The sequence below is a fragment of the Acidobacteriota bacterium genome (assembly GCA_035471785.1).
In the GTDB taxonomy this organism is placed as follows: domain Bacteria; phylum Acidobacteriota; class UBA6911; order RPQK01; family DATIPO01; genus JANQFM01.
Window position 1 is genome coordinate 1 of the sequence record DATIPQ010000038.1, and the last position, 115343, is coordinate 115343.

General features: G+C 62.3%; 96 protein-coding genes, 1 tRNA gene and 1 pseudogene (1 of these 98 running past the window's edge). 46 read left to right on the forward strand and 52 right to left on the reverse strand.

What is annotated here, in order from left to right; translation table 11 throughout:
• Together VLU25_05755 and VLU25_05760 are read left to right on the forward strand one after the other, a co-directional pair.
• Positions 1–317, forward strand: a 317-nt coding sequence (locus tag VLU25_05755) for a hypothetical protein (protein ID HSR67428.1), incomplete at its 5' end; no start/stop codon positions are given.
• A 183-nt stretch (positions 318–500) separates the two neighbouring features.
• Entirely contained in the window at positions 501–1457 is a 957-nt protein-coding gene (locus tag VLU25_05760) for an IS1 family transposase (protein ID HSR67429.1), read from the forward strand.
• On the opposite strand, the gene VLU25_05765 is transcribed toward VLU25_05760, so the two are convergent.
• The 8 genes from VLU25_05765 to trxA all read right to left on the reverse strand — a co-directional run bounded on the left by VLU25_05765 (position 1454) and on the right by trxA (position 9964).
• Complete coding sequence (locus tag VLU25_05765) at positions 1454–2104, reverse strand: hypothetical protein (GenBank protein HSR67430.1); 651 nt, start codon at positions 2102–2104, stop codon at positions 1454–1456. The genes VLU25_05760 and VLU25_05765 overlap by 4 nt on opposite strands.
• A 635-nt stretch (positions 2105–2739) precedes the next feature.
• Positions 2740–3561, reverse strand: a complete 822-nt coding sequence (locus tag VLU25_05770) for a nucleotidyl transferase AbiEii/AbiGii toxin family protein (protein HSR67431.1) — start codon at positions 3559–3561, stop codon at positions 2740–2742.
• A gap of 667 nt (positions 3562–4228) precedes the next feature.
• Positions 4229–4681 (reverse strand): TA system VapC family ribonuclease toxin, encoded by a 453-nt coding sequence (locus VLU25_05775; protein ID HSR67432.1) that lies wholly within the window; start codon positions 4679–4681, stop codon positions 4229–4231.
• Complete coding sequence (locus VLU25_05780) at positions 4678–4908, reverse strand: antitoxin (GenBank protein ID HSR67433.1); 231 nt, start codon at positions 4906–4908, stop codon at positions 4678–4680. The genes VLU25_05775 and VLU25_05780 overlap by 4 nt, the downstream gene beginning before the upstream one ends.
• Before the next feature lie 59 nt (positions 4909–4967).
• On the reverse strand, positions 4968–7622 hold the full coding sequence (locus VLU25_05785) for an ABC transporter permease (protein HSR67434.1): 2655 nt from the start codon (positions 7620–7622) through the stop codon (positions 4968–4970).
• 1 nt (position 7623) lies between these two features.
• Positions 7624–7959 (reverse strand): PadR family transcriptional regulator, encoded by a 336-nt coding sequence (locus VLU25_05790; GenBank protein HSR67435.1) that lies wholly within the window; start codon positions 7957–7959, stop codon positions 7624–7626.
• A gap of 236 nt (positions 7960–8195) precedes the next feature.
• Positions 8196–9494 (reverse strand): adenylosuccinate synthase, encoded by a 1299-nt coding sequence (locus tag VLU25_05795; protein HSR67436.1) that lies wholly within the window; start codon positions 9492–9494, stop codon positions 8196–8198.
• A gap of 125 nt (positions 9495–9619) precedes the next feature.
• Positions 9620–9964 (reverse strand): thioredoxin, encoded by a 345-nt coding sequence (gene trxA / locus VLU25_05800; GenBank protein ID HSR67437.1) that lies wholly within the window; start codon positions 9962–9964, stop codon positions 9620–9622.
• Positions 9965–9995: 31 nt separating this feature from the next.
• Here trxA and rsmA point away from each other — a divergent pair.
• The 12 genes and pseudogenes from rsmA to VLU25_05860 all read left to right on the forward strand — a co-directional run bounded on the left by rsmA (position 9996) and on the right by VLU25_05860 (position 26177).
• Positions 9996–10865 (forward strand): annotated as a pseudogene (gene rsmA, locus VLU25_05805) (16S rRNA (adenine(1518)-N(6)/adenine(1519)-N(6))-dimethyltransferase RsmA).
• Between the two features lie 14 nt (positions 10866–10879).
• Entirely contained in the window at positions 10880–12547 is a 1668-nt protein-coding gene (locus tag VLU25_05810) for a ribonuclease J (GenBank protein ID HSR67438.1), read from the forward strand.
• A gap of 46 nt (positions 12548–12593) precedes the next feature.
• Positions 12594–14849: a DNA translocase FtsK gene (locus tag VLU25_05815; protein ID HSR67439.1), complete on the forward strand. Its 2256-nt coding sequence runs from the start codon at positions 12594–12596 to the stop codon at positions 14847–14849.
• 32 nt (positions 14850–14881) lie between these two features.
• Positions 14882–15853 carry a VWA domain-containing protein gene (locus VLU25_05820; GenBank protein ID HSR67440.1) on the forward strand — a complete coding sequence of 324 codons (972 nt, stop codon included), beginning with the start codon at positions 14882–14884 and terminating at the stop codon, positions 15851–15853.
• 134 nt (positions 15854–15987) lie between these two features.
• Positions 15988–16935, forward strand: coding sequence for a VWA domain-containing protein (locus tag VLU25_05825; GenBank protein ID HSR67441.1), 948 nt, complete (start codon positions 15988–15990; stop codon positions 16933–16935).
• Positions 16936–17004: 69 nt separating this feature from the next.
• Positions 17005–17928 (forward strand): branched-chain amino acid transaminase, encoded by a 924-nt coding sequence (locus VLU25_05830; protein HSR67442.1) that lies wholly within the window; start codon positions 17005–17007, stop codon positions 17926–17928.
• A gap of 121 nt (positions 17929–18049) precedes the next feature.
• Positions 18050–19141 carry a PilT/PilU family type 4a pilus ATPase gene (locus VLU25_05835; protein ID HSR67443.1) on the forward strand — a complete coding sequence of 364 codons (1092 nt, stop codon included), beginning with the start codon at positions 18050–18052 and terminating at the stop codon, positions 19139–19141.
• Positions 19138–19620: a RecX family transcriptional regulator gene (locus tag VLU25_05840; GenBank protein ID HSR67444.1), complete on the forward strand. Its 483-nt coding sequence runs from the start codon at positions 19138–19140 to the stop codon at positions 19618–19620. Before VLU25_05835 ends, VLU25_05840 begins: the two co-directional genes overlap by 4 nt.
• Before the next feature lie 48 nt (positions 19621–19668).
• A complete protein-coding gene (gene alaS, locus VLU25_05845) occupies positions 19669–22299 on the forward strand; it encodes an alanine--tRNA ligase (GenBank protein ID HSR67445.1) in 2631 nt (876 codons plus the stop codon).
• A gap of 105 nt (positions 22300–22404) precedes the next feature.
• A complete protein-coding gene (locus VLU25_05850) occupies positions 22405–23172 on the forward strand; it encodes a lytic transglycosylase domain-containing protein (protein HSR67446.1) in 768 nt (255 codons plus the stop codon).
• A 144-nt stretch (positions 23173–23316) separates the two neighbouring features.
• Positions 23317–25023 (forward strand): N-acetylmuramoyl-L-alanine amidase, encoded by a 1707-nt coding sequence (locus VLU25_05855; GenBank protein HSR67447.1) that lies wholly within the window; start codon positions 23317–23319, stop codon positions 25021–25023.
• A gap of 44 nt (positions 25024–25067) precedes the next feature.
• Positions 25068–26177, forward strand: a complete 1110-nt coding sequence (locus VLU25_05860) for a DUF6599 family protein (protein HSR67448.1) — start codon at positions 25068–25070, stop codon at positions 26175–26177.
• 216 nt (positions 26178–26393) lie between these two features.
• Here the strand turns inward: VLU25_05860 and VLU25_05865 are convergent, their stop codons facing one another.
• The 3 genes from VLU25_05865 to larE form a co-directional block, all read right to left on the reverse strand.
• Positions 26394–27707: a DUF4147 domain-containing protein gene (locus VLU25_05865; GenBank protein HSR67449.1), complete on the reverse strand. Its 1314-nt coding sequence runs from the start codon at positions 27705–27707 to the stop codon at positions 26394–26396.
• A 3-nt stretch (positions 27708–27710) separates the two neighbouring features.
• Positions 27711–29312: a gamma-glutamyltransferase gene (gene ggt / locus VLU25_05870; GenBank protein HSR67450.1), complete on the reverse strand. Its 1602-nt coding sequence runs from the start codon at positions 29310–29312 to the stop codon at positions 27711–27713.
• A 142-nt stretch (positions 29313–29454) separates the two neighbouring features.
• Positions 29455–30273, reverse strand: a complete 819-nt coding sequence (larE, locus tag VLU25_05875) for an ATP-dependent sacrificial sulfur transferase LarE (GenBank protein ID HSR67451.1) — start codon at positions 30271–30273, stop codon at positions 29455–29457.
• A 121-nt stretch (positions 30274–30394) separates the two neighbouring features.
• On the opposite strand from larE, the gene VLU25_05880 reads away from it, so the two are divergent.
• Positions 30395–31405: a VWA domain-containing protein gene (locus VLU25_05880; GenBank protein HSR67452.1), complete on the forward strand. Its 1011-nt coding sequence runs from the start codon at positions 30395–30397 to the stop codon at positions 31403–31405.
• Here VLU25_05880 and ribB read toward each other — a convergent pair.
• From ribB to VLU25_05900, 4 genes are read right to left on the reverse strand one after another with little or no spacing between them, the layout of a single operon-like run.
• Positions 31368–32498 (reverse strand): 3,4-dihydroxy-2-butanone-4-phosphate synthase, encoded by a 1131-nt coding sequence (ribB, locus tag VLU25_05885; protein HSR67453.1) that lies wholly within the window; start codon positions 32496–32498, stop codon positions 31368–31370. The two genes, VLU25_05880 and ribB, sit on opposite strands and share 38 nt — an antisense overlap.
• Positions 32499–32507: 9 nt before the next feature.
• Positions 32508–33125: a hypothetical protein gene (locus tag VLU25_05890; GenBank protein ID HSR67454.1), complete on the reverse strand. Its 618-nt coding sequence runs from the start codon at positions 33123–33125 to the stop codon at positions 32508–32510.
• On the reverse strand, positions 33064–33699 hold the full coding sequence (locus VLU25_05895; GenBank protein ID HSR67455.1) for a riboflavin synthase: 636 nt from the start codon (positions 33697–33699) through the stop codon (positions 33064–33066). The genes VLU25_05890 and VLU25_05895 overlap by 62 nt, the downstream gene beginning before the upstream one ends.
• 2 nt (positions 33700–33701) lie before the next feature.
• The gene (locus VLU25_05900) at positions 33702–34406 is read right to left on the reverse strand and encodes a pseudouridine synthase (protein HSR67456.1); all 705 of its coding nucleotides are present in this window, start codon (positions 34404–34406) and stop codon (positions 33702–33704) included.
• Between the two features lie 125 nt (positions 34407–34531).
• Here VLU25_05900 and VLU25_05905 point away from each other — a divergent pair, with 125 nt between their 5' ends.
• The 4 genes from VLU25_05905 (at position 34532) to VLU25_05920 (ending at position 40093) form a co-directional block, all read left to right on the forward strand.
• The gene (locus tag VLU25_05905) at positions 34532–35365 is read left to right on the forward strand and encodes a thioredoxin family protein (protein HSR67457.1); all 834 of its coding nucleotides are present in this window, start codon (positions 34532–34534) and stop codon (positions 35363–35365) included.
• A 63-nt stretch (positions 35366–35428) separates the two neighbouring features.
• Positions 35429–36775, forward strand: a complete 1347-nt coding sequence (locus VLU25_05910; GenBank protein ID HSR67458.1) for a PQQ-binding-like beta-propeller repeat protein — start codon at positions 35429–35431, stop codon at positions 36773–36775.
• Positions 36776–37078: 303 nt separating this feature from the next.
• Positions 37079–39166 (forward strand): S9 family peptidase, encoded by a 2088-nt coding sequence (locus VLU25_05915; GenBank protein ID HSR67459.1) that lies wholly within the window; start codon positions 37079–37081, stop codon positions 39164–39166.
• A 90-nt stretch (positions 39167–39256) separates the two neighbouring features.
• A complete protein-coding gene (locus tag VLU25_05920; GenBank protein ID HSR67460.1) occupies positions 39257–40093 on the forward strand; it encodes an acetyl-CoA carboxylase carboxyltransferase subunit alpha in 837 nt (278 codons plus the stop codon).
• Between the two features lie 119 nt (positions 40094–40212).
• On the opposite strand, the gene VLU25_05925 is transcribed toward VLU25_05920, so the two are convergent.
• Entirely contained in the window at positions 40213–41718 is a 1506-nt protein-coding gene (locus tag VLU25_05925; protein HSR67461.1) for a phosphomannomutase/phosphoglucomutase, read from the reverse strand.
• Between the two features lie 401 nt (positions 41719–42119).
• Between VLU25_05925 and VLU25_05930 the strand changes: the two genes are divergently transcribed.
• Positions 42120–42902: a VOC family protein gene (locus tag VLU25_05930; protein HSR67462.1), complete on the forward strand. Its 783-nt coding sequence runs from the start codon at positions 42120–42122 to the stop codon at positions 42900–42902.
• A gap of 157 nt (positions 42903–43059) precedes the next feature.
• On the opposite strand, the gene VLU25_05935 is transcribed toward VLU25_05930, so the two are convergent.
• The 3 genes from VLU25_05935 to VLU25_05945 form a co-directional block, all read right to left on the reverse strand.
• Entirely contained in the window at positions 43060–45816 is a 2757-nt protein-coding gene (locus VLU25_05935; protein ID HSR67463.1) for an ADOP family duplicated permease, read from the reverse strand.
• 195 nt (positions 45817–46011) lie between these two features.
• Positions 46012–46740, reverse strand: a complete 729-nt coding sequence (locus VLU25_05940) for a methyltransferase (GenBank protein HSR67464.1) — start codon at positions 46738–46740, stop codon at positions 46012–46014.
• Positions 46737–47336 carry a hypothetical protein gene (locus VLU25_05945; protein ID HSR67465.1) on the reverse strand — a complete coding sequence of 200 codons (600 nt, stop codon included), beginning with the start codon at positions 47334–47336 and terminating at the stop codon, positions 46737–46739. Before VLU25_05945 ends, VLU25_05940 begins: the two co-directional genes overlap by 4 nt.
• Before the next feature lie 91 nt (positions 47337–47427).
• Here VLU25_05945 and VLU25_05950 point away from each other — a divergent pair, with 91 nt between their 5' ends.
• Positions 47428–48384: a hypothetical protein gene (locus VLU25_05950; GenBank protein HSR67466.1), complete on the forward strand. Its 957-nt coding sequence runs from the start codon at positions 47428–47430 to the stop codon at positions 48382–48384.
• Here VLU25_05950 and VLU25_05955 read toward each other — a convergent pair.
• Entirely contained in the window at positions 48374–49183 is an 810-nt protein-coding gene (locus VLU25_05955; protein ID HSR67467.1) for a hypothetical protein, read from the reverse strand. The two genes, VLU25_05950 and VLU25_05955, sit on opposite strands and share 11 nt — an antisense overlap.
• A 153-nt stretch (positions 49184–49336) precedes the next feature.
• Between VLU25_05955 and VLU25_05960 the strand changes: the two genes are divergently transcribed.
• Positions 49337–50614, forward strand: coding sequence for an acetamidase/formamidase family protein (locus VLU25_05960; protein HSR67468.1), 1278 nt, complete (start codon positions 49337–49339; stop codon positions 50612–50614).
• A 26-nt stretch (positions 50615–50640) separates the two neighbouring features.
• Here VLU25_05960 and VLU25_05965 read toward each other — a convergent pair whose 3' ends face one another.
• Complete coding sequence (locus tag VLU25_05965) at positions 50641–53472, reverse strand: hypothetical protein (GenBank protein ID HSR67469.1); 2832 nt, start codon at positions 53470–53472, stop codon at positions 50641–50643.
• Positions 53473–54027: 555 nt separating this feature from the next.
• Between VLU25_05965 and VLU25_05970 the strand changes: the two genes are divergently transcribed.
• Complete coding sequence (locus tag VLU25_05970) at positions 54028–54765, forward strand: sigma 54-interacting transcriptional regulator (GenBank protein HSR67470.1); 738 nt, start codon at positions 54028–54030, stop codon at positions 54763–54765.
• On the opposite strand, the gene VLU25_05975 is transcribed toward VLU25_05970, so the two are convergent.
• The 3 genes from VLU25_05975 to VLU25_05985 form a co-directional block, all read right to left on the reverse strand.
• Positions 54716–55564, reverse strand: a complete 849-nt coding sequence (locus VLU25_05975) for a class I SAM-dependent methyltransferase (protein ID HSR67471.1) — start codon at positions 55562–55564, stop codon at positions 54716–54718. The two genes, VLU25_05970 and VLU25_05975, sit on opposite strands and share 50 nt — an antisense overlap.
• Before the next feature lie 69 nt (positions 55565–55633).
• Positions 55634–56794 carry an aromatic ring-hydroxylating dioxygenase subunit alpha gene (locus VLU25_05980; protein HSR67472.1) on the reverse strand — a complete coding sequence of 387 codons (1161 nt, stop codon included), beginning with the start codon at positions 56792–56794 and terminating at the stop codon, positions 55634–55636.
• Between the two features lie 63 nt (positions 56795–56857).
• Positions 56858–60232, reverse strand: a complete 3375-nt coding sequence (locus tag VLU25_05985; GenBank protein ID HSR67473.1) for a hypothetical protein — start codon at positions 60230–60232, stop codon at positions 56858–56860.
• A 634-nt stretch (positions 60233–60866) separates the two neighbouring features.
• On the opposite strand from VLU25_05985, the gene VLU25_05990 reads away from it, so the two are divergent.
• The 3 genes from VLU25_05990 to VLU25_06000 all read left to right on the forward strand — a co-directional run bounded on the left by VLU25_05990 (position 60867) and on the right by VLU25_06000 (position 63557).
• The gene (locus VLU25_05990; GenBank protein HSR67474.1) at positions 60867–61148 is read left to right on the forward strand and encodes a hypothetical protein; all 282 of its coding nucleotides are present in this window, start codon (positions 60867–60869) and stop codon (positions 61146–61148) included.
• A gap of 143 nt (positions 61149–61291) precedes the next feature.
• A complete protein-coding gene (locus VLU25_05995) occupies positions 61292–63196 on the forward strand; it encodes a RiPP maturation radical SAM C-methyltransferase (protein ID HSR67475.1) in 1905 nt (634 codons plus the stop codon).
• A 100-nt stretch (positions 63197–63296) separates the two neighbouring features.
• Positions 63297–63557, forward strand: a complete 261-nt coding sequence (locus tag VLU25_06000) for a DUF1572 family protein (GenBank protein ID HSR67476.1) — start codon at positions 63297–63299, stop codon at positions 63555–63557.
• On the opposite strand, the gene VLU25_06005 is transcribed toward VLU25_06000, so the two are convergent.
• On the reverse strand, positions 63463–63780 hold the full coding sequence (locus VLU25_06005) for an RNA-binding protein (GenBank protein HSR67477.1): 318 nt from the start codon (positions 63778–63780) through the stop codon (positions 63463–63465). The genes VLU25_06000 and VLU25_06005 overlap by 95 nt on opposite strands.
• A 466-nt stretch (positions 63781–64246) precedes the next feature.
• Positions 64247–64334 (reverse strand) — tRNA-Leu (locus VLU25_06010).
• A 366-nt stretch (positions 64335–64700) separates the two neighbouring features.
• Here VLU25_06010 and VLU25_06015 point away from each other — a divergent pair.
• Together VLU25_06015 and VLU25_06020 are read left to right on the forward strand one after the other, a co-directional pair.
• The gene (locus tag VLU25_06015) at positions 64701–65549 is read left to right on the forward strand and encodes a metal-dependent hydrolase (GenBank protein ID HSR67478.1); all 849 of its coding nucleotides are present in this window, start codon (positions 64701–64703) and stop codon (positions 65547–65549) included.
• A 90-nt stretch (positions 65550–65639) separates the two neighbouring features.
• Positions 65640–66725, forward strand: coding sequence for a homoserine O-acetyltransferase (locus tag VLU25_06020; protein ID HSR67479.1), 1086 nt, complete (start codon positions 65640–65642; stop codon positions 66723–66725).
• Between the two features lie 16 nt (positions 66726–66741).
• Here VLU25_06020 and VLU25_06025 read toward each other — a convergent pair whose 3' ends face one another.
• Positions 66742–67764 carry a hypothetical protein gene (locus tag VLU25_06025; protein HSR67480.1) on the reverse strand — a complete coding sequence of 341 codons (1023 nt, stop codon included), beginning with the start codon at positions 67762–67764 and terminating at the stop codon, positions 66742–66744.
• 319 nt (positions 67765–68083) lie between these two features.
• On the opposite strand from VLU25_06025, the gene VLU25_06030 reads away from it, so the two are divergent.
• From VLU25_06030 to VLU25_06040, 3 genes are read left to right on the forward strand one after another with little or no spacing between them, the layout of a single operon-like run.
• Positions 68084–70501, forward strand: a complete 2418-nt coding sequence (locus tag VLU25_06030) for an efflux RND transporter periplasmic adaptor subunit (protein HSR67481.1) — start codon at positions 68084–68086, stop codon at positions 70499–70501.
• Positions 70502–70520: 19 nt separating this feature from the next.
• Complete coding sequence (locus VLU25_06035; GenBank protein ID HSR67482.1) at positions 70521–71831, forward strand: efflux RND transporter periplasmic adaptor subunit; 1311 nt, start codon at positions 70521–70523, stop codon at positions 71829–71831.
• 18 nt (positions 71832–71849) lie between these two features.
• Positions 71850–73085: an ABC transporter permease gene (locus VLU25_06040; protein ID HSR67483.1), complete on the forward strand. Its 1236-nt coding sequence runs from the start codon at positions 71850–71852 to the stop codon at positions 73083–73085.
• Between the two features lie 63 nt (positions 73086–73148).
• On the opposite strand, the gene VLU25_06045 is transcribed toward VLU25_06040, so the two are convergent.
• Positions 73149–73742: a response regulator gene (locus VLU25_06045; protein ID HSR67484.1), complete on the reverse strand. Its 594-nt coding sequence runs from the start codon at positions 73740–73742 to the stop codon at positions 73149–73151.
• A gap of 21 nt (positions 73743–73763) precedes the next feature.
• On the reverse strand, positions 73764–74855 hold the full coding sequence (locus VLU25_06050) for a HAMP domain-containing sensor histidine kinase (protein HSR67485.1): 1092 nt from the start codon (positions 74853–74855) through the stop codon (positions 73764–73766).
• Positions 74856–75042: 187 nt separating this feature from the next.
• Between VLU25_06050 and VLU25_06055 the strand changes: the two genes are divergently transcribed.
• The 9 genes from VLU25_06055 (at position 75043) to pseB (ending at position 83415) form a co-directional block, all read left to right on the forward strand.
• Positions 75043–75834, forward strand: coding sequence for a MotA/TolQ/ExbB proton channel family protein (locus VLU25_06055; protein ID HSR67486.1), 792 nt, complete (start codon positions 75043–75045; stop codon positions 75832–75834).
• On the forward strand, positions 75834–76604 hold the full coding sequence (locus VLU25_06060) for a flagellar motor protein MotB (protein HSR67487.1): 771 nt from the start codon (positions 75834–75836) through the stop codon (positions 76602–76604). The genes VLU25_06055 and VLU25_06060 overlap by 1 nt, the downstream gene beginning before the upstream one ends.
• Before the next feature lie 72 nt (positions 76605–76676).
• Entirely contained in the window at positions 76677–77774 is a 1098-nt protein-coding gene (locus VLU25_06065; protein ID HSR67488.1) for an HD domain-containing phosphohydrolase, read from the forward strand.
• 113 nt (positions 77775–77887) lie between these two features.
• On the forward strand, positions 77888–78754 hold the full coding sequence (locus tag VLU25_06070; protein ID HSR67489.1) for a flagellin: 867 nt from the start codon (positions 77888–77890) through the stop codon (positions 78752–78754).
• 148 nt (positions 78755–78902) lie between these two features.
• Positions 78903–79301: a flagellar protein FlaG gene (locus VLU25_06075; GenBank protein HSR67490.1), complete on the forward strand. Its 399-nt coding sequence runs from the start codon at positions 78903–78905 to the stop codon at positions 79299–79301.
• Between the two features lie 9 nt (positions 79302–79310).
• Positions 79311–81200 (forward strand): flagellar filament capping protein FliD, encoded by a 1890-nt coding sequence (fliD, locus tag VLU25_06080; protein HSR67491.1) that lies wholly within the window; start codon positions 79311–79313, stop codon positions 81198–81200.
• A 94-nt stretch (positions 81201–81294) separates the two neighbouring features.
• Positions 81295–81819, forward strand: coding sequence for a flagellar export chaperone FliS (gene fliS, locus VLU25_06085; protein ID HSR67492.1), 525 nt, complete (start codon positions 81295–81297; stop codon positions 81817–81819).
• A gap of 59 nt (positions 81820–81878) precedes the next feature.
• Positions 81879–82259, forward strand: coding sequence for a hypothetical protein (locus VLU25_06090; GenBank protein HSR67493.1), 381 nt, complete (start codon positions 81879–81881; stop codon positions 82257–82259).
• Between the two features lie 67 nt (positions 82260–82326).
• Positions 82327–83415: a UDP-N-acetylglucosamine 4,6-dehydratase (inverting) gene (pseB, locus tag VLU25_06095; protein ID HSR67494.1), complete on the forward strand. Its 1089-nt coding sequence runs from the start codon at positions 82327–82329 to the stop codon at positions 83413–83415.
• A gap of 40 nt (positions 83416–83455) precedes the next feature.
• Here the strand turns inward: pseB and VLU25_06100 are convergent, their stop codons facing one another.
• Genes VLU25_06100 through VLU25_06125 form a run of 6 tightly spaced genes read right to left on the reverse strand, consistent with a single transcriptional unit; the run spans position 83456 to position 88879 of the window.
• Positions 83456–84169 carry an RraA family protein gene (locus VLU25_06100; protein ID HSR67495.1) on the reverse strand — a complete coding sequence of 238 codons (714 nt, stop codon included), beginning with the start codon at positions 84167–84169 and terminating at the stop codon, positions 83456–83458.
• A 14-nt stretch (positions 84170–84183) separates the two neighbouring features.
• A complete protein-coding gene (locus tag VLU25_06105) occupies positions 84184–84855 on the reverse strand; it encodes a class I SAM-dependent methyltransferase (GenBank protein ID HSR67496.1) in 672 nt (223 codons plus the stop codon).
• Positions 84848–85636: an amidohydrolase family protein gene (locus VLU25_06110; GenBank protein ID HSR67497.1), complete on the reverse strand. Its 789-nt coding sequence runs from the start codon at positions 85634–85636 to the stop codon at positions 84848–84850. The genes VLU25_06105 and VLU25_06110 overlap by 8 nt, the downstream gene beginning before the upstream one ends.
• A complete protein-coding gene (locus tag VLU25_06115; protein ID HSR67498.1) occupies positions 85633–86877 on the reverse strand; it encodes an ATP-grasp domain-containing protein in 1245 nt (414 codons plus the stop codon). The genes VLU25_06110 and VLU25_06115 overlap by 4 nt, the downstream gene beginning before the upstream one ends.
• On the reverse strand, positions 86874–87833 hold the full coding sequence (locus VLU25_06120; GenBank protein ID HSR67499.1) for a hypothetical protein: 960 nt from the start codon (positions 87831–87833) through the stop codon (positions 86874–86876). The genes VLU25_06115 and VLU25_06120 overlap by 4 nt, the downstream gene beginning before the upstream one ends.
• On the reverse strand, positions 87830–88879 hold the full coding sequence (locus VLU25_06125) for an N-acetylneuraminate synthase family protein (GenBank protein HSR67500.1): 1050 nt from the start codon (positions 88877–88879) through the stop codon (positions 87830–87832). The genes VLU25_06120 and VLU25_06125 overlap by 4 nt, the downstream gene beginning before the upstream one ends.
• A gap of 76 nt (positions 88880–88955) precedes the next feature.
• Here VLU25_06125 and VLU25_06130 point away from each other — a divergent pair, with 76 nt between their 5' ends.
• Entirely contained in the window at positions 88956–89636 is a 681-nt protein-coding gene (locus VLU25_06130; GenBank protein ID HSR67501.1) for an acylneuraminate cytidylyltransferase family protein, read from the forward strand.
• Here the strand turns inward: VLU25_06130 and VLU25_06135 are convergent.
• The 3 genes from VLU25_06135 to VLU25_06145 all read right to left on the reverse strand — a co-directional run bounded on the left by VLU25_06135 (position 89633) and on the right by VLU25_06145 (position 92390).
• Complete coding sequence (locus VLU25_06135; GenBank protein ID HSR67502.1) at positions 89633–91591, reverse strand: 6-hydroxymethylpterin diphosphokinase MptE-like protein; 1959 nt, start codon at positions 91589–91591, stop codon at positions 89633–89635. The two genes, VLU25_06130 and VLU25_06135, sit on opposite strands and share 4 nt — an antisense overlap.
• Positions 91592–91823: 232 nt before the next feature.
• Positions 91824–92102: a hypothetical protein gene (locus VLU25_06140; GenBank protein HSR67503.1), complete on the reverse strand. Its 279-nt coding sequence runs from the start codon at positions 92100–92102 to the stop codon at positions 91824–91826.
• A 60-nt stretch (positions 92103–92162) separates the two neighbouring features.
• A complete protein-coding gene (locus tag VLU25_06145; protein ID HSR67504.1) occupies positions 92163–92390 on the reverse strand; it encodes a DUF1427 family protein in 228 nt (75 codons plus the stop codon).
• A gap of 49 nt (positions 92391–92439) precedes the next feature.
• Here VLU25_06145 and VLU25_06150 point away from each other — a divergent pair, with 49 nt between their 5' ends.
• The 5 genes from VLU25_06150 to VLU25_06170 all read left to right on the forward strand — a co-directional run bounded on the left by VLU25_06150 (position 92440) and on the right by VLU25_06170 (position 98015).
• Positions 92440–93126, forward strand: coding sequence for an SUMF1/EgtB/PvdO family nonheme iron enzyme (locus tag VLU25_06150; GenBank protein ID HSR67505.1), 687 nt, complete (start codon positions 92440–92442; stop codon positions 93124–93126).
• An 18-nt stretch (positions 93127–93144) separates the two neighbouring features.
• Positions 93145–93564, forward strand: coding sequence for an NFACT RNA binding domain-containing protein (locus tag VLU25_06155; protein HSR67506.1), 420 nt, complete (start codon positions 93145–93147; stop codon positions 93562–93564).
• A 467-nt stretch (positions 93565–94031) separates the two neighbouring features.
• Positions 94032–95132 (forward strand): hypothetical protein, encoded by a 1101-nt coding sequence (locus VLU25_06160; protein ID HSR67507.1) that lies wholly within the window; start codon positions 94032–94034, stop codon positions 95130–95132.
• Positions 95133–95261: 129 nt separating this feature from the next.
• Positions 95262–97031, forward strand: a complete 1770-nt coding sequence (locus tag VLU25_06165) for a M1 family metallopeptidase (protein ID HSR67508.1) — start codon at positions 95262–95264, stop codon at positions 97029–97031.
• 291 nt (positions 97032–97322) lie between these two features.
• Positions 97323–98015 (forward strand): lytic transglycosylase domain-containing protein, encoded by a 693-nt coding sequence (locus tag VLU25_06170; GenBank protein ID HSR67509.1) that lies wholly within the window; start codon positions 97323–97325, stop codon positions 98013–98015.
• 103 nt (positions 98016–98118) lie between these two features.
• Here VLU25_06170 and VLU25_06175 read toward each other — a convergent pair whose 3' ends face one another.
• The 14 genes from VLU25_06175 to VLU25_06240 form a co-directional block, all read right to left on the reverse strand.
• The gene (locus tag VLU25_06175) at positions 98119–99633 is read right to left on the reverse strand and encodes a Na+/H+ antiporter NhaC family protein (GenBank protein HSR67510.1); all 1515 of its coding nucleotides are present in this window, start codon (positions 99631–99633) and stop codon (positions 98119–98121) included.
• 74 nt (positions 99634–99707) lie between these two features.
• Positions 99708–100661: a hypothetical protein gene (locus tag VLU25_06180; GenBank protein ID HSR67511.1), complete on the reverse strand. Its 954-nt coding sequence runs from the start codon at positions 100659–100661 to the stop codon at positions 99708–99710.
• Positions 100662–101052: 391 nt separating this feature from the next.
• On the reverse strand, positions 101053–101400 hold the full coding sequence (locus tag VLU25_06185; protein HSR67512.1) for a type II toxin-antitoxin system PemK/MazF family toxin: 348 nt from the start codon (positions 101398–101400) through the stop codon (positions 101053–101055).
• Positions 101401–101883: 483 nt separating this feature from the next.
• The gene (locus VLU25_06190; protein ID HSR67513.1) at positions 101884–102303 is read right to left on the reverse strand and encodes a PIN domain-containing protein; all 420 of its coding nucleotides are present in this window, start codon (positions 102301–102303) and stop codon (positions 101884–101886) included.
• Complete coding sequence (locus tag VLU25_06195; GenBank protein ID HSR67514.1) at positions 102303–102527, reverse strand: hypothetical protein; 225 nt, start codon at positions 102525–102527, stop codon at positions 102303–102305. Before VLU25_06195 ends, VLU25_06190 begins: the two co-directional genes overlap by 1 nt.
• 51 nt (positions 102528–102578) lie before the next feature.
• Positions 102579–105368, reverse strand: a complete 2790-nt coding sequence (locus tag VLU25_06200; protein ID HSR67515.1) for an ABC transporter permease — start codon at positions 105366–105368, stop codon at positions 102579–102581.
• Between the two features lie 108 nt (positions 105369–105476).
• On the reverse strand, positions 105477–106955 hold the full coding sequence (locus VLU25_06205; protein HSR67516.1) for a TRAFs-binding domain-containing protein: 1479 nt from the start codon (positions 106953–106955) through the stop codon (positions 105477–105479).
• Between the two features lie 103 nt (positions 106956–107058).
• Entirely contained in the window at positions 107059–108330 is a 1272-nt protein-coding gene (locus VLU25_06210) for an ABC transporter permease (protein HSR67517.1), read from the reverse strand.
• 12 nt (positions 108331–108342) lie between these two features.
• Positions 108343–109203 carry an ABC transporter ATP-binding protein gene (locus VLU25_06215; GenBank protein ID HSR67518.1) on the reverse strand — a complete coding sequence of 287 codons (861 nt, stop codon included), beginning with the start codon at positions 109201–109203 and terminating at the stop codon, positions 108343–108345.
• A 373-nt stretch (positions 109204–109576) separates the two neighbouring features.
• On the reverse strand, positions 109577–110431 hold the full coding sequence (locus VLU25_06220) for a hypothetical protein (GenBank protein HSR67519.1): 855 nt from the start codon (positions 110429–110431) through the stop codon (positions 109577–109579).
• On the reverse strand, positions 110428–111378 hold the full coding sequence (locus tag VLU25_06225) for an ABC transporter ATP-binding protein (protein ID HSR67520.1): 951 nt from the start codon (positions 111376–111378) through the stop codon (positions 110428–110430). The genes VLU25_06220 and VLU25_06225 overlap by 4 nt, the downstream gene beginning before the upstream one ends.
• A complete protein-coding gene (locus VLU25_06230; protein ID HSR67521.1) occupies positions 111375–112232 on the reverse strand; it encodes a hypothetical protein in 858 nt (285 codons plus the stop codon). Before VLU25_06230 ends, VLU25_06225 begins: the two co-directional genes overlap by 4 nt.
• Positions 112219–113196 carry an ABC transporter ATP-binding protein gene (locus tag VLU25_06235; protein ID HSR67522.1) on the reverse strand — a complete coding sequence of 326 codons (978 nt, stop codon included), beginning with the start codon at positions 113194–113196 and terminating at the stop codon, positions 112219–112221. The genes VLU25_06230 and VLU25_06235 overlap by 14 nt, the downstream gene beginning before the upstream one ends.
• Positions 113196–115343: the 3' portion of a FecR domain-containing protein gene (locus tag VLU25_06240; protein HSR67523.1), read on the reverse strand. 480 nt of this gene lie beyond the right edge of the window; only the last 2148 of its 2628 coding nucleotides appear in the window; the start codon falls outside the window, past its right edge — the gene reads right to left on this strand; it ends in the stop codon at positions 113196–113198. Before VLU25_06240 ends, VLU25_06235 begins: the two co-directional genes overlap by 1 nt.

Below are 115343 nucleotides of genomic sequence, written 5' to 3' on the forward strand. Positions count from 1 at the left end.
GTGTTATGCCTGAACGTCTACAGCACCGCCCAGCAGCGAACGAGGCGGCCAAGTTGGTCAACCGCGTCTGCCAGGACTTGGACCTGACGCGCGGCGAACTGGCCGAGCTGATGGGACTGAGCGGCGAGCGGACCATCTTCATGTGGATCGAGGGCAGGAACGCCTTGAAAGGCGCGAACCTCAAGCGGCTTCAGAACGCCGCCAAGTCCATCGATGAGGGCTTTCCGGCCGATGCCGTCAAGCGCTTCTGTCTCGCTGACGACGGGAGTTTGGGCGAGATACGGACCTACCTCAATAGACTCCAGAAAAAGAGCTAGAAAACACCCCGAACCCTTGACGTACTGAATCGGATACAGTACAATTGGGGTATGGTTGTTTGAAGCAAGAAAAAGCATGGCCCGCCGGGTGTTGGCGCACCGCAGCGGGCCGGAATCAGCGCGATTGCTCACGCCGACATTGCACCCTTCATTGTGGGTCATCGCGCTCTTGGAGGTCAAGCGATGACTCCCCCATGCCGCTACTGCGAATCGGATGAAACCCGAAAGTTCGGGAAGCGCTACGACGGTGGCCAGCGCTTCCAATGCAAGACGTGCAAACGCACCTGGAGCGAGCGTAAGTTCGACCACCCGGTCATTGGGCGGATCGACAAGGCCAAGGCCCTGCTCGCCGTCAACTGCCTGCTGGAGGGCTGCTCGGTGCGCTCCACGGCCCGTCTTACCGGCGTCTCGAAGAAAAGCATTCTGCGGCTGCTCAACCGCGTCGCCGTCCGCTGCCGCGAAGTGATGGCCGAGAAGATGCGAAACCTGGACCTGGCTCAGATCCAGGTCGATGAGCTTTGGAGCTTTATCCAAAAAAAGCAGAAGCGGCTTCGCCCCGGCGATCCCTTCGAGTACGGCGACTGCTACACGTTCGTCGCCATCGATCCAGAGTCCAAAGTCATTCCCTGCTTTGCACTGGGCAAGCGGGATGAGCGCACCACGTTCCGCTTCATCGGCAAGCTGGCCGACACGCTGGGCCGGAAGACGCGGCCCCAGCTTTCCTCTGACGGCTTCGAGCCCTACATCAGGACCGTGGCCGATGTGTTCGGGAACGGAATCGACTATGCGCAACTGATGAAGATGTACCATGGCAAGACGGATGAGGGCCGGGAGCATTACTCCCCCAGCGGGCTTATAGCCAGCCTCAAGCGCGTGATCTTCGGGAATCCCGACCGGGGAATGATCTGCACTTCGCATGTGGAACGGTCGAATCTGACTTTCAGGATGTCGATGCGGCGGTTTACGCGGTTGACTAATGGCTTCTCGAAGAAGTTCTCGAATCTGCGGGACGCGGTGAGCCTCCACGTCGCCGCCTACAACTTCACCCGCGTTCATCAGACTCTTGGCGTGACTCAGGCGATGGAAGCAGGGATCGTAGACTCGCTGTGGGGTGTCGAGGACTTGCTGGGATTAGGTTAAGCGTTTGGTTGTTGTGCGCTCACGCGGTCAATGAATTCCTTGATGTTGTCTAGCCTCTCGGCAATGAAGCTTCGCCACTTGCCGTGGCGCCTGTCGATGCCGGGCAACCGCTTGTCGTCAAAGTCGCCTACGATCTCGAAACGCCTTGCTGCCACGCGGTTCAAGGCCAGCATGCGGGGAAACACTTCCTGCCACCACCATTCATTGAGATCATCGTAGTACTGCTGCACCCATTGCTTCAGAGCCTCTGGATCATCGGAAGCAACGTCGCAGGGCCTGTTTTGAATATCGACGCCGACTTTAACGAGGTCGAACAACTCTTCAATCGTGTCCTGCCGCTTCTGCTCAAAGGCTGCCAGTTTTGACTGCTGCTCGCCGTACAGCTTCCCCGGCACGAAGAACAAACAAACGAGCGCAATCACTATCGTTGGTAGGAGCGTGCCGATGACCACAATCTGCACGAACCTCAGCCAGTCGAACTCGCCACCTTCCGCATAGGCTGCTGCTCCAACTGCACCGCCCGCAGCAGTCGCGACCGCGATGATCTTCAACAGCCACTTCTCACCCATCATGAATCTCCAAGACTCTCGCCACGCCTGTCTGACCACGAGGAGATAGAATGCTGCCGCTTGCCGGAAGTCCGCCATTTGGGAGATTCTAGGCTGAGCGGCCAGCAGCCGCAATATCCCTTGCCGTATAATCGAACCATGAGCATCAAATCTCTCCAAGGCAAAGTCGTCGGCTCGGCATTCGAAGCCTTCCAGGGTAAGAATCTTTGCTTCGAACTGGGGTTTCGATACCCAGTTGTTTGACGACTCCGTCAAACTCAGGTTTCTGTACGACGGGGCTGGATGCGCCCACTTGGATTTCGCGCTAGACGACTTCACGAATACCAGGGGCGATCTTTACCCCACCGTGAGCCATCACATCATCCGACTGATCGAAGAGAGACTAAGGCACGTCAAGGCTCGCGTGGCCCAACTTCGCTGAACCGTCCGACCCCCCATCAACACAAAGTCCACCACTACCGACCTAGGATGGTGCACGTTTCCAACGGCTTGCTGCCTCGTAGCGTTGAGGGGATCGCCGCAAGGATGCGCCTCCCACCATTCCGGGAGCGCTTCCGGCTAGTTCTTCGCGTATAAAGTCTGGGCCATGCTGCATCCTAACTGAATTCAGATTGGCCTCGGGGTTGCTACCTGCCTGCCCTCCGAAGCCTCGGCGAAGGAGGGGGCTGACAGATTGCACCCCTTCGGGGTTCTTTCGACTTTGAGGCGCTGCACTAGTTGGGGGCGGCGGGGCGGACGGTGGGCATGGCGCCGCGGATGCTGCCAGTGCGGAAGCGGAGTTCTTGGCGCTGCAAGGCCCTCGGAATCTCCTCGGGCGTTAGGCGGCACAGGTCTTGGCCGAGGAGGACGCAGGTTCCGACCTCGTCGCTGGGGAGGGCTTCGATGATTCTGCGGGCCGCGTCCATCGCCAAGCGCCAGTTTCTTGCCAGCTCCGCGGCATCCGGAGGAGGGCCGGCGAAGGCCAACTCCGCCAGTTCCTCGGGAGCGAACCGGGACATTCTTTGGGCGTGTTCCAGAATGGACGAGGGGCAGAAGCCTGGGTCTTTGCCGCAGGCGGCCCAGGCCAGGTATCCCAAGGGCTGCAGAGCGCGGTCGCATTGGAGGACATCGACCCAGTCGCGCACCTCGCGGCGGCCGACCAAGGCCAACAGCTTGTTGGTGGCGAGGTCGAATGGATGGAGGGCAAGCCCAAGCAGGGGATGCTCAACCAGGGGGAAAAAGCGGTAAGCGCTGTCCCGCGCCCACTCCACGCGCACGCTCTCATCGCCTTTCTTGACTTCGGCTTCAACCAATCCGGGCCGATGGCGCAAGGCGCGAACTGCATAGTCCGACTTTTCAAGACGGGTCTTGTCGGCTTCCCAGGAAGCATCGACCGCTTCCTCGGTGTCGTGAAAGAGGTCGATATCCTGGGAAAGACGAGAGCTTCCCAACAACTCGCTTAGCGCAACGCCGCCCGTCACGTAGCTCTCTCCGGAGCTGATGCGATGCTGGGCTAAGAGCTGGCAGACGGCTCGCTGGATTTGGCTGAGAGCCATTGTCGAATCCTTCCCGCACGCACAAACGCCTCCCGGTCTCCATGCTTTTCGATGTAGCGCAGAGTCCGCAGCGCCGATTCGCGGGTCTCCGGGTAAAAGTCAGGCCGCAAGAACCATAGGCAGCGCGTCCTGTATTCGTCCACGAGAGCGCGCAGTTCGTCATCCATAGCCATCAGAGTATAACGGCCCCGCAGATGAGACGGAGAGAATACTAGTGCTGCCGGTCATAAATTCTGAGCCAGGGCCCCTCCGCTTCTTGTCCCTTGAAAGGGACAGATTCGCCAGCCCAGCGACTGTGTTAGAAGTCAAGTCCGGGCCCGCTGAAGGCGAGCGATTCGCCAGCCCAGCGACTGTGCTAAAAGTCAAGTCCGGGCCCGCTGAAGGCGAGCGATTCGCCAGCTCAGCGACTGTGTTAGAAGTCAAGTCCGGGCTCGCTGAAGGCGAGCGATTCGCCAGCCCAGGGTCAGCCCCGGCGAGCGCAAGCGAGACGGCGGCGCCACCCTGGGTTTAGGACAGCCAAGGGACGAACGCTGAAAGCGTGGAATAACGCAACAGGGTGGCTCGCTCTGACGCACTGCACTAGGGATCAGTGAGCCGATTAGTTGGACTCATCGGCTCAGAATTTGGGCGTATGTAAGGCGATTATCGCTTGTAGCGCACAATTTCGTTAGGACTTGGCTGCTGCTATGACGAAGAGGGCGTTGTCGGTCTCCGTGTCCCTCGGCACGAGGGTGCGCAGGCCGCTGTCCAGGGTCACAAGCCGGCCCTTGTTGCGAAGGGCGAGTGCTAGAAGGTGTGCATCGGTGACCTGCCGGTAGCCCTGTATCCGGCTGGTATCGAAGTCAGGGGAATCCTCCGTCAGGTTGATGTCATCTGTCCAAAAACGGTGTCCCGGAAGCCTGGCCATCTGGCGCAAAAGAGCGATCGCCTCGCGCGGCGTCTTGGCCTCACCGAGGACTCGCCGGTTAGACGATACCCGAACGAAACCGCTTTGAGTTACAGGACAAGTGGCCCAACCGCTCGAATGGTGGCGGCGAAACCAGTCCAGGGCCAGAGCGTGATGAATGTGGTTGGGCCAAGCCAGCGCGATCAGCAAGTTCACATCCAAGAGTGATATCAACTGTCCGGCTCCTCGGCCTTTCGAACCATCTCGGGAGTTATGGGAGAGGCGCCTGAGGACACAGAGAACACGGGAAAGCCCTCCTCATGGTCCATGGCGGAAGAGGATGGCGCTAAGCCACGCCGCGCCAACTCGCTGATGACTTCCCCAAGGGAGCGTTCTTCCGACTTGGCCAAGCTGCGGGCCGCCTCCAATATGTCGTCGTCAATCCGCAAGGTTGTTCTCATCGCCGGCATTATCGCATCACAGCATCACGATGTCAACGCCGCCGCGCTCGTTCGCCGGGTCACTCCGAGCGGAGGGCTTGGGTGGGATTGATTCTTGTGGCCCGCAGGGCGGGGAGGGTCATGGCCAGGAGGGCGGTGAGGGTCAGCAGGGCGAAAGAGGCGGCGAGGACGCGCCAGTCCCAGGGGTCGAGTTCGAAGAGGAAGCGGGAGATGCCTTGGGAAAGGTAGAGCGAAGTGGCCACACCCAGCAGGAGGCCGCACACCACCGGGATGATTCCCTGCCCTACGATCAGGCGCAGGACGTCGGGGCGCTTGGCGCCTAAGGCCATGCGGATGCCGATTTCGGCCGTGCGGGTACGCGTCATGTAGGAGATGACGGCGTAGAGTCCCACCACCGCCACCAGCAGGGCGGCCAGGCCGAAGGCCACGAACTGAGGAGCGGTGCGGCGGTAGACGGTGGTGCGTCCGTAGATGAGGCGCTGCATGCTCATGGTCTCGTGAAGGGCCAGGTTGGGGTCCATGTCGAAGAGCAGGTCGCGCAGGGGTTCGATGTAGTCGTCGGGCCGCCCCGAGACGCGCAGGGCCACGCTCATCGAGGACGGGTCGTGCTGGGCCAGGGGGATGTACATTCCCTGCGGAAAGGCGTTGACGTCGGTGTCCATCCACATGTGCGGGGCCACGCCGATGACCGTCATCCAGGGAGCCTCGGAATCGGGGCCTCCCAGCCGGATGCGGCGTCCCAGCACGGGTCCCTCGGCAAAGTACCGGCGCACGAAGTCTTCGTTGACGATGACGACCGGTTCCGAATCGGCATTGTCGGCCGGGCTGAAGCCGCGTCCCCGCAGCAGGCTCTTTTCGAAGGCGGCGAAGAACTCGGGAGTCACGATGTCGCGATAGCCGAGAGGATAGCGGTCGGACGGGTAGCTCTCTCCCTCGATGGCAAAGCGCGTCCCTCCTCCCCGCCTGATCATGGGCAATTGGGTGGCCAGCGCCGCTTCGCGTACGCCGGGGAGAGTCCTGGCGCGGCGCTGCAGTGCGTCCCAGAAGCGCAAGCGGTCCTCCCTCTCGGGATAGCTGTTTCGGTCCAGCGAAACCCGGGCCGTGAAGACGTCGTCGATGGCGAATCCGTAGTCGACGGTGTAGAGGTTGAGGGCGCTCTGCACCATCAGTGCGGCGATAAAGAGCAAGGCTCCTCCCAGGCCGATCTGCAGGGCCAGGAATCCGCTGCCCAGGCGGCTGAAGCGGCCTCCCGTGTGGCCGCGTGATCGTTGGCGCAGCAGCTTCTCCAGATTCATGCGCCGAAGCTGCAGGACGGGGAAGGCTCCGGCCAGCCCGCAGGCAGCGAGAACCGAAGCCAGCACCACCACCCAGGCCAAGCGGTCCATCTTGAAGATCCACCAGATGTAGCCATCGGGCCACTGGGCCTGGTACCAGCCCAATCCCCACCAGGCCAAGACAGCGCCCAGAGCGCCTCCCAACACCGCCAGCACGGCGCTTTCGGCCAGAAACTGACGGAGGATGCGTCCGCGTCCCGCTCCCAGAGCCCGGCGCAGGCCCAGCTCGCGCAGCCGCGAGTAGCCCCGCAGCAGCAGCAGGTTGGAGACATTGGCCAAAGCCACCAGCAGAATCAGTCCTCCCGCCCAGGTGGTGAGGCGCATCTGGGTGATCATGGTGGCCGAACGGTAGGCGTGGGCAAAGGGGCGGACGCGCAGTTCGTATCCCTGGTGGCTCTCGGGACGGGCATTTCGCAGACTCTCAGCCAGCGCGTCCAGTTGGGCTTGGACCGCCGACAAGCCGGCCCCTTCCGAAAGGCGGCCCAGCCCGTCTACGCCCATGCCGGCTGAGGGGGAGGAGTGGTCCGCGAGGGGCAGGGGCAGCCAGAGTTGCATCCCGATCCAGGGGAAGCTGAAGTGGCGGGGCATGACCCCCACGATCTCCACCGGGGCGCCGTCGACGGTGACCGTCTCGCCCACGATGTCCCGCCGCGATTGGAAGCGGCTGCTCCAAAGCCCGTATCCCAGCACCGCCACCGAGGGCGCCGAGGCCTGGTGGTCGTGCTCCAGCAAAGCCCGCCCCAACATCGGGGACGCCTCCAGCAGGGGGAAGAGCGAGGCGGTGGCGTAGAGCGCCTCCACCTGCTGAGGCGGACGTCCGGGGCTGGCCAGGTTGACTTGGTCGCTGCAGTAAGCGGCCAGGTCCTCGAGGGTGGACGCGGCGCGGCGGATTTCCCAGAAGTCGGCCAGGCCCAGGTCCATATGAGGACGTCCCTGAGAAGGAAGGGCGGCCGAGACGTGAACGGCGCGCTGGGGCTCAGAGACAGGGAGTCCCCGGCCGAACGACCCGTAGTAAACGCCGAAGGCATAAGTGGCCACACCCACCCCTGCTCCCAGGGCCAACACCGCCACCAGCGAATGGCGCCAATGGCGCAGGGCCAGCCGCACTCCCAGGCGCAGGTCCGAGGTCAGATCGCGCAGGTAGATCGCGGGGCGGCCCTTGAGTGGCGCGCCGGGGGGCCGCCGGCCCGTCCGCAGGTGGTGGATCCAGGTCTTGAAGAGGTCCTTGGCCAGCGTCCCCCAGACCCTGTGCCTTTTTCGGCCCAGGCGCTCCTTGAAAAGCTCGGTCATGGGGTCGCCGTAGGACTCCCGCAAGGCGGAAGGATAGAGCCGAAGCAGAACGCGGAAGAGCTTTTCCGACAGCGGACGCCGGTCTTTCATATCAGGACGACTCCCCCGCTGCCTTCTTGGCCCGGGCTTCGGCCAAAATGCGCGATTGCAGGCTCACCTCGGCTTGCAGAGCCGCCCGTCCCGCCGCGCTGAGCTGGTAATAACGCCGCCGGGGATCGGCGCCCCCGCAGCCCCCGGCCTCGGCTTCCTCGATCAGCCCTTCCTCGGCCAGGCGCTTGATGGAGCCGTAAAGAAGTCCGGGCCCCAGCACGATCTCACCGTCCGTGAAACGCTCGACCTCGGCCGCTATCCCCAATCCATGACGTCCGCGGTCGGACAAAGCCAGCAGGATGTAGTAGTTCGTCCTGGTCAGGTTGTGAGTGGCCATACAAGCATTCCCTTTACTATCAAAATCTGATATATCGAAACCTGATAATAGCAGCTTGGCCCTGTCTCGACAAGAACTTTTTCTTAGCCTGGTGGAGAATACCCTTGAGGAGAAGAAGAGCTCCCAGGCGCTCGGCTAGGGCCACTAGGTGGCCAACAAGTTCACACACGGGTCAAGTTTCAGCGACCGCGGTGAAGGCTCAATTGCCCTCGGCGGTATGAGGTCGCTCGCTACAGCTAGAGCAACGCTTTCAGGCGGGGGTTTTCTTCCAGGATGATGGTTTCGTCGCGGTCGGGGCCCAGCGAGATGATGGAGATGTCGGTCTTGATCAGATCGGAGAGGCGGTTGAGGTAGTCGCGGGCCTGGCGGGGGAGGTCGTCGTAGTTCTGGATGCGGGTGGTGTCGGTCTTCCATCCGGGGTGGGACTCGTAGACGGGCTCGATGTCGTCGAGGACCTCCATGTCGACGGGGAAGAAGCGCAGCGTCTCGCCGCGGTAGCGGTAGCCGGTGCAGATCTTGATCTCGTCCAGCTCGTCGAGGACGTCCAGCTTGGTGATGACCAGGGTGGAGAGGTCGTTGATGAGTGCGGCGTAGCGCACCACCACGGCGTCGAACCATCCGCAGCGGCGGGGACGTCCGGTGGAGGCCCCGAACTCGGCTCCCACCTTGCCGATGTGCTCGCCCACCTCGTCGGTCAGTTCGGTGGGAAAGGGGCCGCTGCCCACCCGGGTGGTGTAGGCCTTGGCGATGCCGATGACGCCGTCGATGCGGCTGGGGCCGATTCCGGTGCCGACGCAGGCGCCGCCGGCGGTGGCGTTGGATGAGGTCACGAAGGGATAGGTTCCGTGGTCGACGTCGAGCTGGGTTCCTTGAGCCCCCTCGAAGAGGACGCTCTTGCCCTGGGCGATGGCGCCGTTGAGATACTCGGCGGTATCGGTGACAAAGGGCAGGATCTGGGGCGCCAGCTCCATGTAGTCGCGGTAGATGCTCTCGCTGTCCAGAGGCTGGACGCCGTAAACGTGCTTGAGCACCTCGTTCTTGAGGCGGACGCGTTCTTCGAGGCGCTTGCGGAAGGCCTCCGGACGCTCAAGGTCGCCCAGGCGCAGGCCGCGGCGTCCCATCTTGTCTTCGTAGCAGGGCCCGATGCCGCGCGAGGTGGTTCCGATGGCGTCGGGTCCCAGGCGGCGTTCCTCGCCGCCTTCAACGGCGGGATGGTAGGGCATGATGAGGTGGGCGCGGTTGCTGACGAAGAGCCGTCCCTGGAAATCGATCTCGGGCAGCATCTCGATCTCTTCCTGCAGCGCGAAGGGATTGACGACCACTCCGTTGCCGATCACGCAGGCTTTGTCGGGATGAAGGATGCCCGAGGGAATCAGGTGCAGGACGTACTTCTTGCCGGAGATGATGACGGTATGTCCGGCGTTGTGTCCGCCCTGGTAGCGGGCCACCACGTCGAAGCGTTCGGTGATCAGGTCGACGATTTTGCCTTTGCCTTCGTCGCCCCACTGGGTCCCCACAATGATTACGTTGGCCATTCCCCTGTCCGTCCGCCCCAACACACAGCCGGGCCATCGAGTCCGGCGGACGCCGGTCAAGCGGCTGCCCGACGGCCTCGATGGCCCGGCTGAATCAAAATCACAAGCGCCTGCTCAGCCCCATGTCAGGCGGACTGGCGAGCCTGCAGTTGGTTGTCGATCATGCGGGAGATGTTCTCGCCCGAGGTGTTTCCAACGATCTGGTCCTTGATGACGCCGTCTTTGAAAAGCAACAGCGTGGGAATCCCCTTGATGTTGTACTTGGCCGAGGTCTCCTGGTTGTTGTCGACGTTGAGCTTGACGAACTTGGCACGGTCGCCGTACTGGCCGGCCACCTTGTCGACGGTGGGGGCCAACTGGCGGCAGGGACCGCACCAGGGAGCCCAGAAATCGACCAACACAGGCACATCGGCCTCGAGGACTTCTGTCTTGAAATTGGAATCGTTGACTTCGTGAACGTTGCTGCTCATTTATCTGCCTCCAAACTGAGTTCCGCGCAGGCCCTTCACAGGCGAGCCCATGCTACCATATCGGACGTTACGCATGAGCGTCCGTCCTAATAAATCCCTCGGCCAGCACTTCCTGACCGACGAGAACATTTGTCATAAAATCGTCCGCTTCGCCCGCATCCGTCCCCGCCAGCGGGTCCTTGAAATCGGACCGGGTACGGGACAGTTGACTCGGGCCCTGCTGCAAGCCGGAGCCCGGGTGCGCGCCGTCGAGGTCGACCCTCAACTGGCTGAACGCCTGCGCCGGGGCCAAGGCATCGCGCAAGAGATGCAGGAACGGCTGGAAGTGGTCGAGGGCGACGTTCTCTCTCTCGATTGGCAAGAACTTGCCCCGCTCAGCCTCGCTTCCAACCATGGGGACAGTGTAGAGGAGGCGCCTGTCAAAATCGTCGGCAACCTGCCTTACAACATCGCGTCCCGCATACTCTTGAAGATGATCACGGGCCTGGACAGGTTTCAGCGCGCCGTCTTCATGATCCAGAAGGAAGTGGCCCGGAGGGTGGCCGCCGGGCCGGGCGGGAAGGACTATGGCTCGCTGACTCTTTCGCTGCAGTATCACTTCGCGGTAGAGACGGGATTCGACGTGCGTCCGGGATCGTTTCGTCCGCCGCCCAAAGTCATGTCAAGCGTGCTGGCGCTGACTCCGCTCGATCGCCGTCCCGACACGCCGGAGGCCAAGGCTTTTCACCGCCTGGTGCGCATCGCCTTCCGCCACCGGCGCAAGACGCTCTACAACAACCTCAAGGGAGCCTTCGACGACGAGAGCATCCGGCAGGCCTTGGGGTCCTGCGCCATCGAAGCCCGCCTGCGCCCCGAACAACTCGATTTGCAGGCCTTTCTGTGTCTGTGCCGGGTGTTATAATTCGCCCCTAAGCGATGAACAAATCAATAGAAGTCATACCTTTGGGGGGCGTGGGCGAGTTCGGCATGAACTGCTCGGTCCTCCGCAGCAAAGATACGGCCATTCTGGTGGACGCCGGAATGACCTTCCCCCGCAGCGACAAAGGAAGCGAGCTGGGCGTCAACGTGGTGGTCCCCGAAATCGATTACCTGCTCAAGCACCGCGATGAAGTGAAGGCCATCTTCCTCACCCACGGACATGAGGACCACATCGGCGCCGTTTCCTACATCGTGGACGAGATCAACGTGCCCGTCTACGGAAGTCCTCTGACGCTGGGGCTGGTGGAAAACCGTCTCAAGGAACGCGGACTCGACTCCAAGGTCGAACTGCGCACGCTGGAGGCCCGCAAGCCGGTCAAGGCAGGCGATTTCACGGTAGAGCCGATCCGGGTCACCCACTCCTTTCCCGAGTCCTTCGCCTTCGCCATCCAGTGCGCGGCCGGACGGCTGCTGTGGACGGGCGACTTCAAGTTCGACCAGACTCCCATCGACGGCATCACCAGCGACCTTCACCGCCTGGCGGCCCATGGCGAAGAGGGCGTCCTGGCCCTTTTCTCGGACAGCACCAACTCTCACGCTCCGGGACTGTGCCCTTCCGAGCACTCGGTGTGGGAGCCTTTCCGGGGCCTTTTCCGCAAAGCCGAAGGCAAGGTGGTCATTTCCTGCTTCTCCAGCAGCATCCACCGCATGCAGATCGTCCTCGACCTGGCCCGCGAGTTCGGCCGCCAGGTGGCCCTGGCGGGACGCAGCCTCAATCAGAACCTGCACATCGCTTCCGATCTGGGCTATCTCAAGGTGCCCACCGACATCTTGATCAACACCAACCAGATCAGCGACCTCGATCCCGACCGGGTCATCATCCTTGCGGCGGGAAGCCAGGGCGAGCCCATGTCGGCCATGAGCCGGCTGGCCCTGGACGAATTCCGGGGAGCCGGCATCAGCGAGGGCGACCTGGTGATCCTCTCCACCCGCGTCATCCCTGGCAACGAGATGCGCATCGGCGCCATGGTCGACCATTTCTACCGGCGCGGAGCCCGCGTGGTCATGTCCTCGGACGCAAAGGTGCACGCCTCGGGGCACGGCTTCCGCGAAGACCTCAAGCTGATGATCAGCCTCATCCGCCCCCGCTACTTCATCCCCATCCACGGCGACTACCGCCAGTTGAAGGAACACACGGTGGTGGCGCGCGAGCAAGGCATCCCGCAAGAGAACATCCACCTGATCGAAAACGGGGACGTCCTCAGCATCAGCCAGGAGAAAGCCGAGGTGGTCGACCACGTCCACGCCGGACGCCGCTTCATCGACGAGGGCTACACCGGAGAAGTCCACGAACTGGTACTGCGCGACCGCCGCTTTCTCTCCGAGGACGGCTTCCTGGTGGTGCTCATGCGCATGGACCGCTTCGCAGGCGAACTGATCGGCGATCCCGAGATCATCTCCCGCGGCTTTGTCCTCATGGAGGACGCCGAAGACCTGCTGGAAGCGGCTAAGCAAATCGTCATCGACGCCATCGAGGAGACCGACGCCGAGAAACTGCGCGACGAAGACCTCTTCAAGGAAGAAGTGCGCAAACGCCTCAAGCGCTTCTTGCGCAAGAAGACCGGCAAGCGTCCCATGATCCTGCCGGTGACTCTGGAAATATAGCAACTCGGGGCCCGCGAACAGGCTACAATGACGGCCAGGTGGTGAAATGATGGAGCAAGTCAAGAAGCTCAACGAACTCTACGGCCTCTCGCTGATGGCGGTAGCGGGCTTGCTGGTGCTGGCCCTGTTCAGCTACAGCTCGCAGGACCCCTCCTGGAACGTCTCCTCGCCGGCCGGCGACATCGCCAACTACGCGGGACGCTTCGGCGCCTGGCTGGCCGACAGCCTCTATCAAGTACTGGGCTTCCCTGCGCTGCTGCTGCCGCTGGTCTTCTTCATGCTGGGCTATCGGCGCTTGCGCGGCCGCGCTCCGCTCAGCGGACTCAAGCTCAAGGCGGTGGCCCTGGCCGTGCTGCTGGCGGCCCTGGCTACCGGACTCAGCCTGCTGCAATCGATAACACCCCAGCCTGCCGGATTCTCTCCCGGAGGGGTCGTGGGCTCGGTGCTGGCTCAAAAGATGCTGGTTTACTTCAACCGGCCCGGTTCGCTCCTCATCGTACTGGCTGCCGTCCTGGTCACCCTGGTGGCCACCACCCGCCTTTCGGTGGATGCCTGGCTGGAGTGGTTGGGCGCCCGCCGCTGGCGTCTGCCCTCCTGGGTCAGCCACTCACTGCTGAAACGGGACGCAGCCGGCCAGACCCGGGGCCGGAGCGAGGGCAATGCAGCGGCTCCCGAGCCCATACCCATCGAAGAAGAAGCCCCCTGGGAAGGCCCGTCCGATCAAGAGGCGCTGGGCGGCTCGCTAGAGCAGCCCAAGGTCAAGCTGGAAGAGGAGTACGCCGCCCGCCTCTCAGGCAAGAAGGGCAAGAACGAGTATCCGCTCTTTCCCGAGTTGAGCGAGGGACGCGAGGTCAAACTGCCTTCCCTCGATTTCCTGCGCGAAGCCGACGAAAAGGCTCACATCAACAAGGCCGCCCTGCTCACGCGGGCCCAGCAGCTCAAGAACAAGTACGCCGAGTTCGACGTCCACGGCAACGTGCTGCAGATTCATCCCGGACCCGTCGTCACCACCTTCGAGTACAAGCCCGACGCCGGAGTCAAGTACTCCAAGGTCACCAGCCTGGAGCAGGACCTGTGCCTGGGACTGAAAGCCGAGTCGGTGCGCATCGACCGCATTCCCGGCAAGAACACGGTGGGAGTGGAAGTCCCCAACGACAACCGCCAGACCATTTTCCTGCGCGAAATCCTGGCTTCGGGAGCCTTTCACCAAGCCCAGTCACCCATCACCCTGGCGCTGGGAAAGACCATCAACGGCACCACCTACCTCGCCGACCTGGCCCGCATGCCTCACCTGCTCATCGCCGGCGCCACCGGATCGGGCAAGAGCGTGGGCCTGAACTGCATGGTCTGTTCGATTCTCTACAAGGCCCAGCCTTCCCAGGTGCGATTCATCATGGTCGATCCCAAGCGCCTGGAGCTGGGGCTCTATGCCGACATCCCCCACCTGCTGACCCCCATCGTCACCGATCCCAAGAAGGCTTCCAACGCGCTGGCCTGGGCGGTCAACGAGATGGAGCAGCGCTACAAGCTGCTGGCCCGTCACGGCGTCCGCAACATCGCCCAGTTCAACGCCCTGATGCGGGAGAAAGGGGACGAGCTGGAGGCCCAGGGGGCCGAGGAATGCACTCCCCTGCCCTATATCGTCATCGTGGTCGACGAACTGGCCGACCTGATGATGACCGCCGGCAAAGAGGTGGAAGCCTCGCTGACGCGCCTGGCTCAGATGGCCCGGGCCATCGGCATCCACCTCATCCTGGCCACCCAGCGGCCCTCGGTGGACGTCATCACCGGACTCATCAAGGCCAATTTCCCCTGCCGCATGTCTTTCCGCGTCTCCTCGCGCATCGACTCGCGCACCATCATCGACGGCAACGGGGCCGAGAGCCTTTTGGGAATGGGCGACATGCTCTTTTTGCCTCCCTCCACCTCGCGCCTGGTGCGGTTGCACGGTCCATACGTGAGCGAAAAAGAAATCGCTAAAATCACCGCCTTCCTGCGCGAGCAAGCCCAGCCTCAGTATCAGGAGGAAATCCTGGACAGCCAGGAAGAAGACGAGAGCGGACTGGTCGACATCGGCGATATGGAAGACGATCTCTTCGACGAGGCAGCCCGCTTCGTGGTGGAAACCCGCAAGGCCTCCACTTCATTGCTGCAACGGCGCTTCCGCATCGGCTACGGACGCGCCGCCCGTCTGCTCGACATGATGGAGCACGAAGGGCTGGTGTCGCCCCCCGACGGAACCAAGCCCCGCGACGTGCTGGTCGAGGCCAACTATTTCAAGGAAGTCGATCAACGCGACTGACATTGATACTTTTGTGGCAGGATTGAATCCAAATGACCGTGATGTCCCTGAGCCGATCCCTGCGACAAATTGTCTGCAAGTGTTTTGCGGCCGGCCTGCCGGCCTGCCTTGCGCTGCTTTCCTTCGCCTACCCCCTGACCGCCCAGGACCGCGTGGTCGAGTCCAAGAAGGACGGCACCCAGCAAATACCGCGCATCCGCGTGAGCCAGGACCTGGTATTGGTGCGCACCACCGTCACCGATCCGCTCAACCGCTTCATCACGGGACTGCAAAAAGAGGACTTCCGGGTCTTCGAAGACAAAGTGGAACAGGAGATCGTCTACTTCGGCACTTCCAACAGTCCTGTCAGCGTGGGGCTGATCCTGGACACCAGCGGCTCCATGAAGGACAACATCGCCACGGCCCGGTCTTCCTTGCAGCGTTTCATGGACCAGGGCGACAGCCGTGACGAGTACTTCCTCATCACCTTCAACCAGCGTTCCGCACTGGTGCAGGACTTCACCAGCAGCCGACAGGAGATCGTCAACAAGATCGCCTGGACCAAGCCCACCGGCCAAACCGCCCTCTACGACGCCATCTACCTGGGCCTGGAGAAAATCGAAGAGGGACAATTCGATAAAAAGGCGCTGATCGTGGTTTCAGACGGCGAGACCAATTCAGATCGCTACACCTTCGAAGACATCGCTGAAGTGGCCGCCGAGGCCCAGGCCCAAATCTACGCCCTGGCCGAGCGGGGAGAAGCGGGCTACGGGGTCAGCGTGCTCAAGAGGCTGACCGATATCAGCGGCGGACGCATCTTCTATCCGGGCAGTTTTCAGCAGTTGAGCTACTACGTCGACTACATCCATTCGGAACTGCGTCATCAGTACGTGCTGGGCTTCAACTCCAACGCCGGTCCCAGCGACGATGAGTACCGCGACCTGGAGGTGCGCGTCGATCCTCCCGAGGGACTGCCGCGCCTGAGCATCCGCCACAGGACCAGCTACTACGCTCCCAGGCGCTAGCGCGCAGGTTCCAAGTTCCCTTCGTTTGCGAGTTGGAAACCGGGTCTTGGGAATTGGCGAAGCGCGTGGCGCGAAGCCTGAAACATCGCCTGCAGGTTTGCATCTCAGAACAACGCATGTATAAAGTACTCTCCGTGTTTGGCAGGACACTTATTTTGGCTTCGGCGGCGGCCCTGATCGGGGTGCCGGCCCTGGGTCAAGACACTTCCGGTTCCGATCAGACACCTCGCTTCAAGGCGTCGGTGGAGCAGGTGGTGCTCTACGTTTCGGTCTACGATCAGGAAGGCCACCTGGTGGCCGGTTTGGGCCGGGACCGTTTCCGCGTCTTCGAAGACAAGGTCGAGCAGGAGATCACCTACTTCGGCCTTGACGACGTCCCCTCCACCATCGGCATCGTGATGGACTCGAGCGGATCGATGCGAGGGCGCTTCGATTGGGTCAACCAGGCCACCTCGAAGTTCCTCGACGCCAACCATCCCGAGAACGAACTCTTCCTCATCGAGTTCAAGAACGAGGTTTCGCTGGAGGAGACCTTCACCCGCGACCCGGCCGACATCCGCGACGCCCTCGACAACATCATCATCTCAGGCGGAACCGCTCTTTACGACGCCATTTATCTGGCCGTCGACCAGGCCCGGGAGGGCAGCGAGCAGAAGAAGGCTCTGCTGGTTTTCACGGACGGAGAGGACAAAGACAGCTATTACCAGCAGCCCGAGTTGCTGGAGAAAGTCCGCGAAGCCGACACCCAGATCTATGTCGTGGCCTTTCTGGCCGACGACTTGAGCGACGACAAGGGGTTGTTCGGGGTCTTCAAGGGGGCCAGCGAGCGCGAAAAAGTGCAAAGGGACATCACCCAAATCGCCGAGTACACGGGCGGACAGGCCTTTTTCCCCGAGGACATCCGAGAATTGGACGAGATCTTTCCTCAAATCGCCAGCGACCTGCGCAACCAATACCGCATCGCCTACGCGCCCTCGCGGCCTCTAGGCGACGGAGAGTGGCGCGATGTGGACGTGGTGCTGGAAAGAGCCCGCGAAGACGGACTCAAGGTGCGCGTCCGCAAGGGATACTACGCCAAGTAGAGCCGCACCTCCGGGCGGGCCCGCTCTTTCGGCTTGACTCTGCCTTCACCCCTCCCTATCCTTTGCGCAATGAGTGAAATCCGAGCCGACAAGGTGTGGCACAACGGGGAGCTGATCGACTGGGACGACGCCCGCATCCACGTTGTATCCCACTCGGTACACTACGGCACCGCCTGGTTCGAGGGCATCCGTTGCTACCGCACCTCGCGGGGCTCCGAGGTCTTTCGGCTGCCTGAACACGTGCGCCGCCTTTACGATTCCTGCAGCATCTACCGCACCCGGATTCCCTTCACTCCCGAGGAGTTCCAGGCGGCCATTTTGGAGACCATCAAGGCCAACCGGCTCGAGGCCTGCTACATCCGTCCCATCATTTTGCGCGGTCAGGGGGCCATCGGAGTCAATCCTAAGCTGGCCGAGATCCAGTCCTTCATCATGGTGTGGGAATGGGGCAAGTACCTGGGCGAGGAGTCGCAGGAGAAGGGCGTCAAGGTCTGCACCAGTTCCTGGAACCGGGCCGCTCCCAACACCTTTCCCACCATCGCCAAGGCGGCCGGCAACTATCTCAACAGCGTCCTGGTCAAGATGGAGGCGGAGGCGCGGGGCTACCAAGAAGGCATCGCCCTGGACACTCAGGGCCTGATCAGCGAGGGCAGCGGCGAGAACCTCTTCCTGGTGCGCGACGACGTCATCTACACCTCCGAGCTGGTCCACGCCATTCTGCCCGGCATTACCCGCGATTGCGTCCTCACCTTGGCGCGCGAGCTGGGCTTCACCGTCAAAGAGCAGGCCTTGCCGCGCGAGATGCTCTATCTGTGCGACGAGGTTTTCTTTACCGGGACCGCCTGCGAGATCACCCCGATCAGCTCTATCGACGACCGTCCCGTAGGCGAGGGCCGCAGGGGACCCGTGACCGAGGCTTTGCAAAAGGCCTTCTTCGAGATCGTCGAAGGCAAGGTGGCCGACCGTCACCGATGGCTCACCCCGGTAGGCTGACCAGGTCCGACATTCGACTTGCGAACGTCGAACTTCCAAATGTCTCCCGACCGTACTAATTGCGAACACAGATCTGTCCGATAGGTAGTAAGATCGGGGAGGAGCGGCCGGGAACGACGACATGATCGATTTACGACGCCTGCTCAAGGCGGCCATCGAGAACGAGGCTTCAGACATCCACATCAAGGCGGAGTCGGTTCCCCAGATGCGGATTCTGGGAGAGTTGCGCGCGGCTGAGCAGTTTCCCACCGTCACCAAGGAAGACACCCTGGACCTGGCTCAGCATCTGCTCAACGCCCGCCAGCGCGAGGCCCTCACTCAGCGGGCCGAAATCGACCTTTCTTTCTCCATCGGGGGGGTCGGACGCTTCCGCCTGGCGGTCTTCCATCAGCGCGGCTCCATCTCGATGGTGATGCGGGTCATCTCAGACAGCGTGCCCGGAATGGAGGAGCTCAACCTTCCCCCGGTGCTGGCCGACATCGCCCTGGAGCGGCGCGGTATGGTGCTGGTGACGGGGACCACGGGAAGCGGAAAGTCCACCACCCTGGCCTCCATGATCCAGCACGTCAACAGGAACCGCTCCGCCCACATCATCACTATCGAAGACCCCATCGAATATTACTTCCGCGATCAGGAGGCGTTCATCTCCCAGCGCGAGGTCAAGCTGGATACCGAGAACTTCGGCGCCGCCCTGCGCGGTGCGCTGCGCCAGGACCCCGACATCATCATGGTCGGTGAGATGCGCGACTACGAAACCGTCCAGACGGCCCTGCAGGCGGCCGAAACGGGCCACCTGGTGCTGAGCACCCTGCACACCACCGACACCATCGAAACCATCAACCGCATCATCGCCATCTTCCCCGCCCATCAGCAGCAGGACATCCGTTTTCGAATGGCCTCCAGCCTGCGCGCCATCATTTCCATGCGCCTGATCCGCTCCTCCATCTTCGACGGACGCGTCCCGGCAGTGGAGATTCTGCGCAATACCGAGTACGTGCGCAGCCTCATCGAAGATCCGCACAAGACCAAAGAGATCAAGCAGGCGCTGGAGACGGGCTATACCCAGTACGGAATGCAGTCCTTCGACCGCTCCATTTTCGATCACTACACGGAAGGACGCATCAGCAAAGATGATGCCTTGGCCAACGCCTCCTCGCGCGAAGATCTGCAGTTGCGCATCCGCGGCATCGTCAGTTCTACTGAAGACCTGTGAGCGAGTCCAAATCCGCCTACCTTCGAGCCGTGGCCATGCTGGCCAAGCGCGCTCACAGCAGCTTCGAGTTGCGGCGCAAGTTGAAGAGCCGCCATTCCCCGGATGAGATCGAGGAGGCCCTGAGCAAGCTGGTCCGCCAGGGATTCCTCGACGACGCCCAGTTCGCCCTTCAGCGGGCCCGCCTGTGCCGCCTCGACAAGGCCTGGGGCGACCGGCGCATCAAGCTCGATCTGCAAAGCCACAAGATCGGCGGTGCCGCTATCGCCAAGGCCCTGGCGGCGGCTGAGTCCGAGCAGGGCGAGAGCCAGGCCTTGCAGCGCATCGTCGACAACTGGTTGCGCCTGCGGGGCCGGCCTGAAACCGCCCGCGAGTTGAAGAAGCTCTACGACCGCTGCCTGCGCATGGGCCACCGTCCGGCCCGGATACGGGCCTGCCTGGACCCCTATTTCAGCCGCCTGGAGTGGGATCCCGAGGCCTGAGGCCCTCCACGCCGAATCCATCTTGCCTGTATTATGATGAGCGACGCCATGAAGACAGCATCCGAGATTCGCGAAACGTTCCTCAGCTATTTCGAAGAACGGGGCCACAAGCGCGTGCGGTCCAGTTCCCTGGTTCCCCGCAACGACCCCACCTTGCTGTTTACCAACGCCGGAATGAACCAGTTCAAGGACGTTTTCCTGGGACTGGAGAAGCGGGAGTACAATCGCGCTGCCACCAGCCAGAAGTGCATGCGGGTGAGCGGCAAGCACAACGACCTGGAAAACGTGGGACGCACCGCCCGCCACCACACCTTCTTCGAGATGCTGGGCAATTTTTCCTTCGGCGACTACTTCAAGAAGGGCGCCATCGAATATGGATGGGAACTGTGTACCGAGGTCTACGGGCTGAACAAGGACCAGTTAGTGGCCACCGTCTACCGCGAGGACGACGAGGCTTACGATCTGTGGCGCAAGCACATCGGACTGCCCCAGGAGAGGGTCTTCCGGTTGGGTGAAGCCGATAACTTCTGGGCCATGGGCGACACCGGACCTTGCGGTCCCTGCTCGGAGATCCACTTCGACCTCACCGGCCACGGGGGTGGCAACCCTGAGACCAATCCGGAACGCTATTTCGAGGTCTGGAACCTGGTCTTCATGCAATACGACCGCGACGGTTCGGGAGCGATGACTCCCCTGCCCTCGCCTTCCATCGATACCGGAATGGGGCTGGAGCGCCTGGCCAGCCTGCTGCAGGGCGTCGACAGCAACTGGGAAACCGATCTCTTCAAGCCGCTGATCGATGAAGCCTGCCGCATCATCGGAGTCCGCTACGGCGAGGACCAAGACACCGACGTCAGCCTGCGGATCCTGGCCGACCACTCCCGCGCCTGCGCTTTCCTCATCAGCGACGGCGTGATCCCGGGCAACGAGGGGCGCGGCTACGTCATGCGCAAGATCGTGCGGCGCGCCATCCGCCACGCCAAAATGCTGGGGCGCACCGAGCCGATTCTCTACACCCTCACGGCCCTGGTGGCCAAGATCATGCAGGACGCCTATCCCGAACTGCAGCAAGGACGCGACTACGCCGCCAAGATCGTGCGCAACGAAGAGGAAAAGTTCTCGGCCACCCTCGATCACGGCTTGACCCGGCTCGACGAGATCATCGATTCGGTGGAAAAGAGGAAGAGCGACACCATCCCCGGCGATGAACTCTTCCGTCTCTACGACACCTACGGCTTCCCTCTCGACCTGGCCCGCGAAGTCGCTCAGGACAGGGATCTGAAGATCGATGAGCAGGGATTCGATTCCTGTATGGAGGAGCAACGCCGGCGGGCCCGCGCCAGTTGGAAGGGGGGAGAAGGCAAGAAGGCCGCCCCCAAGTATCAGGAAATGGCCGAGCGGGGCTTGCCCACCGAATTCACCGGCTACACCGACACCGAGGACGTCGAGGGGACGATCCTCTCTCTCCTCAGAGGAGACGAGGAAGTCGAAGTCCTGAAAGAAGGAGACGAGGGCCATGTGGTGCTGGACCGGAGCCCCTTCTACGCCGAGGCCGGCGGACAGGTGGGAGACAAGGGACGCATCGCCACCGACGGCGCCCAGGCTTCCGTCCTGGACGTGCAAAGTCCCGTGACCGGCCTGCGTCTGCACCGCGTCCAGGTTCAGCACGGCAAGCTCAGCAAAGGTGAGACGGTGCGTTCTTACGTGAGCCGCGAGCTGCGCTGGGACACGCAGCGAAATCACACCGCCACCCATCTGCTTCACGCCGCCCTGCGCGAAGTCCTGGGACCCCACGTCAAGCAATCCGGCTCGCTGGTGGCTCCGCAACGCCTGCGCTTCGACTTCTCCCACTACAAGGCGGTGACGGCTCTGGAACTGCGCGAGATCGAAGAAATGGTCAACCGCAAGATCCGCGAAAACATCGCGGTGGAGACCGAACTGCTCGGCCTCGACGAGGCCCTTAAGAAGGGCGCCATGGCCCTTTTCGGCGAAAAGTACGGCGAGCAGGTCAGGGTGGTCGATATTGCCGATTTTTCGCTGGAACTGTGCGGCGGGACCCATGTCCAGCGCACCGGCGATATCGGGCTCTTTCACATCGTCAGCGAGTCCTCCATTTCGGCCGGGACGCGCCGGGTTGAAGCGCTGACGGGGGAGGCGGCCCTGAACCGCGTCCTCGACAGCGAGAGCCTTCTGGAGGAGGTTTCGGGAGACCTGCATGTCCGCCGCGATGAGGTGACCGAGGCCGTTGAGCGCCTCTCCCGCGAACTCAAGGAGGCTCAGAAAAAGGTTGAGGAGCTGCAGCTTAAAGTAGCGCAGACACAGAGCGGAGACGCTTTGCGGGAAGCCCGTGAAATCAAAGGCATCAAGGTCTTGGCCCGCCAGGTCGAGCAACTCGACCGCAATGCCCTGCGCCAGTTGGCCGACCGTCTGCGCAACCAGCTCAAGAGCGGAGTGGTGTTGCTGGGCACGTCGGAAAACGGCAAAGCGGCGCTGGTGGCCATGGTCAGCGACGACCTCACCGACCGCATCCGCGCCGGCGACCTCATCCGCGAGGTAGCGCCGCTGGTAGGCGGCGGCGGCGGCGGACGTCCCCAGATGGCCGAAGCCGGCGGCAAAGACCCTTCCGGCCTCCCCAAAGCCCTGCAGCGAGCCTACGACTTCGTCTCTGAAAAGGCCTGAGTGAGCGAATTGAGGCTCCGATGGCGGAGAAATTCTGCCATACTTGGCGATGTGTGCGGAAGATCACTCGTCTTTCTGCGCGCTTGGGACATCTTGAAAGGACGTATGGCTAGGCTTGCGCTGTTTTTATGTCTGGCGGGACTGATGGGGGGAGACTTGTGGGCCCAGCAGGTCTATACCTATACCCGCCAGGACGGCACGCGCGTCTACAGCAATCTGGGCGGCGAACGTCATAAGGGCGCCGTCCCCTACCGCGGCCATGTCGGCGCCACGCGGCGCGGCAGCCAGACGGCGGCGGCTCCGGTTTCACCCCGCCTGGAGCGCCTGCCCGGTTCCGACGCCTACGACGACCTGATCGGCGAGATCTCCGGTCGCTATGGCGAAGACGAGAACCTGGTCAAGGCTATCATCGCCGTCGAAAGCGCCTTTCAACCCGACGTCATCTCCAACAAGAACTGCCGCGGACTGATGCAGTTGCATCCCGACACGGCGCGCCAGATGGGTGTGCGCGACGTCTTCGATCCAGCCCAGAACATCGAGGGCGGCGTCAAGTACCTGCGATACCTGCGCAAGAACTTCGATGACCTCGACCTGATTCTGGCCGCCTACAACGCGGGCGACGGCGCGGTTCGCAAGTATGGAGGCATTCCGCCCTACAAAGAAACCGAACGCTACATCGAGAAGGTCATGGCCCTCTACCAGCCGGCTCTTGAAGATCACCGCTCGGTGCGCCGCAACACCATCTACCGCGTCGTCATGCCCGACGGCAGCATCCTCCTCACCAACACCCCCAGCCAGGAAGTCTCCCGCCAAGCCGCCACCCGCCCCCGCTCCCGCGTAGTCGACGTCGACCTCACCGGAGGCACCCGGTAGCGACCTCCGGTCGAAGCCCCAAGATCCAATCCCCCACTCACAAGGCCAAGAGACCCATTCCCATTGAGAGCTGGCCACCTGGAAATTGGAAATCCGAGCCCCGGCGGGCTCGTTTCAGGGGTCGGAGTTAGAATGATGAGTGTCGTGAACGGGAGGATTGTGCGTTATAAGAAGCTAATAGCCCTGCTTCTCCTGGCGGGTTCGGTGCCGCTGGGCTTGGCTGCCTGGGGACACGACCGGGAGGGGGCGCGGAAGGCGTTTGGGAAGGCCAACCAATACCTGCGGACGCTGTATGCGCGGGACTTGCACCAGCGGGAAGAGGCGCAGTACGTCAGGGCTATCGAACTCTTTTATAGGGTGATCGACCTTGACCCCACTTACGGGGCCAGTGACGACGCCGTTCATCACATCGCCCGGCTTTACGACGAGAAGGCCCAGCGTTTCGGCGCCCTGGGGGACGTTGACAAGGCCATACACTACTATGAGTTCCTGGCCAGCGAGTATCCGCTGACGCAGCACAAGGAAGGCGCCTTGAAACGCGCCGCCTTTCTGAAATCAGAGCGGGAGGCCTTTGGCGGCCAGCCGGCCAGGAGCGCCGAAAGGGCGGCAAGCGCGGCACCGCGGGCTTCACCGAGCCCCCAGGCGGAAGAATCCGTCACCTTGAAGAGAATCCGCTACTGGTCAGGCCCGGAGTACACCCGCGTGGTGTTCGATCTCGACGGCGAAGCCGACTTTGAACAGCAGGTGCTGCAGAACCCATACCGCGTTTACTTCGATCTGCAAAACGCCCGCATGCGCAGCGGACTACCCGACTCATACGACGTCAGCGACGTCTTCATCGAGAGCGTGCGGGTGGGCCAGAACCGTCCCGGCGTGGTACGGGTGGTGCTGGACTTCGATCAGCCGGGCGAAACCTCGGTCTTCCGGCTGCATGACCCCTTCCGCATCGTGGTCGATACCAAGGCCAGCGACGGCGAGGAAAAAGGCGCCGATTCGGCCCAGGGCAAGTCGGTCAAGACGGCTTCGGCCGAGATCGCCCTGGACGAAGGAACGGCCACTACGCGCAGCACCCGCGAGGTGACGGCCGCTGCCAAGCCCAACATGCACGGAGACTACACGCTGACCCGCACGCTGGGTCTCAAGGTGGGGCGCATCGTCCTCGACCCCGGCCATGGCGGCCACGACACGGGCGCCATCGGGCCCGGCGGACTGGAAGAAAAAGAAGTGGTATTGGACGTGGCCAAGCGCCTCGACGAGATGCTGCGCGAACGGCTGGGCACCGAGGTCATCCTGACACGTAAAGAGGACGTCTTCATCCCCCTGGAAGAGCGAACGGCCATCGCCAACCAGAAGGGGGCCGACCTTTTCATCTCCATCCACGCCAATTCCAGTCCCAACCGCAAGGCCCTGGGGCTGGAGACCTTCTACCTGAGCCTGGCCACCACGGCTGACGAGAGGGCAGTAGCCAGCCGGGAAAACGCAGGCTCGCAGCGCACCATCCGCGAACTGGAGGGCCTGCTGCGCCAGATCACCAAGGGCGACTATAATGAGGAGTCGCGCGATCTGGCCCACGTGGTTCAGTCGCACCTGTTCGAGCACTTGCAGGAGCACGACACCAAGTCCCCCAACCGGGGCGTCAAGCGGGCGCCGTTCATCGTACTTGTGGGCTCCAATATGCCGGCCATCCTTACGGAGATCGGCTTCGTGAGCAACCCGGCGGAAGAAAAGCGGTTGAACCGCTCCGAGGACCGTCAGCGGATCGCCGAGGGGCTCTACAAGGGCATCGAGCAGTACTTCGTTTCGCTGGGAGCCGCGGCGGCACCCGCCACCTCGGCGGAAAGCCGCCAGTAGGCAGGAAAGGTCAGGGCACATCCGCTGCAGGACGAATTCAGGGTATGAAACTTTTCCCTCTTGGCGGGATCAAACCTCTCATCAGGATGACCTACGATTGGAAGCACCTCCCGGGCGCCGCCGCATTGCTTGTGCTGGTCGGCGCCCTTCCCTCGGCTCTTGCTTTCCCACAGGATGCCCTACTGGAAGGTCTTGATGGCTACCGGGTTGAGAGGCTGACGTCCGCAGCCGTGCTGGAGGGGGTTCCCCAGACGGTGCTGGACGAATATACCGTGCGCGATTCTTCGGATTGGCTGCTCAATCCCTCCGACGGGGGCGCCGAGATTGAAGTCAAGCTCTTTCGAATGCTGGATGCGCCCGGAGCTTTCGGGCTTCTCAGCTACTATCAGAAGGTCAGCGGCGGTCCTCAAGACAGGCTTCCCGATCTCTCCGTGCGCCACGCCTTCGGCGGACGTTCGCTGGCCCTCGCCATGGGGAGCGTCTTCGCCCTCCTGCGCGTCCCCGCCGACGAACTCTCTCCCCGCGAGCAGTTGGCGCCCGCGGCCCGCGCACTGTCGCAAGCCCTGAAAGAGAAATCGGTCGATCCGGTGACCGTCATCAACCTGCCCCGTCAAGACCTGATCGCCGGCTCGGTCAGCTTCTACCTGGGAGCAGCCGGATTGGACTCCGACCCCTTCTTCCCGGACCCCCTGATTCCAGTTCTGGGACTGCAGGAGGGGGTGGAGGTGACGACCGCCCGCTATAAAGACGGCGGCCTCGTACTGGTCGGGTATCCCACTCCCAGCCTGGCCAGAGCGGCCGAGTCGCGTTTGCTGGACTCGGCTCTGACGGCAGGCTTGAGCCTGAAGCGCTCGGGCATTCTGGTGGGACTGGCTTCGGGATCTAATGCCGAAGGCATTCTCGATCAGGTCAGCTACGATCCGCTGGTGCGCTGGGTGGAAGAGAAGGAACCCGCTCCGCCCATTACCTTCGAAAGCGAGATGAAGCTGGTGACGGGCATTTTCGCCAACTGGGTGCTCTTCACCATAGTCTTCATCCTGGTTGCCTCAGCCCTGGGAGGAGTGATCGGCGCCTCGAGGTACTTCTACAACCGCGCTCATCCCGAGAGGTTCGAAAAGGGCGGAATGATCCGCCTCGACCTGATCGAGCGCTGAACCGGACCTCCACACTGGAGAGAATCGCCGCAAGGATGCGCCTCCCACCTTCCCGGGGCCAGCCAGCTCCAAAGGTAGGTGGGAGGAGTCTGGGGAGGGCTTCCCAAGTCCAGAGAGCAACCCGCCTCTAAGGAGCGACGGGAGACATGCCTGGTGGGAGGCGCATCCTTGCGGCGATCCTGACGATGGACCAGGACGCCGCCATGCCCGATCCGGCTAGCCGCTGGGAATAAGAACAGCCCGCACATCCATGACGTTGGTATGTGTCGGGCCGGTTTTGAGGAGCTGTCCCAGAGGCTCGAAGAAGTGGTAGGAATCGTTGCGGCGCAAGAAGTCCCGGCATTCCAGTCCCAGGCCGGCGGCCCGCTGGCAGGTGGACGGCAGACTCCAGGCTCCGGCCGCGTCGGTAGGACCGTCTCCGCCGTCCGTCCCCAGCGAGACGAAGAGCACCTCGCGTTCGAATTGGCGGCTGTAGCGGGCGCACCACAAGGCGAATTCCTGGTTGCGTCCCCCTTTGCCCTCGCCGCTGACTCGTACCGTGGTCTCTCCTCCGCTGAGCAGGCAGCAAGGAGCCGGAAGGGGCAGTCCGGCCTGCAAGACCTCGCGGGCCATGGAGGCGTGAAAGCGGGCTGCCTCGGCGGTGTCGCCTTCCAGGGTGGAGGAAAGCACCAGAGGACGGAAGCCCTGAGCCCGGGCCACGTCGGCCGCAGCCAGCAGCGCCCTGCGGTTGTCGGCGATGATCCGGGTGCGGACGCGCTTGAAGCGGGGATCTCCAGGCTTGGGCGTCTCGCCACGCCCGCCCTGGGCCCCGGCCTTCAGCACCTCCATCACCGAAGCGGGCATGCGCGCTTCAACCTCATGCTCCTCCAGGATGCGCAGACAGTCCTGGAAGCTGGTCGGATCGGCCGCCGCAGGCCCCGAGGCGATGGAAGAGGGATCGTCTCCCACCACGTCGGAAACCAGCAGGGCCAGGACCCGGCATCCTGCGCAGTGATCGAGCAGCCGTCCGCCCTTGAGGCGGCTCAGGTGCTTGCGCAAGGCGTTGAGCTCGTGAATGTCGGCGCCCTGCGCCATCAGCAAGTCGATGGCCCTGGCCTTGTCTTGCAGCGAAACGCCTTCCACGGGCGCCGGAAGCAAAGCCGATCCGCCGCCCGACAACAGCAGAAGCAAGAGATCCTGGGGACCGAGGTGGTCACCCAGGAAGGCGATGACTTGCTCAGAGGCTTCCAGCCCGGCTTGATCGGGCTGGGGATGGCCGGCTTCCATCAGGCGGACCCGCTCGAGTCCGGGCAGTCCGTGGCCGTGCTTGGTGACAGCCAGTCCCGCCTCAAGCCTGTCTCCCAGATAGCCTTCGGCGGCCAGAGACATGGCCGCGGCGGCTTTCCCCACGGCCAGCAGGTAGACGCTTCCCTTGGTGCTCTCCAGGACATCGGACTCGCCTTGCAGTCCGCGCCCTACGGCATCTCCCGAATCGACGGCCTTAAGAGCCGCCTCCTGCATGGGACGCCAGATGTTCAGCAGTTCCGACAAGTGCTAGTACCCGGAAGCCTTTGCGTCGCCCCGGCGCGGATCGGGAGCACCGTAGCGCACTCCGTCTTCAGGATCGATGAGGACGCTGTGGGCGTCGCCGATGGACCCCACGTAAGAAATGCGATGGCCCCGGTTCTGCAGGGCGTGAACCACGTCCATTACCAGCGCGTCCCGCTCGGCGCGGATCTGGTCGGGGAGCCATTGGTGGTGAATGCGCGGCGCGTCCACCGCCTCCTGGATGTCCATGCCGTGGTCGACGACGTTCATGATGATCTGGAAGACAGTATTGATGATGGTGGGGCCGCCCGGACTTCCCAGCACCATGTAGAGCTTGCCGTCCTTCTTGACCAGCGTCGGCGTCATGGCGCTGAGGGGGCGCTTGCCGGCTCCCACCGCGTTGGCTTCGCCTTGAATCAACCCGTAAAGGTTGGGATGTCCCGGCTTGGATGAGAAATCGTCCATCTCGTTATTGAGCAGAAATCCGGCCCCTTTGACCGTCACGCCCGAACCGTAGCCCGCATTGATCGTTGTGGTTACGGCCACCCCGCTGCCCTCCGCGTCGACCACCGAGTAATGGGTGGTCTCTTCCGATTCGTAGCCGTAGGCGTCGGCGTGGGAGACGTACGAACTGGGAGAGGCCCATTGAGGATCGATGGAGGGTTTCCACTGCTCGGCGTAGCCCTTGGAGACCAGCGCATCGGTGGGAAGGTCGGTGAAGTCGGGATCGCCCAGAAACTCGGCGCGGTCGGCAAAGGCCCGGCGCATCGACTCCGCTTTCAGGTGGACGCTGCGCGAAGAGCCGTATCCCAGGTGCTCTATGGGATAAGGTTCGATCAGGTTAAGCATCTCCACCAGAATCACCCCGCCTGAACTGGGAGGCCCCATGGAGACGATTTCATAGCCCCGATAGGTCCCCGTGACCGGATCCCGCATCTGGGGTTGATAGTTGATCAGGTCTTCCTCGGTGATGTTGCCGCCGTTGGCCCGCATGTCCTGGACGATGAGGCGGGCGGTTTCTCCCCGGTAGAATCCGTCCGGACCCTGCTCGGCGATGCGCTGCAGAGTGTCGGCCAGCTCCGGTTGCCGGAAGGTCTCGCCCTCTTCCCAGAACTCGCCGTTCTTGAGGAAGATGCGCTTGCTTTCGGGAAAGCGTTCCAGAAGAGGGGCCGCGTTCTTGAGCGAGCGGGCGAAGACGTCGGAGACCTCGAACCCCTCCCGGGCCAGATGCACGGAGGGTTCCACGAGATCTTTCCAGGGCAGCCTGCCGAAGCGCTTCCAGGCCATGTGCAGTCCAGCCACCGCTCCGGGGACGCCGGACGCCAGATATCCCACCGTGGAGCGCTCGGGAATCACATCGCCTTCCTCGTCCAGATACATGTCGCGGTGAGCGCCGGCGGGCGCCATCTCGCGGTAATCGATGGTGTAGTCGCGGCCTTCCGCGGCGTCGTGGATGACCATGAAACCGCCGCCGCCGATGTTTCCGGCGGCCGGATGGACCACGGCCAAAGCGAAGCCGACGGCCACCGCGGCGTCGACGGCGTTGCCGCCTTCGCGCAGGATGTCGCGGCCGACATCGCTTGCGTAGTGGCTGGTGCTGACTACCATCCCCTTGTTTGCCTTTACGGGCGCACGGCTGGCCCCTTCAAGCCGGAGGGGCGCGGGAGAGGCGGCAAGCAGCGACAAAAGGAGCGAGGCGAAGAGCAGGCGCTTTCTCATGCGGATATTATGGAGTCCGCCCGCCGGACGATCAACTCTTCAGTGCCTCATTGAGAGAACCGGAGCGGAATCCCTTCATGTCGAGGGTCACATAAAGGTAGCCCAGTTGGCGCAAATGCCGATGCACCCGCTGCATGACCCCGGCATCAAGCAACAGCGGCAGCTCGCGGCGGTCCACCTCGAGGCGGGCCAGCTCCTCGTGATGGCGGACGCGGAAGTTGCTCAACCCCATCCCGCGCAGGAAGGCCTCGGCCTGCTCCACCTGGGCCAGCTTCGCCTCGGTGATGGATACGCCGTAGGGGAAGCGGGAAGACAGGCAAGGCATGGCCGGCTTGTCCCAGCTCTTGAGGCCCCACTTGCGGGAAAGGCTGCGGATCTCGTCCTTGCTGATCGAGCATTCCAGCAGCGGACTGCTGACTTTCTTTTCGCGGGCCGCCTGCCGTCCCGGACGGTAGTCGCTGGCATCGTCCAGGTTGGCTCCGTCGAGGACGGCTTCAACGCCCCACTCCAGGCGAAGCCTCTCCAGACGTCCGTAGAGCTCGGTCTTGCAGAAATAGCATCGGTTGGCGGGATTGGAGGTGTAGCCCTCGAGATCCATCTCGGCGGTGTCGATAAAGCGGTGGCGCAATCCGTGGCGCCGCGCGAATTCCTGGGCCATTTCCCGTTGCATCTGCGACACGGCGGGAGAGAGTGCGGTCACGGCCCGGGCCTTGCGGCCCAAGGCGCGGTGGGCCATGAAGGCCAGGTAGGAGCTGTCCACCCCTCCGCTGAAGGCCACGATGACGCTGGAATAGCCCTTCAGCAGCTCGACCAGACGCTCTTCCTTGGCCTCTGTTCGAATATCGACCATGCGCGAATGTTATCACGCGCGGGAAGCGCCGGGTCCGCCCGCCCGCGGGGCCCTGTGCTAGACTTGAAGGGCTCTGGGCCATGGCGAACCTTTGAAATCGAACCTGCATCTGGTAAAGATTATGAGACGTCCAATCACGCGCTTGTTGATGACCGCTTTATTGTTGGCTGCCGCCCTCGTCGGCGGCATCCTGATGGGGCAGGACCGCAAACAGATCGAGGAAGAAAAAGACAAGCCCAAGGGACAGGCCGCCCTGGCGGTCAAGGTGGAGCAGGTGCGCGTGGACGTCAGCGTCCGCGACAAGAAGGACAACCTGATCACCGGTCTCCAGGCCCAGCATTTCGAGGTCTACGAAGACAAGGTCAAGCAGGAGATCACCAACTTCCAGGACATCGACGCCCCCATGACGGCCGTGCTGCTCATCGAATACAGCAAGGTGCTGGCGTGGGAGATGCTCTACGAGGCCTGGCTGGGCTCCCATCGCTTCGTTCAGCAGATGCGTCCCGGCGACTGGGTGGCGGTGATGGCCTATGACCTCCGCCCCGAGATCCTGGTCGACTTCACCCAGGACAAGGCCGAGGTTTGGAACGCCCTGCGCCGCCTCAACTACCCGGCCTTCCGCGAGAGCAACCTCTACGACGCCCTTTTCGACGTGCTCGACCGAACCCAAGAAGTAGAGGGAAAGGTTGTCGTCGTGCTGGTTTCCAGCGGACTCGACACCTTCAGCAAGAAGAATCTGGGAGAAACGCTCAAGCGGGTCAAACGCGCCAACGCCACCATCTATACGGTGGGGCTGGGCGGCAACCTGCGGGCCCGCGCCGATCACCGCATGAGCAGCAGCACCCGGATGGATTTCCTGCAAGCCGACGCGGCCCTCAAGAACTTCGCCAAAGAGACGGGCGGCGAGTCCTTCTTCCCCCGCTTCACCTCGGCCTTTCCCGCCATATTCGAGACCATCTCACTGCTGGCGCGCAACCAGTATTCGATCGGCTACATCAGCAGCAACGCCGGTTCGGGCAAAGATGATTTTCACAAGATCGAGGTCAAAGTCAAGGCCGACGTGGACGGCGACGGCAAGCCCGACAAGTTCAAGGTCAATCATCGTCAAGGCTGGCTTGAACAGGACTCTTGATGGGGATCTGCTCGGTGATCTCCAGGTTGAATCCCTGCAGCGCCACGATCTTCTTGGGGTGGTTGGTGAGCAGACGGACTTTGCGCAGCCCCAGGTCGCCTAGAATCTGAGCCCCCACTCCGTACTCGCGGAAGGTTCCCCGGGGATGGCTGCGTCCCGCCGGACGCGAGTCCTGATCGAACTCCTGGGCCAGGGCTTCTTCACGGTCGTGGGGACGCAGGTAAACAAGGACTCCGCAACCCTCTTCCTCGATCTGCCTCATGGCTCCCCGCAGTTCCCGTCCGGCCTGGGAATGAAAGCTCAGGAAGACGTCGGCCAGCACCGATTCGGTGTGGACGCGCACCAGGGTCGGTTGCTCGGCCCGGATTTCGCCCTTGACGAAGGCCAGGTGGCGCCGATGGTCGAGCCGATTCTCGTAGAGATGCACCTGAAAAGAGCCCATTTCGCCTTGAAAAGGCATCGACGCAGTGCGTTCCACGAAACGCTCGGTGGCCAGCCGAAAGGTGATCAGGTCTGAGATGGAAAGGGTCTTGAGCCCTTCCTTCTCGGCGAACTCGCTCATCTCCTCCAAACCCGCCATGGTGCCGTCACTGTTGAGCATCTGGCAGATGACGGCCGCCGGTTGACAACCGGCGATGCGGGCCAGGTCAACAGCCGCCTCGGTCTTTCCGGCCCGCGCCAGCACTCCGCCGGGCCGTGCCCGCTGGGGAAAGATGTGCCCGGGCATGACGATGTCCTCGGCCTCAGACTTGGGGTCGATGGCGGTCAGGATGGTGGTGGCCCGGTCGGCCGCCGAGATCCCCGTTGTCACGTCGCGGCGGGCCTCGATGCTGACGCAAAAGGCGGTGGCGTGAGGGGCGCGGTTCTTGGGCGCCATCAGCGGAATGCGCAGATGATCGAGCTGCTTGGCCGTCATGGGCAGGCAAACCAGTCCGCGGGCCTGGGCGGCCATGTAATTGACGGCCTGCGGAGTGACTTTTTCGGCGGCCATCATCAAGGCCCCCTCATGACGGCCCGAAGCTTCGTCGATCAAGACCACCAAACGGCCTTCGGCCACTTCCTGGGCCGCTTGTTCCACTCGGTTGAGGCTCATAACTGCTTGCTACTTGATGGGCGGCGGTTTCTTGATCCACCTGAGAGGACGCTGGTCCTCGGTATTGATGATTTCCAGCCGCTGGCTGAAATAGGGGGTCCGGTAGCTCAAGATGAGCGGATTGGAGGGGTCGTCCAATACCGTCCATTCCCCGCCCCGGCTGTCCCTGACCTTCCAGGCCGGCAGTTCGACTTCCTCGCCGTTGAGCCTGAGGGCGACGCTGGTCCGGCCCCTGCGCTCGATCTTGTAAGGAAGATTGGAGCGCTTGATCTTGACCGAGCCCCTGTCGACCATCATGTTAAAGGCCTCTTCGGCCATCCACAGGGTCATGACGTCTTCGGAACGCATCTCCACGCCGACTTCGAAAAGTCCGCTGAAAGTGAGCTGCTCGCCCTGGGAAACGGCCTTGCGGTAGAGGTGAACCGTCCCCTGATCGTTGAGATTCTCCCACTCCAACACGATGTCGGGCTTGAAGCGCGCCAGGCGCACCACGAAGCGGCTGGTTTCGTCGCGCACTTCGTTCTGGTAGACCAGCACGCTCCTGGCGCCCAGTTCCAGCCGCCCGTCAGGAGGAAGAGCGAGGCTGATCGTCAGGGTCGCCAGCGCGACCCAAAATCCGTTCCACATGCGATTGCACATACTTGCTGATGACATCCGTTTCTAGGTTGACGTGATCTCCCTGCCGGAGGTTCGAAAAGGTCGTCGCCTGATAGGTATGAGGAATGATGGTCACCTCCAGCCAATCCGGCCCCAAGGCGGAGATGGTGAGACTGACGCCTTCGAGGGTGATGCTTCCTTTGAAGACGCAAAAATCGAGGATTTCGCGTCCGGCCTGAAAGCGGAAGATCCAGGAATTACCTTCTTCTCGGATCGAGGCCACCTGGGCGCGCCCGTCGACGTGGCCCTGTACCAGGTGCCCGCCCAGGAAGTCGGCGCCGCGCAAAGCCGGCTCCAGGTTGACCTGATCGCCCTCTTTGAGACTGCCCAGGGTGCTGCGGCGCAAAGTCTCCGGCGTCGCCGTCACTTCAAAGCCGCCGGAAGAGAGGGATTCGACCGTCAGGCAAACGCCGCTCACCGATACGCTGTCGCCGACCTTGAGGTCGTCCAGCACCTGGCTGCAGCTCAGGCTGAGGGTAGAGCCCGCCAGGCTGTTCTCCACCGCCGCCACCTCTCCTTTTTCGCGCACGATTCCGGTAAACATCTCTATGCCGCTTTCAGTTTCTTCACTTCGCTGTCCAAGAGCTTGCGAGCATGGCCGGGGCGGAGGCCGCCCAGGCGCACCGGTCCCACCGCGATACGCTTGAGGCGCAGCACATGGTGGTTGATGGCTTCGAACATTTTTCGGATCTGGCGGTTCTTCCCCTGACGCAGCCTGATTTCGAACCAGATGTTGTTTTCGGTCTTCTTGAGAAACTTGATTTTGCAGGGGGCGTACTGGACTCGTCCGCTGCGCAGGCCTTTGCGCAGAAGGTCGAGTTTATCGCGGGCCGGATGACCCTGAATCTTGACGCGGTAGACCTTTTCCAAGGTTCCGGCCTGCATGATCTTCCTGGCCAATTCGCCGTCGTTGGTGAGAATCATCAGTCCTTCGCTGTTGAAGTCCAGACGTCCGGCGGGATAAATGCGCCGGGTGCTGGGAACCAGCTTGCGGACCACCGGGCGGTTGCGGTCGTCTCGAACGGCGCTCAACATGCCCACCGGCTTGTGGACGGCCCAATATTCGAGCGACTCAGGCCGGATCAGCTTGCCGTTGACCTTGATATGGTCGCGCTCGGGATCGGCTTGGCTGCCCAGCTTGCGCACGACTTTCCCGTTGACCGTCACCTGGCCTTGCTCGATGAGGCGTTCGGCCTGCCTGCGCGAGGCGATGCCGGCGTGGGCGATGATTTTCTGCAGCCGTTCCCCCATGCCGCACAGTCTACCGGAAAGAGGCGGCGGACGCGATTGTCGGGCCTCCCGCAACTTCAACCCGAGGGGAGGATCTATGGCTATAATAGGGCCCGAATGAAGGAAAGCATCCTTGGGAGCCGCTCATGAAAATGCCTGATTGCAAACGCCTCGATTTCTTCGTCGTTCTCCTGCTGCTTCTCTTGTCGAATCTTCAGTGGCTGCCGGCTCAGGACGACCACTCCAACGCCCGTCTCTCGCAATTCGTCCGCATTGGCACCATCGACATTTCCATCGACGGTTCCGTCGACCGCAAGGCTCAGGTTTACCAGTCCAGCCAGCCCAGGGCTTTTTTGATCCGCTCGCCTCAGCTCGATGAGGTGATCGTTCTGCAATTGCAGGGCAATTCGGTGTCCTCGATCGCTTCCCAGCACCTGACGGTGGGAACCGATCAAGCTCAACTGGCCTCCGACTACACTCTCAAAGACGAGGGGCAATTCGAGGTCAGCCGGACCGCCGTCGGCTTCACTTTCGATGGCCACGACTTGAAGATGCAGGCCAAGCAGGACTTGCTGGGCTTCATCTCCAGTCAAGACATACGGGACTTCGACGTTCTCTGGGGTGAGCGGCAGGCTGAGTATGAAGCCGAGACGGAGGCCCTGCAGCGGGTCCGCAGCTACTCGCGGGGCAAAGGGGTCGAGGTCGTGACGTATTTCGGATCCTGGTGCCCTCATTGCCAGAAAAAGGTTCCCGAGATGATGAAGATCGAGGAAGTGCTCTCCGACTCGGATATCGCTTTTCGATACTACGGCATCCCCCGTCCCCCGGCCTTCGGGCAAGACCCGGAAGCCATCGAGAAGAAGCTGGAAAGCGTCCCCACTACTGTGGTCTTGCAGGACGGCGAGGAAGTCGGCCGCCTGACCCGAGACGATTGGAATGAACCCGAAGAAAGCCTGGCCAAGCTGCTGGCCGGTCTTTAAAGCCCCTCTCATCCGGCCTGACCGGCCCAACCTGACAGAGACACCTTCGTGAAAGGGAGGACCATGAGAACCCGTTCGCCTTACTTGCCGCTCGCCGTTATTCTCTTTTTGACCTTGGCCGCGCTGGCCGCTTCTCTCTCATTGGCCGCCGCAGAGAGTTCCGACCAGAACTGGCCTCGCTGGAGAGGCCCCGAGGCGACTGGAGTGGCTCCCCAGTCCGACCCGCCGCTGAAATGGAGCGAGCGGGAAAACCTGCGCTGGAAGTTCGATATTCCGGGACGCGGCAGTTCCACTCCGGTCATTTGGGAAGACCTGGTCTTTCTCACCACTGCCGTTGTGGTCGGCGAATCCGATGAGGAAAGCGAACCGCAGGAGGGGAGAAGGCGCCGCCGCGGCCCCAGTCCGGCGCTCACCCAGTTCATCCTGCTGGCCGTCAACCGGGACGACGGATCGCTGGCCTGGCAAAAAGTCGCCCGCGAGGCCGTTCCTCACGAAGGAACCCATCCCGACGGAACCTGGGCTTCAGGATCGGCCGTGACCGACGGCGAGGTGGTCATCGCCCACTTCGGCTCCCAAGGAATCTATGCCTACGCCCTGGACGGGAGTCCGCTGTGGAACAAGGACCTGGGCGACATGCGCACCCGCCTGGGCTTCGGCGAAGGCGCCTCTCCCGCCTTGCACGGCAAGTACCTGGTGGTCAATTGGGACCATGAAGGCGATTCCTTCATCGTGGCCCTCGACAAGTCCAGCGGCGAGGAGATTTGGAGAGCGGCGCGCGACGAACCGACCTCCTGGGCCACTCCGGTGGTGGCCAACGTCAACGGTCGCGACCAAGTCATCGTCAACGCCACCAACCGCGTCCGCAGCTATGACCTGGAAACGGGCACCCTGGTGTGGGAGAGCAGCGGCATGACGGTCAACACCATTCCCTCCCCCGTGCACGGGGACGGCATCGTCTATGTCACCAGCGGATTCCGCGGCAATGCCCTGCAGGCCATCGACCTTTCAAAGGCCAAGGGAAACGTTCAGGAAAGCGGGGCCGTGATCTGGTCTTATGACCGCGATACGCCCTATGTTCCCTCGCCTCTGCTCTACGGCGATGGGCTCTACATCCTCAAGAGCAATAACGGAATCCTGACCCGCTTCGATGCCAAGACGGGAGCTACCGACTTCGGTCCTGTCCGCCTGGACGGTATTCAGGGCGTGTACGCGTCGCCGGTGGGCGCCGCGGGACGCGTCTACATCACGGGACGCAACGGCGTGACCTTGGTCATCGAGCACGGCGAGGAACTCAAGGTGCTGGCCAGCAACCCCCTGGACGACCGTATCGACGCCTCGCCGGCCATCGTCGGCAACCAGATCTTCCTGAGAGGCTTCGAACACCTCTACTGCATCGAAGCCTCCGAGTAGTCGACCGGCAGGCGGCCTCACAGCATGCAAGCAGGATGCAACCACTCCGGGTGGGAGGCGCATTTTGGCGGCGATCCCCACCATCGGTCAGGAGACCAGTCATGAGCCAGTAGCAAACAGCTTGCCCCCAAGTCCGCCTCTTCATCTACCGGATCTTCGCCGACCAAGCCCGGCCCCCTCTCCTCTGGAGATATGCGAACGTTTCAATCTGTCTCCAGCCATTTAGTCCGCGGGGACGGAACGGCGCTTTGAGTTGCCAAGGGGCCGAGGAGGGGGCAGAATCAGGGGCAGGAGGAGATTCCAATGAGAGTTGCCAAAGGACTGATTGTTGCCGCCATCCTGGTGTTGAGCGCGGCCTCGCTGGCGGCCGCCCAAGGGCTGACTGCTACCGACGTTTTTGAACTGGAATACGTTTCAGACCCGCAGATCTCGCCCGACGGGCAGCAGATCGTTTATGTGCGTCGCTGGGCTGACATCGAGAAGGACCGCACCTATTCCAACCTGTGGATCGTCAACTTCGACGGAAGCAGGCACCGTCCGCTGACCAGCGGACGCTACAGCGACGGAAGCCCCCGCTGGTCGCCCGACGGAACGCGGCTGGCCTTCGTCTCAGACCGCAGCGGCTCGCCCCAGATTCACTTGCGCTACATGGACAGCGGTCTGGAGAGCGTCCTCACCCATTTGCAGACGCCGCCCCGGGCGCCGGCCTTTTCCCCCGACGGATCGCAAATCGCCTTCATCGCCCTGGTGCCTTCCAAGGGTCCACAAATCGCCGAGATGCCTTCACCGCCAGCCGGCGCCGAGTGGGCCGAGCCGGCCATGGTGGTGGACAGCTTGATTTACCGCTTCGACGGCAGAGGCTACCTGCCTCACGGGTACGCCCACATCCACGTGGTGCCGGCGGAAGGCGGGACGGCCCGCCAACTGACCAGCGGCGACTACCACCACGGCGGAGCCGGCTTCCTTGCAGCCGACGTCGTATGGACCCCGGACGGCAAGCACCTCCTCTTTGCGGCCAACCGCCGCGACGACTGGGAATACGAGTTGCTGGATTCGGAGATCTGGGAGGTGGCGCTGGCCGACGGCAGCATGCGCGCGCTCACCAACCGCGAGGGACCCGACCAGAATCCGGCCATCTCGCCCGACGGAGAGAGAATCGCCTACCTGGGCTTCGACGACCGTTCCCAGGGATACCAGTTGACCCAGCTTTACGTCATGAACCGGGACGGCAGCCAACCCACCCTGGTGTCCTCGGCGCTGGACCAGGACGTCAGCAATCCGGCCTGGGCGCCGGACGGTCAAGGCATTTTCTTCACCTACACCGAACACGGGGTCGACAAGCTGGCCCTGTTGCCCCTGCGAGGCTGGCAGCCGGGTGAGATCAAGACGCTCTTCTCCGACCTGGGGACGGGGCGCTCAGCCTACGCCGGCGGCGCGGGCTTCAGCCTGGCGTCCGGCGGACACATGGCATTCTCCCAGACTTTCCCCGACCGTCCGGGTGACGTGGCGGCGGCCTCGGCGGACAGCGAAGCCCGTCTCGTCACCGGCGTCAACGACGACCTGATGGCGCAACGCGACCTGGGCCAGGTAGAAGAGATCTGGTGGGAGTCCTCACACGATCAGCGCAAGATCCAGGGCTGGATCATCAAGCCTCCCGACTTCGACCCCTCCAACAAGTACCCCATGGTGCTGGAGATCCACGGCGGACCCTTCGCCGCCTACGGCCCCCGTTTCGACCTTGAAAAGCAGGTGCTGGCGGGCAAGGGCTACGTGGTGCTCTACGCCAATCCCCGCGGCAGCACCAGCTACGGAGAAGAGTTCGGCAACCTGATACACCACGCCTACCCGGGCGACGACTTCTACGACCTCGATTCGGGAGTGGACGCCGTGATCGAACAAGGCTACGTCGATCCTTCCAAGGTCTTCGTGGGGGGCGGCAGCGGGGGCGGCGTGCTGACCTGCTGGATGATCGGGCGCTCGCAGCGCTTTCGGGCCGCCGTCTCTTACTATCCGGTGATCAACTGGTATAGCTGGGTGCTGAGCGCCGACATCGCCTCTTTCGGCGTCAAGTACTGGTTCCCGGGTATGCCCTGGGATCATCCCGAGCACTACGAGAGCCGCTCCCTGCTCTCGGTGGTCAAGAACGTCACCACGCCCACCATGGTCATCACCGGCGAGGAGGACTGGCGCACCCCCATGTCGGAGTCGGAGCAATACTACACGGCCCTCAAGCTGCTCAAGGTGGAGGCGGTGCTGGTGCGCGTCCCCGGCGAATCGCATGGCATCGCTGGTCGGCCCAGCCATCACCTTTCCAAGATGCTGCACATCTCGGGGTGGTTCGACCGCTACCTGGAGGAAGAAGGAACGATGGAGGAGACCTCGGGGCGTTAGAGCGGATTCGCCGCTTGCGAGTCGGGAATTGGGAGTTGGGAGTTGCGCAGCTATGCTATGGTTGGCATCTTTAACCGAAGGAGGCAGGCCTTGGGCAAGCATGCAGGCGTGACGGCATGGGACCGGGTGTTGCTGGCGCGCAACGAATCGCGTCCCTATACGCTCGACTACATCCGCCGGATCTTTTCCTCCTTCCGGGAGGTTCACGGCGACCGCAAGTACGCCGACGACCCCGCCATCGTAGCGGGAATGGCTTATCTCGAGGACGAGCCGGTAATGGTCATCGGACAGCAGAAGGGCCGCGACATGCGCAGCCGTCTGCACCGCAACTACGGCATGCCGCGTCCTGAAGGCTACCGCAAGGCCATCCGCCTCATGCAGATGGCCGAGAAATTCAACCGTCCGGTCCTGACCCTTATCGACACTCCCGGCGCCTATCCCGGAGTGGGCGCGGAGGAGCGGGGACAGGCCGAGGCCATCGCCTACAACCTGCGGACCATGGCCGGACTCGAGGTTCCCATCATCGCCTCGGTCATCGGCGAAGGCGGGTCGGGCGGAGCCCTGGCCATAGGCGTAGCCGACCGCGTCCTCATGCTTGAGAACTCGATCTACTCCGTCATTTCGCCCGAGAGTTGCTCGGCCATCCTCTGGAAAGATCAGGACCACGCCAAGGAGGCGGCCGAAAACCTGCGCCTGACCGCCGACCACCTGAAACGCTTCGGCATCATCGACGAGGTGGTGCCGGAACCGTCCGGGGGAGCCCATGAAGATTGGGACGAGGCGGCGGAGCTGCTTTCAAAGGCGCTGGTCAAGAACCTGCAAGCTTTGCAGGAAATGACGGTGGAAGAGCGGCTGGAGGAGCGCTACCAGAAGTTCCGCAAGATGGGGGCTTTTGTTGAGGAAGTCGCCTCCAGTTCGGAACCCTAGGGCGGAACTTGAAGCGCTGTGGGATCGCGAAGCCCTCCATAGCTTTAGCCAAGGAGGGCCGCTGGGATGCGCCTCCCACGGGACTTGGCCTGTGTTGCGTTTTAATGAACTGCCGGCGGTTACTTGGGCTGGGGCATCTCTTGGTCGTAGTCGCCGATTCGGCCGCCTTTTTCCAGGCGCTGTTGAATATGCTCCATGATCTGGTAGAGCTGTTCCTGGGAGGTGACCGACTCGGCCACCAGCACCAGCGAGGGCTTGTTGGATGAGGCCCGCACCAGTCCCCAGCTATCGTCCTCCAGAACGAAACGCACGCCGTTGACCGTGATCAGTTCCTTGATCTTCCGGCCCCCGATAACGGTGCCCTTCTCCATGTCCTGGCGGTATTGCTCGGTGACGTGCTCGACCACCTCGTACTTCTCGTCGTCGGGACAGTAGGCTCCGATGGTGGGGCTGTTGTAGGACTTGGGAAGGTCGGCCAGCATCTGGGAGAGGGGCTTGCCCGATTCGTCCAGCATGCGCAGCAGAAGCGCCGCCGAGCGGGCGGCATCGTCGTAGCCGCGGCCCAGCGGCTCGCTCAAGAACCAGTGTCCCGACTTCTCGAACCCGGCGATGGCACCGGTCTCCCGCACCTTGGCCTTGATGTAGGAATGCCCCGTCTTCCACAACACCGACTGGTAGCCGTTGGAGTTGAGGACGGGATCGTTGCTGAAGAGTCCGGTGCTCTTGACGTCGGTGACCACGATGCGGTTGGGGTACTTTTCCGACATCCAGCGGGCCAGCAGCAGCCCCAGCTTGTCGGAGTAGATCTCCTCGCCCTTTTCGTCCACCACGCCGATCCGGTCGCCGTCTCCGTCGATGCCGATGCCGATATCGGCTTTTTCCTGCATGGTGACGCGGCTGATCTCGTGCAGGAACTTGACGTCCTCAGGATTGGGATTGAAGCGGGGAAAAGTCCAGTCGGCCTCACAGTCCAGACGTACCACATGGCAGCCCAGGGCCTCGATGATTTCGGGGACGAAGCGGCCCGGCGTCCCGTTGCCGCAGGCCACCACCACCTTGGGGGGATGATCCAGCTTCTTGCCTCCCACGATGTCGCTGAGGTAGGCCTGGTCCAGATTGTCGAAGTTCTGGTAGCTTCCGCTGCCGTTGACGAAATCGCCGCTGTGTACGATTTGCTTGAGGCGTTTGATGCCGTCCGGCCCCAGCGTGGAGGATAGCCCGTCGGCCAGCTTGAGTCCGCACCAGCCGTTCTCATTGTGGCTGGCCGTCACCTGTGCTCCGCCGGGGGCGTTGAAATGATGCTGGGCGTAATAGACCATGGGAGTCAGGGCCAGGCCCACGTCGATGACTTCCGCGCCCGAAACCATCATTCCCAGAGTGAAACTGCGCGCCAACTCCTGACTGTAAGAGCGAAAGTCGTGTCCCACGATGGCCTTGTTGGAGCCCACGTCCTTCTGCAGCAGCGTGGCGTAGGCGCGTCCCATGACGAAAAAGCCGTTGGGGTTGATCTCCTTGCCCACGATCCAGCGCACGTCGTACTCGCGGAAGCCGTTGTCGGTGATCAGGGTCTGCTGGAAGTAATCGTAGGAGTTTTCAGCCACGTCGTCACAGATGTCCCACCTCATAAGCCGGTCCTCGCTCTCTATCATTAAAAACCGTTTTAGCCGTCCGCTCCCACCGTCTCAAAGTGCCATTCCCGGAGTCAGGGTCACGCTTTGGAAACAGGTGCAAGCCGCGAAAGGCCCGCCACGAAACCAGACGCGCCCGCATGACCCTTTGCCGGGCTTCCTGGCCGGCACCATGTCCTCAAAACACGGGTCAAGTGTAATGGGGCGGCCTTCTCGGTTCAAGGTAGCCCAGAGGACAATTTCATTGATAAACCGCCGTCTTGAAGCGGGGTCCTGAGAATGCAAGTTAGAAAAACTTCTCTGCTATCATGTGAGCAAATGGGACGACAAAGACCCAGGTTTCTGCACAACCGGGATTTTTGTTAGATTGAAAACTGGAGGTCCGAGTAAGGAGAAACATGAGTCAAGCGACAACGGCGAGCGGGCGTTTTGTCTGGTATGACCTGATGACGACCGATCTTGAAAAGAGCATCCATTTCTACAGCCGCCTCTTTGGCTGGAAGGTCAAAAAGGTCGATATGGGACCGGAGATCGGCATTTACCACATGATCGAATCGGACGGGCAGGATATCGGAGGAATGGTGGGAATGGATGAGGAAGGCGTTCCCAGCCATTGGATCGGCTATCTCAGCGTGGACGACGTCGATCAGGCGGCCGACTCGATCGTCAGAGAAGCCGGTTCCCTTCCCCGGCCGCCCATGGACATTCCCAACGTGGGGCGCTTCTGCGTAGCCGGCGATCCGGGCGGAGCCTACTTTGCTCCCTTCAGCTTTCCTCAGGGCCAGGAACCTTCTCAGCCTCCACGGAGCGCACCCGGGCACTTCTGCTGGAACGAGGTCCATGTCCCCAAGTCCTCGCAGGCCAAGTGCAAGGAGTTCTATCAGAAAATCATCGGCTGGCAAACCAAGGATACCGACATGGGTCCGATGGGCGTCTACACCCTTTTCCGCCGCCCCGACGGTCAGGACGCCGCCGGTATGATGGCCCTGCCTGAAGACTCTGATCAGGCCGGCTACTGGCTGACCTACATCCAGGTGGGCAGCGTGGACGCCTCGGTCGAGCAGGCCGAGGAGCTGGAGGCCGAGACCCTCAAAGAGGCCAGCGATATCCCCAATATGGGGCGCTTTGCGGTGCTCAGGGATCCGACCGGAGCCGGGTTTGCGCTCTGGAAGCCGGCCTAGGGCCGCCAGGTGGCCAACGAGTTCGCACCCGCGACAAGTTTCAGTGACCGCGGTGAAGGCCCAATGCTGTCGGCGGCATGAGGGCGTTCGCTACTTACGCAGCCCTTGAAATACGGCCTCCTTGGCCATGGCTATGGAGGGCGGCCTCGCCCTGCTGCTATTCGTAGCGCAGGGCTACGGCCGGATCCACACGGCTGGCGCGGCGGGCTGGAAGATAACTGGCCAATCCCGCCGCCGTGCCCAGCACCAGCAGGCACACCAGCAGCGTCAGCGGGTCATGGCCGCTGACCTGGTAGAGCAGCCGCGACAGGAACGGCTCCCGCTCCATCATGGTCCCCAACAGGAGAGCGAAGGCGGCTCCGATCAGCCCACCGGCCGCTACCGGCAACAGGCTCTGACGCACCACCAGCCGGCGCACTTCGGAGCTGTCGGCGCCCAGGGCGATGCGCACGCCGATCTCTTGAGTCCTGCGGCTGACGGCATAGGAGACCACACCGTAAATCCCGACGGCGGCCAGGATCAGCGCCATCACGCCGAAAAGCAGCAGCAGGTAGGTGGCCAGACGCTCGGTGGCGGTGTTGTTGGCAAAACTCTCCTCCACGGTCTGAATGGCATAAACGGGCTGATCGGGGTCCATCTGGCGCAGTTCGCTGCGGATGCCTGGCAGCAGGCCGGACGGGTTGTCGGCCGTCCGCAGCACCAGGAAATGCTGGTTCCATTCGGGGACCCGGGCCAGAGGAGCGAAGATTTCAGGCTCGGGCGAGTTCTGCAGCCCCGTATTGCGGGTTGACCCGACAATGCCGATGACCTCCCAGAAGGGCCCTTCGCTATCGGCGGCGCCTATTTTAAAACGCTTGCCCAAGGCGTCCTGGTTGGGGAAATAGCGCTCGGCGGCGGCCTGATTGATGACGGCGACCGGGGGACCGTCGCGCAGGTCGAAAGGATTGAAATCGCGTCCCTGCACCCTTGAAATACCCATGGTTTCGAAGTACTCGGGAGAGACCAGGGTCAGGTAAGGGGTGGGCAGGCCTCCCTCGGAGGAGGGCTCGGTTCCCTCGATCCAAATCGTGCGCCTGAAGAAGACGTTGGGCGGGAACTGGGAGACGGCAGCTCCCCTTTCCACTCCGGGCAATGAATTGAGGCGGTCGACCAGGCGCTGAAAGAACTCGGGCACCTGTTCCCCCTGGTACCTCGTGCGGGGCAGGGTCAGGCGCATGGTGAGCAGGTTTGAGGTCTCAAATCCGGGATCCACCCGCTGCAACCTCAGGAAGCTGTTCATCAGCAGTCCGGCGCCCACCAGCAGTACCAGGGCCAAGGCCACTTCGACAGCCACCAGGGAAGAGTGCAGACGGCGCACGGCCTGATTCTGCGAGGCGCGGGAGGTGGCCGCGTTGAGGGTGCTTTGGGTGCCTCCGGAAGCCGACTGCAAGGCGGGGACGATACCGAAAAAAACCGCCGCCAGCAAGGTGACCACCAGGCTGAAGAGGAGAATGCGTCCGTTGACCGCCACGTCGGCCCCCGGCGGAACGATGTTGGCGGGCAAGGAATGAGCCAGCAAGCGCAGTCCCGCCACCGCGCACACAATGCCCACGACGCCTCCCACCACCGCCAGCACCAGACTCTCGGTCATCAACTGCCTGATCAGGTGTCCTTTGCCCGCTCCCAGGGCGGCCCGGACGGCCAGTTCCCGCTTGCGGGCCGCCGAGCGCACCAGTTGAAGGTTGGCGACGTTGGAGCACACCAGCAGCAACACGAAACCCACAGCGCCCAACAGCAGATAGGCGGCTGGACGGGTGGAACCCAGCAAAACGTCGCCCCAGGGACGCGCTTGCAGCGACCAGCCTTCGTACTCGTTGAAGGCCGATCCGTATTCGGCCTCGATGCCGCGGGCCAAGTTTTCAAGAGCGGCATTGGTTTGGCTGAGCGTGGCGTCGGGCTTGAGGCGGGCCACGATCTCGAACTGACGCCGGTTGCGGGGCAAAACCTGGGGATCGGCCCACATGGGCAGCCACAAGTCGGTACCCAGAAAGAGCAGGCGTGGAGGCATCACGCCCACCACGGTGTAAGGTTCGCCGTCCACCAGGATGGTGTCGCCCAGCAGTTCCTCCCGCCCCCCGAACTGATTCTGCCAAACCCGGTAGCTGATGACGGCCACCGGCTCGCGGGACTGCACCTCCTGAGGCAGGAATCCGCGGCCCTGAGCCGGGAGCATGGCGAAGGTCTGGAAGGGATCCCCCCACCAGAAAGCCGTAAAGAGCCTCTCCGACGCGCCGGCGCCGGGACGGCTGATGTGCCGATGACCCAGGTCGAGTGCGCTGACGTGCTCCAGGGTGGAGATATTGTCGCGCACGTCGGCATATTCGGGAGCCGAGAGAATCTCGATGAAGCTCATCTCCTGATTGGTCTTGGGAAAGGCGGTGCCGATGCCCACCAGGCGGTCAGGCTCAGGATAGACGAAGGGATTCAGAACCAGTGTGTCGACCAGGCTGTAGATGAGCGTATTGGCGCCGATGCCGATGGCCAGCGCCAGCACGGCCAGCAGCGTGAAGGTCGGATGTTTGGACAAAACGCGAAGGGCGTGGCGGAGGTCTTGACGGAATCTCTGCATGACGGTGTCTCCTTCCCAGGGAGGACGGCGCGGCTGGTCCTTGACTTCGCCGGGGAACTCGAAAGGATGCAGGCGGTGATCCGGTACGGCCTCTTTCGGCTCGTCGGGCAATTCCACCTCGAAGAGATCGTCGAACTCCAGCTCGAAGATCTCCAGCATCCGCTCCCGCACGTCGGCGCTGGGATTGTCGCGGCGTCCGTTGACGAGCATCGACAGGTAGGCGCGGCTAACCCCCAGGCGGCGCGCCCAGGCGTTTTGCGAGAGGCGGCTGCGGGCCATCTCTTCGGCTAGCCGGGTTCGTTTCAACCGTACCTTCAATGCTCTCCTCGAAAGTTTGACGCGCCGGTTCCGCTCTTGTCAGCAGGACCCGTCAGATTCCGTTTACCCAATTTTACCCTCTGTAACCCGGTTTTGTTCACTTCATTGCCCGGCTCCTTCGAATCCCAAGCTGTCGAAGTGGGCTTTGACGCTCTAAACGGGAAGGGGAGACGGCAGCTCAACTTACGGCTGTTCACCGGGGAGTTGTAAACGGAAAATCGTCATGATCTCGCTGCCCAGGTGGCGGCGGGCGGCGGGGCGGGCCTGAAAGCCGGCTTGCAGCAGCGGATCGATCCAGGCCCTCTGATCGCCGTCTGTGGAAAGCAGCAGCAGGATGCATCCGCCGGGCTCGAGGTGGCGGGCCGCCTGGCGGGCGAAACGGTCAGGCAGATCGGGCGGAGACCGCCAGGCCAAGTCGAATCCGGCGTCACGGGGGGTCCCCTGAAAGAAGGGCGGGTTGAAGAGGATCAGGTCGAAGCGCCTGCCCTTGACCGCATCGAAGAGATCGCCTTCAAGCACCTCGATGCGATCTTCCATCTCATTGACCAGGACATTGATGCGGGCGCACCGCACGGCCTCGGGATTCAAGTCCAGCGCCGTTACCTGAAAGCCGCGGGCGGCGGCGAATACGGCACCCACTCCGCTGCCCGTGCCCAGGTCGAGCGCCTGGCCTGATCCCTCCTCCAGGGGCATCGCCTCTAAGCTCTCCGCCAAAAAGCGTCCGCCCCGGAAGATGACGGGATTGAGCACCGAAGGCAGCACCAGAAAAGGCCTGCCTGAAACCTTCTCCAACACGATTTCACGAGCCCGCCGCGTCAGGAAGGGCTTCTTCAAATTGAGCCAGACGAGGCTCAACCAGCGCACCAGCGGGTGGACGCGGGGCAAGAGAGGCTGTCCCTCCTCGGCCCTCACGACTCGCCTCCCGGGTCGCCGGAGCGGCTCCCAGCCGAGCTGATCGCAGGCAGCCCCCGAGGCTGGAGATTCCCTTCCCCAGGCGCGATCTGCTTGGCCTCAAAGCCGCGCCTCCCGGAGCGGCGCACCCACATGGGATGGCCCCGCAAAGCCCCGTACTCGATCTCGAAAGCGTGAGGACCCAGGACGGCCTTCTGGCGGCGCCGCCAATAGTCGAACTTGACCTGGGCGATGGGTCCCCGGGTGACGCCGTAGCGGGCCAACTCGGCGGCCTCACAGCGCTCGGTCCAGCCGATGCGCTCCTGGGAGGCGATGATCTCCTCCAGAGGACGCCGCATCCACACCACCGCCGTGCGCCCGCTTCCCATGCGGTGACAGAAGCGGCTCCAGCCCGGACACTGCACCACCGTCGCCTGCTCCGCTTGCAGCAAATGGGCCAGACACTGATGCGGATCGCCCCTGACGTCCTGCTCGTCGACGTAGCGCCTGGCCAATTCGGCGGCCAGCACGTTGGCCGCGAAAGTCGTCCCCGACCGTTGAGGACCCGTCACCAATATCACGTGATAAGGCCGCAGGGAGGCCAGGGCGGTTTCCATGACAACGAGAGTACCACTGCTGGTCGAGGCCGAAAACAGCCCTGAGGAAACGGCGTTGCGGAGATGTTCCGGCTATGTTAGCTTCCGGCTCATGGCAAGGCTCGTCTTGGCCAGTCCCCACCGCTATCCCGACCTGGCCCTGCTTTGGCATCTGGCGGTGCGCAAGAGCTTGTTGCCGGCTCTGAGCAAGGCCGGATTCGCGGTCGAGGTGGTCATCTTCTGCGACCATCATTTCGACGACTTCAGGTCGAGCGGATTTCCCGGCGTGATCCTGTTGGCGCCAGGGCCGGGCAGACGGGACTTCATCGAGTTTTACGAAGACGTGCTGGCGCGGCCGGGCGAGTTCCTGTTCCTGCTCGATGCCGACGTCTTCATGCTGGACGGACCCTGGGCCGCCGCTTTCCTGTCCGCCTTCCAAGACCCCAAGGTGGCAGCCGTCTCCTTTCTGCGCCGCACTCCCAATCCGGGCGTGTATGCCCTCCTCTGCCGGACCCAAAGCTACCGGCAACTGGACCCGCCGGTATTCGCGGCCAGCTACGAGGGGCTCGAGGAATGGCCTGACGCCGTCAACCACCAGCCGGGAGATGTGGCGGCCAGCCGTCTCAGGGCCCTGGGACAGGCGATCGTGGACGTCGATCCGGCTGAGGCCGCACACCGCACAGCCGACTTTCACGGCACCACCGTGATCCGCGCCTCCAGATCGCTTTTCGGCCACCGCATCGGCGACGAGAAGTTCCGCCGTCTCATCTCCAACAAGCCCTACTTCGCCATCGGCGCCTACGACAACCTTCTCTTGGGATCGCTTTACCACAACCTGACCGGGCGGCCCTTCGCCAGCCGCAATGGCCGGCCTTTTCAGGCTTCAGTGCCGGCGGATATGCTGCGGGAAGCTCTGCTCCAGGTCGAGGACGAATCCGTCAAACGCTACCTGCTCGAGTACTTCCAGCGCTCCGACGACGCTTTCCTTCGCTTGGCCGATTTTTTCCAGGTCGAGGCGGAGACTCCCGCCGTGATTCCTGGGGCCTGGCGATCTCTGTCTAACGCTTGAGCTCTTCGCGCAGATGCTCGGACATGCGCTTGGCGCGCTGAAGGTAGGTGAGGATGCTTTCGTTGTTGGCCAAATCGGTCACTTCGACGACGTGGGTGGGTTCGACCAGCAGGTCATGGATGCGTTTGCATCCGGCAGTCAGGTTGGCCTCGATGACCTGAATCTGCTCGGCGTAGCCCCGATCGAGATCTTGGCGGCCGGTTTCGGGATCGAAATCGATTCCGCCGTCGAGAGGCAGGAAAACCATGGCCAGGCGATCATGCAGGTCGTCGCTGCGGCCGGCCAAGGTGTCGAAGGCCTCGCGCCAGGGCTTTCGCACTTCCCTCAGCCTGGCAGGATTGTCACGCACCGTGCGGGAATAGTCGGTGGCGGCCTGGAGAGCGGCTTTGGCCTCGTCCATCTTCTTGATCAGGTCTTCAACGTAATGGTCGATTCGCCGGTCGATGAAGCGATCGACGAAGGCATCGGGACGCATGCGGGACGGGCGACGGGGATGGCGTTTGTCATAGAGAATCTGGCGGAGCTCAATACGGGAAACATCATAGTACTGAGCCAGGAAGAACTCCCTCAAGTCCGTGATCTCCCGGGCTGCCAAGTACTTGGTCTGCTCTACGTCCTGGCCGCTGTCGGGTTCCTCGGCTGAGGCCGGGGCTGCACAGGAGGCGGGAGTCAGGGGAGGCTGCTGCCGGCCCCACAAGGGTTGAGCCGACAAAAGCAACAGTGCCAGGGCCCAACGGCCGCAGCGCAATCCGCTGGCCTTGAGAGGTGTTAGTCGCCTGCTGGTGAGTTGGCTCTTCAAAGCTGTTCTCTTCCCTGGTTGAGTCGGTGCATCCTCTCTTTCGACGGCGCCTGCCGCTCAAAGGCTCATTTTATCATCTCGGCTGTCGACAACCCGCGCGGCCGCCGCCTGCGGCGTTGCAAGATTTCCCTCCAAGTCATAGAGTCGGGTGCCATGAGAGTGAGTTCACAGGTCATCAAGAACCATCTGAGCGGCCTCTTTTCGGCAACGCTCATGCTTCTCCTTATTTTCTCGTCCGGGTCCCGGCTCTGCGGGCAGGAGGATGAGGCCGTCTGGCTGGGCGGCGAGGGGAGAACCTGCAATGAGGACCCCCACTGCATCAACCGGCTCCATCCCGACATCCCCATGGCGGCAAGGGTCTCGCCGGGGCAGATGGTCGTCCTCAAGACCCGCAACGCCAGCGACTTCGACCTCGATCCGGCCAGTACTTATGACGACCCCCGCCGCCAGGGACCGCCGGGCAGCACCGTTCATCCGTTGACGGGTCCTGTGCACATCGAAGGAGCCAAGGCGGGAAACGTGCTGGCCGTGACTCTGCTCGATATCGCACCGGGTCCCTACGGCTATACCGTGCTCCACTCTATCGGATTCGTAGCCGACCGCTTCCCGACCGGCTACCGCGTTCTCTGGGAGCTCAACCGCAAGGAGGCGCGCTCCGAGGACTTGCCGGGAGTGCGCATTCCCAACGGCAGCTTTCCGGGTGTCGTCACCACCCTGCCCGGCCCTGCCCAGCTCAAGGAAATGTTGGCGCGCGAGCAGACTCTGGCCGACGCCCACGGGGTCGTTTCCCTCCCCCAGCCCGTTAATGCCACGCCGGCGGAGGTCTGCGGACCGCAGGGATCGGCGCCTCGTGAATGCCTGCGCACCATTCCTCCCCGCGAACACGGGGGAAACGTCGACATCCGCTACCTGCGGCCGGGAGTTACCGTCTACCTTCCCTGCTACATCGACGGCTGCGGACTGGCCGTGGGCGATCTGCACTTCGCCCAGGGCGACGGAGAAGTATCGGGAACGGCCATCGAAATGGACGCTGCCGTCACCCTCACCACCGAGATCGTGCGCGATGGTCCCAACCTGGAGCGAGGAATCCACTTCGAAGGACCGGCTACCGCCCTGCACATCCCCTCCCGCCGCTTCTACGCCACCACCGGCTTCCCCCTCAAGGAAAAGGGACAGGTGCCTCCCGACATGCAGTATCTGCAATCCGGCAAAGTGGCGGGGCTGGAGAACCTTTCCAAGGACATCTCGCTGGCCGCCCGCAACGCGCTGCTGGCGATGATCGAGCACATTTCAACTACCTACGACCTGACCCCCGAGCAAGCCTACCTGGTGTGCTCGGTGGCCGTCGACCTGCGCATCGCCCAGCTCGTCGACTCGCCCAATGTCGGCGTCACCGCCCTGTTGCCCGTCGACATCTTCACCGGGCGCTGACCGGGACGCCGGCTGGCGCGCATTTATTATTTTTCGTAGGTGAAATAGGCCTTGCTTTTGGATCCGGCAAAATCGTCGGCGTTTGAAACCCTTTGTCCTTTGAGGATGATGCTGGTCAGCAGACGCACGGGCACCCTGCTGCCCTTTTCGCCTCCGGGAACCTTCACCCACATGACTTTGGCGCTGTGGCCCGCTTGGATTGCCGCCTCCTTGTCCCCGAAGAACGCTTGAGTCACGTTGCCGAAGTGGTCACCGCCCAAATTGACTAGATCGTCCTTTGACCCCTTGCCGGGGGTGATGGCCGTTATGGTGGGCGGATGAGGGATGGCGATGGTCCGGTAAGCCTTGAATCCCGGCGTTGCCTGATGGCTTAAGGAAACGTCAACCGCGTCGGCCGCCAACGTTGAAAAACTGAGGCGAAGCTGCGTGTCTGACAAGACAGCGTGGCACTTAAGTTTTCCATCTGTGACCTGAACATCCATCTTGCTGGCGAAGTTCTCGCCTTCCAGCCGGACCTCCAACATGCGGGTGCCTTCATCCCACGCCAGAATCTCGTATCCGCTGATGACCGGCAGCGACAGGTTTGGCAGGTCTTTCTCGACCACCTCCTGGTTTTGCCCGTTGCGCTGCTCGAGCCTCACTTGGAAAGAACCGGCCGATGCGGAGACCCCTTGTTGCAAGTCCAACTCTAGCCGGTGGGTGTTCTGATCAGAGACCTTGGCCTCTATGCCGTCAATGTAGACCGCAGTTTTCTGTCCGAAGCCACTGCCGAAGATAGCCGCCTTCGTCAAGCTCTCGAAAGAGAGTCGGCTGAGGTCCAAGTCGGGCAGGAACATGGGCTCCTTGACACTCACTTCTCTGAGAGTTGTGCGGCCGTGCTGATTGATCAGGATGTTGAACCAGTTGATCGTCCAAGATTTCTGAGGTGTAACGAAGGCGATGATGGGAGTCCCCGCATAATCGGCCCCCATTTGGAATTGAGCCACCAAGGTTTCGGAATTCACCAATTCGAACTCGCCCATTTGACCTCTGTCCGAAGAAGAAGAGTTGGAGCCGACTCTGGGCACGAGCCGCTTGTCAGCGATGGAAACCGCCTTTCGCAGCGGAACGCCGTTGACGAGAATGCCCAGTTGAGGAGAAAAATTGGTTCCCTTGAACACCACAGTGACCCGCTCTCCGGCCCTCACCGGATTGTAGTAGGCCCTCTGCAGGTAGAAGCTGTTGGATTGGATTTGTGCAGGGACGGGGATCTGAAAGTACTCGCGATGGCACTTGTCTCCCGACTCGGCCAAAAACGGGTCGTTGGGCATGCGATCGCGCTTGAAGAAGCACGCTTCGGCCGCAAGATAAAGAGCTACCGAGTCCTTCGGCACCACCCCCACAGCGTAGGTCGTGCGCGCCCCCGGACTGATAATCCTCTGGCCCGGGACCGGGCCAAAGGTCCATCCGAAGATGCTTCGGCCTTTGCCGAAGCCGGTCGCGAAAGAACGCTGATGGACGAATTGCTCATAAAGTTGGCGATCACGCTGGTAGTTGGGGACCAAGCCGAAGCCGAAAATGGCCAGGAACTTCCCGCTCAGGCCGAAGCCTCTCTGGCGATTGTAGGCCTGAGTTACGTTAAGGGCCGAGGTACGGGGAATGATGTCCACGGTGCGGAAGACCTCCCTGCGGAAGGCGCCTTCGGGCCCGGTCCTAAAGTCTTCTTCCTCAAGAACAGCTCTTAATGCCTGTTCGTACTCTATCGACCGAGATTTCTTCTGCTCCACTGCCTCGGCCAGCGCCTCGTTCCTCTTGTAGAGAGTCTTCTCGACATTTTCAAGATACAGATCCTTGCTGGCCTTCTGTGAGTCCGCGCTCACTTCATTTAACTCGATTTCCTCTCGCAATCCTTGTCGCTCTTTCTGAAGCTGCTCCCAACTCTTCGCTTCCAGGCAATCGGCCAAGATCTGTTGTTGCGCGACCGGCTCACGCTCCATAACATGGCCGGGAATGGCATTCAAGAGTTCCCTGTCCGCAGCACAAACATCGTAGACCGTCCAGGACACCCGAATGAGCCTGTTCTTGGCTCGTTTGGGTTGGGTGTGGAATGAGACCGGGAGTTCCAGGAAAACCAATTGTTCATCGGGGCCTACCTCGTCTCTGAGCAGAGTCAATTGCTTGGCGATGACCTCGTATTGCATCTGGATGTGGTTGTCGAGCTGGGTCGAGGCATGGAGGCTCGACTCGACGGCACCGAATCCTGTTCCTTCAAGGACATCCTTCAAAGTTCCAGGACCGGTGAAGTCCGGCATGGTTGAAGCCTGACCCATGTCGATCTCTTCGAAGGCAGGCGCCGCAAAGGCTTGCTTCAACTCCTCCTCGACGCTGGTCAACTCTGCGTCGACACCGGCTTGGCGGGCCTTGAGATCCTTGAGTTCGCTAGGTTCTTCGTCGTCGGGCCCAAGGTCAGCCTCAGCACGACTGATTTTCTCAGCCAAATCGGCGGACTCTGCCCGAAGATCATCCAAATCGCCCCTCAACCGTTCGCGCCGGTTCACCAAGCTTCGCAATTCGGTTGCTGCCGCTTGATTCTGAACGGCCGCAATCTGGTCGAAACCGGCTCCCAGGGTGAAAATGTTCCGCAGGATGTCAATCCTGGTGCCGTTGATGGCGTTCGGATCAAGCGGGCTGGGGGACTGCGACTGAAGGTCGAGATTCTCGGCGTGCATACGGGAAAGCAAATAGTGCGCCTGTTCCAACGACCAGATGTTGGGCCGACCGAGTTCGACCCGGATCGGGCCATTGAATCCCGATCCCTTTCCGGAATGCAGAAACATGATGCAGGCGACAACGGCTAACTGAGAAATCCTCTTTAACATAACATCCTCTCTTTCGCCGGCTTTGAACAAAGCGGCCCTCACCTGGTGCTGGTCTTCACTCGCCGCCGACTTGGTCGTGTTTCCCTTTTGGACGGACAGGCGGGAGAATTTCGGCTGGATGCTGCCGACAAGCAATCTTTTGAGGGCACCACTATGCCGGGCGCTGAGCGAAGGCCTCTCTTCTCCATCCAGAGGAAAATCAGCCTTTCAGGTGTTGGGCGGCGGTGCGTTTGGCGCTCTCGAGGTCGACCTTGCCGGTGCCCAGGAGGGGGATCTCCTCGACCTTGAGGAAGAATTCGGGGGCGGGGGATGAAAAGGTTGGGGAGGCCGAGCTTCTTGAGTTCGTCCAGCAGAGCCGGAATCTCGGAGGCATAGCAGGTGTGCAGGACGGCCAGGGATTCTCCCTTATGGACGATGCGCACCGCCACACCTGGAATGGGACGTCCCACGAAACAGTGCCGGCTGCCCGCCTGGAAGTATCCATGCCCACGGTATCCGCGCACGCTGACCGCTGCAACGGGCGAGCACTCGGTACAGCCATAGCCTTCCAGGGGAGTGATTCCGAAGCGCTCCCGGAAGGCCCGGGGTTGCGTCTTTCTGGACGAAATCGGCGATCTGGAGGCGGCCATTCAGGTCAAGTTGCTGAGGGTGATCGAGAGCCGCACCTTTCAGCCTGTGGGCGAAACCCGCAGCCGACAGTTCAAGGGCAAGCTTTTGGCTGCCACCAATCGCCACCTGCCGGCGGCCATCGAGAAGGGCGATTTTCGGGAGGACCTCTACTTTCGCCTCTGCTCCGACCAGATTCCAATGCCTTCGCTGGCCGATCAGTTGCGCGAAGAGCCGGAGCTTCTGGACGAGCTGGCGGCCTACGTGGCCCGCAGGGTAGCCGGCCAGGCCTCCTCTTCGCTGACCCGCCGAGCCGCGGCCTGGATTCGCAGCGAACTGGGAGAAGACTATCCCTGGCAGGGCAACTTCCGCGAGTTGGGACAATGCGTGCGCAACATCCTCATCCGGGGACGCTACACCCCGCTGCAGAAGGCTCGTTTATCGCCGCGCAACGCTTCGAGCAGTGCCAACTCAGCGCCGACGAACTCCTGCGCTACTACTGCACGCTGGCCTACCGTCACACTGGAAGTTATCTGCAAGCCGGCCGCCGGCTCGATCTCGACCGCCGCACCGTCAAAGCCAAGGTGGACTTGGACCTGCTCAGCGAAATGGACGGCTGAGCTGGCGCCGGATGCCTTCAGCGGCGGGCCGAAACCATCAGATATCGAAAGTATCCGCTGCGGATGAAGGCCGCCAGGGCGCCGGGAGGAAGACGCAGGCCCAGCGCGTCGAGGAAAGCGCTTTGGCTGGGGTCGGTGCCAGGAGAGCAAATCGTGACATAGGGCAGCAGGACGTATTCCGTGATGTCTTCGATGCGGATCTCCTGGAAACCGGCTTGGCTCAGGTGACGCTGGTAGGCTTCCAGACCGACGGCGTTGACCGGGGGGATGTGCCAGTGCCGTTCCTGCAGGCGTCCGAAGATTTGGTGCCGGAGGCCTTTGAAACCGCCCACCCGCAGATCGCCCCGCACGATGTCGGTCAGAACCAGCCGTCCGCCGGGAGCCAGCAAGCGTCTGGCCTCCGTCAGGAAGGCGCGCCGCGTTCGAAAGTGAAAGGCGCATTCCAGGGCCAACAGCTTGTCGAAGCGGCCGCTACCCAAGGGAGGACGGACGGCATCGGCGATGACGTGGCGGATGTGCGAAAATCCCGCCTTCAGGCTGCGCCGTCTTGCCTCCCGGGCCTGCGGGAAAGAGACATTGAGACCGAGGACATGCTCGACTCCGAACTCCCGGGTCCATAGCAGGTCCTGTTCGCCCAGCCCGAAACCCACGTCCAGCACGCGGTCCCGGGGCGAGAGGCGGGCCTCTTGTCCCACGCGCCGCACCAGTTCCTGGCAGGCCTCCTCGAGTGAGAGGCAGCCCTCCTCCCACCATCCGAAGTTGAGAAAGCCGCGGCCGGACGGCATCCCGGACTTGGAATACAACTCACTTACCGAGGAGGGGCGCAAGAGGAGCTTGAGGAGGCGGAATAATGCAGCTAGAGTCATGGCTTTCAGCCAGCGGGACTATAGCAACCGAGAGATCTCCTGGCAACACTGCCGGCAAGGGCCCGGCGGTTAGTCCTCGTCGGGGTGGGGATGCCCGAGTGCGCGCAGCACCTCTCGGTCGAGAGCGTAGCAGATGTCCTCCTGGGGCGAGTATCGCCCGCGCTCAAAGCGCCGCGAACGCAGTCCCTGCTGCATCTGTTGGCAAACCTCCCAGTCCTGGCGGTTGGTCTGGTCCCAGAATTCGATGGCAGAGCGGAAACGCTGCATGCGTCCGCTGTCGGCGATGGACCCGGGTTCGAGCAGGAAGAAGCAGTCCACCAGCGTACGGTTGAAGTCGAGGGGACGCAGCCGGTGACAGAGCACGAAATCGGGATGAGGCGAAAGCAGAAAGTTGGGAAAGACGGAGTAGTAGTAGACCCTTCCCAGATCATCTCCCGAAACCTCGGCCAGGGGCGGCCCCGCGGCCTCGCCGTCCATGGTCAGGCTGCCTCTCTCCCGCGACAGTTCCATGTAGCCTCCCACCACCGGGCCTTGCATGCAGTCGTGGACGGCGCTGCGGAAGGGGGTGAGGCCGGCCAGCCTGGGATGCACGCCGGGACAGTGGTAGCACTCCTGGTAGTTCTGGAGGATTAGCTTCCAGTTGCACTCGAGATCATAGGCGATCTTGTGGGCGATTCTGAGGCGGGGAAGATTCCAGGACTGAAAGCGACCGCAGAGGGCGCTCATTTCTTCATCGAAAGGCCGTGGTTCATCGCTCAGATTGAGAAAAACGAATCCGCCCCACAAGGCCAAGCTGGCGGAAAAAAGTCCGTAGTCCTCTTTGCGGAAGCCGACCGCATCCTTCATGAGGGGAGCGGCCTTGAGGCGTCCGCTCAGGCCGTACTTCCAGGCGTGGTAGGGGCACTCGATCCGCCCCTTGGCGAAATGTCCCCGTTCTTGCCCGCAGAGGCGGGTGCCGCGGTGGCGGCAGACGTTGAAGTGAGCCCTCAGCCGGCCCTCCTCATCGCGCACCAGCAGGATGCTCTCCTCGGCCGCCTCCAGGGTCAGGAAGTCTCCGGGATCGGGGATTTCTTCGTCGCGGCAAGCCAGGATCCAGCGCCGCCGGAAGATGCGTTCCATCTCCTGCTGGAAAACGGAAGGAGACTGGAAGTAGCGGCGGGGAAGCGTCGCCATCTGGTCGGGCACCCGATAGTCGACGCCTCGCCGCTTGAAGCCGCTTTGCTTACCCATTCCTCCATTTTGTCGCCGCGCCCGCAGGCGGTCAACCGGCTCGGTTCACTCGAACCTCTGGCCTTAGGGGTCGTTGGGCGAACATCCCGGCGGACGTCCCACCTCGGCGCAACCATCGTCGATCAGCACCACGATCGCCACCAGCGCCGAATCGATGACCGTGCCCTCCTGCACCGTGTACTCGAACTGGTCGTTGCCCGAGAAATTGAGTTCGGGAGTGTAGAGCAGGGTCGTGACGGTGTTGAAGGTATCGCCCACCTGAACCGCCTGGCCGGTGGCCGGGTCGGTCAAGGTTCCTCGGGTGGGCAGCGACGTGATGGTGTAGATCAGGCCCAGTTCCCCGGCGTCAGGCGTCACCACTTGCAGTTGGGGCTCCTTGCCCTGGGCGAGGTTGCCGCTGGCCGAGGAATGAATCTGCAGGCCTCTGGCGGGACCGCCGCCGGCCAGGCTCTCGTTGACGCGTCCTTGCACCGAGAAGAAATCCAGGCCGGCTGCCACCGCCCCCTGCAGGGAGGCCGTCACGTCGAAGGCAAAAGTGCCTTCCTGTCCCGCGGGAATGCCGGCGGGAACCGGCATGACCACGCCTGAAAGGGGATTCGCGGGAGCTTCGAAGTCGGAGACCCGAAGCAGGCCGTCCTGCTCAGCCGTGCCCACGAAGAAGAAGGTGTCGAGGGAATCGACGGTTCCTTTCTCGGTGGTCAGAATCACCGTGGCCGACTCGATTTCGAGGGGCACGTTGGCGATGTCCCACTCCATTTGGATGCGGGCGATTCCGGCCACGTTGGTGGCCCGTCCCACCGTCAAGTCGTCGATCAGCCAGGCCCGAGGGCCGCCTCCTCCGTCGGTGCCGAAGAAATCGATCTGGTCGATCACCTTGGACGAGTCGGAGAAGCCGAAATAGATGGGAGTAAAGGCCGGCTGTCCGCCCAGGTCAACGTCGATGACCTGGGTCGTCCCGTCCGCGAAATGGACGGTCACTCTGATCACTTCGCCTACCGTGAGGTCGAGGCCGAAGAAACCGAAAGCGCTGGGCTGCTGCTCCAGGCCCGTGAAAGTCAGCGTCGCCTGAGAAAAGGTCCCCGATTGCCCCGTCATCGCCTGAGTGCCGGATGGCAGCGTACCGGAAAAGTTGGCAGTCTGGGCATCGAAATCGATGCCGTCGAAGAGCCCAATGAGGTTACCCGCGGAGGGGAAGCCCGAGGAGGTCTCGAAGTCGTAAGTGGTTGCCGAGGCCAGGGCGCCCAGCAAGGAGGCCTCGTCGCTGAAGGTCGCGGAGGAGAAGTTGCGGTCGACCGCGGCGGAGATCAGCACGGGCGCCGAACCGGGCAGATTGTCGCGTCCGTCGCCGAATCCGTCTCCGTCGGCATCGCCCACGTTGCCGGCCACGTCAGCTCCGGTCTGGGTAGTGGCCTTGAGGCGAATGCCGCGGCGCAGCCTGAGGCTGCCCGACTGGCTGCCTTCTCCCACGCCCCCGGGGTTGCCCCTCAAGGTCACTTCCACGGACTGATTGAGAGGTGTGGTGAGTTCTTGGTCTTCAGCCAATTGCAAGGGCGGAGATACGGCAATGCTGACCGTGCCCTGAGAACACTGCTCGACGCTCTCAACCGTTCCGCAAACCTCGAACATGAAGCCGTCGGTACCGGTGAATCCGCCGGCGGGAGTGTAGCCCACCAGCGAGTCGGGAAGCGCGTAAGGCACGCTCTCGATCGACATTCCCAGCGAATCGGCAAGAGCGCCGTCCATGGGCAGGGAGATGACGCTGAAGCTGAGAGCCACGCCTTCGGGGGCGTCGGCGGTCAGTTCGATGGTGAGGCCGCTGCCGGCCACGGTTTCCACCGAGACGTCGACCGCAATGACCTGGTCCACAGGCGCCGGGGGCTCTCCGGGATCTTCGAAGGGATTAATGGTCACCACCGCCGTTCCAGAGGCGCCTTCAGGGTCGGTGACCTCGAAGACGAAGCTGTCCTCGACATCATCCCCGGTATTGGGCGTGTAAACCACCGTGGCGCTGGTCGTCGGAGGCTGGATGAAATCGCCGGTGGGCATTCCCGTCTCGGGATCGATTTCAGGGATGGGGTCGGGCACGATGGGCATGATGGTTCCCAGCATGCCCTCCATGGGAGGTGTCTCGATGGAGAACGTGAGGCTGGCGCCTTCGGGATCGGATCCCTCCAGCAATATCGTGATGGGCGCGGCTCCCGCCGTGGTGACCGTGGTGGGAAAGGCGACCGGCGGCTTGTTGGCGAAAAAGCTGTCCAACATCACCGTGGTATTCGTGTCCACTCGAACGTCGCGGCCCAGGAATGCGCCGGTCCATTGAGAATCCTTGTCCATCAGTACGGTGCCGTCAGGGGCGTAGAAGTTGGCTTCCACCGAACTGCCTTTGCCCGCCGTAGCCGCCGCGGGCAAGTCGTCGGGCCCGCCTGTTCCTCCGTTGGAACCTCCCACATAAAAGATGATGTTGCGGGCGCTGATGCCGGAACCCGCTGCTGGGCCGACCCGAGCATTCAGGCCCACATCGAAGCGCTCAAGTAGGCGCACGTCGACCGGCGCCTCGGCCTCGATGCTGCGGCAGGGAAACGGACATTGGCCGCCGCCCGCCGTGCCTGGAGCAATGGAGCGGATATTGTAATTGCCTCCCGACAAGACCAGTACGCCGTCGATGGTGACATCGCCATATTCCCCGGCGGCCAAGGTGAGAGTTTGCCCTTCTGCCACAAAGACGTCAGGCGCATCGACCCGCACTTGAGCCGCGAAGAAATCGGGAAGCGGATCGAAGACCGGCAAAGCCAGCGGCGTGGACTGTCCTCCCAAGGAGGCATCGTTGGGATCCAGTTCGTTGTAGAAGACGGTTCCCGTTACGGTGGAATTGCGCTCGGTTTCGACAGAGTCGCCGCTCAAGTCGCCGTCGATGGTGGCGGAGCGGCCCAAAGACGCTTCCCAAGTGTCCTCAAGCGTGGGTCCGGGCGAGGCTTCATTGGCCACCACGCTCCCCGTCACGCTGGCATCTCTCCCGATGGCCACGCTGTTGGTGCCCAGGATCGCGACATCTGAGAAGCCCTCGGGCAAGACCTGAGCCCGGACGGGCCACACAAAGACCTCGTCGTTGCGCGCACCCTCGCCCAGGGGCAGGGAGGTTTTCATGAAAAGTCGCAGTTCCCTCAACCCTGGAATCCGCGAGCGCCGCCCGGTCAAGATGAGCAGCGATTGGAGTTCCTGCTCGCTGGGCAGGCGCCAGTCGCTGTAACCGAGATTGGCCACGCGTCCCGAATTGAGTGCGGCCACGAAACGCAAGGCTTCACTTCGGTTCATCACCGGCGAGGCGCTGAGTCCGCTGGAAACCGCATGAAGTCCGTCTCCGAACCAAACCAAGTCGGATTGGTCGTCTACCAGAAGCGCCGAATCGCCGGCGCAAAGCCAGCAGCCGGCTAATGCCATTACTACTATCGCGAAGAATGCTGGGGTACGTCCCCGGAGGTGCAACATCGCCCTTCTCCTTCCCTGAAGATGGAATGTCAGTGCAAAAAACTATCGGGCTAGGATAAAGCAGCGGCGCTTAGATTGCAAGCGTTTTCCTAGTGAACAATTTCTCTGTGCGCTTTGTAGCGAAGGGGTGCCGACTCGACTCGTGCTGGGCGAGTCGACGACGCGGAGAGGGGAGACGGCAGAAACAGCGCCCTACAGTTACAACTTTAATTGCCTTCCCTCGCGAGTTGACAAATGAGAACCGCGGCAGCGGCAGCATCCATCCTTGAGTCAATTCCGCTGGTCCCCACCAAGAATCAAAGACAAATTGTCTCCATAGAAACTCAGCTTCTTTCATATTTTAGAATATGTATTTAGCTAAACATATTCCCAATACTTTATTTATCCTGGGGTTAAGCTTGGGATCTTTTGTCGGGTTTCCGACAGACTTTAGCACTGTTTCACTTTATAGTCCGCCTTAAGCTAGAGGACAGATTTCCCATAGACCTGTTGATTTCCTGGTCCTTAGTCATCGTGCCAGGCCTATGCAATCGCCCTCTCCATACGTACATCAGGCCCTCATGGCCGTCCATCAAGGAGGTTTCACATGGCTATCCACTCTCAGCAGACTCCCGCAGTGCCCGCAGCAGCTATGCCGGTGAATCTGCAAGCGCTTCAAGATCGGCTTTACGAAGACGAAGCTCTGCGCGAATCTTTCCGAAAGGATCCGGTCAAAGTGCTGCGCGACTCGGGCATGCAACTGACTGAGGAGATGGAGGAGAACTTGCGCCACTTCGTTCAGAAGGCCCAAGCTCCGGCTAAGTTCGAGATGCAGGACGAATTTAGCGAGGACATCGCCATCGTGATTTCCATCTCCATTCCCTTCTGATCGCTTTCAGCGGCCGATTCTGACGGTCAAGGAATAAAAGGACACTTCCCGGGCGATGATCCGGGAGGTCCGCCTTGCCCGTCCGGTTTCAGGCGTTTTTTGAACGCTTATTGCTTCGTCTCCGCCACAGGAGGACAGACTCGATGCCGAAATATGACTTTAAGGACATCTTGCAGCCCAATGACGCCTTGATCATCGTGCCGCCTTTTGCGGGCCTTGACCGCCCTTCGCTGGGATCTCACGTCTTGCAGGCTTGCGCCAAGGAGGCGGGCTTCCGGGTGAGCGTTCTCTACGCCAACCTGCTCCTGGCCGAGCACATCGGCGACCTTCTCTATTCCGCCATCTGCTACGCTCCCATGGCGGGCTTTCTGGGAGAACGCTTCTGGGCCCGCAGCGCTTACGGCGTCCCGCCTCTGGGGCGAAAGATGGACTTCGACTGGGACGTCTACTGGCAGGACAGCGTTCAGCATCCGGACTTGAAATTCACCTTGGACAAATACAAGGAACTGGAGTCGAAAGCGGAACCCTGGGCCGAGGCGATAGCCGATGCAGTGGCCGAGATCGGGTTCAAGTTCGTGGGGGCCACCACCACTTTCGAGCAGACCGCGGCCAGCGTTGCGCTGCTCAACCGAATCAAGGAGCGCTCGCCGGAAACCGTCACCTTGCTGGGCGGGGCCAACTGCGAGGGCGAAATGGGCCACGGCATCCTCAGCCTGAAGGCCAGCATCGACTACATCTTCTCGGGGGAAAGCGAAGTGACGTTCCCCGAGTTTCTGCAGGCTGCATCGGAGGAGCGTTTGCCTGAGGAGCCCATCATTCAGGGCAAGCCCTGCATGGATTTGGACAGCGTCCCCATTACCGACTTCTCCGAGTTCTATTCCCAGTACGAATCCTTTCTCTCCAACGAGTCGGTGGTCAAAAAAGACAGGAAGAACAACGTCTGGCTTCCTTACGAGGCCAGCCGCGGGTGCTGGTGGGGAGCTAAGCACCATTGCACCTTTTGCGGCATCAACGGGGGCACCCTGACCTTCCGCGAGAAATCGCCGGACGTGGTCATCAGCCAGTTGAATCAGCTCTTGGAAAAGCATCCCACCAACCGGGTCTGCATGGTCGACAACATCATGCCCTACACTTTCTTCAAGTCGCTGATTCCGCGCATGCCCGAGGAAGTCTCCGACGTGCACATGTTCTACGAGCAGAAGGCCAATCTCTCCCTCGACCAGGTCAGGTCGCTCAAGGAGGCCGGCGTTGCCGTCATTCAGCCGGGGATCGAGGCGCTCTCAAGTTCGCTTCTGCGCCGCATGGACAAGGGAGTCAAGGCCAAACAGAACATCGCCTTGCTCCGCTACGCCCGCTCGGTGCGCCTGGGCGTCAACTGGAACCTGCTTTTCGGATTCCCGGGCGACAAGAAGAGCGACTACCTGGAGACGATGGCGCTGTTTCCCTTCCTCAGCCACTTGCAGCCTCCCAACGGCTTCTACCGGCTCAGTCTCGACCGCTTCAGTCCCTACCACAGCAATTCCGAAAAATACGGAATCACGCGCAAATACCCCTGGCCGGGATTGGAAGAGTTCCTGCCGGAGGGGGCCGACGCCATGAAGATCTCCTACCATTTCTTCGGCGACTACCAGAGCGATGCCATGAGCAACAGGGACCTGATGGTCGAGATCCGCAACGAGATCAGGAAATGGCAGGAGAAATGGAACCAGCCCGAGCAACCGCGTCCGCTGCTGGAGGTCACTCCCCTGTCGCGCGAGTACTACATGCTCATGGACACTCGTCCTCTGGAAGACCAGCGGCAAGTCCAGTTCTTCAACTGGGAGCAGACCATCGACCTCTTGACCGAGCATCCTCTGTCCCGCAAGGACGAACTGCAGTGGATGCTCGACTCCAATCTGGCCGTCATCGTGGACGAGCGCATCGTGCCGCTGGCCACGGCCTCGGCCAGCCTGATCGAGGCGGCCGAACAAATGGCGCGCAGGAGACAACGCTCCCTGGACGTCGTCCTTCCCATCATTCAAAGCGAGCGATCCGAGTATGTCGCCTGAAGGCGGCCGCTTGAGTCGATAGCCAGCTCCAGGCCCCGGTCAATCGCTTTTGGACCGGGGCTTTCCTTTTCGCCCTCACTTCTTCCGCAAATCGCGGAACTTGACACGACGAGACGAAATCTCGGTCATGCAGGCCCGAAATCGCCAACTGGCCCACTACGCTTCTCACGCAGGCCAGATCCTTCTTCATGGCCAAGCGGCTGCGCGGGGCCGGGAGACTTACACGATATCGCGTTCCCGGCCCCGATGCGCCGTCAGGACGCTGGCTACCAACGACCGCCGCGACGGCCTCCGCGGCCTCCTCCGCCTCCACCGCGGCCGCCCCCTCCGCCGCGGTCGCTGCGGGGACGGGCTTCATTGACCGTCAGAGCGCGTCCGCCGTGATCTTGGCCATTGAGTTCCTCGATGGCCGCATCAGCATCTTCCTCGCTCATTTCGACGAAGGCGAAGCCGCGAGGTCGACCCGTAGCGCGGTCGGTAGGCATGTGAACGGAGTTGACTTCTCCGTAGGCCTCGAAAAGATCCCTGACTTCGTCTTCATCAGAGCTGAAGGGCAGGTTTCCAACGTAGATTCTCTTTGTCATTCCTGTTTCTCTCGCGCTCAAGCATGAGCGCTCTTTCGGTGGCTCTCGATCAGAGGACCCTGACTCTACTACCTCCTCGATATCCAGACACCGGCAAATCGGTTTCGTGAAGCACTAATGTGTAGTGAATTGGTCTCGGTGGGAAAACTGCGGAAGTCCGCGGCGCCTCATCCTCCATCAGGTCAGCAAAGCGCTACACTCCTTAAAACAGCCTGGAGAATAGCACAATCAGCCGCCGTCAGCCAAGAAAATGAACTCGCGGCCCCCAAAAAAGAAGGCCTGGCGGCGAGCGCGAGACCTCTTGTCGCCGGCAGCGCGGCGATTGCAGCGGGTGGGGGAGGTCTGCCGGGCTGGCAGGTAGCGGGCCAAGGCGGCCGAATGCGCACCTTACCAGGCGCAAGCGCGAAGTCCGACATGCGATGTGCGAATTCAGCTTTGGCGAGGGACGGCAGGGGGAGATTGGGGATGGTGCCGGAGGGGAGATTCGAACTCCCACGAGGGTAAACCTCACTGCGCCCTGAACGCAGCGCGTCTGCCAGTTCCGCCACTCCGGCACGTGACTGGCGAAGCCGCGGCAGAATCCGCGGCCCCAAGGCAAAGGAGAAGTGTACAGGAATCCGATGCACTTGTTAAGTGGCTGACTGGAAAAAACGCCGATTGACGACCGTGGGGCGGAGAAGGCACATTAGGCCGCATGGACCCGGTGACGCACACTTTTGTGGGGGCGGCGATGGGGGAGACGGGGTTGAGGGGGACGACCGCCTTTTCCCGCGCCACCCTGATTGTGGCCGCCAACCTGCCCGACGTGGACGGGATCTGCTACTTCATCGGTCAAGACCTCTCGCTCTACGTGCGCCGGGGCTGGACGCACGGGGTGCTGGCCATGCTGGTGATGCCCCTGCTGCTGGCGGGTCATCGGCTTGGCCCGCCTGCTGGGACATCAAGCGCGGCTCGACCGGCGCTGGGTTGTGGGCCTCAGCTACCTGGGATTCCTCAGCCATCCCGCGCTGGACTGGCTCAACAACTACGGAGTGCGCCTGCTCATGCCTTTCGACGGCACCTGGTACTACGGCGATACCCTCTTTATCGTCGACGTCTGGATTTGGGCGATCCTGGGGGGATTCCTCTTTCTGCGGCGTTCGCGCAGCAGCCGATGGCCCGCCCTGCTGTGGACGCTCCTGGCGATCTTGGCCACGGCCGCCGTAGTTCTGGGACCGGAACGCGGGCAGCTTCCCTTTCAGCTTCTTTGGCTGGCGGCCATGGCGGCCCTGGTGGTGCTGGACTGGCTGCGTCCCCAGGCCCTCGCGCGTCCTCGGGCGGCAGCAGCGGCCCTGGCGCTGGCGCTCGTCTACATCTTCTTAAACCGGGGGGTGACCGCCTGGGCCGAATCGACGGCCCTCAGCCAGATGGCAGCAGGCGGTCAAGAGGTGGAGAAACTGATGGCCTCGCCCGTCCCCCTGAATTTCCTGCTGCGCGACGTAGTGGTGCAGACCCCGGTCGGCTACCGTTTCGGCACCTTCTATCCACTGGCCGAACCGCGCCTGCGAATGGCTTCCCGGCTGATTCCCAAGCCGCCTCGGACTCCGAGCGTGAGCCGCGCCTTCCAGCAGCCCCAGGTGTGCGGGCTGGTCAACTGGGCCCGCTTTCCCTGGGTGGTTGTGGAACACGCTTCCCGCACCGACCGGGTCTACATCATGGACGCCCGCTACAGGCGGACGCCGGGCACCGGTTTCGGCGGCGCCGTGGTGGAACTGGAGGCGCCCCGCTGAAACCGGCTCCTCCCGCCCTGCGTCCCACACTGAGTTCCCAATTGGTAGACTGAGCGTTCCGAGGCTCAAAGGCAAAAACGACGGCCCTCCATGAACAAACTACCGGCAGCGCGGATCTGGAAGGATGAAAGGCCGCTTGAACTGCAGTACGGCTCGCGCCTGCAGCCCATTGAAGTCGCCTACGAAACCTGGGGACGCCTCAATGGCGAGCGCGACAATGCCGTCCTCATCCTGCCCGCCTTCTCGGCCCACTCTCACGCCCGCTCCAGCGCCGCCGACCCCAAGCCGGGATGGTGGGAGGCCATGATCGGTCCGGGACTGGCTTTCGACACCGATCGCTGGTACGTCGTCTGCGCCTCGCTGCTGGGAGGATGCTACGGAACCACCGGACCGCCCTCCCTCAACCCCTCCACGGGACGCTCCTACGCCGCCGACTTTCCCATCATCTCGGTGCGCGACATCGTCAACGTGCAGGCCCGTCTGCTCGACCACCTGGGCATCGACCGGGTGCAGGCTGCCGCCGGCGGATCCCTGGGAGGCATGGAAGCCCTGGAACTGGCCGTGCACCATCCCTCCCGCGCCGCCAAGATCATCGCACTGGCCGCCACCGAGCGGACGCGTCCCTACACCGCCACCATCCGCCGCATCGGCCGCCTGGCCATCATGTCCGATCCCAAATTCAAGGACGGATACTACGACGAGCAGCCCGCCAGCGGACTCAAGCTGGCTCGGGAGCTGGGCACCATCTACTACCGTTCGCGCAGCGAATTCAACCAGCGCTTTTCCTGCCGCCCGCTGGACGAAGACAACATCTCAATCGGAGGCATCAACTTCGACTTCGAGTCTTATCTCAATCACCAGGGCGGCAAGGCCCCCAAGCTCTTCGATGCCAACACCTACCTGCGGCTGTCGCTGGCCATGGACCTGCACGACGTCACCCGCGGCTACGGAAGCGTGACGGCGGCCTTTTCGCGGGTGCAGGCCGAGTCCTACATCGTCGGCACCCAGCAAGACCTGCTCATTCCCATCGACGAGCAGGAAGGCATCTACAAGGCTCTGCGCTCGGTGGGCAAGAAAGCCCACTACGACGAGATGTCGAGCCTCTACGGCCACGATGCCTTCCTCAAGGAATTCGACTGGATGACGCCCCGCATCCAGGAATTCCTGGCCTCCTAGCATAGCAAGCTGCCGCTCAGAAGATCTGGGAAGCCACTTCGACTTCGGACTCCTCGCCGCGCCGATGGAAGATCTTGATCCGGATTCCTCCCGGGTCGCCGGCGGGAAAGGGGACGCTCACCTCCACCGTGTCGCCCAACTCCAATCGAGCCGCCTGATCCAAGTCGCGTGAGGTGGTCTCGACGGCCGTATCGCCCTCCATGCGGGCGATTTCAATGCGGTAGCGGCTGGTGGGCCAGACCTGAAGCGGGTGCCCCACCTTGGCGTTGGTGATACGCAGCGTCGAGCCTTCCAGCACCATCACCAGGGCTTCCTGGAGCATGTCGTAACGCTCGCCCGAAAAGGTATGTTCGCCCACCTGCCGCTCCGGCAGATGCTTGAAGGAGGCGAACTGCACGAGGCGCTCCTGGCGGGCCGGCATGTGGCACGATCCGCAGTCGCTCTTGCCGAAGGCGAACTGAAAAGCGCGGGCATTGGCGTGATGGAACTCGGGATCAGGCGAACCGCCGGGCCGATAGTCCTCGGCCGCGCGGCCGTGGCAGGCCGAGCACAAGCGGAAGCTGCGGAAATCCGCGACCTCGATTCCGCTATGGGCCGCATCGGTGTGAAAGGGCCCCAGGAAGTCGTTGCCGTGTCCGCTGGGACGGAGCACTTCGATGAAGTGACAGGAGGCGCAGGAAACGCCGTCCTCCAGATCGCTTTCGCGTCCCGGGGCGCGCGTGGCCAGTAGAGCCTGGAAGGGAGGAGGCTCCTCGCCCTTGTCGGGAATCAAATCGGCCTGCTTCCAGACCGTTTCAGGAGCGTGGCAGGAGGAGCAGAACCGGGCGTTTCCAAAACGTTCCAGTTGAGCTTGAAAATTCTCGCCGGACCAAGCCTTGGAATGGGCTGAACGGGTCCATTCGCGATGAGTCTTGCGATGGCAGACTCCGCAGTCCTGGGCCCGTTGCGCATAGGCGGCGCCCAGGAACCCCATCAGAACCATTCCGTACAGAATCCAGCGCAGGTGTTTCTTGAAATCGATGTATGCAGTGGCGGACATGGGATTCCTCCTCTCCGTTGAAGAGCATGACGCTCACTCCACTTTTGAGTGCATGGCTCATGCCATCCATGTCATCCCGAAAGTCGCCTTTCGACAACCGTTTGCAGGCCTGTGCCCGGGGCGGGCGAGTCATTTCACCCTGTGGCGGTCAAATCACTCATTCCCGAGGAAACGCTCCAGACTTGGGGCAGGACGGCGGACAGCCTCCCAGCGGGCCAGATTTTTTGGTCCATTGCGCCCGCTTCTGCGTCTAAAGGACGAATTCCCGCAACGCTGCTGATGGCTATGACAGTGATCGGCTACAGTCTTGGATGATAAGATGACATTACGAAGGGTGGTCATGCTTATGCGCCTACAATCTCTGAAGCGATTGACCCTCCTGCTCTTTCTCTCCACAGCCGGGATGGCCGCCGGGATGGCGGCCTCCTTTGCGGGCTCGGCCTCGGACGACCAGAGAAGTGTAGGCGAGCCGCTCGAAGTCGAGAAGAGGGCCTGGACCTCGTACAAGACCTTCAGCGGGGATCTGAAGGCCTTTAACTCGTCCGTCGTCACGGCTCCCAGCGTTTCCCGCATCTGGAACTTCACCATCACCTACCTGATTCCCGAGGGCACTCAGGTAGCACCAGGCGAGGTGCTGGTGCGTTTCGACGCCAGCGACCTGGAATTGGAGCGCCTGGAGAAAGAAAAAGAGAAAGAAGAGGCCCGTCTTAAGGTCGACCAGAAGGAAGCCGAGATCGAAACCCGTCGTCAGGACCTCCTGCTGGAGGTGGCTCAAGCTGAGAAAAATCTCAAAGTGGCTCGGTTGGACGCCGATATCCAGCCCGGACTCATCGCCCGCAGCGAGCTGGAAGAGAGGCGCTTCGAGCTGGAGCGGGCCGGGGTGGCCCTGGAAAAAGCGCGCGAGCGCCTCCACAACCTGGAAGAGAGCGCCCAAGCGGAAATGGCTGTGGCCCGCCTCGACTACGAGAAGGCCGACCTGGAATTGCGGCGCATCGTCACCGACCTGAAGCAGATGGAGGTGCGGGCTCCGGCCCCGGGCATCGTGCTCTACGCCGACGACTGGCGCACCGGACGCAAGATCCAGTCGGGCGACCAGGTGCAGAAGGGCTTCAGGCTGATTCACCTGCCCAACCTTGAGCAAATGGTCGTGGAAGCCCGCGTTCACCATCCCGATGTACGCGGATTGGAACTGAACACCCCGGTGGAAGTCGTTCTCGATGCCTATCCGGGAAACGTCTTCAAGGGCTATCTTCACACCCTCCCCGAGGCCGCCAAGTCGCGCAGCTTCAATTCCAGCTTCAAGTACTTCATCATGAAGATCATGTTGGAGGAAGTCGACTACGACCTCATGAAACCGGGCATGACGGCCCGCGTACGCATGCCCTTCGAGCGTCCCGAGTCGCTGCTCATCCCACGCCCGGCCCTGATCCTTCAGCCTGACGGTAAAACCACCGTCCGCCTGGCCTCCGACGGCAGCTTGGTCGAGGTCGAGGTGCTGGAGGCCGGGGAGGACATGCTGGCGGTGGAAGGCGATCTCTCGCCGGGAGACGTTCTCAGTCCCCCCCGAGGGGGCGTGCAGTCCGATCGCCACCAGGAGATCGAGTGGATCACCGTCCAGCGCGATGATCTGGACTTCAACATCAGCGGCAGCGGGCAGTTACGGGCCCAAAAGTCGGTCTTCATCCGTCCCCCGGCCCTGCCTCATTCCTGGAACTACAAGATCGCCCGCCTGGCTCCCGAGGGTATCACCGTCGAGGAGGGCGACTTCGTGGTGCAGTTCGATCCCACCGACTTCCTCAAGCGCCTGCGTCAGGAACAGGGCGACCTTTCCCGGGTCCAGAAAGAGATCGAACGTCACAGCAACAATTCCCAACTGCAGATCAAGGATCTGGAACTGCAGTTGGAGCAAGCCAAGGTCGAGAAGGAGAAAGCCGAAACCAAACTGGTCACGGCACGCCAGTTCGAGTCCAACCGCGAGGTGGTCAAGGCCCGCCACGAGGCCGAGTTCGCCGATTTCAAGGTGGAGGCCCTGGCAAAGAAACTGGCTTCTCTCAAGTCCTCCACCCAGCTTCAGCTCAAGACGCTGGAAGACAAGGCCCGCTTCTACGAGGCCCGGGTCCAGGCCTCTCAAAAGGCTGTCCAGAGCCTGACCGTCACCGCTCCCATTTCGGGGGTTCTGGTCTATCGTCCCAATTGGAACAACGAAAAGAAGCAGGTAGGCGACCAGGTTTCCATCTACGACACCTTCCTGGGCATCCCCGACATGGATACCCTGCGGGTGGAAGGCCAGGTGGCCGAGGTGGACGCCGGAAAGCTGCGCCTGGGCCAGTTCGTGGAAGTGACCCTTGACGCCTTGCAGGAACGCAGCTTCAGCGGACGCGTGGTGGAAATCGGCACCATCTTCAACCAGGTTTCGCCGACCCAGACCGCCAAGGTCCTGCCCATCATCGTGGAGTTGGACAAGGTCGACACCGAGCGGATGCGTCCCGGAATGGCCGCCCGCCTCGAGGTGGCCATAGAGCGCTTCGAGGACGTCATCGCCGTTCCTCTGGCCGTCATTCAGACCGACGAAGAAGGCGGCTCTTACGTGTGGGTGCGAGGCGACGGCAGCAGAGCCGTCAAACGCAGCGTCAAGGTAGGCAAAGACAACGGAATCGTGGCCATTATCGAAGAGGGCCTGCAGGAGGGCGACCAGGTCGCCGAACGTCCTCTGCAAGCCGCCGCAACGGCCCCTTGAAGGAGGAAGGCAACCCGACATGAGATCTGCCCTCGTCGCCCTTATCGTGCTGCTCGCCCTGGGCTCGGCCGGATATTTCTGGCAGGACGAAGCGGAAGCCTGGGTAACTTCCTACCTGGATCCCTCCCAGGAGGAACCGGTGCCGACCCTGCGTCTGGAAACGCGGCCCTATGAGGTGCGGGTTCCGGCCCACGGAGAATTAACCGGCCTGGAGACGACCCCCATGCTGGCTCCCCGCATCCGCGGCAGCTCGCTCAAGCTGGCCTGGATTGTCGAAGAGGGATCGATTGTCGACGAAGGCGACCTGCTGGTGCGCTTCGACAACACCGACGCCCAAATCGCTCTGGAGCAGAACCGAAATACGGTTTCATCTTTCAGCCGGCAGATCGAGCAGTCCGACAGCGATGCCAAGACCCAGGAAGAAATTCTCAAGCTGGACCGCCACGAGGCCGACCTGGAGCTCGATTACGCCCAAAGACAGATCCGCCGCGACGAGACCATCTTCTCGCTCCAGGAGATTCAGGAGTCGGTGGTCAGCGCCGCCTTGGCCGAGTTCAAGAAAGAGAACATCGAAAGCAAGGGCACCATTCGCAGACGCGTCTCCCAGGCCGACAAGCAGATCCTGCAGATCCAGCGCGACAACGCCGAGTCGGAGGTCGAGATCGCGCAGGAAGTCCTCAATTCGCTGGAATTGCGGGCTCCTTCCCAGGGCGTGGCCATTCACAGCCGCAGAGGCTTCTCGCGACTCGAGGTGGGCTCTCAGGTATGGGGAGGCATGCCGCTTCTCGAACTGGCTGCGCTTTACAAGTTTCAGGCCGAACTGCAGGTGCTGGAAACCGAGGTCAGCGGCATCGAGCCGGGCGCCCAGGTGGAGCTGCGCATTGCCGCTTTCCCCGACAGAGTCTTCCAGGGAGAGGTGCGCCAACTGGCCAAAGCGCCTCAGCAGGTGGACCGCCAAGATCCGCGCAAGTATTTCACCTGCCACGTGCTCCTGGAAGACGTGCCCCTCGAACTCATGCGCCAGATGAAGACCGGAATGCGGGTGGAGGGCGAAATCCGCCTGCAGCAGACAGAAGACGCCATCATCTTGCCCAAAAGCGCCGTGATCAAGAAAGACAAGGACTTTCTCGTCTTCGTCCAGCAGGGCCAGGATTTCCAGGAGCGCCAGATCGAGATCCTGGAGAGCGACCACGGATTCTACTTGGTCAAGGGAGTCGAAGAAGGCGAGGTGGTGGCCCTCCGCCACCCCTTCGAAGACCAGAAACTGCACCTGCCTGACTTCAGTGCGCCGGCCCGAAGCAGCAGCCAGCGCTTCATCATGATCATGTAAGGCCTGAGTCGAGTCCTGATGTTACTTCTTGAAGCCATAAAGATCGCCTTCGCCAACCTGACCCGCCACAAGCTGCGCACGGTGCTGACCATGCTGGGCATTATCTTCGGGGTGGCGGCCGTCCTCTCCATGCTCTCCATCGGCGCCGGCGCCGAGCAGGAGGCCCTCTCGGTCATCCAGAAAATGGGTCTTCGCAACATCATCGTGCAGGCCAAGGACTTCGAAGAGGAGGAGTTGAAGGTGCTGCGTCAGGATTCTCCGGGCTTGAGCCGGCGCGACATGCAGGCCCTCAGGAGAGCCCTGCCGCCGGGGACGCTGGTCGTGGGAAAGCGCAAGCTCAAGACTTACCAGATCGTGTCCGCTCAGGGGAAATCCGACTCGGCCGTTTACGGGGTCGGAGCCCTCTTCCCCCACGTCTCGAGCGTAAGCGTGGTGGAAGGCGCCTTTTTCCTGCCCATCGACGAACATCAGGCCCACCAGGTCTGCGTGCTGGGTACCACCGCCCGCCGCAAGCTTTTCGGCGTCAGCGACGCCGTGGGGGAGCAGGTCAAGATCAACGACGAGTGGTTCACCGTCATCGGAGTGCTGGCCGACCAGACCATCGAGCGGGAAGAATTCGAGGGGGTCAAGGTCAGCAATCCCAACAATGACATCCTGGTGCCCCTGGAGACCCTTCTCAGCAAGTTCGAGCTGAAGCCCTTCGAGGACGAGTTGGACGAGGTGGTGGTGCGCATTCCGGAGTCGGCGGACCTGAAGACCCAGGCCGCCCTCATCTCGGGAATGATGGCCAGCATGCACCGGCAGATCGACGATTTCTCCCTGGTAGTGCCCGAGCGCCTCCTGCAGCAGCAGCGGCAGACCCAGCGCATCTTCAACATCGTCATGGGCGCCATCGCCTCCATCTCCCTGCTGGTGGGCGGCATCGGCATTATGAACATCATGCTGGCTTCAGTGCTGGAGCGCACCAGCGAGATCGGGCTGAGGCGCGCCCTGGGAGCCCGCCAGCGCGATGTCAGCCGTCAGTTCGTGATGGAAGCCGTGGCCATTTCCCTGGCCGGAGCGCTGCTGGGAATCTCGCTGGGATACGGAATCTCAGAACTCGTCTCGGCCTATTCCGGCTGGCCTACCATCGTAACGCCGCTATCCATCGTGCTGGGCGTGGGCGTCTCCAGCACCGTGGGACTGGTCTTCGGCATCTACCCCGCCCGCCAGGCCTCGCGGATTTCGCCCATTGAAGCCTTGCGCTACGAATAAGCGAAAGAACACTCCCTCCACCGCCATTCCCGAACTTGGCCCGTGTGTGAACATGTTGGCCGCCTAGTGGCCCTGGCGGTAGGGAGGCAGCTTGCGCACCACCGTTCCCTCCTCTTCCCCCGCCATCCGGTCAAGACGGTCGTTGAGGGCTTCCAGACCTTCGCTGAGGGTGCGGTTGAGGCGGGAGAGTTCCATGCGGATGGTACTGAGATCTTCCAGATTGCGGTTGAGTGCGTCTAGGCGCTCGTGGATGCGGCGGTTCTCTTCAACCAGGCGCACCTTGTCGCTCATGTTGTGAAGCAGGATCTCGACCTCGTCGAAATTGAAGGGCTTGGTGACGTAGTCGTAGGCTCCCACCCGGATGGCCTTGAGGGCCGTCTCCAGCGAGGCGTATCCGGTCATGACGGCGGCCACGATGTCGGGCTGACTGGCCTTGGCGGTGCGTACCACTTCCAACCCGTCGCCGTCGGGCAACTTGAGGTCGGTCAACAGCATGTGGCAGGAATAGGCAGCGTCTTCCAGCAGCTCTCTGGCCTCGCGGCAGCTACCGCAATAGCTGACCTGATATCCCTCATCCTGGAGGAATTCCGCCAAAGCGGCTCTCAGGTCTTCGTCGTCGTCGACCAGCAGCACGGACAATCGGTGGCCATCATTCATAGCGATCCTCAGGCGGCGCCTTTAAAGCTGCTTGGGGCTGTTGGGCAAGCGGACCACGAAATCCACTCCGCTGCGGGCGCTCTCTACGCTCAGTGTTCCTCCGTGGCGCTCTACCGCCATGCGGCAGAAATTAAACCCGATACCGTTGCCCGCGTCCACACCCAGCGCTCTCCACTTGTCGTGGGCGTAGGGCTGCAGCAGCACCAACGCCTTATCGGCGTCGAAGGATGCCTCCTTGACCCCGACCTTGATTTCCATCTGCTCCTCGACCCGCCGGGCGCTGACCTCGACGCCGCCTCCTTTGGGCGTCACCCGGGCCGCCACCTTGAGCAGATTCTCCAGCACCCGTCCCATGATTGAGGGGTCCATCTCCAGCGAGGTCTCGGTGTGGCGCAGATCCAATTGCAGTTGGATGTTCTTTTTCTCCAGGCTTGAGGGAGGGTTCTCGAGCACTTCCCGCAGCACGGCCCCCACGCCCAGCGTAACCAGGCTCACCCTCAGTTCCCGCTCGCGCAGCCGGTTGGCGTCGAGCAGGTTCTGGATCATGCCGATCAACTCTTCGCAGTTTTGGGTCAGGCGTCCAACGCCCACTTGAAAGCGATCGGAGTTGCCTTTCTCCCACCAGCGCTCCAGCATGCCCAGGTCCATGAGCATGACGGTGAGAGGACTCTTCATGTCGTGGACCAGCTTTTGCATTAGGCTTTCGCGTGCCTTTTGCTGCAGGCGTTGCTCTTTGAGCTGCTGCCGGCGGCGCAGCGAAGAGGCCCGGCAGCACAGGCGCTGCGAGAGATGGGCAAGGGTCTCGGCGTCCCATTGGGCCACGGGAAACCACTCCATGTCGAAGTCGTGGCGGCGAGCCGGCAGCGAGCCGGAGCCGAGCGCCGCCTGGGGATGATCGGCGGGAAAGGCTGCCAGGACGGGCACGCCCCGCTCTACGGCCTCATCCAGCAGTCCCGGCCAGGTCGGAAACTGCTCGGATGCCTCCAGCAACAGCAGGTGTTCCTCCTCCCCCGCCTCCTCTGAAGAAGGGGCCAGGATCTCCCACTGCCGGGATCGCAAGGCGGCCAGCGCTCGCCCCCAGGCCGCCGACGCCGCCAAACGTAGCTTGTACATGGTGTTCACCACTTCTCGGAGCGCCCTCAAGCGTTGAAAAGAAGGCGCTTGGCCATTAAATCATACCCCCCTGTGAACAGAGGGAATTTCTCGGCGGGAGGCTTGCGTGGGCGGGGAATTACCTCTAAAGCCGGACCCCTGCCAGGCCGAAGAGCGGAGTGAACGGGTTTCAACCTGTGAGGGCTTCATGGATCTTGGAACAATCATCGGAATCATCCTGGGGATCGTCCTGGTGACGACGGCCATTATGCTGGGCGGCGATCCCAAGCTGTTCATCAATGTTCAGGGCATGCTCATCGTGGTGGGCGGAACGGTGGCCACCACCCTGGTGCGGTTCCCCATGCCGCGTGTCCTCAAGATGATGAACGTGGTCAAGAACGCCTTCACGCACCGCCTCGCCGCGCCCGACGAAATCATCGAGGAACTCATCCGCATCGCCCGCATCGCCCGCAAAGAAGGCGTCCTGGCTCTGGAAGAAGAAAAGACCGACGACGAGTTCTTGCAGCAGGGGATCCTGCTGGTGGTGGACGGAAACGATACCGAGGCCATCGAGGACATCCTGCGTACCGATATCCGCTATCTGCAGAGCCGCCACCGCGACGGGCGGGACATCCTCAAAGCCATGGGGGAGTCGGCTCCTGCGTTCGGAATGATCGGAACGCTCATCGGACTGGTGATCATGCTGGCCAACATGGAGGACGTCTCTTCCTTGGGTCCGGCCATGGCGGTGGCCATTCTGACCACCCTTTACGGCGCCTTGATCGCCAATGTACTGGCGCTGCCGCTGGCCAAGAAACTGGAGATCCGCAGCAAGGAAGAAACGCTCAACCGTCAGTTGATGCTGGTCGGGCTGCTTTCCATTCAAAAAGGAGACAACCCGCGCATCATGGAAACCGTCATGCGCGCCTTTCTCAGAAAGCCTTCCGCCTCGCCGGAGCCTCCGCCTGAGCAGGCGCCCAAGCAAGCCGAGGCCGCCTGATGAACTGGCAGGACGCTTTCGATGAAGAAGAGCAGGAACAAGGGGCGCCCGCCTGGGTGGTCACCTTCGGCGACATGATGTCGCTGTTGTTGACCTTCTTCGTCCTTCTGCTTTCCTTCTCCGAGATCGACAAAGTGGCCTTTGCCCAGATCATGGGATCGCTTAAGACCGCTTTCGGCGTGCAGACCATCGAAGTGATGGTCAATCCTCCTGACGGACCTGAGAAAATGCCCGTTCCCATGGAAGGCAACGCTTCCGGAGACGGACTGCTCGACAAGCTGCGCTCCATTCTCCCCGGAGCTTTCGCAGGAGGAAAAACCGGAGACGACGAGGGAGAAGGCGATGCCCGCGTAACGATCAGCTTCCCCGGCCGGCTGCTCTTCCAATCCGGGGAGTCGACCATCCAGACGCCCTTCTACGCCACCCTGGACGTCATCGCCGATTTCATGAAGAAAGAGCGCGACCTTCAGTTGCAGGTGTTCGGCCACACCGACAACCGCCCCATCGCTACCCGACGTTTTTACGACAACTGGGAATTGTCGGCCTCACGGGCCAGCCAGGTGGTCAAGTACCTGATCGACAAAGGAGTGGAGCGCAACCGTCTGGTGGCGGTGGGTTTCGCCGACACGCGGCCGGTGGCGGCCAACGACAGCCCCGTCAACCGGGAAAGGAACCGGCGGGTGGAGTTTCTTTTCATCGAGGGCACTGAGCCCGGAGAATACGAGGTGCTGGGCGCGGGAGAAGCGCGCAGCTTCGAGGCAGCGCAATAGGAGGCTCTTTTGCAGAAATCGGTGGAAAAGAGCCAAGGGACGGCCCCGCGGCCAACGGAAGGTGAACGATCGATGGGCATCATGACGCTTGGGGAAAGCCAGTTGCCGGGGATGGACCCGGCGGAACGGATCCTGGTGGTGGACGACGAACCCCTGGTGCGCGATCTGCTCTCCAGCTACCTGCGCGGCGCCGGATACGTCTGTGAAACCGCCCGCAGCGGACGTGAAGCGCTTGAGAAGCTGGACCGGCAACCGGCCTCGCTGGTCATTGCCGACATCCGCATGCCCGAATTGAACGGCCTGCAACTGCTCGACAACCTGGTCGACCAACATCCCGATACCGCCGCCATCATGATCACGGCGGTTGCCGACATGGAAACGGCCGTGGGGACCATGAAGGTTGGGGCCTACGACTACATCACCAAGCCCTTCAACCTGGACAAGGTGGCGGGGGCCGTCAGCAGCGCCCTGGACAAGCGGCGCCAAGTCCTGCAGCAGCGCGAGTCTTCGCTCAGGCTGGAAAAGCTGGTGGACGAAAAGAGCACTCAGCTCAAAGACGCCATCTACGATCTCAAAGACCATCGCGAAATGACCCTGGACGTGCTCATGAAGGTGCTTGACGCCCGCGGGCATGAAACCCAGAGGCACTCCCAGCGGGTGCGCGCCTACACCCTGCGCCTGGCCGATGCCATGGATTTCCCGTCCGAAGAGCGGGTGGCGCTGGGCCGGGGGGCCTTGCTGCACGACATCGGCAAGGTGGGCATCCCGGACTCCATTCTGCTCAAGCCGGGACGCCTGACGCCCGAGGAATGGGAGCGCATGAAGGAGCACACCACCATCGGCTACCAGATTCTCAAGGGCGTGCGCTTCCTGGACCGGGTCGCCGATATGGTGCTCTCCCATCATGAACGCTGGGACGGCAAGGGCTATCCGCGCGGACTGAAGGGCGATCAAGTGCCCCTGGAAGCCCGCATGTTCTCGATCCTGGACGCCTTCGACGCCATGACTTCCAACCGTCCCTACCGTGACGCCCTGTCGGTCGAATACGCATCGCGCGAGATTTCAGCCAACGCGGGCAAGCAGTTCGATCCCGACGTGGTCAAGCACTTCCTCGAGGTTCCCGTCGAGGACTGGATGGAAATCGGCGCCGAATACCGGGAAAAAGTCTAAGCGCCCTTTTTTTGGTCTCCGCCCCCTATAGTTCCCCGCCCCCTCTGCCGATAGGTTAAGCGGAAATAGTACTCGGCAAGGACGCCGACCAACCAATTCACGGAGGAAAAAAAATGGGTTTCTTTAGTGTTCTCAACAACACCTCGAGTCTCATCGCTCTGCAGGAATCGACCGCTAGCGGCGTGGGTCTGCAAAACACGCTGGCCAAGCTGTCGTCGGGAAAGCGTCTTTTCCGATCTGCCGAGGACCCGGCCGGACTGGCCATCGCTGACGGCTTGAGGGGGCAAATCCGCACCCTTCAACAGGCCGTGCGCAACGCCAACGACGCTCAAGGCTTCTTGCAGACCGGTGACAGCGCGCTCTCCAGCGTCCAGAACATCCTGACGCGTGCCGCTTCGCTGGCCGCTCAAGCCGCTTCGGACACCAATTCGGGGCAGTACGACGCCATCGAAAACGAGTTGGAGCAGCTCTTCTCCGAAATCGACCGTATCGGGGGCGGAACTGAATTCAACGGGATTCAGATTTTCGTCGACACCACCCGCGAGATCTTCGTGGGCGACACCCAGAACGCTACCGGCAACAACGCCACCATCTCTTTCTCGACTTCGGGACTGAGCGTCAGCGGACTGGGCTTTACCGGCACCGGCGCTCAGGTTTCGGTGGCCACCGGCGGCGCCGTGACCGTTTCCATCGGCTCGGGCGGGGACGCCCAGGCTCTGCTGGAAGACATCGAGTCGGCCATCGACCTGGTAGCCGAGAAGCGCGGCAACTTCGGCTCGCAGCTCAACCGTCTGGACAACGCCCTCAGCGTGATCTCATCCCAGATCCAGAACCTGACGGCAGCCGAGTCGCAGATCCGCGACGCCAACCTGGCGGAGGAAATCACCAACCTGACCAAGTTCCAGATCTTGACCCAGTCGGGTATCGCGTCCTTGGCTCAGGCCAATCAGAGTCAGCAGTCCGTCTTGTCGCTCTTCTAAGCGGGAGCCTTCAAGTCGTGATTTCTCAAGGCCCCGCTCCGGCGGGGCCTGAGCCCGTTTAGGCGCATGCTCAAGAAATAGCAAAATTTCTTGACGGCGAAAAATAGCGGCCCGACCCCTCGGCAACAAGCCGAAAAGGACGGAGATTATGGACAGCATACAATCCAACGTCGGCACGAGCCCCAACGTCAGTGCCGAGGAAGCTGTCTCTCGAGCTGTGCAACGGCCCTCAAGGCCCCGCCTCGCCAAGCGGAGCGAGGGCCTGCAAGGGGAGCAGTCTCAACAACAGCAGGAGCGTTTGGAGGCCCGGCGTGCACGCCAGCAAGCCCGCCAGGAGCAAGCCGCGACCTCTCGGGCAGCGGACATCGCCCCGCCCACCCGGCGGGCCGTGCGCTTCCGGTTGAATCGCGAGACCGAGCGCTTCTACATTCAAGTCGTGGACCAAGACACCGGCGAAGTGGTCAAGGAGATTCCTCCTGAGCGCCTGCTCACGCTGGGCCAAACCCTGCGTCAGGCGACTGGAAATCTGCTCGACAGATCGGCCTAGGAGGTTTGCATGGGCGGTTTTCAAATTCCCGGCGGCGGCCTCGACGTTCAGACCATCGTCGACCAGTTGCTTTTCATCGAGGCGTTGCCCCTGCGCCGGCTGGAAGACCAGCAAATCCGGCTCGATCAAAAAGCGGAAGCCTACAAGACACTGCGCAGCCGCCTGGCCGCACTGGCCGACAGCATCAGCGCCCTCAACTCTCCCGAGAGGTTCGCGGCCCGCAGCGCCGCTTCCTCCGATGAGAGCCTGCTCACGGCCACAGCCAGCAGCGCCGCCAGCCCCGGCACCTACAACATCAGCGTTCAGCGCCTGGCCGTGATCGACAACTTCGTGGGCGATGCCACCTTCGCCGCTTCCGACGAATCGATCGGAACCGGCAGTTTCGACCTGACGGTGGGAGAGACCACCACCACCATTACCATCGACAGCAGCAGCAACACCCTGGAAGGCCTGCGTAACGCCATCAACAACTCGGGCAGCGAGGCGCGGGCCAACATCGTCAACGACGGCAGCGGTTTCAGGCTCACCATCACCAGCGACGCTTCCGGCTCTGAAAACGCCATCTCCATCAGCAACAATTCCCTCACGCTGGCCGACTCCAGTCCCTTCACCTTTTCGCGCACCCACAACATCGCCGACGTCAGCGAGCTGGACGCCGAACTGACCGTCAACGGCCTCACCGTCACCGGCGGCAGCAACTCCGTCTCCGACGTGATCGAGGGCGTTACCCTCAACCTGCGCGGAGTGAGCAGCGGCAGCGTCACGCTGACGGTGGAAAACAACACCAGCGAAGTCCGCGAGGCCGTCCAGAGCTTCGTGGACGCCTACAACGGCGCGGTCAGCTTCATCAACAGCCAGTTCACGGTGGTGGGAGAGAGCGGCCGGGGCGGACCCCTGGCCGGCGACAGCGTGGTGCGCGAGATCCAGTCGCAGCTTTCAAGCATCGTCCGGGGGGCGGCGGCCAACGCGGGCGCCTTCTCGACTTTGGGCTCTGCCGGCATCGACCTGCAGAACGACGGCTCTCTGCAAATCAACTCCAGCGACCTGGACGAAGCGCTGGAAGATCATTTCGAAGATTTCGCCAAGCTCTTCCTGGCCGTCGGCGAGAGCTCGAGCGCCAGCCTTTCGGTGACCAATGTGGGATCGGCTGAAGCCGGCACCTATGAGGTCAACCTGACCCAAGCGGCCGAGTCGGCTCTCATCTCCAGCACCGTGTCGGCGGCCTTGGACGCAGACGAAACCTTGACCTTCACCCTGGGCAGCCGGCAGTCGGTCGTCAACCTGCTGGCCGGCGATTCGCTCGCCGACATCGTCAACAAGCTCAACGCCCAGTTCGACGCCGATGAAATCGGACTGACGGCATCCTCCAACGGATCTGAGCTGGTCATCACCAGCAACGCCAAGGGATCGGCCGTCGAAGTGACGGCTGTTTCCGACCGCGACGGAGGCAACAGCACCGGAATCGGAACGGCTGGGCTTTCCGACACCGGGCTGGACGCACTGGGCACCTTTACCAACGTCGACAGCGGGCAGGTCTTCAACGTCAGCGGAACTGGAAATACCCTGGAAGGCACCGATCCCGCGATCAAAAACCTCACCGTGCGCGTCTTCGGGTCGTCGACAGGCAACCTGGGCCAGATCTCAATCAACCTGGGGTTTGCCGAGCTGCTGGAACGAGGCCTGACCGAGTTCACCGACGAATTCTCGGGACCGATCTCCGGTGCCCTGGAGCAGCTTGACGGCCAGAAGAGGCGCCTGGAAGACAGCGTTCTCGATTTTGAGGAACGGCTGGTACAAAGGCGGGAAATCCTAACGTTGGAGTTCGTTCGTGCCGATCAGGCACTTAGGCAGCTTGCTCAGTTGCAGCAAACGCTGGGAGGCACGAGCAGCCTCTTTTAGCACAGACCCGTTCAAGGACGAACGGGTCCCCGGCCGGCAGCGCCGGAGCCGGAACGCAAAAAATACCCCAAGGACGGAAAGGCCGCACAGTCTCATGCAACATTCCAACTCATACTCGCCTCAAAGTCAGGTCCAAAGTCACTACCAGCGCATGCAGATAACAACCGCGGACCCCTTCGAGTTGATGCTGATCCTTTACCGGGGAGCGGTTCAGCGCCTGCAAAGCGCCGCCAAGCACATGAAGGAAGGCCGGATTGAGCAGCGGGTGGCAGACCTCAACAAGGCACAGGACATGATCCTGGAGCTCAAGGTCACCCTTGATTTCGAGAAGGGCGGGGACATCGCCAAACAGCTCGACCGGCTCTACTCCTATATGCTGAGCCGATTGGTGGAGGCCAACGCCCGGCAAGAGGTGGAGGGGCTGCTGGAAGTGGTGCGCCTGCTCAAGACCCTGATCAGCGGTTGGGAAGGGGCGCGGGAAAACCTCAAGAACGGGCAAGGCGGAGAAGTCAGCCCGGGCCAGGGAGCCGAACCCGAACAAAGCGGGTCGCCGCCTTCCTCGCGACAGCGGCAAGAGGATGGCGAGGCGGCTCCCCAGAGGCTTGAAATGAGTGCCTGAGCCTCCGGCGGGGGTTGGCCCGGTTTACGTGCAAATACCGAAAAAAGGATAACGCCTCGATGCAAGACCGAGATCGAATCCTGGAGGACTTTCGCAGACTCTGCAACCTGCTCAAGAGCCAGCAGGAGGCCCTGGGCCAGGGAGACGCCCAGAAGCTGGCTTCGCTGCTTCCCTTGATCGAAGACTACACCCGGCGGGTGTGTGGTCACGCCTCTTCCCCTCCCTCTCTCAACCTGCCCGACAAGACCCGCCGACAACTGCGCGGCCTGCGCCGTCAAATCCTCGACTTGGCGCAAGGCAACGCCGAGTCTTACCGCAAGCGCCGTGAAGGGCTGCAGGCCGCTCAGCGTCAACTCCAGTCGGGCGCCCGCTACCTGCGCCAGTTCCAATCCTCCTCCCCGCGTCCCCCATCCGGCTCCCGCCTGGAGCTGAGCGGATGATGCGAACTTCTCATTCTTGGAAAGGACATCGGTAGACATGAATTCCTTGGAAAGGACATCGTTAGACATGAATTCGCCCTTGCAGAACCGCACGATACTGGTAACCGGAGGAACGGGGAGCTTCGCCCGCCACTTCATCCGCAAAGTCTTTAGCGAGGGGCATCGTCCCCGCAAGCTCATCGTTTTCAGCCGCGACGAGTGGAAACAGTGGGAAATGCGGCGCAGCGACCCCCTCTTCGACCATTCGAGCATCCGCTATTTTCTGGGAGACGTTCGGGACAGCGACCGCCTGAAGCGAGCTTTCCGCCAAGTCGACCTGGTGGTGCATGCCGCCGCCATGAAACAAGTCCCGGCCTCGGAATACAATCCCACCGAAGCTATTAAGACCAACATCCACGGAGCCATCAACGTCATCGACGCCGCCATCGACCGGGGAGTCCGCAAGGTGGTGGCCCTTTCCACCGACAAGGCCGCAAATCCGGTCAACCTCTACGGCGCCACCAAGCTCTGTTCTGACAAGCTGTTCGTCTCCGGCAACGCCTACGTGGGGTCGAGCGGCATTCCCCGCTTTTCCGTAGTACGTTACGGAAATGTGTTGGGCTCGCGGGGCAGCATCGTGCCGCGCTGGCAACAGATAGTAGCCGAAGGAGCTCGCTCGCTGACCGTTACCGACCGGCGCATGACGCGCTTTTGGATCACCCTCGATCAGGCTGCCGATTTTGTCATCCAGACCTTTGACCGCATGCTGGGGGGCGAAATCTTCGTGCCCAAGATCCCTTCTATGAAGATCGTCGACCTGGCCCGGGCCATCGCCCCCGACCTGGCCATCCACTTCACCGGAATCCGTCCCGGCGAGAAGCTGCACGAACTGATGATCGGAGAGGACGACGCCCGTCATTCGTTGGAATTCGAGAGCTACTACGCCATCGCGCCCGAACTGGTGTTTACCGTCAATCAAGCCTCCTATGAGCGTCTGGCCGAAGGCGGCGGCAAGCCGCTGCCCGAGGGCTTCAAATACTCCTCGGACAGCAACAGCCGGTGGCTCGACGCCGAAGGCCTGAGGGAACTGCTGCGCGAGCCCTCTGCGGCCCAAGGCGGCCACTTGACGAGTTCCGGACAAGTCGAAGAGGCAAGCGCCGGATACTCGCCGATTTAGCATTCCCCCTTGCCGGCCTCCATAGCCTTGAGGGAAGGGTCTAGTCGCCCAACTCCTTCTGAAAAGCCGAAAAACGCTCTCGAAGCTCTTCCGGAAGCAGGTCGGTGTCGAGGTAGTCCTTGAGGCAGACGGTGCGGTAGGTCGACCACTTCTTGACGTCCAGGCAGTAGTACCAGATATCCTCCTGCAATTCGATGAAATCGAGTTTCTGCAAGAAGTCTTCGTTGACTTCCTGAGGGGGAATCACCACCACGCCTCCGTCGTCGCAAACGGCGATGCCGCCCTGGTAGCGTCTCTTCCAGTCCTGCAGAACCGAAGCTTCAAGCGGGCGGCGGTTCTGGCGATTGAAGCAGCCGATGGGTGTCACGCCCCGGCACCACACCGGATAACGGTGCTTTCGCAGGTTGTGGGCGTCGCGGAGGTAGCCGTTGACCACCATGGCGGACGCCTCCTGATAGAGGACTCCGAATTTGGAAACCAGGTCGCCGAAGGCGGCCCGGGTGCCGCAGTTGTGAGTCTCGACGACGATGACCTGGCCAGGCTTTGCGCCCTCCAACTGCTGGTGCAGCTCCCAGTTGCTCTCGTTGTAGCAGTAGGCCAGATAGACCTCGCCCACCTCGAAGTGCCCCCGGCTGAGGGGCTGCAGGCCGGAGATGTCTCCGCTCTTGCCCAGGCAGTCGGCCACCTCGGTGGTTGAGATGCGGTTGGTTTTGATCTTGCGGATGATGCGCTGACGGATGGAATCTCGAGACATGTCGGCCTCCAATCCTATCTCTGCTGAGAACGCGGCCTGAAGGAACGGAAGACGTTCTCGTCGTCGGCCTGATCTTCTTTGTAGATATAGACGGTGAACTCGAAGGGCATGTAGTCGTGGCGCAAGCTGACCCTCCGGGAAAGGCCCTTGGCCAGGGCCATCACTTCGGCTGGATCGTGGTAGACGAGAGAATCGTCCTGGTAATCGACGTGGGAGCTGACGCAATTGAAGGCCACTCCCCGACGGGCCAAGTCGAACATGCGTTTGACGGTGCGGCGCAAATAGCGCCCCGGGTCGCGCACCGGAAAAGCGAAGATGCCCGAAGCCAGCACCCAATCGTGACCGGGCAGGTCCTGGCCCAGGTCGGCTTGGCGAAAATCGATGCGCGCCGGACGGGAGGACTGGGAGTGCAGGGTGCGGGCCTCTTGGATAAGTGCGCCGGCCAAGTCGATTCCGGTATAGCCCGCAGCCCCGTGCACTCCCGCCAGCGGGACCAGATCGCCCAAGCCGCAGCCCACGTCGAGGATTTCCCGCTGCTCCATCGAGCCGATCTCGAGCAGGACCTGGAAGCGCACCTGCTGCTGGCGGCGCGAGCGCCATCCCACCGTCTCCACTGTGACGCCCTTCTCTTTGAGGCGCTCTTCGTAGAGTTCGATCAGGCGGCGCCGGTCATCGGGCTCAAGCATCGGGACTCTCCCACAGCAAGCGCCGGGCGTTGTCGCCGAGCACTCTCCAGCGCTCCTCGCGGCTGAATCCAGCTCCCTCCATGACTTCCTCCAGCAATCGGCGGCTTTCGGCTACCGAATACTCGGGGAAGTCGGAACCGAAAAGCACCTTTTCGGCCGGAAGATCGGCCAGGCGACGGCCCAGTTCGTCGATCAGGTCCTTTTTGCCGTGCTTGCGAAAAAGGTTAAGAGTGAAGGACGTATCTACCCGTACATGCTTGAATCTTTCAGCCAGCGGCAGTATCTGTCGAAAGGCGAAAGCGCCGCAGTGAGCCAGAACCAGCGTCATGCCGGAGACGGCCTCCACGAAGGACGCCACGTCTTGGATGTGCCGTGCAGGCTCGTCATCGGTGAAAAAACAGTCGATGAGCAAAACGCCCCTGAATTCCTGCTCCAGTTGCTGGAAGAAGCTCACCACGCGGGGATCGCTCAAGCGCAATTCCTGCAAGCGAGGATGCAGCTTGAGTCCGCGGGCGTCGGCGCCGCGGATCCTGTGGAGACGTTCCTGGGGCGTTTCCCCCAGCGGATCGACGGGCAGGAAGCTGAGGATGCGTCCGCCCGAGAGCTGAGCCGTGCGCAGGGCCCATTCCTCGCAGTCGCGCCCGGCGATGGGCAGCAGCACGGCCAATTCGACGTCGGCGGCATCCAGGTCGGCGATCAAGCTGGAGGGGTCGGCGGGCAGGTCCTTATAGTGCCAGATTCCGCTCTCGGCGAGATGGGTGTGAAAGTCGAGGGCCTTCATGCCACCTGATCCTTCCCTGCTTCGTCGATGTCGACGGAAAGCAGACTTTTGGCGCGCCCGGAGAGGGAGAGCACCTCATCGCGATCGTCTCCCACCACGATCCAGTAGGCAATGCGGTCGCCGTCCTTGCTCACCGGCTGGACCAGGTCGCCTTCCTTTTTGAGGAACCCGGCTTCCAGGACGCCGGGCAAACTTCGCACCTGCTCCAGTCCCGTCAAGCGGGTGATGCGTCCGCTGCGTCCCGAGGACCCCAAAAAGCGCAGGACGGCGGCCCGGCGGCGCTTCACGGCGATTTGCGGGGGGCGGCCCAGAGCCAATTGCAGCAGCGCCTCCAGCGTATCGACTCCGCTGATGGCCGGCATCACTTTGGAGAAGGTATGGAAGCCGCCGCCGCGGGCCCCGATTTCAAGCACGGAGAAACGGCCCGGGGCCGTGCGCATGAGTTCCACATGGGCGGGTCCGTCCCGGATGCCTGCGGCCCGGGCCGCTCTTCCCACCAGGTCGGCGGCCTGCGCCGTTTCATGGGGCGGGAAGCGGGGCGGATAGACGATGTTCATGGCCACGTTGGCGCGCCCGCTCCCGCCTTCCTCCTTTTCTTTGTCGGCGATGCCCAGAACCTCCACGCGTCCGCCGCTGAGGAAGAGGTCGGCACTGACCTCGATGCCTTGCAGATAGCTTTCCACCAGACAGCGCCCCAGCCGCGAGACTTGCAGCGAGGAGGCGAAGGCCGGCTCCACCTCCTGGGGCGAGTCGATGCGCAGGACTCCCCGGCTTCCGGCCCCGTCGCAAGGCTTGACGATGCAGGGAAAGCCGATTTCATGGGCTGCCCTGCGGGCTTCAGATGTCTCCATGACCACGCGGAAGTCGGCACAAGGCAGACCGGCCTTGAGGAAGCACTGCTTCATAAGCGACTTGTCGGTGCACTGTCGGGCCACCGAGGGAGGCAGTGCCGGCAATCCAAGGCGCCGGGCCGCCTCGGCCACCGTGACCACGGCCGACTCGGAGGCGCTGGTGAGTATGGCCCGCACCTTGTGGCGGCGTGCCAACTGGACGGCGGCCTCCACGTCGCGGGTGCTTTCAAGGGCCGGGACGTCGGCAATCGCCAGTCCGGGAGCCTGGCGGTCAAAGTCCATCACCACCGTGCGCCATCCTCTCCGGGCCGCTTTCTCGATGAGGGGAACCTGCTCGTAGGAACCGCCTACGATGAGCAGCGAGCGGTCTGAGGGAGAGGGCGAATTCATGCCGATTGCTCCCGCGGCAAGGGCGCCGATCCATGAAGGATGTCGATGACGCGTCCGATGCCGAATACGTCGAATTCCAGGCAACGGTGGTGAAGGGCCATGCGCGCCTCCACCTGCTGCAGGCGTCCCAGCAGGGCCGTCCAATCGTCGCGGGCGCGATGCAGGAAACCGGCGTCCTCCAACTGGTCGGCCAGGAGGGCGTTGCGCACGCCCGCCGGGACCACCACCGTGGGAAGGGCGAGTGCCAGTCCTTCGATCATGGTGTTGCCTCCCACCGTGATGAGCAGGTCGGCGTCAAGCATCTGTGCTTCCAGCGAGGGCAGGTTGTAGAGCAGCTCCACCCGCTCCCAGTCGCGTATGCGGCGCAGATTGGCCGGGTCGTACTCCGAGGTCACCACGCAGCGTACCTGGGGCTCTTCACGGGTGGCGTAGAAGTCGCGCAGATGTTGAACCGCCTGGGAGGCCACGTTGCCCGGATCGGTGAATCCGCAACTGACCAGGATGCGCTCCAGCCTTTCGGCGATCCGGGTCTTATGATGGCGGGAGGGCTCCAGCAGCCAGTATTGATAGCCGCTGTAGACGGGAGCCCCGGGGTCGAAGTGCGGGTCGGGCAGGATATTGACGTAGGCGTCCGCGCCCTCCCGATAACAATCCAACGCCACCACCCGGCGTCCCGGTGCGGTCAGCGAGCTGAGGTCTTCGTCACCCAGGTCGGCCAGCAACAGGTCCCAGTTGCCATCGGCGGCCTCCTCCAGGGGGCTGTCCGGTTGGAAGCGCCTGATCTGGAGTCCCTCTTTGAGGAGGGGATCGAGCATGGAGGCGTCGCCGGCGGGGCAAAGGACCGAGAAGGTCACTTGATCGCCCACGTGATCGAGCCGGCGGGCGATGCGCCGGCAGCGCTGCAGGTGGCCGAATCCGACCCGCCGTCCGGCTTTGGTCAGCAAGAGGACTTTCATGCTTCCACCGAATCCCAGGACAAGGCCTGGTGTTCTTCTAAATCGACAGCGGCGCGGCATCCCACGATCTGCTCCAGGTGGCGGGGGGCGAGTCCCGTTCCCGGACGCAGCACTTCGATCATATCGCGAGTCAGCACTTCGCCCTTGCGAACGGGACGCGCCGCGTAGAGGCTGCGCCGTCCCCGCCGGTAGTGAGTCATCTCGAAATCGCGCACTCTCTTGCGGGCCGATCCCAGAGAGGCTTCGGCTTCTCGCATGGCCCGCACCATGCTCTTCAGTTCCTGCGGCTCTAAGGCGAAGCGGTGATCGGGGCCGGCCAGCGCCTTGTCGACGGTGAAGTGCTTCTCGTAGACCTTGGCCCCCAGGGCCACCGCCGCCACGGGGACGCTCCAGCCCAGGGTGTGGTCGGAGTAGCCGACCGGGTAGTCCCAGCGCTTCATCATCGACGACATGGAGCGCAAATGGACGTCCTCGAAGTCCAGCGGGTAGTCGATGCCGCAATGAAGCAGGGCGATGTGGCGGTTGCCCTCGGCCTCAAAGACGTCCACGGCTTCTGCGATCTCCTCCATCGAGGCCATTCCGGTGGAGAGCAGCACGGGCAGGCGCTTGCCCGCCAGATGGCGCAGCAGAGGCAAGTGGGTCAGCTCGAACGAGGCCACCTTGAAGGAGGTGATTCCGAAGTCCTCCAAGCGGTCGGCTGATTCCTCGTCAAAGGGCGTCATCATGAAGATCAGTCCCTGTCTCTCGGCCTCTTCCTTGAGGGGCGCCAGCCACTCCAGTTGAAATTCGAGAGACTTGTAGAATTCGTTGAGCGTCACGGGACGCCGGGTGAACTTCTCCTCGGTCACCATGACGTCCTTGCTCTTGGCGGCGATCTTGTCGGCCTTGAAGAGCTGGAACTTGACGGCGTCCGCTCCCGCCTCGGCGGCCGCACCGATGAGACGCCTGGCCTGTTCAATGTCGCCGTCGTGGTTGCTGCCCGCCTCGGCGATAATGAAGCAGGGTTCGCCGTCCCCGATGCTGCGGTCTTCGATCTTGATCTTCATAGGACCCGGACTCAATTTCCCGCCCGCCCGCACGTTGGCTGCTGGCCGGCACGGGCCGGACGGCTATAATCGTGGCATGTTCGCCTACGTCCCGGCCCGAGGAGGCTCCAAGAGGCTGCCCCGCAAGAACATCCGTCCTCTGGCCGGACGGCCTCTGCTGCTGCGCGTCCTCGACGCCTTGGCCCAGGTCGAAGGGCTGAGCGGCATCGGGGTGTCCAGCGAGGACCCTGAGATCCTCCACTTGGCCGGCAGCCATCCGGACGCCGTCACCCTGCAGCCCCGGCGCGCCGAGCTGGCCGATGATCTGACGCCCTTCGTGGAACTGGCCCGCCGGGACGTGCCGCGGTTTGCCCGCTGCTTTAACGATTCCAGCGTGCTCTTCGTGCTGGCCACGGCGGCATTGGTACCTCCTGAATTCTACCGCGAAGCCCTGATAGCGCATGAGAAGAATCCGGGTGGATTGATTATTTCCGTCACCTCCATGCAGGCTTCACCCTTTCGCGCCCTGGTGGGAGATCCCCAGGAGGAGTTGCGCCCGCTCTTCCCCGAGCGCTTTCCCCAACCCACCTGGCAGATGCCGCCGGCCTATCAGGACGCGGGATGCTTTTACGCCTTCCGCATGGACGGTTTGCAAGGCAAGGAGAAGTTCCTCGACCTCAAGCCGGTTCAAGCCGTGGTGCTGCCCCCCGAGGTGGGCATCGATGTGGACACGCCCGATGACTGGCAGCGGCTGGAAAAGGCTTTCGAGGACCGCTAAGCACCCAACGCCTCCTGCTGGGCGGCATGGGAGAGTGACTCCTCCAGCCGGCGCAGCAAGGGCAGGGTGGTTTCGAAGGCCTGCGCGATGCTTCGGTAGACCCTCATCGATTGACGGCAAGTTTCAACCTCGCTCCCGTCTTTGGGGGCAAAGCGCCTGAGCAGGGTGAGAGGACTCAAAGCGTAGCTGATCAGGAAGGCATCCTTCCTGGCGGCTTTCAGCTTCTTGTCGAGACTCTCCAGTTTGGACACGATCTTGCCGACGGGACAGGGGGTCCCCCGGGAGAAGTGTTGCAGCAATTCCTCGCTCAGTTTCAGGGCCCTGCGAGCGTGAGGCAAGCCCCTCTCGACTTGGCGGCGCGTGCGGCGGACCTGGCGCTGCAAGCCCCGGCGGTCAAATCCCGGATCAGCCAGCAACCCTCGGCGTAGTTGACGGAGCTCCTCGCTCAGGTCCTGGCCGATGAACTGGTCCAGGGCCTGGGAAAAAGTCATGACTTCGGCGCCCTGGATGCGGGCTCCGCCCTCGGTGGCGTTGATGACGCGCAGCTCGCCCTTGTGCACTCTCAGTTCCTCTTCGAACCAATGAATGTAGGTTTCCATCTGCACGTTGCTGATAATGGGCTTGCCGTCGTTGCCCTTGACCCACACCAGTATCTGATCGGTTTTCTTGTATCCCTTCTTGCCGCCTTGCTCTTCCAGCTCCTCGGCTTTGCTCCCGACCACGTCGATAGTTTCAAGCGAGCCGTCGGCGTGAAGTTGTTCATCGGTAAAGGCCAGGTCCTGCCCGATCATGATGATGGGATCGGCACCAGCTTGACGCAGCAGGTCGAATACGGTGCAGGCGATGGAACCGCCGATCTTGATCTGTCCCACCTCCTGGCGGAAGTAGCGGTCCAGCCAGCGGTTGCTGCGGTGGACGCTCATCATGACCTTGGGGCCGCGATAGTGCTGCAAGATCTTGTAGTGGTTGATGGGATCGAAGACGAGGGGAGTCCGGGGCAGATCCATACCCTTGAAAATGCCCTCGTAGTTGGGGCGTCCGGCGTCGATGGAGGCCACCAGGTCGGGTTCGATGCCCTCCTTAGCGAGCAATCGGGTGGCCGAGCCGACTGAGATGATCAGCGCCCTGCCCTTGGCCCGCCGCAGAAGACGGATCTGTTTGTTGAGGGAGGGTCCGGCAGCCGCCAGGATGGCGGGACGATTCTTCCAGGCTCCGAAGATGGGAGACACCGTGCCCACTTGCGGGCAAAAGCGCAGGTTCTCGAGGAAGTTCCTCTGCCACTCGGGCGCGAAGTTGATGACCGTGGCCAGATTGGTGCGCAGCATCTTCACTTCGCTGCGCAGCTTTTCCAGGAACTCGCGGAATTCTCGGGCAAAGACCTGTGCCGCCGCCGGCAGCTTGAGCAAGACTACATTGTCCATCCCCCCGCCCAAGGACGTGTAGACCTCCTTGAACTGAGACCAATCGCTGACCACCACCACCGAACGGTGGTCGGGAAAGTCGGCTTGCAGACGATCCAGCGGGAAGGACTCGGCAATCTCGCGCTGCGGCTCGACCACGATCACCCGCTGGCTGGCGGGGAGACGCTCCAGCAAGGCCCTCAGGTGGTATCCCAGTCCCAGTCCGAAGACCACCACGATGTTGGAGGGCGAAGGCTCATCGACCTGACCGGCCCACTGCCGCGCCTCCCGCTGGGGATCGTAGGCGCTGTGCAAATAGACTTGCCGCCCGTCCTTTTTGAGCACCAAGGTCTCCGGACCCCGCCTGGAAGGAAGACGTTCCCATTCGACTCTCACGAAGGACTCCAAACGATGGGGGATCGGTTCGGCGGACGCGCTCGATGGGTTCGGGGTAAAAAAAAGATCCCCGGCGCGACCATGCCTGAAACACGCCAGGGATCGAAAGATGGGAACGTAGCGCGCTAGAAACGCTCCCTCCACCCCCTTGCTCCCCATGCCGATGGAACTCGGTGGTGGCTTTGCTTGTACGGGTCTAGCTTAAGCAACCAACGTGCCACTAAGTTCCTGCTGGGGGAGGCACTGTTTGTCCGCCTTTCCGCTTCCATCTCCACCCATTAGCGTCAAAGAATTGATACATACCGTCAATAAATTGACGCTCAGGAGAAACTGCCGGTACCGGCTGGGGGTCGGAAGCTGTAGCCCTCGGCACATGGAGAGGGCCCTCTTCTCAGCGGCCGCGTTTCCCGCTGAGAAGGCCGAGCAGGGCGACGAAGAGAGCGCCTCCAATGATCGACCAGACGATGGGGAAAGCCCGTCCGCCTACCGTTATGACGAAGATCTCTGGCAAGCCCGTCATGTCGGACAGGTATGCGCCCAAGAGGGCCCCGATAAAGCCTACCGCGATGGAGACCAGGCATCCGCCGCGCGAATAGCCGCCCAGCGACTGGCCGATTCCTCCGCAGATTCCTGCGATGAGAAGCAACAAGAGAAGTTCTAGAAGGCTCATAGTTCCCTTCTTCCGGCTTTCCGATGCCGTCGCAAGCCCGCCTGGCGCGGACGCAACGCCTCACTCCGCCGGTTTTCGGACGGCCTCCTCAGACAAGGCCTGGGCCGCCGCGGGCGGGGGCGAAGACATGAGATGGTCGGTTATAAGGTAACCCACCGTGATGGAGGTGACCAGCATGGCTCCGATGAGGGTGGGAGGGGCCGGCACCGGCAGCTTGAACCAGCGGCAAGCCGCACCTACGCCGACGCCGATGAGGACCGAGATGATGATTTTCACAGTGTCGTTCACGAGGACTTCCTTTCGGGCCCCATGGTACTCAATCGCTATAATCAAGGCTATGGCGGAGTACTACACCAGCTACCCGCGCACCATCCTCTGGCTGGTGCCTGGAGGCGAGGCCCGAGTGGGAGGCCAGGAGGACGATACCCAACCGTCCTTCACGGTCGAGGTCGACCCCTTCTATATTTCAAAGTGGCCCATCACCAACGAGCAGTACCGGGCTTACGATCCCGACTACCGTCCCCTGCCCCACAGCGACGGCGACCGCGACCCTGCCGTGGGATTGAGCTACCGGGACGCACTGGGCTATGCCGGCTGGTACGCCCGCATCTCCAAAAAGCCCATGCGCCTGCCCAGCGAAATCGAGTGGGAATACGCTTGCCGGGCCGGCCGCAGCGGACGCTGGTTCTTCGATCCCGAGGAAGCCGACGAGTACCTTTGGGACGCCCGCAACAGCCGTGGACGGGTGCAGCCGGTAGAGCACACCAAGGCCAACGAATTCGGTCTGCACGCCACCCTGGGAAGCGTGTGGGAGTGGACCGCTTCGCTCTATCGTCCCTATCCTCTGGAGAAGCGGCTGGACGACCCCGAGGCCCCCGGAAAGCGGGTGCTTCGGGGCGGCAGCTACGTCATGGACCGTGAGCAGATCTCCTGTTCGCTCAGAAAAGCCGCCGATCCCCGAGAGCGGCTGGCGGACGCCGGATTTCGCCTGGTCCGCAGCTTTGGACGGCTTGCCGGCGGCTAGAGGTGAAAAGGAGCTCACATGGGACGCAAAGGACCGCCCGGCCCCAGCGATGCGGAGGAGGGCATTTGGCAGGGCACTTCGGTGGCCCGCAAGTTCATTTCGCCCGACGGCATGACGGTCCTGGTGGGCAAATCGGCGCGTGACAACGACATCCTCAGCCTCAAGCTGGCCTCGCCCGGCGACTTCTGGTTTCACGTGGCGGGCGACTCCGGTTCCCACGTGGTGGTGCGCAACCCCGACAACCTGGAGCGGCTGCCCCGGGAGACGCGCGACTACGCCGCCGGACTGGCCGCCGGCTACTCCAAGGCCCGCCGGGCCGGCCAGACGGGCGTCCACATGGCGCGGGCCGCCGACGTCAGCAAACCGCGCGGCTACGCCCCCGGTAAGGTGCAGCTAAGACGCTTGCGAAAGGTCAAGGCCTCTCCCATCCGCCAATAGAAGCCCGCCGCGTCAACGCAGCAACCTTAGAAGCGGCGGGAGAGGCCCTTAGCCATGGTTCATTCGATCTCGATGGCCTTGTCGGGCGGGATGCGGGTGTGCAGGATGGCGAATCGGGCTTGCCCGTGAACCGGGGGCGGTCGTATGCTAGTGCTGCCGGTCATAAATTCTGAGCCAGGGCCCTCCCTGTCTTGTCCCTTCTGAAAGGGACAGATTCGCCAGCCCAGGGTCAGCCCCGGCGAGCGCGAGCGAGACGGCTTCGCCACCCGGGTTTACAGCCAGGTGCGGACGCTGAAAGCGTGGAATAACGCAACAGGATGGCTCAAAACTTCTGACGCGCTGCACCAGATCTCATCGTTACGGAAAAACGGTTCTCTTTGACTACGAGGAATAACGTCATGCCTTCATTGAAACTCTGGCTATTTTTTTGGATTGGTCTCGTCCTGATTGCCTGCGGACCCTTTCTCATGGGCCAATCCAACTTCGGCACGCTGACCGCCCCTCAAGTGGTCAACAACAACGCTGTTACCACCCAGATCGTTCTTCTCAACACTGCCTCCACCGCCTGCGGCGTGTCGATTACCGCTCATGAAGGCGCTGGTCAGCCGCCCTTGAACCCCGTCGACCTGGGCGGGGCTCAACCGAACCTGCTTGAGATCGAGGTTCCGGCCGAGGGCTCGGCCAGTTTCAATGTCTCGTCGCCGCAAGGTTTCCTGGGCGCCATCAGCGCCGAGATCTTGAACCCGGGCTGCGCGGGCAACCTGCAGATGCAGGCCCAGTATCTGATCGCCAATCAGACTCCGCTGGACGAGTTGTTCTCCTACTCCACCCCGTCATCCATCCCGGTCGATTCCTGCGCCGTGGTCCCGGTCAGCTTCGATCCCGACACCCAGGACGGCGATTCTGTCATCCCCGGCTTGGCCAGCGCCTTTTTTGGGCAGGGCGGCCTGCAATTGGATATTTGTCATGAACTGCGCGATCAGCAGGGGCAGGTCGTCCAGCCTAATGCCTGCTCGCCTTACGACGGGTCTCATCAGTCCCAATTGCTGGCCGAGATTTTTCCGAATCAGGGCTCCTTCGATGGAACCTGGCGGGTCTGTTATTTCAATGCCGGATCGACCATGGTCAATGCCGACACGGTGATCGACACGCTCTTTATCGACGTGGTGCAGATCGGCAACCGCTTTCAGTTTGACAGCAACCAGCATGAGCAAGTCAAGCCCAACTGCATTCCGGGTCCCCGGTCGATCTGCTTGAGCGACCGCTTTCGGGTCAGCGTGGATTTCCAGGAGACGCCCACCGGACCCTCGCAGCCGGCCGACGGCGTTTTCAGAGACGACTCGGGGTACTTCTTCTTCAATCCCGACAACGTGGAGCTGATCGTCAAGGTGCTGGACGGCTGTGACATCAACGACCGTTTTTGGGTCTTCTATGCAGCCACCACCAACGTGGAGTACACGATTACGGTCACCGACACCCAGTCCAATTCGGTATTCACCGCCGAAAATCCGTTTAATACGCCTTTCGACCCTATTACCGACACCCAGGCTTTCGCCACTTGCCCTTAAGACACCTTCGACCGTAATCCGGGGGGACCGATGCGCTCAACATTGGCTTTGATCTGCACCGCATGCTTGCTTCTTGCTGCCGTCGGCTGCGCCTCGCCGCCCGACGAGGCTCAACCAGAGTTCGAGAACATGGGCCAAGACGTTCATTCCTACGCCCGTCCAGACGAGGTGGCCGTCCGCCACATCGACCTGGACATCAAGGTCGACTTCCAAGAGCAGATCATCGCAGGAACCGCATCGCTGCGGGTCGAGAACAAGTCGCAGGCCGACAGGCTCTACCTGGACAGCCGGGGCCTGACTATCCACGAGGTGCGGCTGGACAACGATGAAGACCCGGCCTCTTACCAGATGGGGACGGAAGATCCTCACCTGGGCAGCGCCCTGATGATCGATATCGAGCCCTCCACCAAGGTGGTGCACATCGACTACCGGAGCAGCCCCGAGGCGCAAGCGCTGATGTGGCTGGAACCGGAACTGACGGCCGACCGCACCGCGCCCTTTTTGCTGTCCCAGTCCCAGGCCATCCTGGCCCGCACCTGGGTGCCCTGCCAGGACAGTCCCAAGGTGCGCATGACCTACTCGGCCAAAGTTCAAGTGCCGCCGGGGATGATGGCGGTGATGAGCGCAGAGAATCCTACCCAAGTCTCCCAGGACGGTCTTTACACCTTCCACATGCCCCAGCCCATTCCCTCTTATCTGCTGGCCATCGCTGCGGGGGACCTGGGTTTTCAGGCGCTGGGACCCCGCACCGGCGTTTATGCCGAGCCTTCGGTTCTGGAAAGGGCGGCCTGGGAACTGGCCGATACCGAGAAAATGGTGGAGGCGGCCGAGAAGCTCTACGGACCTTATCGATGGGGACGCTACGACATGATCGTGCTTCCCCCCAGTTTTCCCTTCGGAGGCATGGAGAATCCGCGCGTGACTTTCTTGACGCCCACCATGTTGGCCGGCGACCGTTCCCTGGTGGCCCTGATCGCCCACGAACTGGCCCATTCCTGGTCGGGCAACCTGGTGACCGATTCCACCTGGAACGACTTTTGGCTCAACGAGGGTTTCACCACCTACATCGAGCACCGCATCATGGAAGAGGTCTACGGCGACGAGGTGGAGGAGATGCTGGCCCAACTGGAGCTGGAAGCGCTGCGCGAGTCGCTGGACAGAGACTTCGACGATCCGCGCGACACCTGGCTCTACCTTGATCTGGAGGGGCGCGATCCCGATGAGGGGATGAATGCGGTGGCCTACGACAAGGGACACTTCTTTCTTCGGATGCTGGAGGAAACCGTGGGGCGCCAGCACTTCGACGCCTTTCTGCGCGGCTACTTCGAGCACTTCGCCTTTGAGAGCGTCGATACCGGCCAATTCGTCGACTACCTGCGCCAGCACCTCATCGCCGGGGACGACGCCTTGGCGAAAGAGATGCGCATCGAGGAGTGGATCTACGGGCCCGGACTTCCCGAAAACACGCCACAGCCTCAGTCCGCCGCTCTGCGCCAGGTGGACGAGCAGCTCGAGGCCTTTGCGGCGGGAACCCCCGCGGCCGAGCTGTCGACCGAGGGCTGGACCACCCACCACACCCTCTATTTCCTGCGCAACCTGCCCGCTGAACTCAGCCAGCAACAACTGGGGGGGCTGGATGCCGCCTTCGGCTTTTCTTCCACCGGCAACTCGGAGATCCTCTGCCAATGGCTGGCCGTGGCACTCGAGCACGACTACCGGGAAAGCGACGCAGTTTTGCAAGACTTCCTGTCGCGTCAGGGCCGCCGCAAATTCCTCATGCCCCTTTATCGCGGCCTCGTTGAGAGCGGCCGCCGGCAGGACGCCCGCCGCATCTACGAAAGCGCCAAATTCGGTTACCACTCCGTCTCCCGCAATTCGGTGGAAGAGCTCTTCAACTGATTTTTCTTTGAACTTTGTCAGCCGGAACGCGTATAATCCTAGGTTGAAGCACGTGCGGAGTACTGAATTATGCGAAACTTCGTAAGCCTGTAGCCTCGCCAGTCATCCGGAATTCTCCGGCAACCTCTGCCACTTTCTCTGAGAAATTCCATCTCAAAGCGGCCTGAAGGTCTGATTCGCGGCATTGCTGCGGTCATCTTCGGGCAGTCTTGGCAGAAGGCTGTGCAGTATGCAGAGGCGGTCAGATTCGCCGCACATTCGAAAGGAGGCATCGTCATGAGTATCATGAGGATGTTATTGAATAGAAAAGCCGAGATCGGGGCCTGTTTTTTGGGGCTGGCCTGCGGCTACGCCTTTTCCATGCAGACGTCAGCCGACAGCGGCTTGACGTTGTTGCGGGAAAGTGTGGCCGTGGAGACCTCTGCCCCGGAACGCACGGTTCACGATCCGCCCGCCCAGGACACGGCGCTCGAGGGTGAAGACGCCTTCATCCGCGATCTATCGGAAGAGTTCCGCATGGAAGAGAGCGTGGTGCGTCTGGTGCACCAGGAATCCAAACGTTACGTGGACGCCGGGGAGGACGAGTGGCGATTGCTGCGCACTCCCGAAGCGGCCACCTACATCATGCTCTCCGTGATTCACGCCGAATCGCGGGGCGATGCCAGGGCCGTGGGCGACGACGGGCGCGCCCGAGGACTCACCCAGATCCACTGGACCACGGCCCAGCTTTACGGGGACGTGACTCCCGAGGAACTGCTCGATCCCGCCGTCAACATCCGCTTCAGCTTCCGCCACTTCCACTATCTGCTGAAGAAATACAAGGGCAACTTCCCTCTGGCCCTCTATGGATGGAACCGCGGTCCCGGCACCGTCGACCGGCTCATCCGTTACGGACATTCTCCCGCCAACCATTACGGCCGCGCCGTCTACCACGCGGCTGCCCGCCAGGATAAAGCCGAAGAGCTGAAGCTCATCGGCAACTAAGCCCCTCCGCTTTCGCCCTTTTTGCCCAGTTCATAAGTGCACTGTGTGTCCTGCAGCCCTCCCACGCCGCCAGAGAGCGGCGTGGAGGCGGGCTGTTGGCTGCTTACAGGACGGCAATGGCGACCAGGGTGGAGCAGACGGCGGCTAGTCCGGCTGCGGCCATCGCCAAAGGAAGCTGGGTGGTGACGTGGTCCATCAAGTCGGCGCCGCAGGCCAAGCTGGAAAGGATCGTGGTGTCGGAGATGGGCGAGCATTGGTCTCCGAAGATCGACCCGCCCACCACCGAGGCGTAGCAGAGGACGTTGAAAAGCGGTTCGGGCGAGACAGTGTAGGCCAGGGGGACGGAAAGCGGGACGATGACCGCGAAAGTTCCAAAGGAAGACCCGATGGAGAAGGCCACCACCATGCAGATTCCCATCAAGATGGCGGGCAGCAGAACAGGGACGATCCAATCAGACGTGGTGGCCACGATATAGCGGGCCGTACCCAGTTCTTTGGATACAGCCCCCAGGGTGACGGCCAGTCCCAGCAGAATGGCCCCCGTGGTCACGCCCTTGCATCCGTCTACGATGCCGGCCAGCACGTCGGCGATGGAGAGTCCGCGCAGCCATCCCAGCAGCGAAGCCGCCACTACCGAAAGGCCGAAGGCCTCGGCGATCTGCACGCTCCCGGTCTGCAGGTAGGAACCCAGCGCCCATCCGATCAGAACCAGGATGGGGACGGCGAAATCGATGATGGCGGGACGATAGTGATCGGGCACCTTTTCGCGGCTCAGTTCCTCTGAGGCCAGCGGGGCGGCTCCGGGAGCGTTGAGCCCCTTGCCGGCCCGCGAGCGCTCGATGGCCTTGCGCATTTTTGTGCTCATGAAGGGCAGCAGGTCGAGAGCCAGCAACAGGGTCATCAGCACCGCGAAGATGCCGTAGAAGTTCAAGGGAATGGCGCGGTAGAAGAAACTCACTGCCGCCCCCTCGTCAGGCAGCAGCGGAATCAGACCTGCCGCGAATCCTCCCACGTAAATGGGCCACACGTTGAGTGGAATGAGGGTGGCTACGGGCGAAGCCGTGGAGTCGATGATGTAGCTGAGTTCCTCGTGGCTGATGTTCTCGCGGTCGGTCACCGGACGCACGGTGGTTCCGGCCAGCACGGTGGAGATGGTGCCTCCCTGGTGGAAGACGATGCCGATAAGCCAGGCGAAGAGGCGGGCGCTGCGCGGCCCCCGCACCATGCGTCCGGCGGCCCACTCGGCGAAGGCGCGCGCTCCGCCGGTGCGCGTCCACAGCCCCAGCAGTCCTCCCAGGCACCACAGGTAGACCAGCAATATGAGCGCGTACTGCTCGGATCCGATGGCGGGAATCATGAAGCGCTGCAGCAGGTTGGGGTCGCTGACCACGATGCCTCCCACGGCGATTCCCATCATGAGCGCGAAAAGCACCTCGCGGGTCAAAAAGGCCAGCAGGATGGCGCTGAAGGCCGGCAGCAGGGAATAAAGGCCGTAGCTGTCGTTTTCGTCCAGTCCCTCGGGACTGCCCCAGGCCAAAAGCAGGAAGGGCAGAGCGGCGACGAGGAGGATGAGCAGGCGCTGGAGCGGGTCCTTGGGCAACTTGCTGGATAGTCTCATGAGCGACGCTCAGAGTAGCACGCCCCCGACTCTCGGGCGAAGCCGAAGGCGTAGCATGACCATGACCCATCCCACTAATAGATCGAACTTCCCGAAGAAGTCCGCCGCACATAACTCACCCGCAACCCAGGATGCCCCTGCAGGCCGATCTCTACCTCGCGCTTGGTCAGATCCTTGCCTTCCTCCGCAGGCTGATAGGTGAGCAGGTAGTAATGAGAAAGAGCATCGCGCATGGCCTCGATCTTGTCCAAGGCCTCTTTCTCGGAATAGGCCCATCCGCCCGTCTCGCGCACGATGCGCTTGCGGGCGGCCTGATCGCCTCCCAGGCTGATCATGTCCCCCGCCCGATTCCCCAGGCTGATCCCGAAAAAGCGGGCGCCGGCCATACGCAGATGGTCCAGGGTGGCTTCGCCGATGCCTCCGAATCCCGCCGAGATCACCAGCACGGCCTTGTTGGAGGGGTAGGAGCAGGTCTTGAGGCGCCTCAAGGTGTGGTCGACCGCGTACCCGGTCAGGGCCTGGCTCATGAAAAGCTGTCCCAGGCGGCGCCACTTGCTGGCACGCGCCCCTGACCCGATGTTTTCGATGCCTTCCACCAGGTGATAGCGGTCGCTGCTCAGTTCGCTGACGAAGTCGACGTCGTCGCTGAAGACGCCCAGCAGGATTTCGTCCTTTTCATCGAGCAGATGGATGAGACGGTGCATGATCTCGCGTCCCAGCAGGATCTTCTCCTGCGACATGGTCGATCCCACATCCAGCAGGATGGCCAGCGAGACGTTGGCCTTGGGCTGCTCTTCCACCTGCTCCACGGGCCGGCGCCGACCGTCCTCGAGCACGCTGAAGTCCTGAGCGGTCAGTCCTCTCACGACCCGATCGTCCTGATCGAACACCCGCACCACGTACTGCGAGGCTCTGACGTCCACCCGGAATCGCGGCAGCTCGTCCCCCTGCGCTCCTTGAGCCCAAGCCGATGACGCCCCCAGCCACGTCAGCAAGACCGCCAGAATCAACCGCCCAACAAGCTTCATCGCGCCTAAAAGGATGCGCCCAACCCGACCCAAGTTCAACCGGGTAAGTATGGGAAAACCTCTCGCTGAGAATTCTGAGCAGGGCGATGAAGGAATTCGAAGTGCGGATGGCGAATCCGAGATCCCAAGAGGGCTTCCTATGCAGTCCGTTCTGCCCACAAGATCTGGCCATTGCGTACCTGCAAGTGTCTCCCTCATGCGACATAAGTTCACTGGCACGAAATTTAAATGATTGACAAGTGGCCCGCTGAGGCCGAGCCACCAGTGATCCTGCATTTCCGGACTAAACCATTGATTAGGATGGAGTTGTGCGGTTCCTCTGGTGTGCCGCTGTTAACCGGAGGGTTTTAGGTTCGGGTATTAGCGGATCAGGCCTTACGCACTTGCGCCTTCATCTGCCCAAGACGACGTCGATGCCCGTGAGGACTTGCTCCAGGATCCTCGGGGGCAGTTTGCCGATTCTTTCGGCGAGGATGCTGCGGTCCAGGGTGATGATCTGTGAGGCGTTTGCAACGGAATCCTTGGGGAGAGCAGATTTCTCCGCGCGCATGAGGACATTTCCGGGCGCCTCGGCCCAAATCAGGTTGGTGGTCAGAGGGACGCACACCACTGTGGCGATCCTGCTCCGGTTCAAATGGTTGCCTTGCACAATGATAACGGGCCGCCGGAAACCTGGGCCGGATCCGGTCGGCGCCGGCAGGTCGGCCCACCAGATCTCGCCCTGTGCAATCTCTACCACTCAGTGTTCTCCAATATTCGCCGGGCGGCAGCCGCAACAAAGGGATCTGAGGGATGCTCCAAGCGGTCGACGACTTGATTCATCGACTCCGTTACCTCATCGGGAGCATGCCTGGCAAGGTATTCTGAGATGGCCTCTGCATAGAGTTGGCTGCGTGACTTGCTGGTTCGGCTGGCATGCTTTTCCGCCGCTTGGAAAACCTCGTCGGGGATCGAAACTGCCGTTTTCATACCGTCAGTATAACCATTGGACCTCTTCTAGAACAAGCCGTAAGACAAAAGGGAAGGCCTGCCTCACGACGAATCGAACGCATTCGGCGAGATCGCGGTGCTATCCTCGCTCAGGAAAGGACTGGCTCATGAAAGTTGCTGGAATGCGGGAGCTACGTGCTCGATTGGCCTTGGTGGTTGGTGAGAATTATCCAGTGCTTGCGACCAAGCACGGCAAGATTGCCCGAGTTCTCCTGCCCCAGGCGCCCGAGGGTCAGGATTTGGGGAGGAGTTGTAGGTAGTCGCAGTGCTTGGGGCGCACGGCGCGGAAGTGTCTTTGATCGAGTGTTGCCACCTTTTTCTCGGCCAATCTTTCGCAAACGGCAATAACCGCGGCATCGACCATGCCGAGGTCGAGGTCGGCATGAGAGGCCTGGAGTTCGGCCGCGCGGGCGAGGTCCCCGGCGGACAAGTGCTCCAGGCGGTAGGCGCCGGTTGAGATGTCCTCGACAAATATCGACCATACTTCAGGCTGAAGGCGTTTTCGAATCCAGTAGTCCACTTCCACCAGAGCAGGGGCAACCAACACCAGCGGCTCATCGATTTCGTCGAGCAACTTGGCGCACGACGCGTGTGCCGGATCGTCGGCATCCAAGAGGGCGAGGATCGGGCCCGTGTCAAGAATGAGAGCCATTATTGAGCCGCCGGCAGGTCTTCATGATCAACACTCTCCTGGGCGACACCGGAACCTGAGTGTCCGATACCAATGCGAGGGCGCCGGGCGCGCCGCAGCTCGGCTGCTTTCTTGGCCAGAAGCTCACCCACCAGGGTTGCAAAGGACACGCCGCGCCGCTGAGCCTCGCGTCTCAACGCTTCCAGCACCCCCTCTTCCGCCGCCACCGTGGTTCTTTGAATCATGGTTTCGATAATAACTGATGCATGAATCTGATTCGAGGCGCATTTCGCGCACTAGTCGGAGCGGAGGATGGAGAGTGGGTTGATTTGGTTGGCGCGGTAAGCGGGGAGGAGGGCGGCGGCGGCGCCCAGGAGGAGCAGGGCGAGGCAGGAGAGAAGGAGGGTTGGGGGGTCGTAGGGCTGGACGTGGAAGAGCATGTCTTGGAGCAGGAGCGTCAGGGCCCAGGCGGCGGGGAGGCCCAGGAGGATGCCCAGGGCGACCGGAAGCAGACCCTGGCTGAGGACGCGGCGGTAGATGTGCGTCCCGCGGGCGCCCAGGGCCCGGCGGATGCCGATTTCGCGGCGGCGGCTGGCTACGCTGTAAGAAACCACCGAGAAGATCCCCGAGGCGCAGAGGATCAGGGCCAAGGCGCCGAAGGCGGCCAGGAGCAGGGTCTGCAGGCGTCGGCGGGCGGTGTCCTGAGCCAGCAGATCCTCTCCTGTGCGGACTTGGAACACCGGCAAGGAGGGGTCGAGTTCACGCACCACGGCCCGCACGGCGGACGCCAGCCCCGGGCCGGCGCCTTGCTGGTGACGTATGGCGATGTCCATTCCCCAGTCCCCGAAATGTCCGAAGATGGCCTGGGGAAAGTGCAGGTAGAGCGTGCCGCCGCGGGTCTGGCCCAGGCCGTGGTGGGAGATGTCGTCCACCACGCCGACTACCGTGTACCAGATGACGAAGGGATCCTCGGGATCGTTGAGGGTGATCCGCTGTCCCAGGGGACTCTCGCCCGGCCAGTTGGCCCGCGCCAGCGCCTGGTCGATGACGGCCACGTGCTGGGCGTCGCGCCGGTCGGAGGCGAGGAAGACGCGTCCCCGCATCAAGTCGATGCCCATGGTGCGGAAATAGCCGGGCATCACAACCCGGGTCAGGGCCGTGGGCTGCTGGTTGCGGGGAACCGGCGCGCGTCCGTCAAGGCGGAAACTGGTTCCCCACCAGGAGCCCTCCAAGGGACCGCGGTTGACCGCCGATGCCCGCTGCACGCCCGGAAGAGCCTGTAACCGCGCCAGCAGCCGTCCATAGAAGTCGTTGATGACGTCTCGCTGCTCCTGGCGGGCGTTCCAGAAACTCACCATGTCCTGGCCCGGCTGCATGGTCAGCATGCCCGGTTCCACCCGCAGTGTGAGCAGGTTGCGGGACTCGAATCCGGCTTCCGATCCCATTATCTCGCTGAGGCTGCGCAACAGCAGTCCGGCGCCCACCAGCACGGTCAGGGCCAGGGCAACCTCGGCCACGATAAGACCGTAGCGCAGGCGTCCGCCCTGGGCCGAGGTGGCGCGCGGTCCCGCGCCCAGTCCCGCTTGCGGATCGAGGCGGGCGGCCCGCCAACTGGGCAGCCAGCCGAAGAGGACGGTGGCGGCGCTGGCCAGCAGCAGGGTGAAGCCGGCCACGGTCCAGTTGACGGAGATGTCCTGGGCGCGGGGCAGGGCTTGGGAGGCCCAACGGGTGAGCCATCCCGCCCCCAGGGCCGCAAGCAGCAGCCCCACAGCCGCTCCGCACAGGGACAGCAGCAGGCTTTCCGTGAGGAGACGGGCGGTCAGCCGTTTCCGGCCGGCGCCCAGAGCCAGCCGCACCGCCAGTTCGCGGCGGCGCGAGGCGGCCTGTCCCAGCAGCAGGTTGGCCAGGTTGGCGCAAGCGATGAGCAGGACGAGGCCGGTGGTCAGCCACAGCACCATGAGGGGACGGCGCACCGAAGAAGCCGACAACTCGCCATGGGGCGTGAGAGTGACGCTCCAGTCGGCGTTGCTCTCCGGGTAGGCTTGCTGCAGTCCCTGGGCGATGGCGGCAAGATCAGACTGGGCTTGACTCAAGCGCACACCCTGCTTCAGCCGCCCCACCACCCGCAAGTACCGCCCGCCGCGGCCCTGGGTTTTCAGGAAGGCCTCGCTCATGGGCGTGTAGAGCTGTACCTGGGGACTGGGGAAGTCGATTCCGGCAGGCAGGACGCCCGCAATAGTGTAGCGCCTCCCGTCCAAATCGACGGCGCTGCCCAGGACTTGCGGATCGCCGCCCAGGCGGCTGCGCCAAAAGGTGTGGCTGATGACCAGCAGGTCTTCTTCTTCCGATGGCGGCCCGGTGTGAAAGAAGCGTCCTCGCTCGGGCTGGACGCCCAATACGGCAAAGAAGTCGGAAGGAGCTTCCACCGCCGTCACCCTCTCGGCGAACTGGCCGGTGCTGAAATTGACGTCCTTGACCTGGTAGGCGGCCAGGGCCTCAAAGGTGCGATTTCCTTCTTTGAAGTCGAGGTAGTTGGGAGGCGAGACGGAGTTGAAGGCCCATCCCCTGGCCTCGTTGCTTTCGTAAAGGTCCACGACGCGCTCAGCCTCGGGATAGGGATAGGGCTGCAGCAAGACGGCGTGGACGGCGCTGAAAAGCAGGGCGTTGGCTCCGATTCCGGCCGCCAGGGTCAAGACGGCCACGGCTGAAAAAGCCGGTCTGCGCAGCAGCGAGCGGAGGGACTGCCCGATTTCCCCCCACCAAAGGCCGGAGCCGACGGCCAGGCTCCGCCCTTGCCCCCTCTTATCCGCAGGAGGCGGCCCGCTCCGCGGCCCCCGCCATCCGGACGAGGCCGGTTCCCCGCCCTCGATGAGGAAGAGCTCATCAAAGTCCAGCCCCAGCCCTCGCAGCAGCTTGCGGCGAACTTCGGGGCCGGGATGGCACTTATGGCCGTGCACAAGTTGGGAGAAATAGCCCCGACTGATCTCCAGCTCGTCGGCCCAGTCGTTTTGGTCCCGCCCGCTGCGGGCGATCGCTTGAGCCAGCCTGTGATGGTCGAGGCGAACGCGTCGTTTCAGGGACTTCATAATGCCCCATCAGACGCCTTTTCCCCCAGCGGGGTTGTGCCAGGTTCCCGGAAAGCGTTTTCTCCAGTTCTCTGCCGTTCACACGCGGGGCGTATGCGGGTTTCACTGTTAGGTGGAAGGCTGCAGGCCGCCGATGAGCTCTTGGATTTTCTCGACCGCCTTCGAATCGTCCTTGAAGGCTTGCAGGTGGATCTCAAGGTTGTCGATGGTGGTTTCCCGCATCCAATCGGGTACTTCGACCTTGAGGCAATCGACAAGGTGCCGGCGGGCCGCTTGCCAATCTTTGCCGGCTGAGGCCATCTCGAGCTTGGTGGCAGGGTTCCAATAGCGTTCCTCTTCAGACTTGGCCTCAGGTGCGAACTCGACGGCCTGGCGGACGACCGGGACCAGTGTTTCCAGTCGCTTGAGATCCTCCGCACTTCCTCGAAGCAGGCTTAGAGTCACGCAATTGACTCCGGGATAATAGTCGCGCATGTCCGCTTTCACCCCCGACCAGTAGGCTTCGATCGCCTTGCCCAGGGAAGCTTCAGCCTTGAGTTCATTGCCTTTGTTCAGTTCAGCCTGGTATTGGCCCTTGCAGATCCTGCCCCGGATGCCCCAGGTTTCGCTGCTCACCATTGGCGCCCGCAGCCGGTCGAGGGCGGCCAGCGCCTCTTGCCGATGCTCATGAGCTTGGTTCCGCAGCTTCTCGGCATCTGAATCCTCTCCCGCTTTCTCCAGTTCCCCGGCCTCTCTTTCAGCTTGTTCGGCCAAACGGTTGAGGGCCAGGGCGAGCTGTTCCTGCACGACCGCCGTCCGGCAGAGTTCGTTTGGTAGCCTGCCGTAGAGTTCGATCATCTTGCGGTGGGCCTTGCGTTCCCGGTACCCGATATAGATGCCTAAAAGGGCGGAGTGGAGTTCGGCCACGATGTGGGTGTTTTGGAAAATGCGGGTTTCGATGGCCTGTAGCGCCTTGACCGCATCGGTGTCGCTGGCCTTGTTGAGGGCGGCGGCGATCTCCTCGCCGATGTGACCGCAAAAGCGCATTCGCGAGAGATAGACATCCGTCTTGTCGTGTTCCAGGCGGCCGGAGGGAGTCCAGGACGTGACCTGCATTATGGGATTGTCGACCGGCAGTTCTCCCTCGACTGCGGCGTGCAGCCGCTGCTGCAGGGCAGCTCGAAACCCGCCCGCCTTGTCTTCAGGAAGACTGCCGTCATCGGCAAGATCGTAGGGCAACACCCGCAGCGGCTTGAAATCGAAGGGAAGGTTTCCGAAGAAACGAAGGGCGCCGATCAGAATAGTGGGCCGAGAACTGGCTCCATGGCGGACTCCGACCTCATAGGTGACATTGGGGTTCGAGAAAGTGAGGTCGGCGATGACGTATTCGGCCACCAGGAGTCTTTCATACATGGCTCCTTGGACGAAACCGCCCGAGAGTTCGACGTCGGCTCGGATGCACTCCAAGCCGAGTTGCGTCACCACGGTCTCGATGTGTTCGAAGACCGCATCGAAATCGATAAGGGGCTCGCTTTTGCCCGGAGGGCTTTTTTGCCCGAACGGCATGGCTACGAAACAGACGGGACGCAGGGCTCTATTACTGGACATCTTCTTTGAACCTCTTCAGACGCTGGTTGCGAGCCGGTCCTCGGTTCCTATGATCCATCTTCCAGCGTCGGCCTGCAACTCTTGTACAGTGAGGCTCCCCTCTCTAATCCTCTTTGAAAATGAGGATGCCCAGGGTGAAGCAGACGGCGCCGATGGCGGTGAGGATTCCGCAGGGGAGGAGCATGTCTATGGCCGTGAAGCCCCGCCAGAGAACGCCTTCCATGGCCAGGATGGCCCATTTGACCGGGGAAACATTGCTGACGGTCTGCATCCAGGCGGGCATGATGAAGAGCGGGATCATGCCTCCGCCCAGCATGGCCATCACGATCATGATGGCCCAGCCGATGCCTCCCGCGGCTTGTTCGGAGCGGCCCAAAGTGGAGAGCACCATCATGATGCCGACGAAGCACACCGCTACCGCCGTCAGTCCCATGGCGAGCAGCCCCAGACGCAGTTGCACGCCGAAGACGAAGCGGGCCAGCAAAAGGAGGATGAAGGAGACGCCCAGGATGGTGATGAAGCAGGCCAGGGCCTTGCCGGCCAGCACCTGAAAGCGCGTCAGCGGACCTGAACGCAGCCGCATCAGCGTCCCTCGGCGGCGCTCCATGACCAGCGAAATGGCGAAACCCGAGGCGCACCCCAGGATGCCCCAGATGATGCCCTGAGGGAAAGAGATGGAATAAGCGTTGGTGGGTCCGCTGCGTTGGCGAATGACCTCGGCGGTCGTCACCTCCAGCGGCTGAAAGGAGCCCCCCGCCGGTCCGGCGGCGACGCCTTCCGGAGCCTGATTTTCCATCTCCAGCAGCTTCTTCATCTCTGAAAAAAACGACTGGAGCTGGCCTTGAACTTCAGGAGGCGCGTCCTGTGCGGATTCCTTCACCGCCTCAAGCTGGCGGTCGGCGAAGCCCGGGTCCTGCAGGATCTGCTGCATCGACTGGGCGCCGTATTTCATGAGTATCCCCTGCAGCATGCCGGATTCAGCCTGGCGGGAAGGATCGACTCCAATCTCCACTCGGGGCGGCTTTCCCATGAAAATGGTCTGCTGGGCTTGGCTGAAGCCCTGGGGCAGGAGGATGTAAGCCACCCGGCGGCCCCGCCGCACCCCCTCCCGGGCCCTTTCCAAATCGGCGGCCGGCTCGACCTTCAATTCCTCGGCCTCGCCCAGCATCCTGACGAATTGCTGCGAAGCCTGAGTATTGTCTTGATCCACCACCCACACCGAGATGGCGCTGCTGCCGTCCCCGCCGCCGCCGGAGAAGATCATTCCGAAGAAGACCGCGTAGAGGACGGGAAAGAAGAAGGTGAAGAAGAAGGCCGTGCGGTCGCGGATGAGCAGCCGCAGGTCTTTGAATGCCATATGAATGATTGCCGTCATGAGCGTGTCTCCTCAATCGCGCAGTTGGCGCCCCGTCAGGTTGAGAAAAACGGTTTCAAGGTTGGGACGTTCCACCGAAAAGCGCAGCAAAGGCTCGCCGCCGTCGAGCAGCTCCCGCAAGCGGCCGAGAGGATCACAGGTCTGGATGCGCAGCGTCTCGCCCTGGGCCTTCTCGGCGGTGATGAGACTTTCGCCTCCGTGCTCTTGAGTCAGGTTCTCCACCGAATCGAGCGCCAGCAGCTTGCCCCGGTCGATGATGCCCACCCGATCGCACAGCTTCTGGGCTTCTTCCATGTAGTGGGTGGTGTAGACCACCGTGGTGCCCTCCTGCTGCAGGTGCCGTATGTTGTCGAAGATGGAATTGCGCGACTGGGGGTCGACGCCGACGGTGGGCTCGTCGAGCAAGAGCAGCAGCGGACGGTGGACGATGGAGACGGCCAGATTCAGCCGACGCTTCATGCCGCCTGAATAGGTCGAGGCCAGGTCGTTGGCGCGCTCGGTCAGTCCCACGAAATCCAGCGCCCAGCGGCTGCTGCTGCGCAGGGACTGACCCGAGAGCCCTTGCAGACGCCCGAAGAAGAGCACGTTCTCCAGCCCGCTCATCTCCTCGTAGATGGCCAGCGCCTGGGGAGCCACCCCGATGTGTCGCCGCACCGAGGCTTTCAGAGGGCTGCCGTAGCCGACCAGGTCAACTTCTCCCCTCTCGGGCTGCAAGAGTCCGATGGCCAAGCTGACGGTGGTCGACTTGCCCGCTCCGTTGGGGCCCAGCAAACCGAAGATTTCGCCCTGGCGGACTTCCAGGTCAAGGTCGTCCACCGCCAGGATGTCGCCGAAACTCTTCCGCAATCCCTTCAGTCTGAGCAGTGTTTGCATGCTCACAGACTAAGAGAGGACTGTCCGAAAGTCAGCCAAAGATCGCTGAACGGCGGAACCGGATCGGTGAACGGCGGCTAAAGGCCGCATCCCGGCAGCCCAAGGTGCTGGGCTTTTGCAGCGCGTCAAAAGTCTGAAGCCCTCCCGTTGCGCTATTCCACGCTTTTAGCGTTCGTCCCTTGAGCTGCCCTGAACCCAGGGTGGCGCCGCCGTCTCGCTTGCGCTCGCCGGGGCTGACCCTGGGCTGGCGAATCGCTCGCCTTCAGCGAGCCCGGACTTGACTTCTAACACAGTCGCTGGGCTGGCCAATCTGTCCCTTTCATAGAAGGGACCAGAAACGGAGGGCCTGGCTCAGAATTTATGACCGGCAGCACTAGTCGCCGCCGTAGGAGATCTCGGTGTGCCTGAGGCGCAGGGCCACGATGTAGAGCAAGGCCGTGGTCACCAGCAGGATTCCGGGCACGGAAAACCATCCCGAGGCCGGGTCGGCGATGACGCGGATGGAACTCGATTGAGCGGGTACCGGACAAAGCGAAATCAGGTAGTGGATGACGCTGATCTTCTGCAGTACGGCCGGCATGAAGGGATTAAGAGACTCCCAGAAAAAGATGAGGATGCCGGGTATGATGGGATTCCTGAAAATCAGCCCCACCAGGAGAAAAACGGCCCCGTATCCGAGGCAAGCCAGCGCCGTCACGCCCAGGTAAGCGAAAACGTGCCCCAGTCCGGGGGAGACGGTCAAGTATTCAATACCCCGTCCGCCATAGGGCAAAAAGGTCAGGACGTAGGATAAGAGCACCGAGATCCCGAAGATGCTGAAGGCGGCGATTTGACCCGCCAGATACTTCCCCACTACCAGCAGTTCCCGGCGCACGGGGCAGAGAAAATAGTAGTGCATCGAGCGCTGCAGCATCTCTCCCCGAAAAAGGCTGGTGAAGACCAGCAGGCAACCCACGAAGACCAGCACTTGAATGACAAAGGCCTGGAAGGCGGCCGCAAATGCTATGGACACGCTTCCCAGGTCTTCCTGCTCTTCGGGAAACAGGTAAAGGACGATGGCCACCAGCAGCGCCAGGGCCACAGGCATGGCAGCCAGGAGATAGAGCATCAAAGCCCGTCCTCCAACGAAGCCCTTGCGGACCTCGCTGCGCAGGAGACCCATCAGTTGCGCCCGCCACAGGGCAGTTCCGCTGCTGTCGGGCTGAATGGCGGCGTTGGGCGAACTCATGCCGGTTGACCTCCGCTGCTTCCGATCAGGTATTGATACACCGACTGAACGTCATCGTCGGCGGGGGCCACGGTTTCGACGTTGATCTGCTCCTCCAGCACGACCCGATTGAGCAGCAGGTAAAACTGGTCCGAATCGCGGGTGCGCAGATGCAGGCCGCCGCCGTCGTCATGCATCCTCACCTCGACCACCGAATCTTCCTTAAAAGCGCGCTGGGCGAGGACTGAAGGCTTGTCGCAGCGCACCACGATCTGGATGGGTACGTCGCTGACTTCTTCGCGCACGCCGTGAACGTCCCCCTCGGCTACCACATAGCCTCCGGTCAGCATCACCACGTTGTCGGAAATGATGTCCAACTCATGGAGGACGTGGGAGGAGATGATGACGTGGCGCCCCATCTCGGCCAAGTCCCGGAAAAGATCGATGACCTCGGCGCGGGCCAGGGGATCGAGTCCGTTGAGGGGCTCATCGAGAATCATGACCTCGGGATTGTGGGCTATGGCCTGGGCCAATTTGACCCTTTGACGCATTCCCTTCGAATAGCCCCGCACCCTGCGGGCGGCGGCGTCCACCAGGTTGACCTTCTCCAGGGCCTGATAGGTCAGGCGGTAGGCCTGGTCGGCTGAATAGCCGTGTATGCGCAGGAAGCCATTGATGAAGGAGTAACCGGTAGCTCCCTTGGGAAAAGAGTCATATTGGGTACAGTAGCCGAGGCGCCGGAAAAGCTGTTCGGGATGATCGGGCGCAATCCCCACCACGTGAATGCTGCCGCGCGAGGGCTGAAGCAAGCCGGTCATGAGGTTCATAAGCGTGCTCTTGCCGCTGCCGTTGGGACCGACGAGTCCGGTGATGCCGGGCTCAAGCGTCAAGTCGACATGGTTGACTCCCAGCACTTCGCCATAAAACTTGGAGACGTCCTTGAGAACGATATTGGCGTCTTGGCTCATCGGACCACCTCATAAGCCTGCACCCGGCGGTTGAGCAGCCAAAGAGAGAAGAGTAGGGCCATCGTCAGGCTGACAATGGCGCTCCAAACAGGGATGGTCCCGCGCAGAGCCTCCCCATGCATCAGATAGTGGGTGATCACCGTCCACACCTGCCTCATGTCGATAAGGCTGCCCCAGTAGGTGCCGACCGCCTCGTTGATGATGAGGCCGAAGGTGCCGAGGACGATAATGACGCCGAAAAGCAGAGCCCCGGCCACCATGCGCCACTTGACCCAGGCGGAGAGAGCCAATGCCAGCAATGCCAGCGGAATGATCCACAGGCAGGAACTGAAGAAGAGCACGAAGGGGACCCGCACATGCTCTGAAAACCAGGGCATTCCAGCGTAGGCGCTTTGCAGGGCGATGAGCATGAAACCGGGAATCCAGGTCAGGGCGCTGAGGACGATGAAAAGCACGCCCCCTTTGCCCAGAACATACTCGCTGCGGGAGAGGGGCCGGCAGAAGTAGAGGGGCAAGGCTCCATTAGCCAGATCAGGGGAGACCAGTCCCGGACCGACGAAGGCGGCCAGTATCCAGCAGAGAACCGTCTGCACCGCCAGGTAGTCCTGGAAGAACTGGGCGTCCACGGCGATGATGTCCATGATCTCGGGACCGAAAAGCTCCAGAGCGGTGCTGTTGAAGCGGATGTAGATCATGGCGCCCTGAACCAGCGTCGGCACCAGCGCCAGGATGAAGAAAACCACCATCCAGCGGGAACGGAAGACACCCCGCAGAGCGTAGCGTGTCAACACCAGAAAACGCGACCATGCCGGAGTGACGGGACCGGCGTACTGCTCGTATCTACGCCTGTACACTGACATATTCTCTCTCCTCCAGCGAGCTTTCCAGCTTTTGCAGGTTGTCGGTTTCCATGGCCTTGAGGAAGATGTCTTGCAGCGAGTCGCGCTTGTAGTCGAGGCGGCGGATCTGGACGTGGCGGTCGGAGGCCAGCGAATAAAGGTCGCGGATGGCGACGTCTTCGGGCAGCACCATCTTGATCAGTCGTCGGCCCACTTGGGCCACTTCGACGCCCAGTCCGCGGATCTTCTCGACGAACTCCTCCTGGTGTTCGCCGCGGGTTTCCATTTCCAGGAACTTGCGGTTGGCCTTGCGTTCCTCTTCCAGGTTGCAGTAGACCACCAGGCGGCCTTCCTTGAGGATGACGACCTCCTCGCAGACCTCTTCCACATCGGGAAGCAGATGGGAGGAGATGATGATGTGCACCTGATTGCTGTCCCGGATCTCGCGGATCAGCTTGAGCATGTTGGAGCGGGCCGGAGGATCGAGTCCGTTGGTGGGCTCGTCGAGAATGAGCAGGCGGGGTCCGTGAACGAGGGCCTGAGCCAGCTTGGCCTTCTGCTTCATTCCCATAGAGTATTCGCCCAGCTTGCGGTAGCGGGCCTCGCCCAGCCCGACGAAGTGGAGGGCCTCGTGGGCCTTCTCCAGCGCCATCCGCGGCGGCATCCCCGACAGTTCGGCCAGCATGCGGACGAAGCGGATGGCGCTCATGTCGGCGATGAAGGCGTCGTTTTCGGGCATGAAGCCGATGTCCTGGCGGTTGGCCTTGGCGTGAGTGCGGATGTCCTTGCCGAAGACCCGCGCCGTTCCGCCGCTGGGCTTATGGAATCCCATCAGGGTGCGCAGCAGCGTCGATTTGCCGGCTCCGTTGGGGCCCAGCAGTCCGAAGGCTCGTCCCGACAGGGCCCCGTTGAGTTCTTTGAGAACCTGCAGCTTTCCGAAGCTGAGCGACAGGTTGTCGAGTTCGATGATCGGTTCCATTACTTGGCGTGCACTCCAGGCAGGTTCTGAAGGACATCCTCCATACCTGGCAGGCTGAAGGCGCTCAGTCCCATCAGGTTGCTGGGATTGAAGCCGAAGTTGCCGGTTGTGGCGAAGAGGATGCGGTCCTCCTCGGCATAGGCGCAGACCAGGCTGGCGCTCATGCCTTGCATGGCCTCGTCCAACACTTCGCGTTCGCCTTCCGGCAGCTCAATGCCGCGGGCCAAGCCGGCCAGAGGTTCCAGCACCGAACGCAGATCCTGGTAGGCGACGGCCGAGAATCCGGTGTGTCCGTCACGCGGCAACAGGTTCACGAATTCGGTGGAATGCGGCAGGGTGGCGCCGATCTCGTTGAAGCGGATGGCGTCGGCCACCAGTCCGCGGGCAGGAGCCGCCACCAGGTATCCCTCCACGAAGGTGTAGGAGAAGCTGGCCAGCGGCAAGTCGAGCACAGAGACTCTGTAGTAGGTACGTCCGCCCGAGTCCTGCGAGGTCAAGGTGACGCCTTTCTTGCCTTCCGCTTTGAGCTCCTGGTCGGCGCGTGCAACAAACCTTTCGATGGTGCTTTGCAGCGTAGGCGGATCATAGACCTCGATGACCGCCTTCCAGGAGGGCATGGGCAGCAGGGGTCCGTCGATGGCGAAGACGAACTCGCCTCCCAGCGGAGCCGCCAGGTCGGCCTGCAGGTTGATGCCGGTCTGGGTTTCGATTTCGGCCACGGCCCGGCGGGCTTCATCGCCCAGCATGGCGATCACTTCGTCGATCAGTTGCACCGGCTCGCGCACGGCCAGCCCCACCGCCACCGAGGCCTCCTGGGACACGTAGTCGAGTCCACCGATAGGCGCGGGCGCCGCCAGCCAGGAAGCGATTCCCTGGCGTTCTCCGTCGAAGGTGAGCATGGCGCGGTTCTCGATCATGCCCTCGGCTTCGCGCATCTCCACGAAGAAGTGTTCGACGTTGACGATGCCGCTTTCGGCCAGATCGCCGGCGCCTTCAGCCGCCATCAGTTCCTTGAGGCCGATGCCGAAGACCCAGTCGACGCCGTCGCGATAGAGGGTGTCGAGGTGATGATGGAACGAGGTGTCGGCGAAAGCGCTGCGTCCGCTGCTGGCCGAGGCGTCGAAAGCCACCAATTGACCGATCTCAGGCGCCATCGCCACCAGATCGTTCTTGAGGTAGACGTACAGGGTGTCGTTGCTCTCCTGCAGGCTGGACGGATTGTCGGTTATGACGACGTTGTCGAGTCCGGTCTCAGCCTTGAGCCGCTCCAACTGGACCGTCAGGGCCTGACGGAAAGAAGAGGGATCGGTGGCCTCGGCCATCAACAGAGGCGCCCCGGGCTGGCCCCGCTCGTCAAGCTGAACCGCCAGCACGATTTCGTCGCCCAGCGATTCGCTCAACTCGCGCAGGCTGTCGAAGACCCTCATGACCGACAAGCCTTCTTCCCCGCTCTCAGTGGCCTTCTGCCACCATTCGGCCAGGGCCGGATTGGCTTCTACCCGCTGCATGAAAATGTCGCGGGCGTCGGCCATCGACACGGCTAGGTTGGGAAGGCCGGCATAGATGACGGTGCCTGCCGGAACGATGTCAAGAAAGCGGCTGGAGAAGCGCAGTCCGGGAAAGAAGACCCGGTTGAATTCCTGATCCAACAGACGCGTTTCGCGCAGCAGCGCCACGTGATTGTCGTAGTTCTGGCTCCAGGCGATCTCCCGTTCCAGGGGGACGCGGGCCAGCCGCTCATTGGTGGTGTACTGCTGGCCCGGTTCCAGCGAAGCGCGCTTGCCGCCCTGCTCCACCTCGACCCGGCCTTCCAGCACCGAGACACGGGTTCCCTTGGCGCCGCTGCTGACCGAAAAGATGGTTCCCTTCACCGACACCGTGCAGTCGTTGGTGCGCACGTAGAGGTGTCCCTTGCGGCGGGGAGCGGCCTGGACGATGATGCTGCCGCGGTCAAGGTTGATGGTCACGCCGTCGCGGGCTTCAGAGATGGAGAACTCAGAGCGTTCCCGCAGTTCCATCAACGATCCGTCCGCCAGCTCGAAGACGACGTCGGTGTTCTTGGCCGAGCGGATGCCCTGTCTCCAGTCGATCTCCTGCCCGGCGGCCAGGACTGTCTGGCCTTGGGGCGAGATCTGAAACACGTTTCC

Bases quoted from the DNA above. Each gene is read 5' to 3' on its own strand.
- VLU25_05760 (HSR67429.1), top strand. From the start codon at position 501: ATGACTCCCCCATGCCGCTACTGCGAATCGGATGAAACCCGAAAGTTC.
- VLU25_05765 (HSR67430.1), bottom strand. From the start codon at position 2,104: ATGGCGGACTTCCGGCAAGCGGCAGCATTCTATCTCCTCGTGGTCAGA.
- VLU25_05770 (HSR67431.1), bottom strand. From the start codon at position 3,561: ATGGCTCTCAGCCAAATCCAGCGAGCCGTCTGCCAGCTCTTAGCCCAG.
- VLU25_05780 (HSR67433.1), bottom strand. From the start codon at position 4,908: ATGAGAACAACCTTGCGGATTGACGACGACATATTGGAGGCGGCCCGC.
- VLU25_05785 (HSR67434.1), bottom strand. From the start codon at position 7,622: ATGAAAGACCGGCGTCCGCTGTCGGAAAAGCTCTTCCGCGTTCTGCTT.
- VLU25_05790 (HSR67435.1), bottom strand. From the start codon at position 7,959: ATGGCCACTCACAACCTGACCAGGACGAACTACTACATCCTGCTGGCT.
- VLU25_05795 (HSR67436.1), bottom strand. From the start codon at position 9,494: ATGGCCAACGTAATCATTGTGGGGACCCAGTGGGGCGACGAAGGCAAA.
- trxA (HSR67437.1), bottom strand. From the start codon at position 9,964: ATGAGCAGCAACGTTCACGAAGTCAACGATTCCAATTTCAAGACAGAA.
- VLU25_05810 (HSR67438.1), top strand. From the start codon at position 10,880: ATGAACAAATCAATAGAAGTCATACCTTTGGGGGGCGTGGGCGAGTTC.
- VLU25_05815 (HSR67439.1), top strand. From the start codon at position 12,594: ATGATGGAGCAAGTCAAGAAGCTCAACGAACTCTACGGCCTCTCGCTG.
- VLU25_05820 (HSR67440.1), top strand. From the start codon at position 14,882: ATGACCGTGATGTCCCTGAGCCGATCCCTGCGACAAATTGTCTGCAAG.
- VLU25_05830 (HSR67442.1), top strand. From the start codon at position 17,005: ATGAGTGAAATCCGAGCCGACAAGGTGTGGCACAACGGGGAGCTGATC.
- VLU25_05835 (HSR67443.1), top strand. From the start codon at position 18,050: ATGATCGATTTACGACGCCTGCTCAAGGCGGCCATCGAGAACGAGGCT.
- alaS (HSR67445.1), top strand. From the start codon at position 19,669: ATGAAGACAGCATCCGAGATTCGCGAAACGTTCCTCAGCTATTTCGAA.
- VLU25_05850 (HSR67446.1), top strand. From the start codon at position 22,405: ATGGCTAGGCTTGCGCTGTTTTTATGTCTGGCGGGACTGATGGGGGGA.
- VLU25_05860 (HSR67448.1), top strand. From the start codon at position 25,068: ATGAAACTTTTCCCTCTTGGCGGGATCAAACCTCTCATCAGGATGACC.
- ggt (HSR67450.1), bottom strand. From the start codon at position 29,312: ATGGTAGTCAGCACCAGCCACTACGCAAGCGATGTCGGCCGCGACATC.
- larE (HSR67451.1), bottom strand. From the start codon at position 30,273: ATGGTCGATATTCGAACAGAGGCCAAGGAAGAGCGTCTGGTCGAGCTG.
- VLU25_05880 (HSR67452.1), top strand. From the start codon at position 30,395: ATGAGACGTCCAATCACGCGCTTGTTGATGACCGCTTTATTGTTGGCT.
- ribB (HSR67453.1), bottom strand. From the start codon at position 32,498: ATGAGCCTCAACCGAGTGGAACAAGCGGCCCAGGAAGTGGCCGAAGGC.
- VLU25_05890 (HSR67454.1), bottom strand. From the start codon at position 33,125: ATGTGGAACGGATTTTGGGTCGCGCTGGCGACCCTGACGATCAGCCTC.
- VLU25_05895 (HSR67455.1), bottom strand. From the start codon at position 33,699: ATGTTTACCGGAATCGTGCGCGAAAAAGGAGAGGTGGCGGCGGTGGAG.
- VLU25_05900 (HSR67456.1), bottom strand. From the start codon at position 34,406: ATGGGGGAACGGCTGCAGAAAATCATCGCCCACGCCGGCATCGCCTCG.
- VLU25_05905 (HSR67457.1), top strand. From the start codon at position 34,532: ATGAAAATGCCTGATTGCAAACGCCTCGATTTCTTCGTCGTTCTCCTG.
- VLU25_05910 (HSR67458.1), top strand. From the start codon at position 35,429: ATGAGAACCCGTTCGCCTTACTTGCCGCTCGCCGTTATTCTCTTTTTG.
- VLU25_05915 (HSR67459.1), top strand. From the start codon at position 37,079: ATGAGAGTTGCCAAAGGACTGATTGTTGCCGCCATCCTGGTGTTGAGC.
- VLU25_05925 (HSR67461.1), bottom strand. From the start codon at position 41,718: ATGAGGTGGGACATCTGTGACGACGTGGCTGAAAACTCCTACGATTAC.
- VLU25_05930 (HSR67462.1), top strand. From the start codon at position 42,120: ATGAGTCAAGCGACAACGGCGAGCGGGCGTTTTGTCTGGTATGACCTG.
- VLU25_05945 (HSR67465.1), bottom strand. From the start codon at position 47,336: ATGGAAACCGCCCTGGCCTCCCTGCGGCCTTATCACGTGATATTGGTG.
- VLU25_05950 (HSR67466.1), top strand. From the start codon at position 47,428: ATGGCAAGGCTCGTCTTGGCCAGTCCCCACCGCTATCCCGACCTGGCC.
- VLU25_05960 (HSR67468.1), top strand. From the start codon at position 49,337: ATGAGAGTGAGTTCACAGGTCATCAAGAACCATCTGAGCGGCCTCTTT.
- VLU25_05965 (HSR67469.1), bottom strand. From the start codon at position 53,472: ATGTTAAAGAGGATTTCTCAGTTAGCCGTTGTCGCCTGCATCATGTTT.
- VLU25_05975 (HSR67471.1), bottom strand. From the start codon at position 55,564: ATGACTCTAGCTGCATTATTCCGCCTCCTCAAGCTCCTCTTGCGCCCC.
- VLU25_05980 (HSR67472.1), bottom strand. From the start codon at position 56,794: ATGGGTAAGCAAAGCGGCTTCAAGCGGCGAGGCGTCGACTATCGGGTG.
- VLU25_05985 (HSR67473.1), bottom strand. From the start codon at position 60,232: ATGGCATTAGCCGGCTGCTGGCTTTGCGCCGGCGATTCGGCGCTTCTG.
- VLU25_05990 (HSR67474.1), top strand. From the start codon at position 60,867: ATGGCTATCCACTCTCAGCAGACTCCCGCAGTGCCCGCAGCAGCTATG.
- VLU25_05995 (HSR67475.1), top strand. From the start codon at position 61,292: ATGCCGAAATATGACTTTAAGGACATCTTGCAGCCCAATGACGCCTTG.
- VLU25_06005 (HSR67477.1), bottom strand. From the start codon at position 63,780: ATGACAAAGAGAATCTACGTTGGAAACCTGCCCTTCAGCTCTGATGAA.
- VLU25_06020 (HSR67479.1), top strand. From the start codon at position 65,640: ATGAACAAACTACCGGCAGCGCGGATCTGGAAGGATGAAAGGCCGCTT.
- VLU25_06025 (HSR67480.1), bottom strand. From the start codon at position 67,764: ATGTCCGCCACTGCATACATCGATTTCAAGAAACACCTGCGCTGGATT.
- VLU25_06030 (HSR67481.1), top strand. From the start codon at position 68,084: ATGACATTACGAAGGGTGGTCATGCTTATGCGCCTACAATCTCTGAAG.
- VLU25_06035 (HSR67482.1), top strand. From the start codon at position 70,521: ATGAGATCTGCCCTCGTCGCCCTTATCGTGCTGCTCGCCCTGGGCTCG.
- VLU25_06040 (HSR67483.1), top strand. From the start codon at position 71,850: ATGTTACTTCTTGAAGCCATAAAGATCGCCTTCGCCAACCTGACCCGC.
- VLU25_06045 (HSR67484.1), bottom strand. From the start codon at position 73,742: ATGAATGATGGCCACCGATTGTCCGTGCTGCTGGTCGACGACGACGAA.
- VLU25_06050 (HSR67485.1), bottom strand. From the start codon at position 74,855: ATGTACAAGCTACGTTTGGCGGCGTCGGCGGCCTGGGGGCGAGCGCTG.
- VLU25_06055 (HSR67486.1), top strand. From the start codon at position 75,043: ATGGATCTTGGAACAATCATCGGAATCATCCTGGGGATCGTCCTGGTG.
- VLU25_06060 (HSR67487.1), top strand. From the start codon at position 75,834: ATGAACTGGCAGGACGCTTTCGATGAAGAAGAGCAGGAACAAGGGGCG.
- VLU25_06065 (HSR67488.1), top strand. From the start codon at position 76,677: ATGGGCATCATGACGCTTGGGGAAAGCCAGTTGCCGGGGATGGACCCG.
- VLU25_06070 (HSR67489.1), top strand. From the start codon at position 77,888: ATGGGTTTCTTTAGTGTTCTCAACAACACCTCGAGTCTCATCGCTCTG.
- VLU25_06075 (HSR67490.1), top strand. From the start codon at position 78,903: ATGGACAGCATACAATCCAACGTCGGCACGAGCCCCAACGTCAGTGCC.
- fliD (HSR67491.1), top strand. From the start codon at position 79,311: ATGGGCGGTTTTCAAATTCCCGGCGGCGGCCTCGACGTTCAGACCATC.
- fliS (HSR67492.1), top strand. From the start codon at position 81,295: ATGCAACATTCCAACTCATACTCGCCTCAAAGTCAGGTCCAAAGTCAC.
- VLU25_06090 (HSR67493.1), top strand. From the start codon at position 81,879: ATGCAAGACCGAGATCGAATCCTGGAGGACTTTCGCAGACTCTGCAAC.
- pseB (HSR67494.1), top strand. From the start codon at position 82,327: ATGAATTCGCCCTTGCAGAACCGCACGATACTGGTAACCGGAGGAACG.
- VLU25_06100 (HSR67495.1), bottom strand. From the start codon at position 84,169: ATGTCTCGAGATTCCATCCGTCAGCGCATCATCCGCAAGATCAAAACC.
- VLU25_06105 (HSR67496.1), bottom strand. From the start codon at position 84,855: ATGCTTGAGCCCGATGACCGGCGCCGCCTGATCGAACTCTACGAAGAG.
- VLU25_06110 (HSR67497.1), bottom strand. From the start codon at position 85,636: ATGAAGGCCCTCGACTTTCACACCCATCTCGCCGAGAGCGGAATCTGG.
- VLU25_06115 (HSR67498.1), bottom strand. From the start codon at position 86,877: ATGAATTCGCCCTCTCCCTCAGACCGCTCGCTGCTCATCGTAGGCGGT.
- VLU25_06120 (HSR67499.1), bottom strand. From the start codon at position 87,833: ATGAAAGTCCTCTTGCTGACCAAAGCCGGACGGCGGGTCGGATTCGGC.
- VLU25_06125 (HSR67500.1), bottom strand. From the start codon at position 88,879: ATGAAGATCAAGATCGAAGACCGCAGCATCGGGGACGGCGAACCCTGC.
- VLU25_06130 (HSR67501.1), top strand. From the start codon at position 88,956: ATGTTCGCCTACGTCCCGGCCCGAGGAGGCTCCAAGAGGCTGCCCCGC.
- VLU25_06135 (HSR67502.1), bottom strand. From the start codon at position 91,591: ATGGGGAGCAAGGGGGTGGAGGGAGCGTTTCTAGCGCGCTACGTTCCC.
- VLU25_06140 (HSR67503.1), bottom strand. From the start codon at position 92,102: ATGAGCCTTCTAGAACTTCTCTTGTTGCTTCTCATCGCAGGAATCTGC.
- VLU25_06150 (HSR67505.1), top strand. From the start codon at position 92,440: ATGGCGGAGTACTACACCAGCTACCCGCGCACCATCCTCTGGCTGGTG.
- VLU25_06155 (HSR67506.1), top strand. From the start codon at position 93,145: ATGGGACGCAAAGGACCGCCCGGCCCCAGCGATGCGGAGGAGGGCATT.
- VLU25_06160 (HSR67507.1), top strand. From the start codon at position 94,032: ATGGGCCAATCCAACTTCGGCACGCTGACCGCCCCTCAAGTGGTCAAC.
- VLU25_06165 (HSR67508.1), top strand. From the start codon at position 95,262: ATGGGCCAAGACGTTCATTCCTACGCCCGTCCAGACGAGGTGGCCGTC.
- VLU25_06170 (HSR67509.1), top strand. From the start codon at position 97,323: ATGTTATTGAATAGAAAAGCCGAGATCGGGGCCTGTTTTTTGGGGCTG.
- VLU25_06175 (HSR67510.1), bottom strand. From the start codon at position 99,633: ATGAGACTATCCAGCAAGTTGCCCAAGGACCCGCTCCAGCGCCTGCTC.
- VLU25_06180 (HSR67511.1), bottom strand. From the start codon at position 100,661: ATGAAGCTTGTTGGGCGGTTGATTCTGGCGGTCTTGCTGACGTGGCTG.
- VLU25_06190 (HSR67513.1), bottom strand. From the start codon at position 102,303: ATGGCTCTCATTCTTGACACGGGCCCGATCCTCGCCCTCTTGGATGCC.
- VLU25_06195 (HSR67514.1), bottom strand. From the start codon at position 102,527: ATGATTCAAAGAACCACGGTGGCGGCGGAAGAGGGGGTGCTGGAAGCG.
- VLU25_06200 (HSR67515.1), bottom strand. From the start codon at position 105,368: ATGAAGTCCCTGAAACGACGCGTTCGCCTCGACCATCACAGGCTGGCT.
- VLU25_06205 (HSR67516.1), bottom strand. From the start codon at position 106,955: ATGTCCAGTAATAGAGCCCTGCGTCCCGTCTGTTTCGTAGCCATGCCG.
- VLU25_06210 (HSR67517.1), bottom strand. From the start codon at position 108,330: ATGACGGCAATCATTCATATGGCATTCAAAGACCTGCGGCTGCTCATC.
- VLU25_06215 (HSR67518.1), bottom strand. From the start codon at position 109,203: ATGCAAACACTGCTCAGACTGAAGGGATTGCGGAAGAGTTTCGGCGAC.
- VLU25_06220 (HSR67519.1), bottom strand. From the start codon at position 110,431: ATGAGTTCGCCCAACGCCGCCATTCAGCCCGACAGCAGCGGAACTGCC.
- VLU25_06225 (HSR67520.1), bottom strand. From the start codon at position 111,378: ATGAGCCAAGACGCCAATATCGTTCTCAAGGACGTCTCCAAGTTTTAT.
- VLU25_06235 (HSR67522.1), bottom strand. From the start codon at position 113,196: ATGGAACCGATCATCGAACTCGACAACCTGTCGCTCAGCTTCGGAAAG.